The organism is Cystobacter fuscus (genome assembly GCF_002305875.1).
Taxonomy (GTDB): Bacteria; Myxococcota; Myxococcia; order Myxococcales; family Myxococcaceae; genus Cystobacter; species Cystobacter fuscus_A.
The window spans coordinates 5969461-6084803 of the sequence record NZ_CP022098.1 but is presented as its reverse complement, the minus strand read 5'-3'; the positions used below and the strand labels follow the sequence as shown (position 1 = coordinate 6084803).

Here is a 115343-nt window from a genome sequence, read left to right as displayed (position 1 = left end):
GCCCACCCTTCCGAATCTTACTTCCCTTCTGTGATCCACTGCTCATACTCGACAGCCTATCCCCGTCTGGTTGACCGCGCCCCTGAATAAATACGCCGACACCGAGCCTGTTCCCGGCTCGGCCCAGACAGGCTGGCACGTGTCATGCGCTGGCGCAACGCATCATGTCTTCCCTCCAGAAGCCCTTGCTTGACGTCCCCCCATGTGAACGTTCACAATTCTTGGCCATGGGATGTCCTTGCGAGAAAGCCTGGTCACGTTCCCACCCCTCGAAATCCACTTGGAGGTCCCCATGAAGCGCGGGGCGTTTGTCATCGGGATTGATTTTGGAACGGACTCGGTCCGGGCGGTGATCGCGGACGCGGCGGATGGGGAAGTGGTGAGTGTCTCGGTTCAGCATTATCCGCGATGGGCCCGGGGGCTCTATTGCGAGCCGAACGAGAACCGCTTCCGCCACCACCCGCTGGATTATCTGGAGGCGATGCAGGCGGCGATCACGGAAGTGACCGCACGGGCGGGACGAGAGGTCGCCTCCCGGGTGCGTGGCATCGCGGCCGACACCACCGGCTCGACGCCCGTCCTCACGGACAAACGCGGCGTGCCCCTCGCGCTCACGCCCGGGTTTCGCGAGGACCCGGACGCCATGTTCCTCTTGTGGAAGGATCACACGGCGGTGGCGCAAGCGGAGCGCATCAACCAGACAGCGCGCACCTGGGGCGGGGCCGACTTCACGAAGTACGAGGGCGGTATCTACTCCAGCGAGTGGTTCTGGGCGAAGGTGCTGCACGTCGTGGAGACCAATCCCGCGGTGTCCCAGGCGGCGGTCAGCATCCTGGAGTTGTGTGATTGGATTCCTGCCGTCCTCACCGGGTGCGACGACCTCGGCAAGCTCAAGCGCAGCCGCTGCGCCGCGGGGCACAAGGCGATGTGGCACGCCGAGTTCGGCGGCTACCCAGCGGATGAGTTCCTCGCCCGGCTCCATCCGCGCCTGGTCGAGTTCAAGGCCTCGCTCGGGCAGGAGACCTTCACCTCGGACATCCCCTTTGGCACGCTCTCCGCGGAGTGGGCGGTGAAGCTGGGCCTGCCGCACGACACCCTCGTCGCCGTGGGCGCCTTCGATGCGCACATGGGCGCGGTGGGCGGCAACATCAAGCCCCATCAACTCCTGAAGATCATGGGGACGAGCAGCCTGGACATGGCCGTGGCGCCCCGGACGCGGGGGCCGGAGCGGCTGGTGCCGGGCATCTGCGGCCAGGTCGACGGCTCCATCATCCCGGGGATGATGGGCTACGAGGCGGGACAGTCAGCCTTCGGCGATGTCTATGCCTGGTTCAAACGGCTGCTCTGTTGGCCCCTCGATGCCCTGCTTCCCTCCCAGACCGGAACCGACCCGGAGACCCGCCGCGTCCTCGGCGACGCGCTCATGGAGCGCATCCTTCCGGAGCTCGAGCGCGCCGCGAAGGAGCTTCCGCTCGAGGACGGCTCGCTCCTGGCGCTCGACTGGATGAACGGACGCCGGACGCCCGACGCGAATCAACGCCTCAAGGGGGCCGTCACGGGCATCACCCTGGGCACGGACGCCCCGCGGCTCTACCGGGCCCTGGTGGAGGCGACGGCCTTCGGCTCGCGCGCCATCGTCGAGCGCTTCCGGGCGGAGGGGGTCCGGCTCGACAGTGCCATCGCCATTGGCGGCGTGGCGCGCAAGAGCCCCTTCATCATGCAGACCGTGGCGGATGTGATGGACATGGAGATCTCCGTCTGCGCGGGCGACCAGGCCGTGGCGGTGGGGGCGGCGATGTTCGCGGCGACCGCCGCGGGCCTCTACCCCCGGGTCGAGGCGGCGCAGGAGGCCATGTCCCCCGGCACCGAGCGGACGTACCGGCCCGACCCGGCGCGCGCCCACCACTATGCGTCGCTCTATTCGAAGTACCTCGAGCTGGGCGGCTTCGTGCAGAGGCAGCTGACCCGGCAGGACGACGCCCACCCTTGAACATGACCGGTCCGGAGCCGGACCGGGACGAGAACCAGGAGCATGAGCATGATTGACTTGAAGACGCAGGAAGTGTGGTTCCTCACGGGCAGTCAGCACCTGTATGGGAACGAGGCCCTCGCGAAGGTCGCCGCCAACTCACGGCAGATCGCCGAGTACCTCGACTCCTGCGGCAAGCTGCCGGTCCGCGTGGTCTGCAAGCCCACGCTCACCGACGCCGAGGCGATCCAGAACGTCTGCCTGGAGGCCAACAACTCGCCGAACTGCGTGGGCGTCATCACCTGGATGCACACCTTCTCGCCGTCGAAGATGTGGGTCGCCGGGCTATCGCGCCTCCAGAAGCCCCTGGCCCACCTGCATACCCAGACCGAGCGGGAGCTGCCCTGGGACAAGATCGACATGGAGTTCATGAACCTGAACCAGTCCGCCCATGGCGACCGTGAGTTCGGGTTCATCGGGGCCCGGCTGCGGCTGGAGCGGAAGATCATCGTCGGCTACTGGAAGGACGAGGATGTCCTGGCGAAGCTCGACGGCTGGGCGCGGTCGGCCTGCGGCCTCGCCGAGTCGCGGCGCATGAAGATCGTCCGCTTCGGCGGCATGAACATGAGGGAGGTGGCCGTCACCGGCGGCGACCGCCTCGAGGCGCAGATCCAGCTCGGCTGGTCCGTCAATGGCCACGCGGTGGGAGATCTGGTCGGACGCATCGCCGACGTGAGCGACGCCGAGGTCGATGCCCAGCTCTCGGTGTACGAGGACTCGTACACCCTCGTCCCCGCCCTGCGGAAGGGCGGCGAGCGCCGTTCGGGCCTGCGCGATGCGGCGCGACAGGAGATCGGCATGCGCGGCTTCCTGCGCGAGGGCGGCTTCAGCGCCTTCACCACCACGTTCGAGGATCTCCACGGGCTCAAGCAACTGCCCGGCCTCGCCTGCCAGCGGCTCATGACGGAGGGCTACGGCTTCGGCGCGGAGGGTGACTGGAAGACGGCCGCGCTGCTGCGCGTCATGAAGGTGATGAGCGCGGGACGCCCCGGGGGCGCCTCCTTCATGGAGGACTACACGTACCACCTGGCCAAGGGGCGCGAGCTCGTGCTCGGCGCGCACATGCTCGAGGTCTGCCCGTCGATCTCCGACAGCAAGCCGTCGCTCGAGGTGCACCCGCTCGACATCGGCGGCAAGGCGCCGCCCTGCCGTCTGGTCTTCGCGGCCGGGACCGGTCCCGCGCTCAACGCGACCCTCGTCGACATGGGGGGACGCATGCGGATGATCGTGAACGAGCTGGAGGTGGTGAAGGCCGAGAGCCCGATGCCGAACCTGCCCGTGGCGCACGCCGTCTGGAAGCCCCTGCCCGACTTCAAGAGCAGCTGCGAGGCGTGGATCCTCGCGGGCGGCGCGCACCACGCGGGCTTCAGCCGCGCCGTCTCCGTCTCCCAGCTCCAGGACTTCGCGGCGATGGCGGGCCTCGAGTTCATCCACATCGGTCCAGGGACGAGCCTCACCGCCCTCAAGAACGAGCTGCGCTGGAACGACCTCGCCTACCGGCTGGCCCGCTAGTCGCGCGCCGGCTTCGCACCGTGTCACGGCGGGCCCGACACCCGGCGTGACACGGCTTCCCCTTCCTCAAACCCCAGAGCCGTACCTCCCTCCAGAGAGCCACCCCATGAAGAGTGTCACGTTCAAGGTCGCTTCCGCGGTCGTCGTCTTCCTCGCGCTGATTCCCGGTGCCGTGCTGGCCAAGGACTCCATCGTGCTCGGCTTCTCCCAGGTGGGCGCCGAGAGCGAGTGGCGCACGGCCAACACCCAGTCGATCAAGGAGGCCGCCACCCAGGAGGGCATCACCCTGAAGTTCTCCGATGCCCAGCAGAAGCAGGAGAACCAGATCAAGGCCATCCGCTCCTTCATCGCCCAGCGGGTGAACGTGATCGCCTTCTCGCCCGTGGTCGAGACCGGCTGGGAGCCCGTCCTGCGCGAGGCCAAGGCGGCCCGCATCCCCGTCATCCTCACCGACCGCGCCGTCTCCGTGAAGGACGAGTCGCTCTGGCTGTCCTTCCTGGGCTCGGACTTCGTGGAGGAGGGCCGCCGCGCCGCGAAGTGGCTCGTCAGCTACCCGCCCATCCAGGAGCTCGCGGCCAAGGGCGAGGTGAACATCGTCGAGCTCCAGGGCACGGTGGGCTCCGCTCCCGCCATCGATCGCAAGAAGGGCTTCGAGGAAGTGCTCAAGGAGCAGCCGAAGTTCAAGATCATCCGCTCGCAGACCGGTGACTTCACCCGCGCCAAGGGCAAGGAAGTCATGGAGGCGTTCCTCAAGGCCGAGGGCAAGAAGATCAACGTGCTCTACGCGCACAACGACGACATGGCCATTGGCGCCATCCAGGCCATCGAGGAGGCCGGCCTGAAGCCCGGCAAGGACGTGGTCATCGTGTCCATCGACGCGGTGAAGGGCGCCTTCGAGGCGATGATCGCCGGCAAGCTCAACTGCACGGTGGAGTGCAACCCGCAGTTGGGGCCGCAGCTGATGCGCCTGGTGAAGGACGTGGTGGCCGGCAAGCAGGTGCCCCGGCGCATCGTCACGCAGGAGTCCGTGTTCCCCCAGGAGAGCGCCGCCCGCGAGTTCCCGAACCGCAAGTACTGAGCCCCAGAGCCTCGCGCGCGGAGGAGAGGAACATGACGCAAACCGTTCCAGTGCTCGAAATGAGGGGAATCTCCAAGCGGTTCTCCGGCGTCCAGGCGCTCCAGGGCGTGGACTTCCGCCTGCTGCCCGGCGAGGTCCATACGGTCATGGGCCAGAATGGCGCGGGCAAGTCCACGCTGATCAAGATCCTCACGGGGGTTCATCGTCCGGACTCGGGCCGCATCCTGCTGCAAGGTCAGGACATCAAGCCCCGGAGCCCGCTCGAGGCACGCAAGCTGGGCATCAGCACGGTGTACCAGGAGGTCAACCTCTGCCCGAACCTCTCGGTCGCGGAGAACATCTGCCTCGGCCAGGACGCCTCCGAGACCTTCGCCATCCGCTGGAAGCAGATGCACCAGAAGGCGGAGGCGCTGCTGGCGGACCTCAATCTCCAGCTCGACGTCACCGCTCCCCTCTCCTCCTACTCCATCGCGGTGCAGCAGGTGTGCGCCATCGCCCGCGCCCTGAGCGCGCGGGCGAAGATCCTCATCCTCGACGAGCCCACCTCGAGTCTCGCCGAGGACGAGGTGAAGATGCTCCTGTCGGTCATGAGGAAGCTCCGGGCGCAGGGGATGGCCATCCTCTTCGTCACCCACTTCCTCGAGCAGGTCTTCGAGATCTCCGACCGCATCACCGTCCTCAGGAACGGAGAGCTCGTCGGCGAGTACCCCGTCCAGGAGGTGTCGCGCATCGAGCTGGTCACCCGGATGGTCGGCCGTGAAGTGGCCGGGACGGGCCCGGGCCGGGGCAAGAGCGCGCGCGTCCCCGCGGGCACGCAGGCCGTCGCGCACGAGGCGCCGACCTCGGCCGAGGGGCCCTTCCTCAGCGCGGAGGGACTCGGCCGGCGGGGCTCGGTCCAGGACGTGGGCCTGGAGGTGCGACGGGGCAAGGCCCTGGGCATGGGAGGGCTGCTGGGCTCGGGACGGACCGAGATCGCCCGGCTGCTCTTCGGCATCGATCGGGCCGAGAAGGGCTCCATCAAGATCGAGGGCCGGGCCGCGCGGATCTCCTCCCCCCTGGAGGCCATCCAGCACGGCATCGGCTTCTGCCCGGAGGATCGCAAGCACGAGGGAATCGTGGGCGAGCTGTCGATCCGCGAGAACATCCTGCTCGCGCTCCAGGCCAAGCGGGGCATCTTCCGCACGCTCTCGCGCAAGCGTCAGGACGAGCTCGCGGCGGGCTACATCGAGGCCCTGGGCATCAAGACCCCGAGCGCGGAGAAGCCCATCTCGCAGCTGTCGGGGGGAAACCAGCAGAAGGTCCTCCTCGCCCGCTGGCTGGCGACCGAGCCGCGCATGCTCATCCTCGACGAGCCGACCCGCGGCATCGACGTGGCGGCGAAGCACGAGATCATGGGGAAGGTGATGGAGCTGTGTGACAAGGGAATGGCCATCCTCTTCATCTCGTCGGAGATCGAGGAGGTGCTCTGCTACTCGGACCGCATCGCGGTCATGCGCGACCGGCGCAAGGTCAGTGAAATCAAGTCGGGCGAGGCGGACGAGAGCATGGTGTTCAAGATCATCGCGGGGGGACAGGTATGAGCGCGGCCACGAAGTCCCCCGGGGCGTCCCGGGCGTCCGAGTCCCTGCGAGCGCTGATCAGGGGACGGCTCTTCTGGCCGCTGATCACCCTGGCCCTGTTGCTCTCGTTCAACCTGGCCTTCAACGCGCACTTCTTCTCCGTCACCGTCCGGGACGGCCATCTGTATGGCAGCCTGATCGACATCCTCAACCGCGCCGCGCCCCTGATGATCGTCGCCATGGGGCTGACGCTGGTGATCGCCACCCATGGCATCGACATCTCGGTGGGCGCGGTGGTGGCCATCTCGGGAGCGGTGGCGGCGACGCTGATCGGCGGTCAGCTCTCTCCGGGCGGTGGAGCACCGGAGGCGGCCGGCCATCCGATGCCGCTCGTCATCCTCGCGGCCCTGGGCGTGGCGATGGCACTCGGAATGTGGAACGGCGCGCTCATCTCCTTCTTCGGCATGCAGCCCATCATCGCCACGCTGATCCTCCTGGTGGCGGGGCGCGGCGTGGCCCAGCTCATCACGGGCGGGCAGATCATCACCATCTACCACACCCCCTACTTCTTCATCGGCAATGGGTTCCTCGCGGGGCTGCCGTTCTCGCTCTTCATCGTGAGCGCCGTGCTGCTGTTCCTGCTGGTACTCACGCGCCGGACCGCGCTGGGACTCTTCATCGAGGCGGTCGGGCTCAATCCCGTCGCCGCCCGCTTCGCGGGAGTCCGGGCACGCGCCATCACCTTCTGGGCCTACGCCTTCTGTGGCCTGTGCGCCGGAATCGCGGGGCTCATCATCAGCTCGAACGTCAAGAGCGCGGACGGCAACAACGCGGGCCTGCTCTTCGAGCTGGATGCCATCCTCGCGGTGGTCCTGGGCGGAACATCGCTCAATGGCGGCCGGTTCACGCTGGTGGGCAGCGTGCTGGGGGCCCTCATCATCCAGACCCTCACCACGACCATCTACTCCGTCGGCGTGCCGCCCGAGGTGACGCTGGTGGTGAAGGCCGCCGTCGTCTTTCTCGTCAGCATCCTGCAGTCCGATCGGGTGCGCGACCGCATCACCTCGATGGGCAAGCTGGGGGAAGCACTGTGAGGAACGAGACCGACTCCAGGTTCTTCGCCGCGCCCCGCGTCCTCCCGGCTCGCGCGCCCGCGCGGCCCCGGCTGGATCCGCGGCACCTGCCGTTCATGGTCACCCTGGGACTGTTCGGGGTGATGTTCGGCGCGGGCTCGATCGCGTTCGACGGCTTCTTCTCCCTCCAGGTCTTCCTCAACCTGTTCATCGACAACGCCTTCCTGCTGATCTCCGCGGTCGGGATGACCTTCGTCATCATCTCCGGCGGCATCGATCTGTCGGTGGGCTCGGTGACCGCGCTCACCACCATGGTGCTGGCGCACCTCGTCGAGAACCGGGGCTGGAGCCCCGCGCTGGTCATCCCGCTGGTCCTGCTGATGGGAGCCACCATCGGACTGATCCATGGGGTCGTCATCCAGTACTTCTCGCTCCAGCCCTTCATCGTCACCCTGGCGGGCATGTTCCTCGCCCGGGGGCTCTGCTACCTCATCAGCGTCGACTCGATCGCCATCTCCCATCCCTTCTTCACCGACGTCTCCGCGATCCGCTATCCCCTGCCCTTCGAGACCTCCGTCTCCGTCAATGTCGTCATGGCGTTGGGGGTCCTGCTCGGAGCGGTGTACCTGGCGCACTTCACGCGCCTGGGGCGGACGCTGTATGCCATTGGCGGCAGTGAGCAGTCCGCCCTGCTGATGGGCCTGCCGGTCGCGCGGACGAAGATCTTCGTCTACACGTTCAGTGGTTTCTGTTCCGCCCTGGCGGGCATCGCCTTCACCTTCTACATGCTCTCTGGCTACGGGTTGCACGCGCAGGGAATGGAGATGGATGCCATCGCGGCGGTGGTGGTGGGGGGCACCCTGCTCACGGGCGGCGCGGGCCATGTCCTGGGCACCCTGGTCGGCGTGTTGATCTACGGCACCATCCAGACCCTCATCATGTTCGAGGGCAGCCTCAGCTCCTGGTGGACGAAGATCGTCATTGGCCTGCTGCTGCTCGTCTTCTGCCTGCTGCAGAAGGTGCTGGCGAGAGCGCCCGCGCGCCAGGGGTCCACCCGCGCGGCCCGGCAGGACTCCGCGCAACCCCACCCCGTTTCCTCCCCCATCGAGCGGACCGCCCAGGCGGGCGGGTAACCCCCACGCAGCACCCTTCCCCAACGGCATCGAGGCGCCATGGAATCGAAATACCACGCACTGAAAGAACGAGCCTGGGCGGCGAACATGGAGATCCCGCGGCGTGGGCTCGCCATCTATACCTTTGGCAATGTCTCCGCCCTGGACGCCCGGGCGGGCGTCTTCGCCATCAAGCCGAGCGGCGTGCCCTATGACCAGCTCCAGGTGGAGCACATGGTGGTGGTGGACCTCGAGGGGAGGATCGTCGAGGGCACCCTGCGGCCCTCCTCCGACACGCGGACCCACCTCGTCCTGTACCGCAACCTCAAAGGCTTGGGAGGCATCGTCCACACGCACTCGACCTATGCCACCGGCTGGGCCCAGGCCCACCTGCCCATCCCCATCTATGGCACCACCCACGCCGACCACCTCGCCGAGGACGTGCCCTGCACGGAGGTCATGAGCGCCGAGGCGGTGGAACGCGACTACGAGATGGAGACCGGCCAGCAGATCCTGGAATGCTTCCGCCACCGCGACCCCCTGCACACGCCCATGGTGCTGGTGGCCGGACATGCGCCCTTCGCCTGGGGAGAGACCCCCGAGAAGGCGGTCTACAACGCCGCCGTGCTGGAGGAGCTCGCGAAGATGGCCTTCATCACCCGTGGGATTCATCCCGAAGCCGCGCGTCTCCCCGACCGGCTCATTCGCAAACACTTCGAGCGCAAGCACGGACCGAGCGCGTACTACGGCCAGAAGTAGCGCGGACCGCCGGGCACACGCGGTGGCGCGTGCCCGGCGGTCCATCCCGCCCGGCCCTCAATCCGCGATGAACGTCGCGTCCGCCTTGTCCGTGGCGGTGGAGAGCGACTGGACGTAGAGCAGGTAGTTGAAGTGGCGCAGGTAGCGCCCGGCGTAGTTGTAGGACTCGAACGACGAGCCCTCGCTGCTCGCCAGGCCGGAGCGCTGGTAGAACGACGCATCGTTCTTGAACGAGGTGGAGCCATCACTCTTCTCCACCCAGGCCTCCAAGTTCTTGTGCCGCAGGTAGTAGCCCGGGAAGTTCGCCGACTCGAACGAGACCGTTCCCGAGCCGGACAGGCCCGGCACGAGCCGGAATTGCGAATCCGCCAGGGGATTCACATTGGTCTCGAGCCGGCCCCGGAACTCCCAGTGACGGATCACGTAGTTGGGCAGGTTGTATGACTTGAACCGGAAGGGCGTGGCCCCATCCGCCAGCGGAATTCCGAAGTTCGGTGTCCCGTCCGCGTTCCAGTAGATCTTCTGCACGCGGGTGTGGCGGTTCGGATCGTACAGCGGGTCCCCGTTGATCTGCTGGTAGGGGCGCGCGTGGTAGACGAGAAGGTCGCTCTGGCCGTCCTCGGACACGGTGAAGAAGTTGTGGCCGGGGCCGTACTGGCTCGTGTTCACGTTGCTGACGAACACGGGCGTCGGCGACTTCCGCCAGGAAGCGGGATTGAGGAGATCACTGCTGTCGGAGGCCGTCAGCATCCCCATGCAGTAACGGTCATCGGTCTTGCTGGCGGAATAGGTGACGAAGATCTTCCCGTTCTTCTTGAGGACCGCGGGGCCTTCGTTGACCCGGAAGCCCTGGGTCTCCCAGGCATACTCGGGCTTGGTCAGCAGCACCGGGGAGCCCGCGAGGGTGGTGGGGCTGCTCATCTTCGCGATGTACACATTGCTGTCTGGATTGTACTGCGCCCAGAGCATGTATCGCTGGCCGTTGTGCTCGAAGGTGGTGGCATCGAGCGAGAACGAATCCACTCCCGTGGAGATGGCGCCCTTCTCGGTCCAGGACCCGGTCAACGGGTTGGTACTGCTGTTCTCGAGGGCATACATACGGATCCTCCAGATATCGTTGGAGGCACCCGCCGCGAAGTAGATGTACCACTTGCCCGAGATGAAGTGGAGCTCCGGCGCCCAGATGTGCGCCGCCATCTCGCCGGAAGAATGCTTGCGCCAGACCACCGTCTCCGCCGCGGAGGCCAGGCCCTGGATCGACGTCGCGCGCCGCAGGATGATCCGGTCGTACTCCGGAACGGAAGCCGTGAAGTAGTAGTAGCCGTCGGTGTGCTTGAAGATCTGGGCGTCTGCCCGCTGGGCAATCAGGGGGTTCGTATACTTCGGGGGAGCAGCCAGGGCAGTTCCCGCCGCGAGGCCCAGGGACAGGGCCGCCACGACCAGGGAGAGCACGCGCTGCGGGAGGGATGAGCGTTTCGTCATTGAAGGTTCTTCCTTTCCTCGGGTCATCACGAGACAGGGTTCAGCTCCGGGTCACGGACTGACTTCCTTGAACGTCGCGTCCGACTGCCCGGTCGAGCTGTTGATGGGATCGATGCGAAGCGTGTAGTCGTAGTGACGGATGTAGGAACCCGGAACGTTGTACGACTGGTAGGACGTCCAGGCCGGGTTCGCCAGGCCCGCGACATCCCGGAAGGTGGCGTCCTGCTTGAACTGGTCCGTGCCATCATCGCGCGCCAGGACCAGCACGTAGTTGCTGTGTTTGAGGAAGTAGCCGGGAAGGTTGACCGACTCGAACGAGACGGCGCTGCTGCCATCGGCCAGTCCAGGAACGATGCGGAAGCGTGAGTCCTCGACCGGAGACACGTTCGGATCGATGCGGGCTTGATAGTTGTAATGGCGGGCGTAACGGTCCGGGAAGTTGAAGGACTGGAGGCGCCGGATGTCACCGGCCTGTCCCGGCTCCTTCAGCACGGTCAGGTGCCGGACGAAGCCCGTGAGCGAGGGGAGCTCCTTCTTGGCCGACCAGGAGGCGAAGGTGTTGGCCGATTCGCTGTAGTAGTACTTCCCGGACGAGTATCCGTCGAAGAGGATCCGCCAGGAGCCATTGTCCAACTGGATCAGGGCCGGACCTTCCACCCAGTTGCCCCAGCCCGCCCAATCCCCGGTGCCCTTGAAGGTGTAGGGTCCGGTCAAGCTGGAAGCCGTCGCGTACTCGATGTACTTGCTCGTCTCGTTCTTGGTGAACGCATGGTAGGTGCTGCCCAGCTTGACGATGAACGTGTCGATGTAGTTGGGCCCCAGGCCCGACAGGGGCACGGGGCTGGACCAGGCGGTCAGTGAGGTGTTGAGCGCCTTGATGACATGAGGGGTGAAGTTGCTGGTGCCCGTGGTGCGCAGCGAGACGATGATGTTGATACTGCCGTCGCTGTCCTTGAACCACTCGGGCGCCCAGGTGTTCTGCAGGTTCGCCGTCGGAAGCGTGACATTCTGCATGAAGGTCCAGTTCACGCGATCGGTGCTCTTGGCGAAACCAATCGTGTTGCCGTCCCAGTTCGTGGTGTACGTCACGTAGTACACCCCGTCCGTATGTCGGAGGAGGCTGGGGTCGCGGATCAATCCCGACGGAGGTGTATAGGCGGGCCCCTTCATCAATCCGTAATGGGTGCCGTCATAGGACTGGTACACGTACATGTTCGATTCACTCGAGTTCGTGAACGCGGTCATGGTGTACACCGGGGTGGCGGCGGAGGCCGGGGCCGGCAGGAGCGTGAGCACCGCCAGGGCCAGCGCGCTGGGCCCCAGGAAGGTGGAGCTGAGCCCCTCTCTCTGGACCCGGGCCGGCTCGGAAGCGGCCTCGTATGTGAGCGTTAACATTTCGGGACGCATCGAATCGATCGTTGCTCTCGTCTGGGGCATGAATAAGACTCCTGCGGTGTCGGGGAAGGGACCGCTCGCTGGACATCAACAGCCACGGTCATACCTATGTGAACTCTTTCTTGGGTGTACGGTCAAGACATTGAATTCACATTTTATGGCCGCCGCGTCACGGGGTCTGTACAACGCATTGCATCAATGTTCGAGAGAGTACGCTCTCTATCTCAAGGAGACATCGTCAACTGATTCTCCCACGCGAAGCGCGACGGCGTGGGGCCGCAGATCCAGATTGCCCTGTACGCGTACGGCAACGTCGACCCGCGTGCCAAATCCAGCGAGATCCGCCAAGTGCTGCTCTTCACCACGGACCTGGACCTGCTCTCCGCGCACCTCTTCTCCCTGAGAACGTCCGGCGGCGACGAGTACTGTGGAGAGGTCATGCGCGACGCCTCCATGCAGCTCGCCTGGAGCAACACCAAGTGGACGTGGCGTCCGTCCCGGCCAAGAACCTGCCGGAGCCGATGTGTGGGCTAGACGCCGCCGACCACAAGGCGTGGCTGGAGGTGCACGAGCAGGAGCGGACGCGACTGAAGGTCGTCCACTACGCCGTCTCATAACGGATTTCAGTTGAATGTTCCGGTCAAAATTGACCTATTGGGGCTGGAGGAGGAGTCATGCCCCGGCCCTATTCGGTGGACTTGCGTGAGCGCGCAGTGGCGGCCTATAGACGTGGTGGCAGAACCCTGGAGGAGGTGGCCGCTGAATTCAGTGTATGCACCAAGACACTTTCTCATTGGCTGACGCTCGAGGACGAAACGGGGAGCCTGGAGCCACGGCCAAGGGGCGGAGGCAACTTCTCGGCCATCCGGGGGGAGGTGCTGGAAGCGCTTGATGGCCAGGTACGTACACAACCCGATGCCACGGTGCGGGAGCACTTCGACGCGTTGGTGGCCCGAACAGAAGTGCATACCAGTTCCTCGGCGGTCTGGCGGGCACTGCGACGCCAGGGACTGGGGCTCAAAAAAAGTCGCTCGTAGCTTCGGAGCAGCGCTCCCCTCGGATTCAGGCACTGCGGCGTGTCTTCCTCCTGCTGATGCTCCTGCTCGACCCGCGACGGTTCGTCTTCCTCGACGAAACCGGCTGTCACACGAGCATGACGCGCACTCGCGGACGTGCTCCCCGAGGCGAGCGCGTGGTGGGGTACGTCCCCAGGAATCGCGGCGTCGTCACCACCGTACTGGGCGCACTCTGAGCCATCCCCTCATTTTAACAGGCGAGCAAGGGAGCGCCGCGTAGGCCGAGTAGTGCGAGAAGTAGGACCCGCATGCTTACTTCCGCAGTCATGCGTAAGCCTCGCCTTGATGACCAGCAGGTGCATACCTTTCTGGAAGCCCTCTTCGAAGAAGACCTGCACGCCAAGCGCGTGTTGTCCCTGGCCTACGCGGTCCTGGGTGTCATTCACGCCGCCAGCCTGGGTGTTCATCTCATTGGCAAGGCCCTGGCGTGGGCCCGAGGCACCAAGAGCAAGCATGGGGTGAAGCAGGTGGACCGGCTCTTGTCCAACCAAGGGATTGATGTCTGGGAGCTGTTCGCACAGTGGGTGCCCTTTGCCTTGGGACAGAGAAGCGAGGCGCTGGTGGCGCTGGACTGGACGGACTTCGATGCGGATGGGCAGACAACGCTGGTGGCGTCGTTGGTGGCGAGCCATGGACGCACGACGCCCCTGGTCTGGCTCACGGTGGAGAAGTCCGCCTTGGAGGGGATGCGCAATGAAGTCGAGGACTTCGTGCTCAATCGACTGCGGCAGGTGGTGCCCGAGCGGGTGCGGCTCACACTACTGGCCGACCGGGGCTTTGGAGACCAGAAGTTCTATGCGCTGCTCGAGCAACTGAAGTTTGACTACGTGGTGCGCTTCCGTCAGTGCATTCAAGTGATGGATGAGACGGGAGAGAAGAAGAGCGCGGGGGAGTGGGTGCCCGAATCGGGCCGGGCGGTGCGCCTGGTGGGAGCGCGAGTCACCCAGGACGAAGCACCCGTGGGGGCAGTGGTGTGCGTGAAGCAGAAGGGAATGAAGGAGGCGTGGTGCCTGGCGACGAGCTTGAAAGAAGCGACGGCGGCCTTCGTGGTGGGGCTGTATGGCAAGAGGTTTCGAACGGAGGAAACATTCCGGGATCTTCTGTAGCCGAAATGGGCGTTCCCGCCGTGGACGGGAGGGTCTCCAATGAGAGATGGGGAGCGAGAAGCCGATAGAGGCTGTCGCTCTGGGAAGAGACCAGGTCGCGGAGTTGCAATACGTGCCGCCCCCGGGGTGCGTTCCACAACCCCGGAATCGGTGTTCCACATGGCCGGAATGGGCGTTCCACTTGCTCCGGAATCAGTGTTCCACTTCCCCCGGAATCGGTGTTCCACATGCTCCGGTGCACGCACAGCGCAAGCCTCGCTGCGGAGTGTGCGGCCGGCCCGCCCCCGGCTACGACGCGAGCCCTGGGCGGTTGTGGCGGCACCTGGCGCTGGGACAAACCATCTTCTGGCTGCATTACGCCCCGCGCCGTGTGCACTGCCGCGAGCATGGGGTGAGAGTGGAGCGGGTGGCCTGGGCGGCGCACGACTCGAGCTTCACGCGGGCCTTCGAGGAGCTGGTGGCCTGGCAGGCGCAACGCCTGGACAAGTCCTCCATCTGCCGGCTGCTGGGCATCAACTGGCGCACGGTGGGCACCATCATCGAGCGCATTGTCGAGGAGCGCCTGTCGCCAGGCCGCCTGGAGGGGTTGCAAATCATTGGAGTGGACGAGCTGGGCTGGAAAGCCGGGCACAAGTACGTGAGCCTGGTGGTGGACCACCTGCGCTCGCGAGTCGTCTGGGTGGGAGAGGGGAAGAACGAAGAGACCCTGGACGCCTTCTTCGACGAGCTGGGAGAGGAGAGGACGAAGGAGTTGACGCACGCGACGATGGACCTGTCGGCGGCCTTCAGCAAGGCGGTGGGCAACCGTGCCCCACATGTGCGCAAGGTGTTCGACCGGTTCCACGTGCAGAAGCTGGCGAACGAAGCGCTGGATACGGTGCGCCGGCAAGAGGTGCGCGAGCAGGCGGGGAGCCAGGAGGGAAAGGCGCTCAAACAGAGCCGCTGGGCGTTGCTGAAGAATCCGTGGAACCTGACGGTGCGCCAGGGAGAGAAGCTCAGCGAGTTGAAGAAGACGAACCAGACGCTCTACCGGGCCTATCTGCTCAAGGAAAGCCTGGCACGGGGCATGGACTACGTGCAGCCCAAGCGAGCCTCGGAGCACCTGGACAAGTGGTGTCAATGGGCCAGCCACTCCAGGCTCGCCCCCTTCGCGAAGCTGGCGAAGACAGTCCAGCGGCACAAGGACGGCATTCTCGCCTACGTGGAGACGGGACTGAGCAACGGAGTGGTGGAGGGAATCAACAACAAGATTCGAGCCCTCAGCCGCCGCGCCTATGGCTTCCGCAATCCCAAGGCATTCAGGGCGATGATACTGCTGTGCTGCGGGGGCATGGAGTTCACTCCGCCGTTGCCAGTAGCGGCGTAGCCCCTCGCCGTAGAAGCAGGCGGCTGGGGACCGAGCCCCGCAGCGCCGACAGATTCGACTGCAACCCGGCCAGTAGGGCAGCGGAGCCAGGCGCTCTGTCATGCACAGCTGCGGCTTTCGGCACCCCAGGTCGTGCCCCTGTCTCATTCATGCCTCGAACTCTCGCGGGGACTTGAATCCCATGGCCATCGCTCGGCTCCGCACGCCCTTGAGCCCCATGTCCTCCCCATGCGCACGGCCTCTTGTCGACAGTCCTGCCCACTCGACGTACCGAAGACCCACATTCCGCGACATGAAGGACTTGCGTTTTGGAATGGGCCTGTCGTCGGTGAGGGTCCGCTCGACGGAGAGGCGGGACCGGCTGCTGTTGGTGAGCGCGCTAGCCTGCGCATTGCTGACGCTGCTGGGGGCGGCGGGGGAGAGCTTGGGGATGGAGCGTTACCTCAAAGCCAACACAGTGAAGACGCGCACCTCCTCGCTCTTCCGGCAGGGCTGTGAGTATTACCAAGCCATCCCGATGATGCCGGAGGAGCAGCTCGTCCCGCTGATGGAGCGATTCGCTTCGCTGTTACGTGAACAACCAGTTTTTCAGGAATTTCTCGGCCCAATATGAGGGGATAGCTCAGGGCGCACTGGCTCTGGACGGCATTCGGGCGCTGATGACTATCGAAGGAGCCACGACGGCCGGTGTCTTCGAGGCCTTTGTCGAGCACATGCTCGTCCCCAAACTCAATCCGGGCGACATTGTGGTCATGGACAATGTGGGGGCGCACAAGCCCGCGCACATCCTGGAGCGTATTCGCGCCGCCGGTGCCCATGTTCTCTTCCTTCCACCCTACTCGCCGGACCTCAATCCCATTGAACTGCTCTGGAACAAGCTCAAGGAACTGCTCAAGAGCATGGGCGCGCGTACCCTACAGGCTCTCGATGACGCCATTGCCAGGGCCATGGACCTCATCACTCATGACGACATCGTCGGCTGGTTTCGGTATTGCGGATATAATATATAGGAACATTCAACTGAAATCCGTTATCAGTCAGCGAGTGGAAGAGCGCCGCCAGCTCAGTGCCGTGCGCCGCTGTCCTTTAGCTCCCAGGCGTCATTCGCCAGGGGGGCCACGTTCAACGACTGCCGGACCAGCCTCCATTTGGGCAGGTGACGGTCCATCAAGGCGTTGAAACGATCGTCGTGATGACGCACAAGAAGATGCACCAACTCGTGAATGATGAGGTACTCAATGCATTCCGGTGGCTTCTTCGCTAGCTCCAGGTTCAACCAGAGGCGGCGTGCCTCCGCGTTGCATGAGCCCCATTTGGTCTTCATCTTCTTGATGCCCCACCCGGCGACCTTCACGCCAATCGCGGCCTCCCACTTCTCAAGGAGAGGCGGGACGAGCTCGCGAAGGCGCTCGCGGTACCAGCGATACAGAAGCTGCTTGCGATACTCGGCGTCGGCTCCGCGCTGTACGTGAAGCTCGAGGGTCCTACGATTGCGGAGCACGACTCTGTTGGCCCCCATGGCGTCCACGACATCCAAGCGATAGCGTCGACCGAGGAAGTAGTGGCTCTCCCCGCTGACCATTTCGCGTTCGGACTCGCGGGGCTGATGCTCGAACGCCGCTTGCTGTCGCTTGATCCACGGCAGCTTGCTGATGACCGCGACCCTCACGGCTGCGTCGGATACCGCTAACGGCGCCGCCACCCGAACTCGCCCATCAGGTGGGTAGACGCCGAGATGAAGGTTCTTGATCGCCTTCCGGACAACGGCCACACGCACGCCGCTGACGGTCAGGGTATGGGTCTCAATAGTCATTCTGGCTCTTCACCAGTTCCAAGATTCGATCGACGAGATCTTCATCACCGTCGAAGGCTGCTCTGATGGCCTGCCGGACCCTGCGCGTTTTCATCGTGTTGCTGCGCCATCCATCCTGCATGCTCGACCGAACCGCGCCGTCCACCTTAAGAGCAAGAGCCTCGTCGTTCCCGAGGTTGTCATACAGCGCTCTCTTAGCGGCCGAGTCCAGCGACTTCGGATAGCCCCCTACTGTCGGACCGTTCTTCGCTTGCCGGGTCAGATCGACAATCTTCTCCAAATATTCTTGGTAACTGAGAGCGTTCTTCTTGCGTTGCTCGATCAGTGAGTCGAGCAACTCAGACATCTTCTCGTAGTACTTCGGATTGATCGGCGACTCGTCGGTGATGAGCCTCCGTACGTTGTTCTCGATCGTTTCCGCAGCAGCCTTCTCCTTCTTGCGAATGGCCTCGGGCAGCGCATTCACTGCTTCCGCGCCGCGCTCGACGATGAGTTGTACCAGCGACAAATCGTCAAACTCGGAGACCGTCTCGCTCTCCTCCGCATGGATGTATGTATCGATGAGGTGGCGCATCGCAGGTTCGTACTGCTTCAGGTCGATTGCGTCACCACTGTGCAGCTTTATCTGCGTACGGAGGTTTTCATAGAACGTCACATCCTTCTTGATCGACGCGGCCTCGGCTTCGGTATAGCCCGCCGCGGTCATCTCACCCGCCAGGTTCGCATACGCGCGAACGAGCGCCGCCGTGAGTTTATACAGCGCGAGGCGCTGCGGCTCATTCTCCTTGAGCTGGGCCGTATTGCCATGCTCCTTTGAGGAAAAGTAGCGATAGAACGCCTGATCGTCGCGAGGCGCCTCGACGGGCTCGCACAGCGCGCGCACGGCCTCAAGAGCCTCCTCCAGCCGTTCCTTTGCCTTGCTGAGGCGGTCCTCGAGTAGCCCGGCGACGTCCTCCTTGTCGTAGCCATCGAGAGCTCCGGAGGTGTAGTCCGTGACCGCCCCCTCAAGGCTCTTGAACAGGTCTTTATAGTCGACGATGTAGCCGAACTCCTTGTCGTCGCCGTCAAGCCGATTCACACGACAGATGGCCTGAAACAGGCCGTGGTCGCGCATGTGCTTATCGATGTAGAGATACGTAGCCGGAGGCGCGTCGAAGCCGGTCAGGAGCTTGTCAACGACGATCAGGAGCTTCACCTGCCCCGGCTCGTCGATGAACTTCTTCTTCACCGCCTTCTCGAAAGCGTCGATCTTGCCGACGGCCTGCTCAGGCAGCTCACCGAACCAATCAGCAAGCATCTGACGGTAGATAGCGTACTTCTCGAGCGCGTCCGTCGCTCCCTCGCCGCTCTCCTGGCCCTTGATGTCGGCCGTCCGTGGCACGTACGAAGTGACGATGGCGCACTTGCCCACCAGCGGTGTCTTGGCGAAAAGCTCGTAGAACTTGCACGCCTCGTAGATGCTGCCCGCGACCAGCATCGCGTTGCCGCGCCCGCTCTTCAGGCGGTCCCGGGTCTCCATGTCGAACATGATGTCAGCCACGATCCTCTGGAGGCGTGACTGGCTCGACAGGACCTTCTGCATAGTCCCCCAGCGCGCCTTGAGCTGGGCCTTGGCCAGTGGTGTGAGCCCCTTGGTCTTAGCCTCGAACCACTGATCGATCTTCTTCGATGACGTGATGCTCTGGTCGATGTCGCGGGCCTCGTAGCGGAGGTCGAGTACAACGCCATCCTTCACCGCCTCATCGAACTTGTAGGTGTGAATGTAGCGGCCGAAGATCTCGATGCTCTTCTTCTTGTCGGCCTTGAGGAGCGGCGTCCCGGTGAAGCCAATGAACACAGCGCCAGGCAAGATTCTCGTCATCGCCTCGTGGAGGTCGCCCGACTGGGTCCGGTGGCACTCGTCCACGAAAACGAACAGCTCGCCCTTGGCCCGGAAGTCCTTGGGCAGGGCCTTCTTCAACTCCTCGACGTAGCCCTTGATGTCCCCGACCTCCTCACCGTCTTCCTTGCCACCGAACTTGTGGATGAGGGAGCACAGGAGCCAAGGCGCGGTGGCGTTGAGCTGCGCGATGAGGTCGCCGCCTGATTTGGTGCGGTGGATATCCTCGGCAACGCCCTTGAAGACCTTCTCGATCTGCTCGTCGAGTTCGGTTCGGTCGGTGATGATGAGGACGCGGGAGTCCTGGACGTTCTCGCGGATCCACTTGGCGAGCCACACCATGGTGAGGCTCTTGCCGCTGCCCTGCGTGTGCCACAGGATGCCACCCTCGCGGCGCCGGACGTGTTCCTGAGCGGCCCGCACACCGAAGTACTGATTGTGGCGGCAAAGCTTCTTGATGCCCGCGTCAAAGACCACGAAGTCGTGGATGAGTTCGAGGAACCGCCTCTTGCCGCAGAGCTGCCGCAGCGCTCGGTCGAGCAGGTTGTCCGCATCGTGCCCGGGTGGAGGGTTTTCCTTCCAGGTCAGGTAGTATTTCTCGGGCGTTTGAATGGTGCCGTAGCGCAGCCCCTCGGCATCGTTACCGGCCATGACGTATTGCATGGTCGAGAAGAAGGGCTGGATGAAGTCCTTCTTCTGGTTGTCGAGGTTCTGGCGGATGCCCTCGGCCACTGAGACCGTAGAGCGCTTGAGTTCGAGGACGCCAAGCACGATACCGTTGACGTAGAGGACGATGTCTGGCCTCTTGCCGTGCGCCTTGGGATCGGCCGGCTTGACCGTGACCTCCTCAGCGATGGCGAAGCGATTCTTCTCGGGGTTCTTCCAGTCAAGGAGCCACACCGTCTCGAACTGCGCCCCGACGTCAGCCTTGATCTTCACGCCGTAGCGCAGGAGAGCGTAGACGTCGCGGTTGCGGTCGTAGAGGCTCACGCCTGTGTTTCCGGCGGCCTTGACGACCTCAGCGATGGCGCGGCGCATGACGTCGTCGCCGTCCTCACGCTCGCCATAGCCCTGATAGACTCGGAGAAAGTGCTCGAGTTGCCCCTCGATAATGTTGCGGTTATCGCCCTCACTCAGGTCGCCGAGGTACTCGTACTTCAATTCATCAACAAAGAGCTTGACGACGCGGCGCTGGGTCTTCTTTTCGGCCTGACCGATGGTGCTCATACGAGTCGCGTCCTTCCTGTCAGGAGTTCCTGCATCATTCCTTGCTTAAGGGCATGGGTCTTGTCACGACGTCTCTCAAGTGCGCGGAGTTCGGCGTCCATATCCGAGACCACGTTGATGATGGCTATCTGCTCATCGATTGGAGGGATTTGCAGCGGGATCTGCGCCAGCACCGAGCCGCTCAGGGATGGGAGCGCGGTCGTGCTCACCAAATCACCGAGTTTGGTGTGCAGAAATGCAAGGTGAGCGAAGCGCGGCTCAAGACGGTCGCGTTGAACAATGAACGCGGCCATGTTGTTGTCAAGACAGCTCGACTTCGCGAGGAGCTTCTTTCTTTCCAGGAAGACTGCCGCCCCTACCTTTGCAAATACAACGCTGCCTGTCGGAAACACAGTGGCACCGAGCTGCTTTCTGACACCTTCGGAGATCCAGTTGTTCGACTGGATCATGAACACACCGTTCCCCGCATGGTTCATGTCAGAGACTTTGAAAAACGGGTAGTCGCCTGCTGCCGCCCCTTGGGCTCTCGTAGGAAAGCCGCTGCCTCCCTTAAAGCGCCCGATATCTCCAGCGCGCACCATTTCCCATTTGCCACCGAACCCAGGCAGGCGAGTCTGGCCGGTGAGGAGTTTCTGCATGGACGCATGCTTGAGGTTACGCTTCTTCGCGATGAGCCGGTCCAACGCGCCGATCAGTGCATCCACATCGCTCAGTGCCGCCGCGATGGCCCGCTGCTCCGGCAGCGGCGGAATCTGAACTAGGAGCGCAGAGAGTGTGCCCTGATTCAGGTTGATCATTGTCGAACCTACGGACGCGCTCTCGATTGCAGCAATAGCTCTTGAACTCGATAGCACCCGCTGCAGGAACGACGGAGCAATCCCCTCCCCACATCGCACAATCATCGAGCCGGTGCCGCACAGCCAGCCGGCTTGACCTGCTTTCACAACGGCACATCTCCCCATGTCGCCACGTCGGCCGATAAGGATGTCGTTCTCGCGAACACGAAAATCTGCGAGTGCGCGGGCGGCAGATTCGGTGACCGTCATACTCTCGGTGGGCGATAGGTTGCCGTCCACTATATGCATTGGGTTGATCACTGGAACGCCGTCATGCGTGTAGTCCGACTTGTGCAGTGCGCTACCGAACGGTCCGGTCCTGAAGCGCACGTAGTCGCCAAGCGGTCGAGCCTCCCAGTCAGCCGGAAGGACGCCCATCTCTGTCTGCTTGTAGCCAAGCTTCAGTTCCATGTTGCGCCCATCTTCTTGACGTGCTGATCCACCCGAGCGGCAAGCATCGAGAGTTCGGCCGTGAGCGTCGGTAGCGGAGTGTCATAACGTTCGGCAAGCTCACGAATGCGGCCAGTGAGCGTCTGTGACACTCTGTCGAGTCGACCTGCACAGATGCCTCAAGCGAGGTCAGCCACTTGTCCTCGACAACGAGCATCTTGATGTCGTCCTCGGTCAGCCTGCCGTACTTGGCTGCAACCTTCGCGGTAAGTTCCTCCTGCGCCACCTTGGCCGTCGCGTTGATGACCGCCTCCTTCTCGATGAGCGCCAAGTAGTCGCCGAGCACCTTGCGCTCATCAACCGTGTCGGGCTCGCTTTTTACTTCCTTAAGCCGAGCGGACACTGAGGCCTTAGTAAGCTTGTCCTTGTCGTTCTTTGCCTCTGCCAAGAGACCGTCTTCGCCGCCGTGCTCCTCGGCCAGTTCCTCCATCGCCTGCGCGACGGCGGCAGCTTCCAACACCAGCTTTTCGATCGCCGCCTGTTCGGCGGCAAAGTGGCGAGCGATGAGTAGGGTGGTCGGAATCAGCTCCGCTTTGAACTTCTGCTTGCCGATGATGAAGTCCGGCTTATCTTTGGACTTCTTTTCCTTGTCGTCGCCAATCGGCCGGGGCTTGGCAGCCTCGCTCCAACCGTCGCTGACGATGAGGTAGACGTCATCCTGCATGACCTCAGCCCAGTAGTCCATGAGGTGCTGGTAGACATCGTAGGGGTCGAGCAGTTTGGCCTTTTGGAAGGTGCCCAAGAGTTCCTCAGAAAGCGTGTCGATGAGGACCTTGGGCTTGTCGCCCTTGGCGATGGCACTCAAGCGTGGCGCACTCTCCGCCCGCCACTTGGCGAAGAGCTTCTTGCTCTGGGTGCTCCAGGCCGTGAACTCAGTGTGCCCGAAGATGGTGGTCTTGATGTCTGCCGCTGTGACCTTGAGTTCGGCATAGCCTGGACGGCTGGCCTTCTTGAACAGCGCCTCGCGCACACCCGGGAAGGCCTTCCAGTACCGGTCGAGGGCATCGAGGTCGCGGACGGGGATTCCGCCGCGCAGGTGGCCGTCGATGTCCTGGATGTCCTCCGGCTCGCTTGAGTCGATGTAACGCGGGATATTGAGGTTGAAGTCGTTCTTCGAGTCACTGATCTCGGCGAGCGAGACCATCCGCGAGTAGCGGGGGAGCTCGAGTTGCCGGGTGAACGCATCGACGATCTTGTGGATATCCTGCGCTCGCAGGCGGTTCTTGTTGCCGTCCTTTATGAAGCCCTTGGAGGCATCAACCATGAAGATGCCCTTGCGGTCGGCGGCGCCCTCTTTGTCGAGCACAAGGATGCAGGCGGGAATGCCAGTGCCGTAGAAGAGGTTTGCCGGCAGACCGATGATGCCCTTGATGTAGCCGCGCTGGACGACCTTGCGACGGATCGTGGATTCAGCGCCACCACGGAAGAGCACGCCGTGCGGGAGAATCACCGCGCCTTTCCCGGTGCTCTTGAGACAGGCGAAGATGTGGAGGAGGAAGGCGTAGTCGCCGTTCTTTTGCGGCGGGACGCCGAAGTCGAATCGGCCGTAGAGGTCGTTGGCCGGGTCAAAGCCGTTGGTCCAGGCTTTGGTCGAAAAGGGGGGGTTGGCGACGACGAAGTCGAAGGTTTTGAGGGCGTTGCTCTTGGCATCCTTGAAGTATGGCGCGGACAGCGTGTTGTCCTGCCAGATCTCGCCGGTGGGGCAGTCATGCAGGATGAGGTTCATGCGAGCCAGCGCCTTAGTGGCGTTGTCCATCTCTTGGCCGTAGAGCGCGAGGTCGAGGCCGGTGGCACTCTTGGCCTCGTCGTGGGCCTTGATAAGGAGGGAGCCTGAGCCGCAGGTGGGGTCATGGATGGTTTGGCCGGGGCTCTTGGCGCTGCCGACGCCGATGACCTTGGCCATGATGCGAGAGACCTCGGCCGGCGTGTAGAACTGACCCTTGCTCTTGCCACTCTCGGTGGCGAAGTGCCGCATGAGGTACTCGTAGGCATCTCCGAGCAGGTCGTCGCCCTCGGCGCGGTTGCCCCTGAAGTCAAGATCGGGGTTGTCGAAGAGGGCAACCAGCTTCGATAGCCGATCCACCATGTCCTTCCCCTTGCCCAACTTGTCGGCGTCGTTCCAGTCAGCGACGTCGATCACGCCCTTCAGGTCGTTTGCCTCGGCGAGCTTGGCGATGATCTTGTTCATCTTGTCGCCGATTTCTTTGTCCCCCTTGAGCGCGACCATGTCGGCGAAGCTGCCGCCCTTGGGGACGTCGAGATCGTAGTTCTTCTGGCTGGCCGCCTTGTCCGAGACGTACTTCACGAACAAGAGCACCAGGACGTAGTCCTTGTACTGCGATGCATCCATGCCACCGCGCAGTTCGTCGCAGGACTTCCAGAGTGTGGAGTAGAGTTCGGATTTCTTGATGGCCACTAGAGTAGGCTCCCCGGAGAGACAGCTCGAAGGTGCTGGGTAGATGGGGCGGTCAAGTCAATTGTCCTCGCTGGTCGATCTACCATGCTCTCCGCTGCTCCTCACCAGTTCCCCGAATGCGCGACACCTCGCAGCGCCTACTCGCTCATGGACTCGGCGCCGACCGCCTTGAGGAGTCGCCGACACCTCCGGTTACAAGCCGGTTACACCCGACGAGGCCCCTCATTCGTACTCTTCTCCGCGTGCTCAATCGGGCACCGACGTACGAAAGGACGCACGATGAAATCGGCACTCAAGCTTCCCGTCATCCTTGGCTCGGCCGCGGTGCTCGCGGTCTCCGCTCTCCTGCTGGACCAGCCCTCTCCGGGTACACCGCCCGCGCCGCCACCCGTGAGGCCGACCGTGGCCCCCGTCCCCAGGACGGATGCGAATCAGCCCATCATCCAGATTGCCCTGCTGCTGGACACCAGCGGCAGCATGGACGGCCTGCTCGACCAGGCCCGCTCGCAGCTGTGGAACATCGTCAACCGCTTCTCCCACGCGAAGCGCGACGGCGTGGCGCCGCAGCTCCAGATTGCCCTGTACGCGTACGGCAACGCCGACCCGGGCGCCAACTCCCATGAGATCCGCCAGGTGCTGCCCTTCACCACGGACCTGGACCTGCTCTCCGAGCACCTCTTCTCCTTGAGAACGTCCGGCGGCGAGGAGTACTGCGGAGAGGTCATCCGCGACGCCTCCACGCAGCTCGCCTGGAGCAAGGATCCGGACGCCATGCGGCTCATCTTCATCGCTGGCAACGAGCCCTTCACCCAGGGCCCCGTCGAATTCGATAACGCGGTGAAGAGCGCCCGCGAGCGCGGCATCACCGTCAACACCATCCACTGCGGCGACTACGAGGAGGGCGTCGCCGGGAAGTGGAAGGACGCGGCGGTGCTCGCCGACGGCAGCTACATGAACATCGATCAGAACCAGCGCGTGGTGGAGATCGCCGCGCCGCAGGACGCGGAGATCGCCCAACTGGGCGCGGAGCTGAACAAGACGTACGTCGCCTACGGCGCCGCCGGCAAGAAGAGCCAGTTGCGCCAGGAGCAACAGGACAGCAACTCGCGCGGCGTCTCCATCGCCAGCATGGTGTCCCGCTCCGTGGCCAAGTCGTCCGGCAACTACTCGAACGAGAGCTGGGACCTGGTGGACGCGGTGAAGAAGAACCAGGTGGACGTGAAGTCCGTCCGGGCCGAGGACCTGCCGGAGCCGATGCGCGGGCTGGACGCCGCCGGCCGCAAGGCCTGGCTGGAGGCGCGCGAGCAGGAGCGGACACAGCTCCAGCAGCGCATCCAGACGCTCAACGCCGAGCGCCAGCGGTTCCTCGCCCAGGCGCGCGAGCAGCAGGCCGCTCCGGGGGCGGACACGCTGGATGGGGCCATCGGCCAGGTCGTGGAGCGCGAGGCGAAGAAGCGTCACCTCACGCTGGAGTAGGATGCCGTCATGGCCGCGCGCCGAGTGCTTGTCGTGGAGGATGACCCCGCCATCCGGCGGGGAATCGTGGATGCCCTGCGCTTCGAGGGCTATGAGGTGCTCGAGGCCGGAGCCCGCGTGGAGGGACAGCGGCTGGCCGAGCGCACCCCGTGCGATCTGGTGTTGCTGGACCTGGTCCTTCCCGACGGAGACGGGCTGGAGCTGCTCCGGGCGGTGCGCAAGAGCCGCCCCACCCTCCCCGTCATCATCCTCACCGCCCGGGGTCAGGAAGAGGACCGGGTCAACGGCCTGAAGCTCGGCGCCGACGACTACGTGGTGAAGCCCTTCTCGGTGCGGGAGTTGCTGGCCCGGGCGGGCGCGGTGCTCCGCCGCTCGGCCGAGCGGCCCATGGGGACGGGCCGCATCGACTTCCCGGGAGGGCACTTCGAGGTGGAGCGGCGCGAGCTGAGCTTCGACGACGGCTCGCGGGTGGATCTGTCCGAGCGTGAGGCGGACGCGCTGCGCTACCTGGGTGACAACGCGGGGCGCGCCATCTCCCGCGAGGAGTTGCTGGAGCGGGTCTGGCACCTGCCCCCCCGGGGCGTGCAGACGCGCACGGTGGACATGACCATGGCGCGCCTGAGGGAGAAGCTCCGGGACGACTCCGAGGAGCCCCGCGTCATCCTCACCGTCCGTGGCAAGGGCTATATGTTCGCCACGCGAGGCGCCGCCTCGTGATTCGCTCCTGGCGCATCTGGATCGCCGTGAGCGCGTGCCTGTGTCTGGCGCTGGCGGGCGTGGTGGCGCTGTCGGCCTTCGCCCTCCGGCTGGACCGCGCGGACCGCCAGGCCCGGGAGAGCGCGGCGCGGGAGGAGAACGCACGGCTGGCGCTGTGGCGGCTGGACTCGGATCTGCTGCCGCTGGTGGCCCGTGAGAGCGCGGTGGCCCCGGAGGCGTACCGCCCCGTGTCCGCGGCGCGCGGGGTGCTCGACCCGAAGCTGCGTCCCATGCCGGAAGGCGGGGCGCTGCTGGCCTCACCGCTGCTGTCCCCGCTCCCGGAGCATGTGCTGCTCCACTTCCAGGTGGCCCCGGATGGGACGGTGTCCTCGCCCCAGGTGGTGGAGCCCGGGCTGCGCGAGTCGGTGGGCGCCACGCTGCCCGCGTCCGAGCTGGCCACGCTGGAGGACCGGCTCGGAAAACTGCGGAGCCTCCTGGGCGGTACGGACCTCCGGCGTTCCCTGATCGACCCGCCCCCGCAGGTCCGGCGTCCCGAGCCCAAGGTGCGCTACGAGAGCACGCTCGCCGAGGTCTCCCAGGTGGCGAAGAACGTGAGCGAGTTCAGCGCCCGCTCCCGGAGCGCGAGCCAGGCCCTCCGGGGCGTGAGTGGATCCAACTCGAACGCCTACGAGGACAACCTTCAGCGCGCCCCCGTGCGGCCTCAGCGGGGGGAGGGAGACGAGATGCGGGCCCTCTGGGTGGGCGACACGCTGCTCCTGGCTCGGCGCGTCTGGCTGGACGGGCGGGAGTACATCCAGGGCTGCTGGCTGGACTGGCCCGCGCTGCGCACGTGGCTGGTGGGGCAGATGGGAGATCTGCTGCCCTCCGCGACGCTGGAGCCCGTCGCGGGCAGGCCGACGCACGGAGATGGCCGGATGCTGGCGGCGCTACCGGTGCGGCTGGTGCCGGGACAGGTGCCGGAGGGCGGGTATGACACGGCGTCCATCTCCTCGCTGCCGGTGGTGCTGACGGTGGCGTGGAGCGGCGTGCTGCTGGCGGGCGCGGCGGTGGTGGCGCTCCTGGTGGGCGTGGTGGCGCTGAGCGAGCGGCGGGGCGCGTTCGTCTCCGCGGTGACGCACGAGCTGCGCACGCCGCTGACGACGTTCCGGATGTACACGGAGATGCTGGCGGCGGGCATGGTACCGGACGAGGCCCGGCGCCAGGAGTACTTCGACATCCTCCACCGCGAGGCGGAGCGACTGAGCCACCTGGTGGAGAACGTGCTGGCCTACGCCCGCATCGAGCGCGGGCGGGCACCGGCCCGGCTGGAGTCGGTGGACGTGCGCTCCATGGTGGGGCGGATGGAGGAGCGGCTGGCGGAGCGGGCGGCGCGGGCGGACATGGAGCTGTGCGTGGACGTGCCGGCGGGCGTCTCGGTGCTGACGGACCCTTCCGCCGTGGAGCAGGTGCTCTTCAACCTGGTGGACAACGCGTCCAAGTACGCGGCCCCGGCGGTGGACCGGCGCATCCACGTGGAGGTGGAGCGGCGCCGGGGCCGGGTGGGCCTGGTGGTGAGGGATCACGGGCCCGGCGTGGACGCGGTGACGGCGCGGCGCCTCTTCGAGCCCTTCTCCAAATCCGTGCAGACGGCGGCGAAGACGGCGCCGGGCGTGGGGCTGGGACTCGCCCTCTGCCGGAGGATGGCGCGGAGCATGAAGGCGGACCTGCGCCACGAGCGCGTGGCGGAGGGTGGAGCGCGGTTCGTGCTGTGGCTCCCCCACTCCACCGTGAAGACGTAGTTCTGCCCGTGGCGCGAGTCGTCCGTCTGGCCATACGGTATGATCTCATCAACCATTTTCTCCTGGTGACGAGGCCGGTCGTCGCCCGACGGCGACCGGAAACCCGGCCTCGTGGCAGCTCACCCTCACCCCCCCCCAAGAGCCATGAAGATCAAGAACATCGGCGTCGCTGTCGGCGCCTCCCTGCTCACGTTCGTCCTGGTCACCGAGCCCCAACTGCTCGGCGTACCCGCCGCCGACGCGCGCGGCACGTACTTCCATACCGAGATCCATCCGCCTCACTGGATGCCGTGGACCACCGATGGCGCGTCCGCGATCGAGAGCGGCCCCGCCTTCCTGACGCACGGCCTGCGCTGCAGCGGCCGCTACTGCGACGACGTGAGCCTGCTCAACGTGGAGTCTGGATATACGCAGACGAACAGCTGGTGGACGGACTCCTTCTCCGAAGAGGGCACGCACGAGCAGGTGTGCGGCAACAACGGCTTCGTGACGGGCCTGGGCTGCTCCGGCGACTACTGCGACAGCATCGCCCTGCGGTGCTCACAGATCAACAACGGCGGTGTGCGCTCGAACTGCTACTGGACGGAGTCCATCTCCGAAGAGAGCGGCGGGTCGTTCGTGGCCCCGGAGTCCATGTACCTCGCGGGCGTGCGATGCTGGGATCGCTACTGTGACAACAAGCAGCTCTATCTCTGCCAGGCGGACAACGGCGGGCCGTCTTTCGACTTGAGCGCGATGGCGACCCGGTACGCGCCCCGCCTCCGCTTCGACCAGGAGACCACCACGGGCTCTGGCGAGCAGAGCAAGTGCTTCCCGAGCGACGCGGCCACGTACTTCGAGCAACGCGCGCAGGGCGCATCCCCCGTTTCACTCTGCAACAAGGACTATTCGACGATTCGGAACAACCGGGTCCCGGCCTACTACACCGCCACCCAGGTGGGGACGAACACGGTGCTCATCCGCTATTGGTACTTCTATGCGTGGCAGAGCACGTGCTTCGTCAGCTCGGGCTCGCACGCCGCGGATTGGGAGTCGGTGGCGGTCCTCGTCGTCGATGGGCGGCTGAGCCGGGTCGCGTTCTACCAGCACGGCGGGTGGTACAGCCGGGAAGCCGGTTCGTTCGAGACCGTGGAGGGCACGCATCCCATCGGCTACGTCGGGAAGAACGCCCACGGCACCTACCACGACTCCGGGGGCTCGGGCGGCTGCCTCTACTTCGAGGACTACCGCAATCCCGGTGGCAACGACTACCACATGGACACCTGGAACAACCTCGTGCCCCTCACCCGAGGCGGCAACTCGCCCGCGTGGATGAACTGCACGGGCTCGGGTTGCTTCGATGGTATCGGCCATCCGATCGAACAAACGGGAGACCTGCGCTCGATGCGCGGCTGCGCGAAGGACGGCTGCGGCCGGTCTTCCCTCGGTGAGAACATGCCCTTCCAGAACGATCCGATGGGCACGGACCATACGGCCATCTACATCCAGCACAGTGGCAAGGTGATCGATGTCCCCGGGGCGAGCACCAGCGATGGGGTGAAGCTCACCCAGTACTCCAACTGGGGCGTGGACAACGAGCGCTGGCTGCTCGAGTCGACGGGAGACGGGTACTTCACGTTGCGCGCACGTCACAGCGGAAAGTGCATGGACGTGGCCGGAGCATCCACGACGGCCGGCACGAACGTCATCCAACACACCTGCAACGGCAGCGACAACCAGCGGTTCCGCCTGCTCCCCTACGGCAACGAGTACTTCGCGATCCAGGCGAAGCACAGCAACCAGTGCCTGGACATCGCGGGCGGCTCCATGGACGACGGCGGGTTCCTGATCCAGTGGCCGTGCAGCTGGACGGCGAACGAGAGCTTCCGCTTCGCGCCGTGACACGGCCCGGCCGGGGGGGGAAGACCGGAGTCCACTTCCCCGGCGGGTGGGAGAGGAAGCTCTCCGAGGAGACTGGATGCCCAGGAGGGTGATCGCTCGCTCCCTCTTCCGGGTGAGTATTTTCATGGGCTTCCGAGTGTTCTCTTCCGAGGAGTGACTCCCTACTCTCGGCAGAGATATCGGCTGCCTTCTCCGAACGAGAAAACGAGACAAGACCATGCCCAAAGGCAGCAGCAAGACCTCGAGGTCCGCCGCTCCCAGCCGAGGCCAGCACACGGATGAAGCACCCCGAGGCGGAGCGATGTCCGTTCGCGAGTCCATCGCCGACCTGGTGGCGAGGTACGCGTGGGCCTACGACACCCGTAACTGGGACGCGCTCGTCGAGTGCTTCACCCCGGACGCGTCGCTGTCCCTGCGAGTCGCCGGCGGCGACCTGGCCGGACCGTTCCGGGGACACGCGGAGATCATGCGCCTGATGCGGGACTCCGCCGCGGCGCAGGACGACCGCAGGCGGCACGTGTGCACGAATCTGGTCGTTGACCTCTCCGGTCCCGACACGGCCACCGCGCGCTCCTACCTGACACTGATCTCGGTGCGGGGCGAGCACCTCGAGGTGGTGACCACCGGGACCTACACCGACGAGGTGGTCCAGACCGGGGGAGTCTGGCGGTTGCGCGCCCGGCACATCGAGCTCGACCTCCCCGCGGACGGCCGGCGCCCGCGATGAACCTCGGACTCATCCCCGCCAAGTGGGCGGCCCTCACGCCCCGGCGAACCGCGCTGGTCGACATCACCCACCAGCGGCGCATCGACTGGGCCACCTTGGACTCCCGGGTGTGCAGGCTGGCCAACGGCCTGCGGGCCCTCGGTCTGCGCTCCGGTGACCGGGTGGCCGTGCTCAGCCGCAACAGCATCGAGTACCAGGAACTCTACTTCGCGGCGGGCCGCGCGGGCCTGGTGCTGCTGCCGCTGAACTGGCGGCTGTCCACCGAGGCGCTGCGCACACTCGTCGTCGAGGCCCAACCCACCGTCCTGGTCACCTCGGCCGAGTTCCGGCTCGTGGCCGAGGACCTGGGCCGGGCGGTCGACCTGGTGCGCCTGCTCCACTCTGGACTCAACGGGGATGGCAGCTACGAGGAACTCATCGCCTCGGCGCCGGATACCGAGCCGCCCTGGAGCGAGCAGGTCCAGGACACCGACCCCTGCTTCATCCTCTACACCGGCGGCACGACCGGAATGGCCAAGGGCGTGGTGCACTCCCATCGCAGTGTGGCCGCCGGGATGCTCAACCAGACGGTCGCGGAGCGGGTCGTCCCCTCGGACGTCTACCTGCTCACCGGGCAGATGTTCCACATCCCCGTGGTGCTCGCGATGAACTACCTGGCCCACGGCTGCCCCGTGGTGCTGATGAACTTCGACGCCCGGCGGGCGCTGGAAGTCATCGAGCAGGAGCGGGTCTCGGCGTTCCTCGGCATCACCACGATGCTCAACTGGATGCTGGCGGTGCCGGGGTTCGACCACTACGACCTGTCGAGTCTGCGCAACATCCAGTACGGCGGCGGCCCGATGCCCAGCACGATCGTGCGCGCGATGGCGGAGTCCTTCCCGTGCGGGTTGATCCAGGGCTACGGGCAGACCGAAGGGGTGACCATGTCATTCCTGTCCCAGGAGGACCACCGCGACGCGCTGCGAGGTGTCCATCCGCACCGGCTGCGCTCCTGTGGCCGCGAGGGTTTCGGCACTCGCATCCGGGTCGTCGACGCGGACGGCCACGACGTGCCGCGCGACCGCAAGACGCCCGGCGAGATCGTGGTCCGCGGCGCGGCCAACATGCTCGGCTACTTCCGGCGGCCGGACCTGACCGCGGCCACCTTCCGGGACGGGTGGATGCGAACCGGCGATGTGGCCACCTGGGACGAGGAGCGCTACCTGTACATCGTCGACCGGCTCAAGGACATGATCATCTCGGGGGGAGAGAAGATCTACAGCGTCGAGGTGGAGGAGGCGATTGGCAAGCACCCGGCCGTGCTGGAATGCGCCGTGATCGGGGTGCCCGACGAGCAGTGGGGAGAGTCGGTGAAGGCCTTCGTGGTGCTCAAGCCGGACCAGACGGCGACCGCGGAGGACATCATCGACGTCGCCCGCAAGCACCTGGCCTCCTATCAAAAACCACGTTCGGTGGAGTTCGTCGCCGAGTTGCCGAAAGCACCCACTGGCAAGGTGCTCAAGCGCGAGCTGCGTGCACCGTACTGGGCGGACAGGAACATCTCGTGAAGACACCAGGCGTGTTCATCAGTGCGACCGGGGCCTATCTCCCCGAGCGAGTGCCAGTCGAGTGGGCCGTGGCCCAGGGACTTCTGGGCGAGACCACGGCCAGGCGGTACGGCATCAAGAGCGTCACGATCGCGGGCGACCTCCCCGCGCCGGAGATGGCGCTCCGGGCGAGCCGGCAGGCGCTGCAGCGCGCTGGCCAGGACCCGGCGGCGCTGAGCCTCCTGCTGTACGTCAGCACCTGGTACCAGGGGCCCCACGGCTGGTGTCCCCAGTACTACGTCCAGCGACACACCGGCTCCGGACAGGCGACCGCGGCGGAAGTGCGGCAGGCCTGCATGGGCATGTTCTGCGCCTGCGAGCTGGCCGCGGCCCACCTGATGGCGGCACCGGAGCACGCGGCCTCCCTGATCACCTCCGCGGACAACTACAACACCTCGAAGATCGACCGCTGGCGGTCCAGCCCGCACTCCCCGCTCGGCGACGGTGCGTGCGCGCTGCTGCTCACCAGGAAGAGCGGTTTCGCACGCCTGGAGGCGATCAACTCGGTGACACTGCCCCAGTACGAGGAGAGGCACCGGGGCTCGATCCCCCTGTTCCCGCCGGAGGCAACCCTGGACACCAGTCTCGACCTCGGGAAGGCCAAGGAGCAGTGGCTCTCGACCACGCACGCGGATCCGCGGGAAATGGCGACGCTGATTACCAGCACCATGCTGGAGGTCGTCGACAAGACCCTCCGGGAGGCAAGCATGGACATGTCCGAGATCACCCGGATCGCCTTCGTCAACTGGTCCGAGGAGCGCGTGAGGGAACGCGCCGCGGTCCCGCTTGGACTGCCCATGTCCAGGTTGACCTGGGAGTACGGCCGCACCATCGGACACATCGGCGCCTGCGACCAGGTGCTCTCGCTGGACCACCTGCTCGTCTCCGGCGAGCTGAACGAGGGGGACAACCTCCTGCTGCTCGGTACCGGAGTGGGGGCGAACATCGCGTGCATGGCCGTGCGGATCCTGCACCGGCCGCATTGGCTGGCCCCGTGAGTCACTCCAGGTTCTTCAGGGCGACATCCCGCCACCGGGGCTGGTTCTCGAGCTCGGCGGTGTCTCCCACGAAGGCCTCTCGCGCGGTGGGATCGTTCGCCAGTTGGTAGCGCATCCAGGCGGTGAGGTAGCCCCGATGGTGGCTGCCGTCCCCCTCGATCGCGGTATGGCCCGCGCCCTCGGCCATGGCCATCGCGGCGGCCAGCCCGGGAGGCGTCTGGCCATACGCCTTCACGTTGGTGGAGGTCGGGGAGACGATTCCATCCCCCGTGCCGCCCATGATGAAGAAGGAGGCCGTCAGCAGCGAGGTGTCGTACTTGTCCTCCGGATCGCACCACCGCAGGTCCGGCAGGGCGATGGAGACGACCGTCTTGATCATCGGCCCGCGCTCGAACCGGGTCTGGGCGTTGATGACCCCGGTCGAGCCCTGCGAGTGCCCCGCGGCGCCGATCCTGTCGGGGTCGAGCTTGCCGTGGAAGGGACTGTCCGGATCACCGTTCCGCGCGGCCATGTATTCCGCCGCGCCCAGGATCTCCGCCCCCGTTCCGGTAGTGGTGGAGTACGTGTCGATGACCACGAATCCCCACGTCGCCAGATGCGTGAGCAGCTCGTCGTAGTTCGAGGGCAGCGCGTGGGTCCCGTTTCCCCAGACGATGATCGGATGGCCCGAGGTCAGTTCCACGGGGTGGTAGATCTTGTAGAGATCCTTGTTCGCGCCATCCTTGACGACGAAGGAGACCGCTTCGAACGCCCCGGGTCGGGCATACAGGGCCTCGATGGGGCCACGAGTCAGTTCAGGAGCGGCACAGGACAGCAGGGCTGGCGCCAGGAAACACAGGAGGGCCGCGGGCAGGAGCTTGTCGCGCTTGAGCATGTCAGTAGACCTTGAGCAGACGCGCCCGGTACTCGAAGCTGGGTTGGAGTGACTTCTTGTCCTTCAAGAGGAGCAGCGGCGACACCGTGAGTTGACCCGAGAGCAGGCTCGCGCCAACCGACTCCATCAGCTCCTTGGACGCGTGATGCCAGCCTTCGACCAGCCATTGGGTGCGGAGGTCCTTCTTGTCCCGGAGCACCACCGCGGGAGGTGGTTCCTGGTCGCCGAGCGCGCCGGGCACGACCTTCAGGACGAAGGCATCGAAGAGCTCGTTGCCCGAGCGCTCCTCGAGCCGGGCCTCGAGGAGCTTTCCGCTCCGTGCATGACGCACCTCGAGCTTGACCGTGAACAAGGCCCCCCTGCTCGCCAGCGCATCGAGCGACTCGCGGGCTTGCGCCATCGCCCTGATCCGATGAGCCCCCTGCGGATCATTCCCGAAGAGGGCCGTGAGCCGCTCGCTCTGGAGTGGAGCGGAAGGGGGAGGCGCACCCCCGGGAGTTCCCGTCCGGCCAAATTCCCTGGCGGCCTCCGCGTAGTTCTTCATGAGGCCCGCGACGGGGTTGGTGACTCCGAGCTGCTCGGGCGTCCCCCCGTCCGTATGCGCCAGACCCCCCTCGAGGGAGCCCCGCATCTGCCCGAAATAGGGATGGCCGCCGATCCCTCCGGCACGTACCCCCGCCGTATCGTCATCGATCCAGTCCTGCACGCGCGCGGTGAGCTTCTCCGACTCCTCGTCCTTGGACTCGGGCCGCAGCTCCGGATCGCCCGGGCGCAGCGTCCGGCCATGGGACTCCGGCGCCACGGCCAGCGAGCCCGGGCCCGGGGTGAGGACCGACCACGAGGGCAGGAGGTGGGGCCGGCGCGGCGCCTCCTCGGGCGCCGCCGTCTCCGCGAGGGGTGAGTCCTCCGGGCCCGTCACGGGCGCGGGAGGCGGTGGAGGGCTCTCGGCGGCGGCCACCGGTTTGGGCGGAGCGCGCTCGGCCCGCGGCCGGGTGATCTTCTTCTCCTGCGCGGGGGGCGGAGGGACCGCAGGCGAGGGCCGGGTCGGCGCGTCACGGAATTCCAGCTCCACGGGAACCGATGAGGAGCGGGCCCACTCAGAGGGCGTCACGAGCGAATCCTCCCGCACTCCCCGTCCTACCCAGATGGCCAGGAGCGCCAGGTGCAGGAGCACCGACACCAGCAGGGGGAGGAGGAGCCGGGTTCTGGACGAGCACTCGCGCATACCGGGAGTCACTATCAACCTGGAGCGTGACCGGGACAAGGTGCTCGGGAGCTGAACGCTCACCGCAAGCCCAATTTTCCAGATTTCTGTAGAATACCAGTATTACATAATAATATTGATTTAAATTCCGCTTTCCCTAGTTTCTCTGGTTTGAAGTCACACCCTTTCATCCCGGAGAAAGAGGATGCACCTCCCCGACAGACAAGCACACGCGCGGAAGACGGCACGGGGGCTCAGGTCGGCGGCGTGCCTGCTACCACTGCTGAGCTTCCTCGGTGGTTGGAGCGCGCAAGCGGCCTCGACCTTGTTGTCGTTGAAGCGTCCCGCCTATGCCTCCTCGCAGGAGGGCAACAACTCGGCGGAGCTGGCGGTGGACGGCACCACGGGCGCGCGCTGGGCCAGCCAGTGGGGGGTGGATCCCCAGTGGATCTACGTGGACCTGGGCGCCACGGCGCAGCTCGATCGGGTCAAGATCCAGTGGGAGGGTGCGTACGCCAAGGACTACAAGGTCCAGGTCTCCAACGACGAGCTCGCCTGGACGGATCTCTATGCCCGGACGAACTGGGCTGGCGGCGTCGACGAGCAGCCGGTCACCGGCAACGGCCGGTTCGTGCGCGTGCTCGGCACGAAGCGGGCCCTGAGCGCCTATGGCTATTCCATCCTGGAGTTCGAGGTCTACGGAACCGGAGGCGTGAACACGCCGCCGCTCCAGTATGGCCCCAACGTGGCCCTGAACCGGACCGCCACCGCCTCCTCCACCGCGCAATCCCTACCGCCGGGCAACGCGGTGGATGGCAACGCGTCGACACGCTGGAACTCGGCCTCGACGGACGAGGAGTGGATCTCCATCGACCTGGGCAGCACGCGCACGCTTGGCCGGGTCGTCCTGAACTGGGAAGCGGCCGCCGGGCGCGTGTTCGATCTACAGGTCTCCCCGGATGGCTCGCAGTGGACGACCGTCTACCGGACGCTGCACGGCGCGGGCGGAAAGCAGGACATTCCCCTGTACGCCTCCGGCCGTCACGTCCGGATGAAAGGGTACGCCCGGGCCACGGGGTATGGGTATTCCCTGTTCGACTTCGAGGTCTACGACTACGTCGACGGCCACCCGAAGCCCACCTACACGATTCCGGCCCTCCCCACCCCCAGCTCCATCCAGGTCGGCCAGGGCAGCTACCTGACGAACGACTACAAGATGCCGCAGCCCCGGTATCCGCAATACCGCGCCGACACCTTGAAGGCTCCCCTCCCCTCCAATGACTGGTGGCAGTCGCTGCTCATCAAGCCGCTCGGGGACATGATCGTCACCCAGCCCCTCAAGTCGAAGTTCTCCAGCCAGGGGCTCGGCATCCTGACCCCCGGCGCGGGCTACATCAACGGCGACAAGTCCGCGGTGAACGCGGACGGCAACCCGGACCTGTACCTGATGGCCAACACCATCGACACGTCCAAGCTGGCCAACCGGGTGACCGGCTACGGCGACTGGTCGGTGGACTCCGTGCTCAGCGACGACGCCACGGACAAGCTCAAGGTGACGTTCGTCAAGGGCTCCCCCTACCTCTACACCCAGTTCAGCGATCCCAACTCGGTGGAGATCTACTCCGCGCGCATCACGCAGATCCTCGATGACCAGGGCAGCGCGATCCTCACCACCGATGGCGCGACGGTGACGACCGACCGGATCGCCGTGAAGGTGTCCAACCCCGATGGCGGCGGCACGCTCCAGACGCGCTACTACGGACTCTTCGCGCCGGCGGGCACCGTGTTCCGCAAGGTCGGCCCGAAGATCAAGATCCAGCTCGGGGGCGGCCAGGGCTATCTGTCGCTGGCGGCCCTGCCCTCGGCGGCCGACCTGAGCTACTTCCACCAGCACGCCTACGCGTTCGTGACGGGCACCCGCGTCAGCTATCTCTTCGACGAGGCGAGCGCACAGCTCACCACGACCTTCACCCTCACCACGCAGCTCAAGCGCACGGGGTTCTCCGATCAGACGCTGACGGCCCTCTTCCCCCACCAGTGGAAGAACTCGGGCTCGCCCCTCACCGCGCTCTCCTACCCCTCCGTGCGCGGGACCCTGAAGGTGCGCGAGGGCAACACGTTCTTCACCACGAACCGCTTCCAGGGAATCGTCCCCCAGTTCACCGAGCCCAACAACCCCGAGTACTCGCGCGCCCTGTTGAGCCAGTACCTGCTGACGCTCGAGCGGGAGACGGCGAATGTCACGCCCGCGGTGGATGCCTACTGGCAGGGCAAGGCGTTGCACCCGCTGGCGATGGGCGTGCTGGCCGCGGACGAGATCGGCGACACCGTCTACCGCGATCTGTTCCTGTCACGGCTCAAGCCCCTGTTGACGGAGTGGTACACGTACACGCCGGGCGAGAAGGACTTCTTCTTCTATTACAACCCGGACTGGGGAACGACGTACTACCGGGTCAGCGAGTTCGGGGCCAACACGGGCATCACGGACCACCACTTCACCTATGGCTACTACGTCTTCGCCTCGGCGGTGCTGGCCTCGTACGACGCGAACTTCCGCACCCAGTACGGCTCCATGGTGGAGCACCTGATCCGCGACTACGCGAACCCGACCCGGACGGATCCGCTCTACCCGTTCTTCCGCAACTTCGATCCCTACGAGGGCCACTCGTGGGCCGGGGGCTACGCGGACAACAACAACGGCAACAACCAGGAGGCCGCGGGCGAGTCGCTCTTCGGCTGGGTGGGTCAGTACCTGTGGGGCGTCACCACCGGCAACACGTCGTTCCGCGACGCGGCCATCTACGGCTTCACCACGGAACTCAAGGCGGTGGAGCAGTACTGGTTCAACTATGACGGGGACAACTGGTTGCCCGAGTGGCCGCACAAGACGGTGGGCCAGGTGTATGGCTCGTCGAACTTCTACGGCACCTTCTTCAGTGGCGCCCCGGTGCACATCTACGGCATCCACTGGCTGCCCACCGCCGAATACCTCACCAGCTACGGCTTCAACCCCGCCAAGGCGGCCAGCCTCTACAACGGCTTCGTGAAGGACAACGGCGGACCGGAGACCACGTGGCAGCACGTCGTGTGGCCCATCCAGTCGTTGAGCGATCCCCAGGCGGTGCTGGCCAAGTGGAACGCCACGCCGGTGCAGAAGAACGAGCTCTTCAACACGTACTGGTTCGTCCACAACATGGCCAGCCTCGGCCAGCGCAGCGCGGACATCTGGGCCACGGGCGGGGCGAGCGCGACGGTGTACAAGAAGGGCACCACCTACTCGGCCCTGGTGTGGAACCCCACCGCCACCGCGCTGCCAGTGACGTTCAAGAACGCGTCCGGAACCACTGGAACGGCCACCGTGCCCGCCCGCTCCCTGGTGCGCGTGAATCCCCTGCAGAACAACTGACGCGGCGGGAGTGAGAAAGAAGGGCCCGTGCTCCGATCCGTGGAGCACGGGCCCTTTCTTTTCGCGTCAACGTCCTTCCATCAGGACTGTCACTTACCAGGAAAACGGATTCTACTTGTTTTACCTGCCTAGGCAGGGTATCGAGGCACGTCTCCGGCCGCCACATGACGTGTGCATGGCCGGGAATCCACCCGGAGAACCCAACCATGAGCACTCAGCGTACGCGTCCCCTCGGGCGCCGACTCGCCGCCGCCAGTGTCGCCACCACCGCGGTCGCGGTCCTCGCCGCCGCTCCGTCCGCCTCGGCCGCGCCCAATCCCACCGGACAGGTCACGGGACTCGCCGGCAAGTGCATCGACGTGGCGTCCTCCAACACGGCCAACGGCACGCCCATCCAGCTCTACGACTGCAACGGCACCGCCGCCCAGCAGATCAACTTCAACGCGGATGGCACCCTGCGCGCCCTGGGCAAGTGCATCGACGTCACCCAGTCCGGCACGACCAACGGCACGCCCATCCAACTGTGGGATTGCAACGGCACCGCTGCCCAGCAGTGGATCCACACGCCCAACCAGGATCTCGTCAACCCCCAGGCCAACAAGTGCCTGGACGTCACCGGCGGCAACAGCGCGAGCGGCACCCGGCTGCAGCTCTATGATTGCAACGGCACCGCCGCCCAGAAGTGGACGCCCCCCGCCCACCCCCGGACGTACCGGCGCACGGTGGTCTACTACCAGACCCAATACAACGGCGGCACGTATGTCTCTCCGCTGGGCCTGACCAACAACAACACGCGCGTCACCGACGTCATCGTGGCCGCCATCCACCTCAACTCCCCCACGCAGGTGCACCTCAACGACCATCCGCCGAGCGACGCCCGGTTCCAGCAGATGTGGCGCGACCTGGCCACGATGCAGGCCAAGGGCGTGCGCGTGCTCGGGATGGTGGGCGGCGCCGCGCAGGGCAGCTTCCAGCGCCTGGACACCGACTTCAACACCTACTACCCGATCCTCAAGAACATCATCACCACGTACAAGCTGGACGGCGTGGACCTGGACGTCGAGGAGTACATGTCGCTCGCGGGCATCGAGCGTGTCATCCGCGCCCTGCGCACGGACTTCGGCCCCAACTTCGTCATCACGCTCGCCCCGGTGGCCACCGCCCTGTACGGCGGCGGCAACCTGTCTGGCTTCAACTACGAGCAGCTCTACCGGGACGTGGGCTCGCAGATCTCCTGGTTCAACGCCCAGTTCTACAATGGCTGGGGCTACATGGGCACCCCGGCCAACTACCAGTCCATCATCAACCGCGGGCTCATCCCCGCGCAGAAGGTGGTGGCCGGCATGCTGAGCAACCCGGGCAATGGCGGCTCCGGCTACATCGACATCCCCACCGCCAAGAGCACGGTGAGCGGCCTCGTCGGCACCCACCAGGCGTTCGGCGGCGCGGCGAGCTGGGAGTACTTCAACTCGCTGCCGGGCAACACCGGCGCCCCGTGGCAGTGGGCGGCCGAGCTGTCCTCGGCCATGGGCCGGTGAAGCTCATCCCGGGGGGCGGGGCGCGACCTCCACCGTCCCGTCCGCCTCCACGCTCACCCGCACCGGCAGGAAGCGCTCGATGAGCCGCGCATGGGTGGTGAGGTGCTCCGTCACCCGCTCGGGGAGGTAGCGCGTCGTCCCCGGCGCGGCCGGACCCAGCTTCCCCGCCGCCAGCAGCGCCGCCGGCAGGAGGATCTGATCGCCGAGGTGCTCGTCCAACGCCCCCGCGCTCTCCATGAAGCGCGCCAGGGACTCCGCCGCCTCGCGGCCCACCGCCTCCGCCGGATGGCCCCGCCGTCCCAGGGCGGTGAACCCCGCGATCGTGTGCTCGAACTGCGCCAGCAGGAAGGTGACCGTGCCCACCGAGCGCGTCGTGGGCAGGGGACGGTTCGCCGCGTGGCTGTAGAAGCCCCGCTCGCGCAGTGCCGCCACCGCCGCGTTGGACTGCCGCTCGGCGATGCCAAAGGGCAGCCCGCCCACGAACGAGCCCACCGCGATGTCCTGGAGCGTCCCACGCGCCGTGAGCACCACCCGCCGCGGGGGCTCGCGCACCGGCTCCACCTGCGCGACGAACTCCCCCGCCCCTTCCGGGTAGAAGCCCGCGTGCACCAGGCGCAACGTCATGTGCAGCCCGAACGCCCGAGCCATCGGCTGCCACACGCCCGCCAGGTAGTGGTAGCTCGGACTGTGCGGCAGGTGCGTCCCCCCGCGCAGGGTGAGCGAGCCGCCTCCCGCCACCGCCAGCGGGTAGAAGAGACACTGGAAGAGCAGCGGCGTGCTGCCCGCCGTCCCCACCTCCAACACATAGTCCCCGGGACGCACCGGCCCCGGCTCGAAACGCAGCTCCGAGGCTCCGACCTCCGCCCCCTCGCTCCGGCCTCCACTGATCGCCTCCGCCCCCCGCACGCAGGCGAGGTGCTGGGGCCTCAGCCCCGAGGGCTGGCGGTTCGCCCGCGCCCGGGACAGATGGAAGGAGCGTCCGGTAATGAGCGACAGCGAGAGCGCCGAGCGGAGGATCTGCCCACCGCCCTCCCCTTCGCTTCCGTCCAGCTCCACCGGTGCGTCATCGCGGCCCGCGTCCTTCATGTCCCTCCAGGGGATGTGCTCCACTCGCTCGCCCCAAGCCTAGGTGCCTCCCAGCGGCTCGGCCAGGGGGCTCGTGGCCATGCGCCTCGTCGCGGGTGGAAGAGGGTTCAGCCCCAGTCACTCACGGGAGGCGCTTCACGCCGCTCGCCGATGCTCAAGTCGTCGGCACCGCGGCCTCCCAGGCCCTTGTCCTTGAGGCGCTCCTCTCCCACGTCCCGATCCGACACGTCCCGGCGCAGCACTCCGTCCTGGTGCCGGGCCTCGCGCTCCACTTCCCCCACGGCGCCATCCGCCTGGGGGTTGTCCGTCCGCTTGTCCGCCGGGCCCTTGTTGTCCGCCATGGCCGTCTCCTTCTCGGATGGGCCTCGCGCTCCATGACACGAAGCCGGGTGATGAGAGGAAGGTCCGAAGCCTCCCGGCACCCGACAAGGGGCCAGGGCGCCCTCGCCTCCTCACGCTCCGGCTGGCGGTTCCACCGGGAGGCAGGGAGGCATCCCCGCCCGGCCTCCCTCCGGGTGGGACGGGTTCAGGTGGCCCCGAAACGGTGCGCGAGCAGGCCCCAACACAGGCCCCGGTCGCTCACGAGGCAGCGGTCGAGCCCGAGTGCCCGAAGGCCCTCGAGCAGGATGAGGCAGCCGGCGGGAATCACGTCCTCGCGCTTGGGCGGGAGTACGGGTCGATGGCGTGCTGCACGGCGAAGAGCGTCGTCACCCGCCGCTCTGGAGCGGAAGACGGTGTGCCGCCGTTGGTTCGGAAGAGAATCGGGCCTGCCGGGGCTCCAGCTCGTCACCCCTGTGCTCGGCCAGCAGGCCGTACAGTTCGGGACGGCGACCGCGGATCCAGCGGCGTCCGGTGCTCAGCGGGAGCAGGCCGAGGTCGAGGTCCGCTACCACCATGTCGTCACCCGCCCGCCAGGTCTCCGCCAGGATGCGGCCGTAGGGGTCGAGGATCATCGCGTTGCCGGTGCGAACCTCATCGTCGTCCTGGCCGACACCATTGCTGAACAGGAGGAACATGCCGTTGTCGTGGGCACGCGCTGGCAGCCAGCGCATCAGCCACTCCCGGCCCTTCGGCCCGCGGAACTCCGCCTCGATGGCGTGGGGGTCTTCCGCTCTTCGCCGCCAGAGCTCGGGCTCGATCCGCCCCATGGCGTGCGGGCTGCGCGAGTTCGTCCCGCCGGTCTGATGCGGTGCCATGAGCACATCCGCACCGAGGAGCGCTGTCGCGCGGGCGTTCTCGACGAGGTTGTTGTCCCAGCAGATCAGCACCCCGACCCGGATTCCCAGCGGCGTGTCGAAGACGGTATAGCGATCGCCACTCGCCATGTGCTCGCTCTCGAAGGCGTGGAGCTTGCGATGGGTATGAACCGTCCCATCCGGCAGACAGACCGCATAGGCATTGTAGAAGCGGCCGTCGGCGCCCTCTTCGATGAGGCCGGCGCCCAACACCAGGTCCTGCTCGCGAGCCAGCGCGCGGAGGACGTCGACCGAGGGGCCTGAAGGAACAGGCTCGGCCAGCGCCGAGATGCCCGTCCGGTCGAGATGGCGGACATGCCAGTAGCCCGTCACGCACATCTCCGGGAAGGCGATCAGCTTGACCCCGTTGGAGGAGGCCAGGCCGGCGAAGTACCGGATGCGCTCGAGGTTGTAGGCCTTGTCGCCCGGCAGATGCTGGAACTGCACCGAAGCGACCCGTATGCTCGTCATGGCTCGAACTCCCGTCTGTCGGTAGGCGTGCGTGGGCAGTGCCGCCGGTGCGGTGGCCGACCTCGGACGCGGGAGGGAGCATCCGAGACGAGAGCAGTCCCGGTAAACTGTCGACCTTTGCCCCATGCCTGCCGAAAAACGCACACCCCAGTTGGATTGGGACGATCTCCGTCACTTCGCGGTCCTGGCCCGGCACGGCAGTCTGGCCGCCGCGAGCCGGGCCCTGGGCGCCGCCCGCTCGACGATCGCGCGGCGTGTCGAGGGACTGGAGCGCCGGCTCGGCAGGCCACTGCTCGTTCGGACGCCAGACGGTTTCAGGCTCACCGACGATGGCTCGACCGTGTTGGCGCAAGCGACCGCGATGGAAGAGGCCGCGCTGGTGGTGCAGCGTCGTCTCGCTGGCGATGACGGTCCGAAGGGACCGGTGCGGCTCACCACGTCCAGATCCCTGGCCCATGGCTTCCTGGTGGACCGGCTGGGACCGCTCCATGACCGCCACCCCGGGCTCGACGTCGAGCTCATCGCCGAGACACGGGTGCTCAGCCTATCCCGCTCGGAGGCGGACATCGCGATCCGTCTCGGTCGGCCCGCCGACAGCGATCTGCTGGCCCGGAGGGCCGCCACGGTGGGTTATGCCTTCTTCGCGCCCGCTCGAAAGCGCGATGCGCTTCTTTCCCGCGAGCAGCCACCCCTCGTCGGGTATGGAGCGGACAATCAGACAGCCGAGGCGGCCTGGATGGCGTCCCGCTTCCCCAGCCATCGGATCATCTTCCGAAGCAACAGCCTCCAAGCCCAGGCGGCGGCCGCGCGGGCCGGGTATGGCATCGTGCTGCTGCCCTGTTTCCTGGCCGCGAGCTACCCAGGCCTCGTGCGGATCCCGTTCGGCCCGCTTCCGCCCGAGCGCGAGGTCTGGATATTGATGCGCCGCGACTCGGCCCGGGTGCCCCGGGTGAAGGCGGTGGGAGACCATCTGTTCGAGCTCTTCCGTGACGAGCGCGCGCTGCTGTCCGGATCCCAGGCCCAGGGGGAATAGCCTCGGCCCAGGCTCCAAGCCGTGGGCCCTTCACCGTTCGCGCGCGCGCGGCACTCCGGCATTGTGGGCCGCCATGCGAAGGGCGACCGCGTGGAGGCGAGAGCGGAGCGAGAGGGGTGCGAGGACCTCCACGCCATCACCAAGCCCGGCGAGCTGGTCCACCGCCACGTCTTCGCTCTCCAGCCGGAGCTCCGCCGTCCGCCAGCCCTCCGCGTCCTCCGGCCCCGCCGCCGCGAGCATCTCCCGCACGGCCTCATGGGGGAGAAGGTGCGGCAGCAGGCGGCAGGCCCGCCGTGACAGGCGCACCGTGCAGGGATGGCGCAGCAGCGAGCGGTCGAACTCCGCCGAGGTCTGCTCCCACCAGGCGGCCAGCTCGAAGCCCTCGGGGCGTGTGAAGCGCGCTCCGGTGAGCGTGGCGCGCGCCACGCGGCTCACCCGGTAGGTGCGCACCTCGCCGCGGTGGCGTGCGACGAGGTACCAGGTGCCCCCCTTGAGGACGAGCCCGAGCGGGTCCACGCGTCGTCTGACACCCTCCTTCCCGTAGCGCAGGTCCAGCCGTCGGCACTCCCAGACGGCCTCGGCCACGGCGGGCAGCGCCCCGAGCGGCTCGGGCCGCGAGAACCACCCGGGTGCATCCAGGTGGAAGCGCTCGCGCAGGGCCCCTGCCCTCGCGCGCAGGGCCTCGGGGAGCGTGGCGTCCACCTTCGCGCGTGCGCTGGCCGCCACCGCGGCGAGCCCCAGGTCCGACACGGCCCGGGGCGCGCCGGAGAGCAGGAGGGCCGTCGCCTCGGGCGCTGTCAGTCCATCCAGCCGCGTCCGCCACCCCTCCACCAGGCGGATGCCGCCCTGCGGTCCAGGCTCCGTCCACAGCGGCACGCCCGCGGCCATCAGCGCGGCGACGTCCCGGTAGAGCGTCCGGACGGACACCTCCAGCTCGGCGGCCAGCTGCGGCGCGGTGGCCTTCCCACGACGCTGGAGTTGCAGGAGCAACGCCAGCAGGCGGCTCGATTTCATGGCCGGCAGTCTGCCCGAGAATCCCTGACAAGAGGTGTCAGGGAGGGGCGTGCAGGCTCCCGCCCATGACCAGAACCCAGTACTACGTGGCGGCGAGTCTCGACGGCTACATCGCGGATGCGGAGGGGCGGCTCGAGTGGCTCTTCCAGTTCAATGATGCCGAAGGAGTGATGGAGCACTACAACGTCTTCCTCGCGGGCATCGGCGCCCTCGCCATGGGGGCTCGGACGTACGAGTTCCTCCTCGGCGAGGGCAAGGAGTGGCCCTATCCGGGGCTCCCGACATGGGTGTTCACCCACCGGCAACTGCCCGCCTTCCCAGGCGCGGACGTACGCTTCACCTCGGAGGACGTCCGGGCGGTGCATGCCCGGATGGTCGAGGCCGCCGGGGGCAAGAACATCTGGATGATGGGGGGAGGGGACCTGGCCGCGCGGTTCGCGGCGCACGGCCTCATCGACGAGCTGCACCTGTGCGTCGTCCCCGTCTTCCTCCGCGCGGGGGCGCCCCTCCTGGCGGCGGCCCTGCACACGCCGCTCGAGCTCGCGGGGGTGACGCGCTTCGGACAGGGGCTGGTGGAGCTGCGCTATGTCCTCCCCGCGGGCACCCGTGGGTCGATGTCATGACCGAGCGGCAACAGTACAGCCAGCAACGCTCCGCGAGCGACGCTGAACGTCAAAGGCTGGAGCGCCCGCCGACCTCCGGGAAGCGCTCGTAGGCCCGCTTCAGCGCTTCCAGATGCGCGGGGGTGTCCAGATCAAGCGACGCCTCCGTGAGCTTCACAACCCACCCACCCGTCGCGGTACGCCGTGAGCGCGAGAGCAGGTCCGCGTCGCGGGCCGCGTCCGGGAACCCGACGACTCGTGCGGCAGCAGCCGACCAGTAGTTGAGCCACCCCAGGCGGTGCGGAATCTCAGGCAAGCGGATTTTCTCTGGGAGCTTGAGCTCTGGTAGCCCTCGCGGTGCAACCCCCGGCTTGTGCACTGGGTCCCTTGTTTGCCGCGAGATTTCCACGGTCGCTTCGAACGGCGTCGCGTGCCCCCAGAAAGCGCGAGCACCTTCTGCAATGCCCTCCAGTATGTCCTCCACGGTCGCGAGGACAGAATTTTCCAAGGGCAGTTCCGCGTGGACTTCGAGCAGCGCCTGGCCGCCGGGTCCAAATCTTGCCGGTTCCGCCACACCGAAGATCGTCACGGGATGGCTCCCATCATTATTGCAGACAAGTGGAAAACCCCCTCTTCTCCTGGCTTGGGTGAGCCATACATCCCGCTGCGGCAGAAGGCGTAGTTGATGATCTTCAGAAACAGTCCACTCCAAGCGCAACCCAGGCAGCGCACGTTCCATCCCATGGACCACGGCCACGGCACGGTTGTCATCGTCCATCAGCGCGGGCGCGTAAACATGAATGCTCAGGGTGTTTTGTATGAATGACATTTCAGCACCATGTCATGAGGACGATATTAAAACCGGGCAACAGTGCCTCCAACAGTTTCTTGTGAGCATCGGAACGAACGCCGATTGTGAATCGATAGCCGCAGGCCGCTGCGAGCGCACGCTCACTCTTCGCCTCCTCCACTTGTTTCTCCAATTCGGCTCGCCGCACGAAGGAGTTGTACGTCTCGATGTCGTTGGTCTTGACTTCCCAAAGTGTGCGCGTGGCCAGTTGCAGCGCGTCGAAGTTCTTCCCGTTCACGAACACATCCCCGCCGGGGAAGCTGTTGTCCGGCATCTTGTCGGCGCATTCGTTGTGCAGGCCATGCCCGCCAAGGTGGCGCGGCAATGGGATGGGCTTGCATCTCGGGTCGTCTTCCCTCGTGGGGGCGGACGCGGGCTGCTTCTGCGGCGAGGGCGCCCGGGCCGCTGCTTTCGCCGGGCGAGGCTGGGCCTCGAGTTCCACCATGAGCTGCCGCGAAGCCTCGGAGACGTCTCGCAGCCGCGCCTCGTACTCCCATTGAGCGTCAACCCACTCCGGGCGGCGGTCGATCTCCGCTGAGGCGGTGCTGATGGGGTAGAGCAAGGCGAGGACCGCGAGCAACGGGCCCACCCGGGGAAGCGCCTCAGCGAACGTCCTGGCGCGTCCAGCCTGCACGAATCCCTCCGCCCCCCTCGACACCTCGGCGGCTTGCCCGCTCGCCCTCGCGGCACGGGAGAAGCGCTCAAAGGCCCGTTCCGCTGCGGTCAGCTTGCCACCCAACCTCTCCCATTGACGCGGCTCCAAGTCACTGCGCGCCCGAGACCACAGCGCCCGGGCCTGCTCCAGGTCCGCCTTTCCAATCCGCGACGATGGCTGCACCGGTTCCACCGGCGCGGACACGAACCGGATGCTTGGGCCCATGGGGGGAGTCGGGATGAAGGCGTGGGGCCGTGGCATCGACGGCGGGGCGGGCGCGCTCGCGCAGGCGGAGACAAGGAGCAGGAGGGCGCTACAAACGCTCAAACGCATGGCCACGTCCTTTCAATTTGGAGTGGGTAAAGTACGGGAGTGCCACCAAAACGGAGCAAGCCCACCCGGGCGAGGCGGCGTCAGCCCGGGGACGCGTCGCCGCGAGCGAGCTCGACGAGCAGCGCCAGGGACTCCTCAGCCCGAGTGGCGGGGACGAAGAGGTGATCGTGGAAGTAGGCCGAGACGGGGTTCACGCTGATGCCCCGGGCCGCCATCCGATTCGTGATGGCGGCGAGGAAGCCCACGGCCTCGAGACTGGAGTGGACGGAAAGGGTCAGCATCCGGAAGACGGCGGTGTACGGGAGCCCGGCTGCCTCGGCCTTCTCTCGCGGGAGGATGAGGGTGAGCCCCTCCTCCTCGTGGAAGAGCCCGAGGGGCTCGAGGGGCGCGACCTCGAGCAGGGAGCGCCGGGTGGTGACGAAGACGAACTCACCCTCCCGCAGTACCGGCTTCATCGACTTCAGCAATACGCCCAGGTTCGTCTCGCCGGACATGGCGTTGCCTCCTCCTCATCCACGACAGTTGGAGTCCTTCACTATGCACGGCCAGAACGAACGGGTGTGTCGGCTTTCGCCCTACAGGACGGAGCACGACCAGGCAGGAGGGCCCCGCGAAGCACGCTCCACTGGCGCACCAGGAGTCAACCTGGGGTACTCCATGGGTTCATATGGAGACCACCAAGTTGCTCGTACCGTGCGTGCCGATGTTGGTGGTGCACCGCGCGGCGCGCCATCCCGCGGCGCCGGAGCAAGCCGAGTCCAGGTGTTTCCCCGCCGCCGTTCTGTTCGCGGACGTGTCCGGCTTCACCCCGCTCACCGAGCGCCTGGCCCAGCGAGGCTCGGCGGGCGCGGAGGAGTTGTCACGGCTGCTCGAGCAGCTCTTCGGCCCGCTGGTGGAGGTCGTCACCGCGCACGGCGGGGAGATCCTCCACTTTCCCGGGGATGCGCTGCTCGCGTCATGGCCCGGACGGGAGGGAGAGGGAGCGCTCGCGGAGGCCGTGCTCCGAGCCGCGGAGTGCGGGCTCGCGTTGCAGCGGGCGATGCGCGAGCCCCTCATGCGGGAGTTGTCGCTCGCCCTGCGGGTGGCGGTGGGGGCGGGCCTGGTCCAGGCGGTGGTGGTGGGAGGCGTCTCTGGACGATGGCAGGTGCTGGTGCGAGGCGAGCCCTTCGTGCAGCTCCGGGAGGCCGGGAGCGCCGCCGTGCCGGGCGAGGTGGTGGTCTCCGCGGCGGCCTGGCGGTGCGCGGGGGCGGACCTGGTGGGCGAGGCGACGTCCCTGGGCGGAGCGCGCGTGAAGTCGGTGCGGGCCCCCGCGCCTCGAGCGCTGTGCCCGCCGGAGCTGCCCGAGGGCGCGGACGCGGCGCTATGGCCCTTCGTCTCGCGGGTGCTGCGCGCGACGCTGGAGGTGGGCGCCGGGTGGCTCGCCGAGCTGCGCCGGGCGACGGTGCTCTTCCTGCGGCTGGACGGGCTCGCGGAAGAGGCCTCGAACGCGCTGCTGCCATGGCTGTCGGATGCCGTGCGCGCGATGCAGGAGGCCGTCTACGGCCTGGGCGGCAGCGTCAACCAGCTCCTGGTGGACGACAAGGGCCTGGTGCTGGTGGCGGCGTTCGGACTGCCCACGTGCGCGCACGAGGATGACGCGGCACGGGCGGTGAAGGCGGCGCTCCAGGCGCACACGGCGCTGCGGAGGCAGGGAGCAACGGCGGCCATCGGCATCGCCACCGGGCGGGTGTGCTGCGGGCTGCGGGGTGGCGCCACCCGATACGAATACGCGTTGATGGGCCGGACGGTGAACCTCGCCGCGCGGCTGATGCAGGAAGCCCGGGATGGCATCCTGTTCGACGAGGCCACGGCCCAGGCGGTGGGCGAGCGCCTCCTCGTCGAACGTCTGCCCCCGGTGCGAGTCAAGGGCGTGGCGGAGCCGGTGCCCCTCTTCCGTCCCGGCGGCCTCGCGCAACCGCGCGCTCCCCGCGCGGATCCCCACGCCCTGGTGGGCCGCGCCGCGGAACGCGCGCTCCTCGACGAGGCGCTGGAGGGCTTCGCCCGGGGCCAGGGGGGCGTGCACGTCCTGGAGGGAGAGGCGGGCGTGGGGAAGTCCAGCCTGCTCACGCACGTGGCGCGCGGTGCCCGGGCACGTGGGCTGCGGGTGCTGTCCGGCGTGGCGGACGAGGCGGAGAACGCCACCGTCTACTACGCCTGGCGCGCCGTCTTCACCGCGTGGCTCGGCCTCCCTCCCGCCACGTCCGCCGAGGACCGGCGCGCGGCGCTGTGGGCCCGGCTGGCCGGGGATCCCGAGGCGGAGGCGTTGGCGCCGCTGCTCAACCCCGTCTTGCGGTTGGATCTGCCGGACACGGAGCGCACCACCCACCTGCGCGATCAGACGCGCGCGGACGCCAAGTTGTCGTTGATGGTGCGGCTGCTGCGCGAGACGGGTCCCGCGGTGCTGCTGCTCGAGGACGGCCAGTGGTTGGACTCGTCCTCGTGGGAGCTGCTCCGGCGGGTGGCGCGCGATCTGCCCGGCTGGTTGTTGGTGTTGTCCACGCGGCCGCTCGCGGACAACCCGCCGCCCGCCCTGGAGTTCCTCCTTCGGCTGCCCTCCACCCGCCGCGTGGTGCTGTCGGCGATGGCGGACGAGGACATCCTCGCGCTGGTGTGCGCGCGACTCGGCGTGACGCGGCTCCAGGAGGAGGTAGCGGCCTTCATCCTGGCGAAGGCCGAGGGCCACCCCTTCTACAGCGAGGAGCTGGCCTACACCCTGCGCGACAACGGGCTGCTGCTCATGGAGCACGGCGAGTGCCGGCTGGCCCCGGCGGCGCAGGAGCTGGACACGCTGGGTCTGCCCTCGACGCTGGAGGGCCTCATCACCAGCCGCATCGATCGGCTGACGACGGTGCAGCAGCTCACCCTGAAGGCGGCGAGCGTCATCGGCCGCACCTTCGGCAGCCGGCTGCTCGGGGACGTGCACCCCCTGCCCGATGAGCGCGAGCGGCTGACGGCGCACCTGTCGCGCCTGCGGGCGCAGGATCTGGCACTGCCGGTGGGCAACACCTCCGAGTCGCTCTACCTCTTCAAGCACGCCATCACCCAGGAGGTCGCCTACAACCTGATGCTCTTCTCGCAGCGGCGGCGGATCCACGAGGCGGTGGCGCGCTGGTACGAGCGCATGCACACGGAGGAGCTGCCGCTGCTCTACCCGCGGCTGGCCCACCACTGGCTGCGCGCGAACGTGCGCTCCAAGGCGCTGGAGGCGTTGGAGAAGGCGGGAGAGCACGCGCTGGCGACGTACGCGCCGAGCGAGGCGGTGGGCTTCTTCTCGAAGGCGCTGGAGCTGGAGGCGGAAGGGCCGGAGCGGGAGGCGCCCTCGCGGCGCGCGCGTTGGGAGCGAAGGCTGGGACGCGCGTTGCGGTGGTTGGGCCGGCCCGAGGCGGGGCGGCACCTGTGCCGCGCGCTGGAACTGTTGGGCCACCCGGTGCCCGAGGAGCGCGGGGTGCTGGCCATGGGGACACTGCTCGGGGCGGCGCGGCAACTCCTGGGGAGGGCGGGCCTCGTGCGCTCGCCGCGAGATGACGCGGACCGGGAGAAGTGGGTGGAGGCGGCGGAGGCGTGCTCGGACCTGGGGCTGCTGACGTACTACGAGCTGGACATGCCGCGGCTGGGCTACTTCGTGTTCCAACTGGCCAACTTCGCCGATCGCTCCGGCGTGGCGAGCCTCCGGGCGAGGGCCTACGCGTCGTTGACGGTGTTGATGGGCGCGGTGCCGGCACACGGCGCGGCCAGGGCCTACAGCCGGGCCAGCCTGGAGCTCGCGAGCGAGGCGAAGGATCCCCACGGACAGGGGCTCTCCAGGCTGTCGCTGTCGCTCTACCTGATGGAGGCGGGCCGCTTCGCCGAGGCGGAGGAGACGGTGAAGGAGAGCATCGCGGGCTTCACCCGCCTGGGCAACCTGCGCCAGGCCGATGAGGCGGGCCTGGTCCTGCTCAACCTGCACATCGTCCAGGGACGGCTGAGCGAGGCGGCGGCGCTGGCGGCGGCGCTGGTGGCCTCGGCCCGCCGGCGCGAGGACGCGCAACTGGCGGCGTGGGCGGGGGAGGATCAGGGGCGCGTGCTGTGGCGCGAGGGGCGAGTCGCCGAGGCCGCGAAGCAATGGGAGACGGTGGAGCGGGAGCTGGATGCGCGCGCCGTGACGTCCCTTCCGGGCTCACTGGCGTTGGCGTGGCTGCGACAGGGCCACCCCGAGCGGGCACGTGCCCTCGCCGAGACCTGGGCGGAGCGGATGTTCCGCATCCCGCTCACCATCCCGGTGTTGGATGGGCACAGCGCCATGGCGGAGACGTTCCTCGATTTGTGGCTCGCGGCGCGGGAGCGAAACGAACGGGAGGCCCCGGCGCTGGAGCGACTCGCCCGGCGCTTCTGCGAGGCGCTGGAGCGGGGAGTCCGGGCGTGCACGGCCGCGCGGCCGGCGGCGTGCCTGGTCCGGGGCCGGCTGCTGTTGGCGGAGGGGCGGCGCCGGGCCGCGCGGCGGAGGTTCGAGGAAGCCGCGCGCTCGGCCAGGGAGCTGGGCATGCCGTGGGAGGCGGCGACCGCGCACCGGCTGCTCGCCGGACTGGACGAGGCGGATCGTGAATGGCACCTCGCCGAGTCCCAGCGGCTCACGCCCGGGTAGAAGTCCCCAGGGGGCAGCGAAAGGTGTCAAAATTGTCTACGCCAATCACTCAACACTCGATGAACCATGCGGGCCGCTGCCCGGTGGCCTTTCCGCCGGCCTCCCGGAACTCGGCGCGCATGCCATGTCGACGGACCTCCTTCATGAACGGAGTGAGATCCATTCCGCCCACCACCCAGAGTGCTCCACCCATCGGCACCTTGTTGATGACCTCGAGCCCCGCCGGTGACAGCACGCCGACGAGCGCGTCCGCGATCGAATCCGAGTCACCACCGTCCTCTGCCTGGGCTACACCACTCAACGCCTTGTTCAGAGCGCTGGCGAGCTCCGGCACTGCGGCCTTGCGAAGGTTCTCCCGTATCTCGGGCAGAGCCACCTTCTTGCTGGCACGCGTCGCCGGAGTGGCAGGTACCTCCAGCTCGGCGGGAAGCGGAATGTCCATGGCCTTAATGGCCTTCCAGCACTCCTCCTTCTTGCACCACTCGGTGACGTTGCGTCCGTCGGCGGTGCTCTTGATGGCCGCCTCGATGGGGCCGAGGAGCCCGGCCAGGGCGTCCTCGACCCGAGTGGGCAGCTTCTGCGCTCGCCAGATGGCAGCGAGGTCCAACCGGTCACCAACACGGGCGGCGAGGTACGCAACGGAATAGGTGACGATGTTCGCCCTGTAAGCTCCGACCCTGGCCTCCTTCGCGAGCGCCTGGGTCTTGCGGAAGATGAGCGCCTTCGCCACGAGCTCGTGGAAGTGGCCTTCGTCGGGGAGGAAGTCGGGCTGCTGCTCCTTGAACCGGAGCGTGAACTGCACGAAGTTCTTCTGCGCGCCCTTGCTGACCAGATGCGGCAGCTGGCCCCAGCTGTGCTCGTAGACAGCGAGGTCCGTCTTGGTGAACATCTGTGACATGGGGTGGATGCTGTCGAACTGGCGCTGCTGCGCGGGGCTGGCGGCCTTCGCGCGGGCCACCAGGTACTGACCCCGTGCCCGCTCGTAGAACCAGCGACTCTGTTCTCCCGGAGCCCAGATGGTGCGCGAGAGGCTCTCCATCTTCTGATGGTACGGATCGTTCGCGGAGAAGTCCGCCTCGTTCACCTTGTTCTGACTGTTCGCGTACAGGGAGATGCGCGGGACGAGCGTCTCGAGAAGCTCCGCGCGGACCTGCGAGAGCTTCATCTGCACATAGACCCGCGACATGTCCGCCTGGTCCTTCTTGCCCGCGCGGTGGATGGACGCGGTCGTCTGACCCCCGTTGACGATCTGCAGCCCCTTCACCCGGGACAGGCCCGTGGTCCCATCTGGAAGGAGCTCCGTCTCCACCTCCTCCGCCACGACAGTCAGGCCGTTGTTGTAGGCGAAGAAGAGCTGCGGCTCCTTGAGCAACGTGTCTCGGATTCCCCGGTTGATCTTCCCGCGAGCCTGGAGGAACGAACGCACGTTGAGCTCGAGGAGCCGCTCACCGTAGTCGTCGTAGAGCCTGTGGAGCACATCCCCGGGCACCACCGCCAGATAGGCCCCGTATTCGCCCTCGGAGATCGGCACCGGCAAACAGGGAATGGAGCGTCCGAACTCCTCCACGAAATCGATTTCGATGGCCTCGCGGGCGCGCCCCGAGCTCAAGCTCCGGTGCAGGCGCTCGATGTCCCAGATGTCCGCACGCACCTCGATGTGTGCGTGCTTTCCGAGCTTGAGCGGCTTCTGCTGCTTGTGCTCACGCACGATGCAGTCGGTGAGCACGATGACATTCACCCGCTCCAGGCTCCCGCTGGTGAACAGCCCCCGGACGCGATCCGCCATGTCATGCGCGGGATGGGCCTGTTCCATCTTGTCCGACAGGCTCGTCGAGGCCAGCTGCACGAAGTTCAGGGCACGCTGGATGACCTGTTGCACCTCCGTCATGCGCAGCACCACGGGTTCAACATCATCCCTGTAGATGCTCGTGACGATGTCGAGCTGCTCCTCGTCCTCGCTCACGCTGTAGCCGTTGACCTTGAGCTGGCGATTGCCAACCTCCTTCCGGAAGTAGCAGGTGTGCCCATCCTCGATGGCACCCGCCTCCGAGATGATCTCCATCACCCGATCGGTGAAGGCATTCTCCTTGAACTCCGCGAACTGGGCACCGCCAGCGCCACTCGCCTGCTCTCCCCTGGCGAGCGAGACGATTTCCGCGTGGAACCGGCGAGCGAACTCGAGCAGCTCCGGACTCGGGTTCCCGCTCACAGCTCACCCCCGTATTCCTGGGTCTGGTAGACACTGTTGACCCGATAGGTCACCTTCGCCGCTGTCTCCGAGTTCGGGAAGCTGACCGCCCATCCAATGGGTGTCACCTCCGCTTCGAGCAGACGATTCGCGTAGTGCGGGCGGGGATCGAGAGGGTAGAGAAGGAGGACGCCCCGCTTCTTCGGTCGGACGTGCCGGATGAAGGGACCGCTGGGCTCCTCGGGCTCCTGCTTTCGGCGTGTTCGCCCCGGATCACGCTGGAAGCCCTCCTTCGTGAGTTCGAGCGCCCGGGCGTACGTGTTCGCATCGAGGTCGATGGTCTCGTCCCTGGGATTGACCAATCGGCGGATGCCGTACAACTCCCTCCGCTCCTTGTTCTTGACGTCACGGAACGTGAGCGTGATGGGCAGTCCGGCCAACGTGTCCGGCATCCCATCCTCCCCGTCCTTTCGACCGATGAGGGCGACCGTCCAGTGCGTCAGCTCCTTCTGCTGGAGCTGCTTGTTGATGAACTCGGAGAGTAGCTCTCCCCTCGCTTTGTGCGGACCCTCGGGAACCTGGAGCGCGGCGAGAAACATCGAGACCTCCGTCCCCGGCACGTCCTGCCAGACATACGAATGCTTCCACTGCTCCGGCCGATCCGGTCGGGACTGCGTCCACCCCTGGGGCCTGGGCCCCAGCTTCTCGAGGAACCGGATCGTGGTGGTACGGTTGTGCTCCAGCGTTCGCCTGCGTGGGTCGAAGAGCGTCGTCTCGATGATGTCCCCGGCGAAGGAGAGCTGGAGCTCCACCCCGTTCCTCATCTTGACGGGAGAGGTCACCAGCAGCGTCGGATGCGAGCGGACCCGCAAGCCGTAATCCGCGGGTGTGCCGCCCACGGCGGCCATCCTGTCGAACTCCTGCCGCAGCTCCTCGCTGGCCTTCGTCACGTACTGGAACCAGTCGTCGAGTTCCTCGGTCATGTACAGCCGGCAGAGGTCCAGGTAACCAGGCCTGTAGCCGAACCAACGTCCCATCTGCATGAGGGTGTCGTACATCCGCGAGGCCCGGAGGAAGTAGCTCACGGACAACCCCTCGAGTGTCAGACCTCGCGCGAGCTTGTCACCGCCCACGGCAATGACACTCAACCCCGTGGCTTTGTGATCCTCGTAGTCGAGCACGTCGCCAGCGGTGCCGTTGATCTGCTTGACCTTGATGGCGCCGACCGCAGCCTTGAGGTGCCCGGAGACATCGTCCCAGGACAGCTCTGGCAGCGCCGGGTCCTTGATGGTCCCGGAGGTGGAAACGAAGTCCTTCTCCCAGAGGCGGCGGAGCTCCTCGTGTGCGCCCGTGATGCCGGCGGCCTCTCCCAGCTCCAGCTGGTCCCGCAGCTTCTTGAGCGTGCTCTTGACCTGCTCGTGGACCTCGTTCTGCACGTTGGTGAAGCGCGTCACGTGGATGAGCATCGAGTTGTGCTCTTTGGTCTGTCCACGGGCCCGACGCGCGGCGCAGGCCAGGATGAAAGCGTGCACGGCTTGCTGGAGTGATGGAGGAAGCGCGCGCTTCTCCTTGTAGCGGGGCTTGTGGTCCTTCTTGTGGATTGGAGGCATCCACCCACCCCGTTCGTCGGGCTCGAGTGAATCCGCATGGTCCTCGATATGGCGGATGAGCCCGAGCGGCTTGCGCTCCTCCAAGCCCAACGAGGAATCCGGCTCGAGTCCGAAGACACGCACGGGGCCCACGTAGTCAGACGAGGCAGGCAGGTTGGTGATGAAGCTCTTGGGGAACAGATCCTCCCCGTGCTCGTCCGTCCTGCCCGCGTCGTGGATGAAGATGTTCGCGAAGGGCGTGGCCGTGTAACCGACGTAGGAATTCTTCTCGAAGAGGTGCAGCAGCTTCCGGATCTGCCGGTTGATGGAGGTGGGGTCGTGATCCGGGTCCGGCCTGCCCTCCTCATCGAACTCCTGGGATCGGGTATCGATGGAGGCGTGGTCAGCCTCGTCGTCGATGACGAGAAGCGGGACGTCCGCCACCACGCTCCGCTCCACTCCATCCACCTTGATCTTCTTCTGCGCGAAGCGCTCGACCCACGAGTTGAGGTTCTCCAGGACGCGCGCGTTCTTCTTGACCACGAAGAGCAGCGGCAGGCGCAGGGCCTCGGGGCTGATGTGGAAATTGCGCCGGACACTCACCTTGAAGTCGCCGTCATCGGCTCGCGTCGTGATGGTATTCGCGCTGATGCTCGGGTCGATCTGCCCGACCCCGATGTGCTTCCGCTTGGAGCCCTCGACCGCCTCGTCCTTGCTCTCGTACCCGAGGAATCCTTCGTCGAGGCGGATCTGCGTCTGGCTGCGCAGGCTCTTGTGGATGCCCGCGAGCACGATGATAATCTTGTACCCCGCATCGGCGGCCTTGCAGATGAGGCCCGTGTAGTTGGCGGTCTTGCCCGACTGTACGTGTCCCACGACCAGTCCCCGGCGGCTCCAGATGCCCTTGCGGTTCGGGTCCTCGAGCCGGCCCAGTGTTTCGTCGGTGAGCTCGTTGAGTGTATCGATGCTCGTGGAAGACCAGCGTTTCTGCTGGAGCAGACGCTGATACCGCTTCCAGAACTTCCACTCGATGCCCGACTTGCGGCCGTTCAGCCAGGCGACATGGTCCTCGTTGTTCTCGAGGGTCGCCGAGCTGCCCATCCACACCGAGAACGAAGACTCGAGATCCGCGATGAGTCGCTCGCGGTCGACCTGGTTCTTGAGCGTCGGATCCATCAGGAGGGCCGTGTCGACCTTCCCCGCGATCACCTCCCGGGTGAGCGCGATTCCCTGCAACACCTGCCCCTTGATGAGGACCTGCGCGATGGTCCATGCGCTGTCGTACTCGGCATTCATCTCTTCGCTCCTCTCGTCGATCTTCGCGGATGGGCGGCTCAGCGTCGCTTCGTTCCCAGGGCCTGGATGGTTTTCGGGTACTGCTCGAACGGGCGCATCGTGAGGAGCCGCTCCCGGGCGGATTCCACGGTCTCACCATCGGCGAGCAGGGACTTGAAGAGCTCCTCGAGCACCTCGGCGACCTTCGCTGGCGGCTCGTTCTCGAAGGCAGCCGCATGGGCCTCGGGCTTCTCGGCCGCATCGAGCCAGATGCGCTGGACGGGCACCGTCTCCTCAAGGAGGCGGAGCAGCGCCTGGAAGGGCTTCGGGTCGCTCCCCTGCCGCTCCATGACGAAGCTCACGAGGGGATGGTCCCTGCGGATGCGATAGCCGAGCCGCCCCCGGATGGTGACCGGTTCCCAGGCATCGTCGATTTCACGCGTGCCCGGTGCCTTTCCCCTCGCGCCCCTGTGGACGAACACCTCACGAGCCATCTTGCGGACCGTCTCCGCGAGTTCCCGCAGCCGCTCCTCCAGCTCGGGGGGAGGCCGGGCGCGGGACTTCTTCACGTCGATGTCCCAGTCAGCATCCGTGGAGTTGGGGATGTCCACCTTCAACCGGGCCAGCTTGTAGTGCTCCTCGTTGGAATACCCGAGGTTGAGCCAGCCTCCAGCCACGAGCAGCCGGCGCTCACGGTAGATGTAGAACCCCTGCTGGCCGTTCCATCCGCCCGGCCCGGCGGCGGCCTCGTGCTCGTCCTCCGTCATGCGATCCTTGTGCGGCAGGACGTAGCCGGTCACCTGAACGCGTGCGCCATGAAGCTCGAGCGTCTCCTTCGGAAACTCGTACGTGGCCACGTGCGAGCCACAGAAGGGATCCCACGGCCGCACCAGCGAATCGGCCTTGCTTCCGTTGAGGTAGATGCGCAGGGCCGGCTTGTCATCATCTCCCTCGAGGTAGCGATGGAAGACCATGCCCAGGTGCCGTCCCACGGCTCGCGCGAGGGCGAGGAACCGGCTCTGGGCCTGTGCATCGCCCTTCTTGCGCACCCGGCCGATGATGCGGTCCATCTGCTCCCAGAGGACGAGCGTCCCCTGCTTCGGTCCGTCCAGTACGGCCAGGCGTGGCGTGGAGCTGCGCTCCTCCGTTTTCAGCAGGCGCCACTCCCCGGTCTGCCCCACATAGTCGAGATCCCAGCGGCGGACCGCGCGCGTCTCTCCCGCCTTGATGCTGGCCACCGTGAGGCGGCGGGCCTGCGAGAAGGAGGCGGTCTTGAGGCCGAGGCCGAAACGGCCGAGATCATGTGGCGCTCGCTCGTCCAGGGGGCTGCGGTTGCCGGGGCGCATGGCGTCCGCGAGCTCCGCCTCGGACATGCCCCGGCCGTCATCCCTCAACGTGATGTACGAGTCCGCCCCGTTCCAGTGGAAGGTGAGCCAGACGTTTCGTGCTCCCGCCGTGATGCTGTTGTCGATGAGATCGGCCAGGGCCGTCTGCACGCTGTAGCCCACGGCCCGGAGTGCCTCCAGCATCGAAGAGGCTCTCGGCGCCGCGATCTCGTACTCATCCCCCAAAGACACCTGGCCCGCCTTGCGCAAACGTCCTCGTCTCCCTGGCGCGCATCGGGGAACGCTCATCGTCTCCCGACCCGGAACGAGCAGGTCCGCTCGGATGCCGCCCGCCGTACCTTACCGGGGAGACCCCTCACGCTGGAAGGCGCGGAGGGTGAGCCCGGAATCTACCAGGACGGGGTCAGCCATGAATACCTCCGGAGTGGTATGGCGCTCGGGCATCCTTGCTCGGTGGGCCGTCATGCGAGCGCGTTCCCCACCCCTCCCCGACACACCCATCCCTGGCTCCGAGGTTGGTTCGTTCGCATTTACCTTTGAAGTAGCTGGCCGCGAGGTAGGCTCCTCCCGTCGCCGTGCCGTGAGGGCACCTGGCACTTCACGGGAAGAAGGGCATGGCACTCAGCCGCTCCGAGCAGATGTCGCGAATCCGAGGGAAGGACACCTCTCCCGAGCGCATCCTCCGCTCCGCGCTCTGGAGGGCCGGGTTGCGTTTCAGGCTGCAGGCCCGAACGCCTCATGGAAGGCCCGACGTGGTCTTCCCGAAGGCGCGGGTGGCCGTCTTCATCGACGGGTGCTTCTGGCACGGCTGCCCCGAGCACTACGTCCGCCCCCGGACCCGCAACGAGTTCTGGTCCTCGAAGCTGCTCGAGAACGTGGAACGGGACCGCCGCCAGACGCTCCAGCTCGAAGCCGAGGGATGGCGCGTGTGCCGCTTCTGGGAGCACCAGATCTTCGAGACCCTGCCCGAGGCAGTGGACACCGTGCGTGAGGCGCTCCAGCAAGAGCGGTGGATTCCCCCCAACTCCTGGAGGGTCGTGCAGGTCGACGCGCTCCCCGGAGAGGGAGACATGGAGCAGCGGTGGCTGGAGGAGCTGAGGGTCTCGCTGCCCCGGCACGCGCTGGTCGCCCGGCGCAGCACGAAGAAGTGGAAGCGGACGCGCGAGCATCCCCGTAGCAGCGTGTAGAACAACGTGCGCGGCCACGCTCGAAGTGGCAGCCCCGACCGGCTGGGTTATAAGCCCCATCGACATGGGCCAGAGCACCAAAGCGAAGCTGGCGAGGATCCTCAGGGGAGAACCGCCACGGCTGCTGGACCTGTTCTCCGGCTGTGGCGGGCTGGCGCTCGGCTTCGTGACCGCGGGCTGCTACAGCGTCGGAGGAGTCGAGCTCGACGAGGAGGCCGCGCGCTCCTATGCCTGGAACTTCCATCGCCAACCGGATGGGAGCCCCGACGAGCTGCAGGCCCACCCCAAGGACATCCTGAAGACCGAACCCCAGGCGCTGCTCAAGGAGCTGCGCTGGCGGGTGGAGAAGGGCGTCGACATCATCGTGGGTGGACCGCCCTGTCCGGCGTTCACCCGGGTCGGCCGCGCCAAGTTGAGGGAGATCTCCAACGATCCCGAGGCCTTCAAGAACGATCCCCGTGCCCGGCTCTACGTCCGCTATCTGCGGTACGTGCAGAAGCTGCGTCCCCTCGCGCTCGTCATGGAGAACGTCCCCGACGTGCTCAATTGGGGTGGGCGCAACATGGGCGAGGAGATCTGCGAGTTGCTGGAGCGCAACTACCAGTGCGCCTACACCCTGCTGAATGCCGCCAACTATGGCGTTCCCCAGATGCGTGAGCGCTTCTTCCTGGTGGCCATCCGAAAGGACGTGGGGCTCAAGCCTGGCTTCCCCCTTCCAACCCACCGGGGCACCTTCCCGCCCGGCTATGCCGGTTCACGCAAGGTGGCCCTGAAACACATCGGCACCGATGACTCCGCGGACAGCCGCTGGTACCAGCCCGCCCCGGGACCCGCGTCGGATGCGCAGCCCTGGGTGACCGCGAAGGAGGCCCTGAGGGATCTACCCCGGTTGACCGACCACCTCGATGGACGGGATCGCCGCGGTGCCCGGTACCTCGACGGCAGGCTTCCCTACGGCGAGCAGTCTCCCAGCGACTATGCGCGGCTCATGAGGAAGTGGCCGGAGTTCGAGACCCCTGGATACCTACGGGACCATGTCACGCGCTGCCTCAAATGGCGTGACTACCGGCTATTCGAGGGGATGAACGCGGGCGACGACTACCCGAAGGCCCACGATCTCGCCGAGCGGCTGTACAAAGAGGAAGTCGAGAAGTGCCAGAGCAGGGGCGAGCCCGTCCCGCGTCGCGCCGACTACGTCCCTCCCTACGACCGCAGCAAGTTCCCCAACAAGTGGCGCAAGATGGCCGAGGACGAGCCCGCCCGGACGTTGATGGCGCACCTGGGCAAGGACACGTACAGCCACATCCACTACGACTCCACCCAGAAACGGGTCATCTCCGTGAGGGAAGCGGCCCGCCTCCAATCCTTCCCGGACGGCTTCCGCTTCTCCGGCACGATGAACCCGGCGTTCCGGCAGATCGGCAACAGCGTTCCCCCTCTGCTCGCGTGGGCCATCGCCCACGAGCTGCTCTTCCTGATGGGTGCGCGCATCACGCATCCCTTCCCGGAGTATGGGCAGGCAACGCGCACTGATTCGTCTACCAAGGCGCGGGTCGCATAGAAGAACCAGGTCGGGGACACACGAGTCCCAGCGGCTCACGCCCGGGTAGAAACCTCCGGGCGTCGGTTCCCCTCGGTGCTCAGGACGGCACGGGCAGGGCGCGCAGCAGGGTGACATCCGAGCCGGGCGGCTGGATGCGCAGGAGCAACATGCTGCCGGGCCTGGCCGAGCGCAGCGCCTCGGCGGCCTCCTGGGCATTGGCCACCTTCTGCTCGCCCACCTGCCGCAGCAGCGAGCCCGGTGGCAGCTCCGCCCGCTCCGCCGGGCTGCCGGGATCCACCCTCACCACACGCACGCCCTGGCCCTGGGGATCATCCGCCAGCCGCATGCCCAGCCGACCCCTGGCGGGGGCACTCTCCTCCTCGCGCGAGGGCACCTCGGGCTCGCCCCGCTGGGCGGGCCGCGTGCCGAGCGTCACCTGCAACGCCAGCGGCTTGCCGTCGCGCAGCACGTGGACGGAGACGCGGCTGTCCGGACGCAGCAGGCCCACCGTGCGGGTGAGGCTGCCCGCCGAGGCGATGGGCGTGTCGTCCACCCGGGTGATGATGTCGTTGTCCTGGAGCCCCGCCCGCGCCCCGGGGCCGCCGTCGTTGACATCGGCGATGATGGCGCCCTTGTCCACCTCGAGTCCCAGCGCCTTGGCCAGGTCCGGCGTGAGATCCTGCGCGGCCAGGCCCAACCAACCCCGGCGCACCACGCCGTCCTTCTCCAGCCGGGGTAGCAGCGAGTGGATGAGGTTGCTGGGCACGGCGAAACCAATGCCCGTGGCCTCGCGAACGATGGCGGTGTTCATGCCGATGACCTCGCCCTTGAGGTTGAAGAGCGGGCCGCCCGAGTTGCCCGGGTTGATGGCGGCGTCCGTCTGGAGGAAGTCGTCATAGGGCCCGGCGTGGATGTCGCGGGCGCGGGCCGAGAGGATGCCCGAGCTCACGCTGGAGGCGAGGCCGAAGGGGTTGCCGATGGCGAGCACGAAGTCGCCCACGCGCACCGCGTCCGAGTCGCCCAGCGCCACGTGGGGCAGATCCCCGGGCGCGTTCTGGAGCTGGAGCACCGCCACGTCGGTGAGCGGATCCCTCCCGAGCACCTGGGCATCGAACGCGCGCCCGTCGTCGAGCTTCACGCGCACCCGCTCGGCGTTCTCCACCACGTGGTTGTTGGTGAGCACCAGACCCTTGGCGTCGACGATGAAGCCCGAACCCTGGCCCTGCTGCATGGGGCCTGGCGCCCCACCCTGGGGCGAGTCCGGCAGGCCGAACTGCTCGGCCCAGCCCGGAGGCAGGCGGAGCATCCCCCGGGTGGCGGCGACGGGCGCGCGCGCCAGCACCTCGACGTTGACGACGGCGCCCTTCACGGCCTCGACGAGCGGGGCGAGCGAGCCGGGCGACGGCACGGTGACGGAGGGGATGACGGGGGCCGCCGCGGTGGCGGCGGGAGGCGCGGCGGCCGGAGGCGGCGCGCCGAGGGCCTGGCAGGCGGACGCCATCATCATCAGGGGAAACAGGACGCCGCGCACGGCATGGCGGGAAGAAGAGGGAGAGGACACGGTGGGGACTCCTTTCGGGCCGGGTTCCATACCCAGAGCATCCGTTCTGGAGATGTCCGTGTGCATCCTCCGCGCCAACGCCCCATGCCGACGCGGAGAGCCCCGCTTCCCTCGGGCGCGGCCCACGGGACCGCTCATTCCCGGGGGCATGTCCGAGGGGATGTCGGGGCAAAATGCCCTAAGCGCCGGGGGCATGGGGCATTCCTCCCGGGGCGTCGTCACGAGGAGGCGAAGAGTTCCTCGTAGGCCTCGGGCTTGAAGCCCACGAGCACCCGCGAGCCCCGCACGAGCACCGGCCGCTTGACGAGCTTGCCGTCCGCCGCGAGCCACTCGACGAGCTGCGAGTCACTCGCGGCGTCCACCTTCTCCTTGCCGAGGGCGCGGTAGCTCTGCCCACTGGTGTTGAGCCACTTGCGCACGGACACCCCACTCTGGGAAATCCACTTCGCCAGCTCGGCGGGGGTGGGCGGCTGCTCGACGATGGGGCGCACGCGCGCGTCCACGCCGTGCTGCTCGAGCCACTGCAGGGCCTTCTTGCAGGTTCCACAACCGGAGTACGACAGCATCAGGACGTCGGTCTTCATGCCGCCGCTTGTACCAGAGGCGGGCGGCGGGGCTCGCGTCCGGAGATGTGGACTCCGACGCCGAACTCACTGGGGCGGTTCTTCCTCCTGACGGAGGACCTCGGCGGGCACGTTGCGGCGGAGCGGCTCCAGGATGACGACCACCCAGGCCGTCAAGGGCGCGGGCAGGGCCACCAGGGCGAGGATGAACAGAAATCGGATGACACGAAAGGCGAAGCGCAGGCTGGCGCGCACGAACGCGCGCACGGCCTTGGGAAGCAAGGTCATGGGGAACTCCTCCAGGTGAGAGACTTTCCAGCGACGGGTGCCGGGAAAGGCTCAGTGGAGGAGCGCGCGATGAAGGAGGAAGAGGCGGCGCGGTGGGGCCGCGGTGCGCGACTCCCGGAGGGAACCCGGGCTCGCCACACGGGCGGGAGCACGGGGAGAACCCTCGGCCGGGTGCTCGAGATGGACGGAAGCCTCCACCGCTGGGCGCCGGCGCGCCGACTCGTGGCGCTCGACCCAGACAACCACCGCGGCCTCGGAGGCCGGATGCGCGTGCGCCGGCAGGCTCGCCCCGAGGACCGAGAGGCACGCCAGCGCGAGCCTCAACCACCGGGCGATGTGATGCGGGAAGCCGCGCATGAGCCTCAACCTGACCATGAACGCGCCAATGTCAAACGCTGGAAGGGCGCGGCCATCGCGGTCATGCTGCGCACATGTCGAGTCCCTCACCCTTTCGCAGTGAAGCCGCTCGAAGCAGGTACCTGAAGGCCTACGAGGAGTGGAGCGCAGGCTGGCCAGTCCCCTCCGAGCAGCGCTTCGTGCCGACGTCGTACGGCTCGACGTTCGTCCGCGGCTCGGGCCCGGTGGACGCGCCCCCCCTGGTGCTGTTGCCGGGCGCCGGAGCCACCTCGCTCATGTGGTCGGCCAACGTCGCCGCGCTCTCCGCCCACCACCGCGTCTGGGCCGTGGACAGCATCGCGGACTACGGCCGCAGCGAGCCCTCGCGTCCGGTGCACACGGCCCAGGACTTCGTGACGTGGCTGGACGAGCTCACCACCGCGTTGGCACCCGGGGGACGCTTCGGACTCGCGGGCGTCTCCTATGGCGCCTGGATCTCCGCGCAGTACGCGCTGGCACGACCCGAGCGGCTCTCGGCCCTGGCCCTCATCGCCCCCGCTGGCACGGTGATGCCGCTGGGCCTGGGCTTCATGCTGCGGGCGGTGTCGTGCGCCCTGCCCTCGCGCTTCTTCACGCGCCGCTTCATGACGTGGCTCGCCCATGATCTGTCCGTGGGGGACGCCCAGAGCCAGTCCCAGCTCGAGCGGCGCATCGAGGAGGGCTACCTGGCGATCCGCAGCTTCAAGGCGCGCCGGCTGGTGGAGCCCTCGGTCCTGAGCGACGAGCAGCTACGGGCCCTGCCCTCGCCCACGCTCTTCATCGTGGGAGAGAACGAGCGCATCTTCCCGGCATCCGCCGCCGTCGAGCGCCTGCGCCGCGTGGCCCCTGGTATCGACATCGATCTGGTTCCCGGAGCGGGGCACGACGTCACCCTGGTACGGGCCGAGTACGTCACCACCCGGCTCCTGGGCCTGTTCGGCGCGGGCACACCCGCCGAGGCCCGGGTGTCTTCCGTGCATCCGGCTCCTACGGGTTGACCCTTCCCGCGGACACGCCCACTGGGACAGAGTGCGTGGACAGGGGGAGAGACATGGGAACGCTTTCCACGCTCGCGACGCTGATCCGCGCGAGTCTGGGTACGGCGGTGCGGCGCATGAAGCGGGGGCCGCTGAGGCCCGGGTGGAGCTTCGCGTACGAAGCCACCGTGGCCTTCATGAAGGCAAACAACGAGCGCCTCTACCTCCGTCCCGCCCCGGAGCAGCGCGAGGAGGTGGAGCGGCTGGCCCGCACCACCTCTGCCCTGCGGCGGGTGCACCGGGAAGAGGTATCGGCGGGAGGCGTGCCCTCGGTGTGGTTCTCGCCTCCCGAGCGCTCCGGCGACGCGGTGGTGCTCTACCTGCATGGGGGCGCGTACGTCATGGGCTCCCCGCGCACGCATGGGGATCTGCTCGCACGGCTGGCCCTGGGCACGGGCCTGCGAGTCCTCGCACCGGACTACCGGCTCGCGCCCGAGCACCCCTTCCCCGCGCAACTGGAGGACACCCTGGCCGTGTACCGGTGGCTGTTGTCCTCGGGCGTGTCGCCACGGCGAGTGGTGTTCGCCGGGGACTCGGCGGGAGGGGGACTGGCCCTGTCGACGCTCGTGGCCGCGCGAGACCAGGGCACGCCGTTGCCAGCGGGTGCCGTGGTGATCGCGCCCTGGGTGGACCTGGAGTGTGGCGGGGCCAGCGTGGAGCGCAATGCCGCCTATGACTGGGGCGACAAGGCCATGCTGTTGCACTGGGCGGGCTGGTTTCTCGGCGGCGCCCCCGCGCGCGAGCCGCTCGCCTCTCCCCTTCACGCGGACCTGAGGGGCCTGCCCCCGCTGTTCGTCCACGTGGGCAGCGCGGAGCTCCAGTACGACGATGGCGTTCGCATCACCGAGAAGGCCCGCGCCGGGGGCGTCCAGGCGCACCTGGAGGTATGGCCGGAGATGGTCCACGACTTCCAGACCTTCGGCGAGGGCTTCCCCGAATCCGTTCGCGGCACGACGAAGTTGTGCGAGCACCTCCAGCGGGTGCTGCTCGACGCGGAACGTCAGGAGGGGCCGGGCATCGGAGGGCCACCGTGACCACTCACAGGGAGACCACACGATGAAGGCCTATGAACTGCAGAGCACCACCGGCGCCGAAGGTTGGGTCCAGGTCGAGAAGCCCCAGCCCCAACCGGGCCCCGGACAGGCGCTCGTCCGCATCCGCGCCGTGTCGCTCAACTATCGGGATCTCATCATCGCCAGTGGCACCTATCCGGGTACGAAGACGCCCATCATTCCCGTCTCGGATGGCGCGGGGGAGGTGGTCGCCGTGGGCGAGGGAGTCACCCGCGTGAAGCCCGGGGACCGGGTCGCGCCCACCTTCTTCCAGGTGTGGACGGATGGCCCGGGCACCCCCGAGAAGGTGGGGAAGGCGCTCGGAGGGAGCGTGCCCGGCGTGCTCGCCGAGTACGTGGCCCTGGATGCCGAGGGGCTCGTCGTCCTGCCGGACTGGCTGTCCTTCGAGGAAGGCGCCACCCTGCCCTGCGCGGCCGTCACCGCCTGGAACGCGCTCGTGCCCCAGGGAGGACTGAAGGCGGGCCAGACGGTGCTCGCCCAGGGGACGGGCGGCGTGTCCATCTTCGCCCTCCAGCTCGCCCGCGTTCTTGGAGCACGCGTCCTCCTCACCTCCAGCCATGACGACAAGCTGGAGCGCGGCAAGCGGCTGGGAGCGGAGGGACTCATCAACTACAAGAAGTCGCCGAACTGGGAGGAGCAGGTGCTCGCGCTCACGGGTGGGGAGGGCGTGGACCACGTGCTCGAGGTGGGCGGAGCCGGCACCCTGCCCCACTCGGTGCGGGCGACGAAGAAGGGGGGCCACATCGCCCTCATCGGCCTGCTCTCCGGCGCTCCGGGCAAGGCCGACAGCGTGGACACCGGCGGCAAGCCGCTGCGCATCGAGCGCACCTACGTGGGCAGCCGCGCCATGTTCGAGGACATGCTGCGAGCGATGAGCCGGGAGAAGACGAAGCCGGTCATCGACCGCGTCTTCCCCTTCGCCGAGGCGCGCGAGGCCCTGCGCTACATGGAGTCCGGCGGCCACTTCGGGAAGATCGTCATCTCCGTGTGAGACACCCCTCGGAGTTCAGCCGCTCGAGGGCCTGACGCCGCACGTCGCGATTGTACCTCTGGGCGCCGCTCTCCGCGCCGAAGATGGTGCCCGGGTACCAGAGGTAACCAGGGCAGCTCCGAGGGCCATGTCTCACGGCCAGCGCAAGACGACGCTCACCGGCACATTCCGGCCAAGGATGAAGGCTCCCGGCTTGGAGCCATCCTCCATGGCGATACGCCCGTCCACGTCGCCCAGCACGATGCACACGGGGTACTTCCGGCCATCCGGGAGGATGGCCTGGGTGTAACGGCCCATGACGGCCGGCAGCCTTTCGTTCCCCCACTCCTCGTCGATGCCGGGGCCTGTCCAGAGCTGGCCGTGGAGCAGCGTCCCCGCCGGCAAGTTACCATCCCCCCGAGTGATGCGGCTGATGACAGGGCCGTCCCGGTAGACACCTTCCTCGCCGGGTCTGCCGGGCTGGTTGATGTCGATGATCGCCTCGAGCGGACTGCCCTGCCTGACCTTCAATTCCTGGGACATGGCCTCGGTGGCCTCCTGGGGGCAGTCGGTGGGCTCCGGAGGCTTCACCTGCGCGGCGGGACACCCCAGCCCGGCGGTGGCGCACAACCAGACGGCGAGGAGACTCGAGGGAGAGGAACGAGGAGCGGTGGGCACGGGCGGACTTCCTTTCGCGGAACGGCGAGGCCCGGGCAGCAGCGCCTCGGGCGGAGGCGCGAGTGTGGAGAGCACCAGCCACAAGGCAAGGCCGAACACGCCAAGGCCCACGGCACCGAGCAGGAGTTGGGTCCCCCAGGCGCGACGCGGAGGGATGGCAGCAGCAGGGGGCGCGGGGCTCGCCTGCTCCTCGGCTGAAGGCGGGGACACCTCCGGAGCCGCGCTCGCGCCTTCCGGCTGTGAGCCCCGTTCCTCGCTGATGGGCGGGCCCTCTTCTTCAGGCCCCTTGAACTCTGGCGCCAGCAATCCCTGCGAAGGCGCCACTTCTTCCTCCTGCTCCGCCAAACCCTCCTCGGCGGGAAAGAGCGGCACCTTCCAGGCGGGAGAGGTACTCCCCTTCTCCGCGGCCGCCTCCAGCGCCTGGAGCAACGCCTCGGTGCTGGGGTAGCGATCCTCGGGACGCTTCTCCAGCAGCTTCATGGCGATGTCGCTCAAGGCGCGCGGTGCCAGGGGGTTGAGGAGGTGGGGGGGCATAGGAGGGACGGTGGCGATGGCCGCCACCAGCTCCTTGTCCGGCAGCTCCGGGTCGAAGGGGTGCAGGTCCGTGAGGGCCTGGTAGAGCAACACCCCCAGCGCGTACAGGTCCGCACTCGCACCGCCCTGGAAGGGCTTGCCCCGCTTCCACGCCTCGGTGCGCGCGTAGGCCAGCAGTTCCGGCGGCAGCAGGTGCAGCACGCCTTCGGGCAGACCCATGGTTTGAGTGAGGGCGCCGGGCAGGCGCGCGGTGCCGAAGTCGATGAGGAAGGGGCGGCCGTCCGCGCGGCGGATGAGGATGTTCTCCGCCTTCAAGTCCCGGTGGTAGACGCCGCGCGCGTGCAGCGCCCCCACGGTGCGCACCACATCACTGAAGGTGCTCACCAGCTTGGTGGCGTGAGGGGGCGTGCGCCAGCGCCACCAGTGCCAGGTGTCCCCGTCCACGTAGTCGGTGACGAGGAAGGGGTAGCCCGTGCTGGGGCTGGGCCAGAAGTCCACCCCGTACACGCGCAAGAGGTTGGGGTGGGAGGCGTAGGTGAAGAGGGCCGCGGCCTCGCGCGCCAGCCGACGGTAGGTGTTCTTCTCCTCCACGTACTCCGCTTCCGGGTACTTGTCCTCGAAGAGGTGTGCCCGGGAGTCGGAGAGGGGGCGGAGCGCCACCTTCATGGAGTAGGACTGGCCGTCGCGCTCCACCTTGAAGACGCGAGAGGAGCCGCCGCGGCCCAGCACATGGGTGATGAGCCAGGGCCCCACCATGTCACCGGGCTTGAGTTGGTCCGGGTGCAGGGCATGCGTCGTCATGCGTCGTCGCTCCTACAGCTTCACGTTGGGGATGGAAAGGTGCCGGGTGCCGCTCTTGTCCACGATCTCCAGGCGGAGGCCGTCCTTCGCGTTCCAGAAAGGCGCTTCCGTCTCCACCGCCACGAGGCCCTCCTCACCGGGAGCCAGTTGCGCCTTGTCCATGCCCACGGAGAGCACCTTCACCGGGGTACCGTCCAGCCGGGTAATGAGCGCGGAGCCGGGCAGCCAGGGTGGCTGCCCTGGCAGGTTGCGCACGCGGACGACGGCGAGCGCCCAGAGGCTGGCGCGGTAGCCCTCGCCCGCCACGTACTCCAACCCACTCTGGGTACTCATGCGGATACGCTCGAGGCGCCTGGCCTGCACGCCTTGGAGGTCGAGGCGCCCCGAGAAGACGAGCCCGGCGGGCCCACTCGTCCTGACCTGGGCCTTGAGCGCTGCGAGTTCCGCCTCCAGTGCCTCGAGCGTGCGCGGGCGACGCACCACCTCTACCTCCTTGTCCACCACCCCAGGGCGCGTCACCAGCGCGAGCGTGGCTTTCGCCGGGGAAGCCCCGTCCCGGTAGCGCACCCGCACCACCAGCTTCTCCTCGGCCCCCAAGTCCACCGAGGGCTCCAGGGCCACGAGGGTGTCTCCCACGTCCACCCAGGTGAAGCGGAAGGTACGGCTCTCCACCTCCACCGCGGCCTTGTCCAGGGCGGCGTCGAAGCGCAGGTAGGTGGTGACGCCAGCGGCCACGCGCACCTCCAGGCCCGGCTCGTCCGGGTTGCTGGGCAGGGTGACGCGGCGCTCCTGACGCTCGCGGGCGGGAGACGGGGGCTGCGCTCCCGCGGTGGCTCCCATCAAGAGGAGCGCGAGCGAGAGCAACGGGAGAAGTCGGGCCAGGGTGGATACCTCCTGAGTCCACCGTAGCAGAGGTCGCATGCAGGACCACCATTTGCGGTACCGTGCCGCGCCCCCTGCACGAGCGCAGTGCCACGCTCGCCCCCGTGGAGCCCTGCTTCCACCTGGATGTGGTCCCGCTCCTGTCTCGTATGGTGGACAGTGTCGCCATCCATGAGCGTCAGCGCAGGAGCATTGAATTCAACGCCTGGAGGATTCCCGAGCCAACAGTTCTACTGGGTGGCCAAGCGGCATCGGCCCTGAAGGAAATATGTGTCAAACCCCGAGTGTCCGCAGGAACTTATCGAGACTCTTCGAGCCGGCCGCGCCCTTGGAATGAGCGCGTGCGGTTGGGAAATCCAGCTTCGTGAAGATGTCGGGCCCGTCTTTGGTCTTCGAGTAGGGACGGCCAAGGAGGTTGGTCAACTCAACGACGCCCTTGAGCTGCCGCTCCCCCATCTGCCCCTCGAAGCGGTTGTACGCCCGCTCGTCGCGTTTTGGCGCGATGCCGTGTCAAGACTCGCCCCCTGGCACGCCCCCAAGGCTCCCATCGAGCCAGACATCACCCAGTTTCTGACCGCTCTCCTCCAGGATGGCCTTCAGGGCGGATTCCCGCTCGATGGCTGGAGTGACAGTGGTTCCTTTTTTGTTGTCGTTTTCCACCAGGAAAAGGTTTTCTGGATCGACAACGGCGTTCACGACCGTCTCCGAGTGGGTCGTGAGGATGATTTGCCGTGAGGAAGCTTGTGCCCGGACGATGAGCTTGCGAAGTGGCCATGGATGGATGGCGTTTTCTGGCTCCTCGATCACGAGAAGGCCAGCTTCTCCTGATGCTTCTTGGTGAAGCGCAACAAGCAGGGCTAGCGCATGAAGCACTCCGTCTGAAACGCTCCCCTGCCCGAGTTCATCGGAAATCCCATGTTCTTTGAAGAGAAGGATCAAATGTCCAGATGGGATCCTGCGCGCGAAGACATCTTCGATTCGAGGGTAGACCTCCTGGAGCTCTTCGAGAACCTTTCGGAACCGAGCACTTGGTTCTGGCTTGGAGCCTCTGAGTTTGGCGACGGCGGAAGCCAGCCCTTCTCCCGTCGGGCCAATCGTCGAATCCTTGGAATCTTCAAAGGACAAGTCCCTTCTCAACGCAGAAGCGTCCAGCCTCAGTCTCTTGACCTGGCTGACATCCCGAATATGCATCATTGGTCTACTTGGCATTCTTTGCCAGTTGATGAGCCGTAGGAGCTGTGGCTCGACCTGATCTTGCGTATTCGGGGTGAATGCTTCGCTTATTACCTTCTTCAGGTTTTCTGGATTCGAGAAATCTGACCCCTTCAGGTTGCGTGCGTAGGGGAGGATCTGGCTGTACATCAGAGCCCAGAGTACTGGATCGGCACCGGCGTTTGTGTCGATCCTGCTCCCGTCAAAAGCTACATCAAGAGCACCTTTTGGGCTGCTGAAACGAAGTTCTTCGCGATTGATTCTCACTTCATCTGTCTGATCAGACCCTGTCACTCCAACGCCAACCTCGATATGAATCGGTCCAGAAGTAGAGGACTCCTTCTCCTTTCCCATGATGATGGGTAGAATCGACAGGGCATTTTGGACTGCGAGTGCTGGCAACTCGGCTCGAATCGAAAAGTAAAGCCCAGAGCGCGCGGGCCGCTTCTCGCGGCGAATGAGCTGGTCATATCCGTGCTCTTGGATGGGTTCGACGGTTCCGCGGTGTAGAACCTCCCCAAATACCTCCAAGGCGCGAACCAGGTTCGTTTTACCTGCCCCGTTGGGCCCAACGAAGACCATGAACTTCCTCAGGTCGAGACCGAGGTGTTTTATGGATTTGAAGTTCGAGACTTCGAAATGCGTGATCATGGGTCTTCTCGCGTGAGGCGCTCTCGTCGAGATGAGAACCTACTCGGTGCGATTCGTCCACACCCGGGTGGCTGGAAGTAGGTTTCTCGCCAGTCCAGCGTCGGCTACTGTCCCGCGCGCCTTGGCCCTCGCGATCTTCCTGTTCACCTACGTCTTCATCGCCGGCGTCCGCCTCCCCTTCCCCCGGTTGGACCGCCCTGGCGGCGCCCTCGTGGGCGCCGTCCTCATGGTGGTGGCGGGCGTCGTCGCTCCCTCCCAGCTCTTCGGCTCCAACGAGGGCTCCCCTCACGCCGTCGACATGGACACGCTCATCCTCCTGCTCGGGATGATGCTGCTCGCCGACTACCTCTCACGCGCTTCCTTCTTCCGCGCCGCCGGCGCCTGGGCGCTCCAGAAGGCCCATACCCCCCGGCTCCTGCTCGTGGCCGTCGCCGCCACCAGCGCCTTCCTCTCCGCCTTCCTCGTCAACGACACCGTCTGTCTCATGCTCACCCCGCTCGTCCTCGTCGTCGTCGAGGACGCGCGCCTGCCCCCCATCCCCTACTTGCTCGCCGTGTGCATGGCCTCCAACTCGGGCTCGGTCGCCACCTTCACCGGCAACCCCCAGAACATGCTCATCCAGGGCGCCTCGAAGCTGCCCTACGCCCAGTTCGCCGCCTACATGGCCCTGCCCGCCATCGTCTCCACCGCCGTCGTCATCGCCGGGCTCCTCTACATCTTCCGCCACGATCTCTCCCACGAGCGCTTCTCCACCCATCCCCCTCCCGTCCCCGTGGATCGGCCCCTCCTCGGGCTCACGCTCGTCACGTTGCTCGGCGTGGTCGCCGCCTTCTTCGCCGGCCTGCCCATGAGCTGGAGCGCCCTCGCCGGCGCCGCCGTGGTGATGACGCTCGCCCGGCGCGTCTCCCCCCGCGAGGCGCTCGAGCGCGTGGACTACGTGCTGCTGCTCTTCTTCGCCAGCCTCTTCGTCGTCGTCTTCGGCGTGAACCAGGCCGGCTGGGCCGAGGACATCCACCGCCTCTTCTCCCCCTTCATGTCCGGCCCTCCCTTGCGCGAGACGCTCGGCTTCGCGGGGCTCACCCTCGTGGCCAGCAACCTCTTCAGCAACGTGCCCTTCGTCATGCTCGCGCGCCCCTGGATTCCCTCCCTCCAGGAGCCGGTGCTCGGCTGGCACGTGCTCGCGCTCGGCTCCACGCTGGCCGGCAACCTCACCCTCGTGGGCAGCGTCGCCAACCTCATCGTCTTCGAGGCCGCCCGGGACAAGGTCTCCCTGAGCTTCCTCGGCTACCTGCGCGTGGGCCTGCCCATCACCCTCGTCAGCTTCGTGCTCGCGCTCGCGGTGCTGCTCGCCGAGCACGCGCTGTTCTGAGGCCTCAATCCGGATCCGGCAGCTCTCCGGGTGGCAGCTCGGGGGGACGGGGCTTCACCTGCACCGGCCGCTCCCGGCTCGGCGCCTCCGTCTCCGGTCCCGCGTCCGGCAGCGGCACCCCGCTCTTGCGCTCCTTCGGCGTCAGATCCTCGGCGAAGCGCGAGGACAGCACGTCCACCAGGTCCGTCATCCGCTCGCGGAACAGCGCGGGCGTCTTGCCCACCTTGAAGGGATCCAGGTGCTCCAGGCCCCCGTCCACCTCGTCCAGATCGAACGGGTGCCGCCACAGCTCCGAGCGCCCCTCGAGCCAGAACATCCGCGCGTAGCCCCGCAGGTACGCGCCCGCCTTGCCCCGCTTGCTGCGCATGCCGTAGTCCTGGATGACGAACTCCACCACCGTGTCCGCGCGCAGCGTCTTGAGCAGATCGTAGTCCGGCGACAGCGCGGGCACCTCCTCCACCAGGAAGCTCTCCAGCACCGTGGCCACGTGCGCCGGATCCACCGTGTTCAGCCACGGCGCCTCCCGCGGCAGTTGCCGGAAGGTCATCACCCGCAGGCGCTCGGACAGCTCGAAGCGCGTCATCGACGAGGCGAGCTTCGCCTCGAGCCGGCGATCCGCGTCCTGGGGCGACAGCTTCTTCAACTTGTCCCGGTAGGAGCCGTCGTCCTGGAACACGTGGCTGTGCGGACCCGCGCGCAGCTCGATGCGTGAGATGAACGCGGGCCGCCGTACCTCATCCAGCGCGGAGCCCGACAGCCTCCGCGCTGAACAGCCCACGAGGAGAAATGCCAGGAGTCCGAGGAATGCGCATCGCGTCATGCATCACACATACACTGGATCCCCGCGCCTACCCAGTGGTGGGCGCGACGGGTGGCGAGCACCCGACGAAGCCGCTCAGACGAGGACGAGATCCTCGAAGGACTGGGTGTGCCGGGCGTCCGTGGCGCTGCCGCCGAGGCGGACCTCGTTGCTGCGCTGACGGGCTTCCGTCAGCTCGGACACCAGGACGAGCACCTGCGGGTGGGTGAGGATGAGGGTGTCGAAGTCCTCGCGGGGCAGCCGCAACAGCGAGGCGTTGCGCACCGCCGTCACCGTGGCGGTGGCGGGCGTCTTGTTCAGCAGGGACATCTCGCCGAACAGCTCGCCCTCGCGCAGGTGGGCCAGGGGCTGGCCCCCCTTGCTCACGGCCACCTCGCCGGAGAGCACCACATAGAGGCCATCCACCATCTGGCCCTCGTGGATGAGCACCTCGCCGCGGCGCACCTCCCGGGCCCGGAAGCGCTCCACCAGCTCGCGCCGGTCCTTGCGCCCGAAGGGCTGGAAGAGCGCCGAGGTGTTCACCACCTGCGACAGGAGCCGCTGCCGGCAGAAGCGCCGCAGCGCCCGCGCCACCTGGGGATTGAGGCGCGCGAGTTCCCCGAGCACCGGGGCGGAGATCTCCAACACCTGCGTCTCCTCGGCGGCGCCCACCACCGACGCCGAGCGCGGCGCCCCGGACAGGAGCGCCATCTCGCCGAAGAAGGCCCCCTCGCCCAGCACGGCCAGCTCGCGGGTCGTCCCGTCGGATTCGCGCACGATGCGCACGCGGCCCGCGCAGATGACATAGAAGGCATTGCCCCGGCTGCCCTGCTCGATGATGCGCGCGCCCTCGGGGAAGCGGCGCAGCGGGCAGCGCTCGAAGAGCGCGATGAAGGCCTCGCGCGGCAGGTCCGAGAACAGGGGGATCTCCGGCAGTGCCCGCTCGCCCGCGGGGGGCGCCGACACGGGCTCCTCGCCTCCCCCGCGCCCGGGCGCGTGCGCCGCCGCCAGCTCCACGGCGTGCAGCAGCGAGTCCGCCTCGATGACGAGCTCCGGAAAGGACGCACTCGGGGGCGACGCGGGAGGAACGGGTGCCTCGGGGGGCACAGGTGCCTCGGGAGGGACCGGCGCTTCGGAGGGTATGCGGATCGCCGGCACTTCCATCGTGCGCCGGCGCAAACCCGGCGGAGACGGAGAGGGAGGCGGGGGCGGCTGAGCGGGCGGTGGGGGGGGCCGCTCGGGGAGGGAGGCCTCCAAGGCCTCGTCGATCTCGGGAGGCAGCTCGATGAACAGCGCGGTCCGGGGCGGGGGCTCGGGCGGCGCTGGGGGAACGGGCGCGGGTGTCCGCGCGGGGGCTGGCCCGTCCCGCCCCGGCGCGCGTAGAGGCTCGCGAGCGTGTGCTGGACGCTCTGATGGGAGGGATCCAGCTCCAGGATGCGCTTGCTGGTGGCGATGGCGCGCGGCAGGAAGCCCTCGCGGGCGAACCCCTCGGCGGCGGCCTGGTAGGCGAGGATGGCTCGGCGCGAATCTCCGCCCTTCACCCAGGTGTCGCCCAGGCGCAACCGTGACTGGTGGTCCTGCGGCTCCAGCGCGCAGTACGCCTCGAGCAGCTCGGCGGCCTTGCCGAAGCGGCCCCTGGCGATCGCCTCGTTGGCCTGTTCCCTGAGCTGCCGGGCCTCCATATCAGCGGGATCCCTCGGCGGCGGTCGCCGTCTTCGACAGGGCGAACGTGGCGGCCTCGCGGACCCGGCGGTAGTAGTCGCCCTTGAGCGCGTCCAGGGCGCCCGCCTGCTCCCCCGTGCCCGTGCGCGCCAGCGCGGCGGCGGCCGCGGCGCGGATCTCCGGCAGATCATGGTACAGGTCGCGCGCCACCACCTCGGCCACCGAGCCATCGCCCACTTCTCCGAGCGTGGTGAGCAGCTCCCGGCGGCCGACGCTCGTGGGATCCTCCAGCGCCTTGACCAGCACGGGCACGGACTGCTTCGCCTTGAGCCGGCCGAGGATCGTGGCGGCCAGCACCGACTCGGGACCGCCCTCGGACACCACGGTGTTCAACGCCTCCACCGCGGAGGGCGGCGCCCCGGTGTGGGTGAGCGCGTCGAGCAACACCAGCTTCTCGTTGCTGATCTTGGGCAGCAACTCCACCAGGGCGGCCTGACCGGCCTCGCCCTGCTCGGCGAGCGCTCGGGCCAGTTCCTTGATGAGTTCCCGATCGGGATCGAACATGCCGTCCCGGGCGGCGGCCACGCCCTCGGGCCCCAGGCGCGTGAGGCCCACCAGGGCGGCGGTGCGCAGCGTCACGCTGGAGTCCTGGGTGAAGCCCTTGAGCAACTCCATCGCCCCGGGAGCACGCACGGCGCCGAGCGCGCGCAGCAGTCCGGCCAGGGGCTGCAGGCGCGAGGCATCCACGTCGTCGAAGAGCTCCGAGGGCGGACGCGGCTGCACCAGCGGCCGGCCCAGCTCGCGCGCCTTGGCGGCGTTGAGCGCCTTCACGCGCGACATGAGGCCGGACTGCTTCTCCTTCGTCAGCGCGTCGCGATCCGCCTCGGTGGCGGCCGGCAGGCTGGGGTCGAAGCCCTGGCCATACTTCTCGGGCAGGGGCTGGGAGATCCAATCCTGACGCGCGGCCTGGACGGCGGCGAGTTCCTGCTCGAAGGCCTTCTGCAGCACGGAGGAGGAGGAGGGGTCCGCGATGGCCGCGACCGCGTCCACGGCGAGCGCGCGCAGCGAGGCATCCGCCTGGGAGACGAAGGGCAGCACCTTGGGGAGGAGCTCCTTGGCGGAGGGGCCAAGGCCCACCACCGCCTGGAGTCCACTGGCGGCGGTGGGGAGACGGGACAGCCGCTCGGCGATGGGCTCGAGCGGACAGCCTCCGCGATCGCGCATGGCGCGGGCGACGCGGATGGCGTCGGCGGTGACGGCGTCCAGCGCGACGGCGCACAGCGCGGCATCCGTTTCGGGCTGGCGGGGCAGCTCGAGCAGGCCGTCGATGGCCAGGGGACTCACCGCGCTCTTCTCCCCGGCCACGGCCTGCAACCGCACGATGGCCTGGGGCTCCTGGAGCCGCACGAGCGCGGTGATGGCGGACTCGCGCAGCTCGGGGAAGCTCTCGTCCAACAGGGGGAGGATGGCGGGCGCGGCGCGCTTGTCGCCCAGGTCCCCCAGGCCCCGCACCGCCGCGGCGGCGAGGACGACCTGGCTGTCGCGCACCAGCGGCAGGAGTCGGTTGAAGGCCTCGGGGCGACCACTCTTGCCCAGCTCCTCGGCGGCCCCCACGCGCTCGGGCAGCGAGCCCTCGGAGAGGGTGAGCAGGTTGCGCTCCCAGATGCCCTTGGATTCGGCGGCGACGACCTCGGCCATGGGGCCCGGCACGTTCGCCTGCATAAGCGCCTGGACGATGACCTGCCGGGTCTGCCGGCCGCGGCGGCCGTACTGCAGGGTGAGGTAGGCCTTGGCCTTGTCGTTCTTCACCTGCGCGAGCGCCATGGCCGCCTTGCCCTGGACATCCACGTCGGAGTCCTCGAGCAGCTCGCCGAGCAGATCCACCACGCGGGGATCCTGGCTCTTGCCGAGCGCGGCGGCGGCCTCGCCCCGGACGATGGCGGCCATGTCCTTGGCGGCGCGCGTGAAGAGGGCCAGGTCCTCGGAGCGCGACTCCTCGGCCAGCTTCTTCACGGCGAGCGCTCGCACCTCGGGACGAGGGCTCTGAAGGTCCGCCAGGAGTTGATCCCTGTTGCCACTGCATCCGGAGGACACGAGGAGGGCCAGGACGACGAGGAGGGGGCGCGCGCCGGTTCGCATCGTGCGGCGGGTTATATCAGCGGCGCGCGCGAGCGCCCAACTCAGCGACCCTTACGGGGCCCTCGCCCCCTGGGCGCCCCAGCACCCTCGCGCGGCGGGCGAGCCTTGCCGAACGAGCCGCCCGCTCCTCCGAAGGTCTTCCGAGCGGGCCTCTCTCCGATATCGCCGCGCGGTCCGGACCGCGGAGCCCGGGCGGGAACCCGGCGCTCGGCGCTCGGATCCGCACTGAAGGAGCTACGCTCGGGCCGCTCGCCGCGCCCGGCGCCCGCGCCGAAAGGCTTGCGGGCAGGACGTTCACCCCGCTCGGCATCGGCTCCGAAGGACCTGCGCTCGGGTCGCTCACCGCGCCCGGCACCCGCCCCGAAGGGCTTGCGGGCCGGCCGCTCACCGCGCCCGGCACCCGCCCCGAAGGGCTTGCGGGCCGGCCGCTCGCCACGCTCGGCATCCGCCCCGAAGGATCTGCGCTCGGGCCGCTCGCCCCGGCCGGCACCCGCCCCAAAGGGCTTACGGGCAGGACGCTCCCCGCGCTCGGCATCGGCACCAAAGGACCTGCGCTCGGGCCGCTCACCCCGCCCGGCTCCCGCGCCAAAAGGCTTACGGGCCGGACGCTCGCCGCGCTCGGCATCGGCACCAAAGGACCTGCGCTCGGGCCGCTCGCCCCGCCCGGCTCCCGCGCCAAAAGGCTTACGGGCCGGACGCTCGCCGCGCTCGGCATCGGCGCCAAAGGACCTGCGCTCGGGCCGCTCACCCCGACCAGCGCCCGCCCCGAAAGGCTTGCGCGCGGGACGCTCACCCCGCTCGGCATCGGCGCCGAAGGACCTGCGCTCGGGCCGCTCGCCCCGACCGGCTCCCGCCCCGAAAGGCTTGCGGGCAGGACGCTCACCCCGCTCGGCATCGGCGCCAAAGGACCTGCGCTCGGGACGCTCGCCCCGACCGGCTCCCGCCCCGAAAGGCTTGCGGGCCGGCCGCTCCCCGCGCTCGGCATCGGCGCCGAAGGACCTGCGCTCGGGCCGCTCACCCCGACCGGCTCCCGCCCCGAAGGACTTGCGCGCGGGACGCTCGCTCCGCTCCTCGCCCCTCTCTTCCTGCTCATCCTCCCGAGGCGTCCACGTGTTGCGCTCGGCACGGCCACCCGCCGCGCTCCGGAACGCCGGCCGGGAGCCCCCTCCCCCACGAGGACCGGCCTCCCGGCGCTCGGGACGACCCGCGGGGGCCCGCGCCGGCTTGCGCTCCTCGCGCCGCGGCGGCGCCGCCTCCTCGCTCACCTCGTCGTCATCGTCCACGTCCCCCTCGAAGCCCGGCGCCGAGCGCCCGTGCCGCCGGGGAGGCAGCTTCGGCTCCTTGTCCGCGGGCGTGGCCTTGCCATCCGCCACCTCCTGGAGCTGGCGCACCTGCGCCTCGGAGAGTGGCCGCAGTTCGCCGGGGCGCAGCGTGTCGACGGAGACACCCGCATAGGAGGGGCGGTACAGGCGCACCACCGGACAGCCCACCGCGGCGCACAGGCGCTTGATGAGGTGCGGGCGGCCCTCGGCCACCACGAGCTTGAGCCACGTGTTGCGCTCGGCCCGCTCGAACACGTCCACGGACAGCGGCGTGGCCATGCCGTCCTCCAGCCGCACGCCACCGCGCAGCTTGTCCAGCGTGGCCGCGTCCGGCGAGCCCTTCACCTTGGCCAGGTAGGTGCGCGGCACCTGGAAGCTCGGGTGCGTGAGCTTGTGCGCGAGCGCCCCATCGTCCGTGACGAGCAGCGCCCCTTCCGCGTCGTAGTCCAACCGGCCCACGGGGAAGAGCCGCTTGCCCGTCTGCTCGATATAGCTGGCCACCGTGGGGCGGCCCTGGGGATCCGACAGCGTCGTCACGACGCCCACCGGCTTGTAGAGCAGGAAGTACGAGCTCTCCTCGGGCGGCGTGACGAGCGAGCCGTCCACCATCACCAGGTCTCCCGGGGACACCTTGGAGCCCAGCTCGGTGACCTTCTCGTTGTTCACCGTCACGCGCCCGCTGGTGATGAGCTCCTCGGCGTGCCGACGCGAGGCCACTCCCGCGCGCGCGAGGTACTTCTGCAAACGTTCTGCCGCCATTTGTCCTACACCTTCCGCCCGTCAACCGGGCTCGGACCCCGAGCCGCCCTCGGTGGGCGGCGGTGGGGTCGGGTTCAAGAGGCTGGTGGCGGCCTGCTGCGTCTTGTCCGCGGCATTCATGGCCTCCTCCAACTCCTCGAGCGCGGCCTCGGAAGCCGCCACGCTCTTCTCCATCCGTTTCTGGAACTCTGGATCCGCCAGCGCCTCCACCGTACCACTGGCCGGGGGGGCCGCCGGGCGCTCCTTTTCCACAATCTCCTGGTGCTCCTGCGTCAGCTCGTGGAATTCACGCAGCGTGGGCAGGGCGGACAGGTCCTTGAGGGCGAAGAATTCGAGGAACTCGCGCGTCGTCCCATAGAGCATGGGCCGGCCCACCTCCTCCTTCTTGCCGAGGATCTTGATCAGCTTGCGATCGAGCAGGGCCTTGATGACCGCGCCGCAGTCCACGCCGCGGATGTCCTCCACCTCCGGGCGGGTGACGGGCTGGCGGTAGGCGATGATGGCGAGCGTCTCCACGGCGGCGCGCGTGAGGCGCTGGGGTTTGACGCGCAGGTAGCGCCGCACGTACTCGGCCGAGTGGGGATCCGTGCGGAACTGCCAGCCGCCGGCCACCTCGTAGAGCACGATGCCGCTGATGCCGTCGCGGTGGATGCCGGAGAGCTGGTTGAGCGCCTCCTGGATCTTCTCCCGGTCGATGCCCGTGGCCTCGTAGAGCTGGTTGAGATCCAGGGGCTTGTCCGCCACGAAGAGCACGCTCTCCACCACGGTGCGGATGCGCTCGGAGGACAGGCCGCGGCTCTTGACCAGCAGCTTCTCGAAGGAGGACTGGAGGTCGGGCGCCTCGTCGGCCTCGATGGTGGCGACGTCGGCGTCCTCCAGGTCGTCCACGTCGCCGGGGCCGGTGACGGCGGCGATCTCCTCCTCGGTGAAGGGGCTCGGCCCTCCCGAGCCACGTGCTGGCTTGCCCCCGGCGTCCCCGGGGCCCTCGTTACCGGTAGTCACTCTCGTCCATCTCCGTGGGGAGCAGGTTCTTCAGTGCGTCCCCGTTGGGCCGCAGGAGGATGGCCGCGAGCGGCTCCTCCTGGCTCACCTTGAGCAACCGCCGCTTCACCATCTCCAGGATGGCCAGGAAGGTGATGACCACGGCCTGGCGCGTGCGCTGCTCCTCGAACAGGCTGTCGAACGTGCAGGATTCCTGCCCCGCGAGCTTCTCCGCGATGCGACGCATGGCGTCCGACAGGCTCACCTTCTCGCGCACCACCTCGTGCTGGAGCTTGGGCGCCAGCCGCTCCATCACCCGGTCCAACGCCTCGATGAGCTTGAGGACGCTGAACTCCTGCAGGCCCACCTCCTCTTCGGGGATGGGCACGGCCTCCACGGGCACGCGGCGCGGGAAGATGTCCCGATCGAGGATGTCCTGGCGGGCGAGCTGCTCGGCGGCATCCTTGTACTTCTGGTACTCCAGCAGCCGGCGCACCAGCTCCTCGCGCGGGTCGCCCGCCTCCTCCTGCTGCAGCTCGGCCACCGCGTCCACCGCCTGCTCGGCCACGTCCTGGCGCGGCAGCAGCATGCGGCTCTTGAGGTGGGCGAGCGTGGCGGCCATCACCAGGAACTCCCCGGCGATGTCCAGGTTGATCTCCCGCATGCGCTCCAGGTACTCGAGGTACTTCTCGGTGATGAGCGCGAGCGGGATGTCGAAGATGTCGAGCCGGTGCTCCTTGATGAGGTGGAGCAACAGGTCGAGCGGACCCTCGAAATTGGGCAAGGCGATGCGGAAGGCGTCACCCGGCGTACGGGGGACGTCCGCGTCGAGCAGCTCCTCGGAGGGAGGATCGCTGGGACCGCCGCCTGTGCTCACCCGAGGTCCTTCACGGGATCAGGGAATACCCACGGCGCGACGCACCCGCTGCAACAACCGGGTGGCTTCGGCGCGGGCCCGTTCGGCGCCATCCTGGAGGATGCGCTCGAGTTCGGCCGGATCGTTCTGCAGCTCCGTGTAGCGCTGGCGGGCCGGCCCGAACGTGTCGAGGAAGGCCGCGAGGAGCAGCTTCTTGTAGTCGCCATACCCCTTGCCGCCCGCGCGCCAGGAGGCATCCGCCTCGGCGAAGCGGTCCGCGGGCAGCATCAGCTTGAGCAGATCGTAGAGGGGGGCGTCCTCGGTGGGCTTGGGGGCCTCCACGGGGGTGGAGTCCGTCTTGATGCCCATGATGCGCTTCTTGAGCTCCTTCTCGTCGCCGAAGAGATCAATGGTGTTGCCGTAGGACTTGGACATCTTCTGTCCGTCCACGCCCGGCACCGTGGCGGTGTCCTCCTGCACACGCGCCGCGGGCAGCTTGAGCAGGCCGGGGGCGTGCCCCTTCTCCTTGCCGTCCGGGTCCTGCGGATCGTAGCCCGGCACGTAGGTGAGGTTGAACTTCACCGCCCAGTCGCGCGCGAACTCGATGTGCTGGATCTGATCCTTGCCCACCGGCACGAAGTCCGGGCTGTAGAGCAGGATGTCGGCGGCCATGAGCACCGGGTAGGCGAACAGGCCGAAGTCGGCGCTGATGCCCTTGGCCAGCTTGTCCTTGTAACTGGTGGCACGTTCCAGGTTGGCCACGGGCACCACGGTGCCCAGCAGCCAGTACAGCTCCAACACCTCGCGCACGTCGCTCTGGCGGAAGAGCACCGCCTTCTTCGGATCCAACCCGAGCGACAGGTAGGCCATGGCGGCCTCGCGCGTGTAGGTCTCCGCCTGGCGGGGATCCCGGAGCGTGGTGAGCGAGTGGTAGTTGGCGATGAAGAAGTAGGCCTCGCCCTGCTCCTGCAATTGCACGAACTGCCGGATGGCGCCGTAGTAGTTGCCGATGTGCAACCGACCCGAGGACTGCACGCCCGAAAGAATCCGCATGACTCCCACGCCTATAATCGAAAGGGGTGACAGCCCTGGTTCGCACACCCTTGGCCCCCCTGCAACTTTCCTGCGGGTACGGGCAACCCACCCCCCCAGCCTGCTCCCTACCCAGGCGGGGGGGAGGAGGGTCCGTCCTCGTGTTGACATCAAAAGGTGTGTGAAATCAACGGGTTGAGGAGAACGCCGGGTTCCGCTACCCTGACACTCTCGTCTCTCGCGAAGAAGGAAGTCCACGGCATGGAGCGCTTCAAGGGCAACCTGGCCAGCTATGGGCTGTCGCTGTTGATGCCCGCGTTCGTCGACGCCTCGGGGCTCGAGGGGACGCTGAAGGTGGAGCGGGGGGCGGTGCGGCGACAGTTCTTCATCCGGGACGGGCACCTGGTGGGCGAGAGCTCGACGGAGCCTCGGGAGCACCTGGGACAGGTGCTGGCGCGCATGCGCATCCTGGACGCGTCGCGGGCGGCCCAGGCCTTCGAGGCGGCGGAGACGGCGCGCGTGCCCTTTGGCACCTTCGTGGTGGAGCGGGGGCTGGTGGAGCGCGCGCGGTTGCTCGAGGCGATGGAGCACAAGGCGCGCGAGGCGCTGTTCGACTCCTACGGGTGGCAGTCCGGGGAGGTGGAGTTCGTGCCGGGGCTGCCGGCGCCGGGCCGGGTGGTGGAGCTGCCGCGGATGGCGCTGAGGGAGCTGCACCGGGACGCGATGACGCGGCAGCGCGAGTGGAAGGTGTTCTGGACGCTCTTCGCGGGACCGGGGACGACGTTCGGGGTGTGCCGGGAGTTCGCGCTGGAGGCGGCGTCGACGGCGGAGGAGCACCTGCTGCGCATGGCCGAGCAGGGCGTGACGCTGGGGGCGCTGCTGGCGGCGAGCCCCGAGGGGCCGGTGCACGGAGCGCGCTGGGTGCTGCGGCTGTACCGGCGGGGCGCGCTGTTGCCGCGCCAGACGCAGGAGCCGAGACAGGACGAGGCCGCGGCGCTGGCGGCGCTGCTGGAGCAGGCGCGCCGGCGGGTGGAGGCGGGCCAGTACGAGGAGGCGGTGGCGGTAGCGGCCCAGGCACTGGAGCGGGCGCCGATTCCCGAGGCGCACGCGCTGTACCGGGAAGCGGAGGTGCGGCTGATGGTGGCGCTGGCGGACGAGGTGCTGGCGCTGGATGGGCGGCTGCTCTTCGAGCCCCTGCCCCGCCCTACTCCGCCCTCGCTGACGGCGGACGATTTGTATCTGTATTCGAAGCTGCGGGGCAGCCGGAGCGTGCGCGAGGTGCTGCGCAACACGGCCATGGGCGAGCTGGCGGCGTACCGGGCGCTGCGGCGGCTCATGGCCGCGGACGTCGTGCGGCTGCGGCCCGAGCAGGAGGACACAGCGGCCCGCGGACGCACGAAGACGGATCCGTATGGGGTTCCGATCGTCGTGGTGGGCTGAGCGTCTCAGTCAAGGAAACGGCGCCACCAGCGCCGAGCCTCCTCCTCGGTGAGGACGAGCTTCGTGTACCGGGGATCCCTCTCGGAATCCCAGCACTGATCGAGGAACAGCGGCTCGAGCCAGGGCTCCAGCACCCGAGCGAGTTCGCGGTAGGCGGGAAGGCTCGTCCCGGTGGCCAGGTCCCCCGCCTCCGGCCTCTCTCCGAGGGAGACCAAGACGCGCTGCTCGTCTAGCTCCACCAGCGTTGTCTCGGCGGAGTCCAGCCGGGATTTCAAGGCGATTGCGCCTCCGAGTTGAGTGAGCGTGGGAGGTCCGAGGAAGTTGAGCCAGTGAACTCCATCCACGTGATGGCCCATCCACCGCTCGTGGCGCCATGCCGCTCGCAGATCGATGCCTGGATAGCGCAGGACCTGAGCGCGAAAGGCATTGTCCGCGGGTCGAAGGCACCAGTCGAGCTCAAGGGCCAATCCTACGTGGCCAGAAGCGAATGACAGCATGGAGGCCATATCGAGGGCCAGCTGGCGCACGCGACCAGGGCCATGCTCTTCGAGGAACTCGATGGGAAGTGTAGCCGTGAGCACGCTCGCCATCGTTCGCTCTGGAGCGGGCCGCCAGGGGATGCGTGCCCGGTACTCGAGCTGGTAGCCATTCTGGCTGTCCTCTCCCCCGGTGAAGCGAAGCCTTCGCTCATAGCCCCGCTTCTGGATTTCTCTCCGCTCCCAGGGTTCGTAATCAGCAGGGAATGAGCGGCGCTTCGTCGTCTCCAGGAGACGTCGAACCCAACTCCACTGCTCCTCTTCTAGGCGCATGCCCTCGTCATGCGAGAAGTAGACGTAATTGATGCTTTGGGGACCCTGACCAACCCCGTGAATGTAGCTGTCGATGGCGTGGCTCACCCCGAGAGAGAGTTCAGGATGATCGTGTGGCATGTAGAAGACGATGCGCACGACTTCACGTGCTAGCAGTTGCCGCCGCTGGCGCGGAGGCGCTTCCTCATGGAGCATCCATGGGCCCGGGGGAATGCCACGAAGGCGAAGTCGGGGGTACTGGCCTGTCATAAATCAATGCCCCATTGCCAGAGTCCGCCGGGCGTAATGAGCGCCACAGGACATCTTTTTGTCAGGCGCTGGTATCCCTTCAACTGCTCTTTCACACCAGAAGAGGTGTTGGGACTGAGCCTGCGGCTTTCGTGACAGGGAAACTTGAATTCGTAGACGCATTGTATGTCGGTACGGCTCGCCTCTATGGAAGCGTGAGCCAGGTTGAAGAGAGAACAGCAGGCACCTCCTCATGCGATGTTCAGGATACTTCGGGGTTATACCGCTGAGCGTCTTCGGGCGCGAGACAGGTGCTCCTCGTCGCTCTCAGCGAAGCGCCGCGCCAGTTCGGCCTGACCCTCCGCGCCATGCTCCAACACGTACGCCAGTTCCGCGGGCAGCAGCGCCTTGACGGTGACGAGACTCACCTCTCCGTACGGCGTGGAGAATCGCTTCGGCAGCGTGCGCGACTCCACGCCCAGCAACACGGCCACCCTCCCCTGCTTGTTGATGAATGACTTGGGCATTCCCTTTCCAGATACCTCCATGGAGAAGAGGCCCTCCTTCACCCCCTCGCGCACATGCTCGTGATGGGCGACTTCATTCGCCACACGATCCAGTAACAGCAGAGGCCAGCCCTTCGAGATGTCCTTCACGGCCGCATCCACCTCCAGGGCGAGTTCCAGGCCAAAGCCCACGGAGGGCTCCAGGCGCTCGATGAACGGATCCGAGAGGCCATGAGTCACGAGCAAGGTGCGTCCTGCCTCGCGACGGATGACGCACCAGAGCTGCCGCTGCCCCGGCCACGAGTCACTCATGGCGATAGGCATGATGACTTCCTCATCCAGCGAGCCCAGGGTGCGCCAGGTGGCCTCTCGGGAGGTTTCCGCCGACTCGAGAAGCTCGCGGGATTTCTGGTTCCTCGCGCGCTCATCCGCACCAAGACTGCTTGGACCGGTGACCTCTGCGAACTTAGGCCCCGTGGCCCCCATGTCTATGAGGGCATTCTTGATGGCCTCGGACACGATGATGGCTATCCAACCCCAGGTGAGAAGCACTTGAGCCTCGCCCACCTTGGTAGGATCGATGCGCAGTCCGATGACAGAGCGGTACTCTCCCTCGTTTTCAGGTTGCCCATGCTCCGGCTTCCAGTAGCGCACCTCATCGGAGGCCTCGTCGTCAATACACTTCACGACTCGCGTGATGTTGAGGAGGAAATAGGGATCGGCTTGGCCGTCCACCTGCACCGGAATGAGTTGCACGTCACCAGGAGCCAATCTGGCAAAGACATCTGCCACTCGGGCATGAACCACTGGAATGGACGCCCCCGCCAGCATGGAGAAGTCCAGCGCCATGCCAGGGACATAAAGAGGAACCCGAATCCGTCCTTCGAGATGGACGGGCATGCCCCGCCTGAACATCCAGGTTCCGATCGTCTGGCCCTGTTGATTCACGGGGTCATCCAGTTCCCACCGACCAGGGATATGAACATCGTCCAGAAGCCTGAAATATTGTCCTGCCATGTTGGTATTCCCAAACGAGGTTTTCATTCGGTCAGCAGCCTGTTGAGTCGACTTCCAGTCTTGGCGATCTCCGCGGCCAGCTCCCTCAGCGCTTTCCTCAATGCACTCGCGCATTCCTGTTGAGTGACGCAGGTTTTTGACGCCTGCTCCAACTTGTCGAAGACGGCTTGATGGTACGCTTCGGGATGTGGCCCCCTATGACTGGGGAGTTGGACCTTGTTGGCCGGGTCCTCCATCGACATGCCCGCCTTGTCGAAGAAACTCTTGAACCGTTGTGTCCAAGGCCCTCCGCGCAAGGTGGACACCTCGTTCTCGACCGTGGCGATGTGGTGCACTTGCGGCTTCTTCTTCGGTGGGTCGGAGGATGCGGGAGGGAGCCGTGCGGCCATGCTCAAGACATTCGCGGGCAGGACGACACTGAACGTGCCCTCCGACACGGCGACCTTCACTCTGTCCGCTTCCTGAACCGCCGTGAGCACGTCACGGATGCCGGCCTGGGACTTGAGCGAACCCTCGGCCTTCGCGAAACCCGGCAGCTTCGGCGCCTTGGACACGAGCGCCGCCGTCTCCCCTACCGCCGCCGTGCCCAACAAGAGGAGGATGCGCATGCTGTTGGGTCCAATGACCTTGCCGAAGCGCTTCCCCGCCTCGTGCAGCTCCGCGAAGGTGCTGGCCTCGGCCGCCTCTTCCCATAACTGGAAGTAGGCCCGTAGCAGGTCGAACAACTCCCAGCCCAGGTACCCCCACAGCAAAACGGTCAGTGCGGCGGCCACGCCCTTGGAAACGGGCTCGGGTGCCGCGACCAGCGCCATGTAGCCAGTGAGGGTGAGGCTCAGCGTCGTCCACAGCTGCGTCGTGGAGAACATGGAGCGCAGTTCCGCGTCCCGCGCCTCCAGCGCTGTATTCACGGAGAGCGCCAGGGCGATGTCGCGCTTGTCCTCACCGTCCAGCCCTGGCCCGTCCTTGAACAACTCCAGGCAGTCTCCCGGAGTGCATTGCCGCTCGCAGAAGCGCCCGTAGGACTTTGCCAGAGGTGTGCGCCATGCCTCTCCCGTGACCGAGGCCAGCGCCAGCTTCCGGTGGAGGTAGAGCGGAAAATGGGAGCCCGCCACCCGCAGCGGCATGTTCAGCACCAGGGTGGACATGGCTTCGTTGAGTTCGAAGTCGCTCACCTGCACGGCCCCGAACCGGGTGGGCAACGTGAGGTGCACCCACTCGTCCGCGGCCTCACTCCTCGCCACTGCCTCGGCCCTCACTCCAGCCATCGGCGCGGCACAGGCGGCATGGAGGAAAAGGACGAGGAGGACCCAAACCCCCAACCAGGGACGCCGCTGCGCGTCCGCCGGACACGAACCCTCAAGACGTGTGAACACAGCGCACCTCCTCAGTCAATGAACCACTGCCTGGCACCGCACGAGACCGGACTCAGAACCCCGGAGGCCGCTCGCCCGCGACGCCCGAGGCCCGCTCCAGCGCGATCCCCACCCGCCCCAACGTCCCCTCGTCGAAGAGCCGTCCAATCAACGTGACCCCATGCGGCACGCGGCGCTTGGGCGAGAACGTGGGCAGTGGCCGTAAGGGATTGGGCGCCCAGTCGCTCCGCGCCCGCTCCACCTCGACGAAGCCCGTGCGCAACGTCAGCGAGGGATGGCCCGTGAAGTTCGACACGGTGAGCATCTCCTCGCGCAACGAGGGCACGAGCAGCAGATCCACCTCCCCCATGATGCGCGCCATCTCCCGCGCCACCTTGTGCCGCAGCCGGTCCGCCTGCACGAAGTCCACCGCCGACAGGAAGCGCGACTGCCGGAAGAGGTTCGGCCACGCGTCGGGCACCTGCATGGCCAGCGCGTCCACGCCGTGCTCCAACGTGAGTTCCTCGAACGCCGCCGCCGCCTCGGCGAAGAGGATGACGTTGAGCGAGGAATACGGCCAGTCGGGCAGCTTCACCTCCACGGGCGTCAGCCCCAGCGTCTTGAGCGTCTCGAGCGCCGCCCGATCCACGTCCGTCGCCGGGCTCTGCTCCATCCACGCGGGGAGATACCCCACGCGCAAGCCCTTCACCCCCGCGGTGGCATCGAAGTCCAGCCGCGAGGGCACGCTCGCCCCATCCCCCGCGTCGGGGCCGGAGAGCGCCGAGAGCACCAGCAGCGTGTCCTCCACCCCCCGCGCCATTGGCCCCAGCTTGTCGAGTGTCCAGCTCAACGTCATCGCCCCGGTGCGCGGCACGCGCCCATACGTGGGCCGCAGCCCCGCCACCCCGCAGCGCATCGACGGCGCGACGATGCTGCCTCCCGTCTCGCTCCCCAGCGAGAAGCCCACGCACGCCGCCGCCGTCGCCGACCCGGGGCCCGCGCTGCTGCCCGACGAGCCCTCCTCCAACACCCAGGGGTTCTTCGTCTCGCCCCCGAACCAGATGTCATTGAGCGCCAACGCCCCCAGGCTCAGTTTCGCCACGAGCACCGCCCCCGCCCGGTGCAGCCTGTCCACCACGGTCGCGTCGGTGGTGGGAATCCGATCGCGGAAGGGCTCGGCGCCGTAGGTCGTCGCGATGCCCGCCGTGTCGACGAGATCCTTCGCCCCCCAGGGAATGCCGTGCAGGGGACCGCGATACCGGCCCGCGGCGATCTCCTTGTCCGCGCGCCGCGCCTGCTCGAGCGCCAGCTCCGGCGTGAGCGTGATGACGCACTGGAGCTTCGGATCGAAGCGCCGCAAGCGCTCCAGGTAGATGTTGGTGAGCCGCTCGGACGTCAGCGCGCGCGACTCCACCCACCGCGAGAGCTGGGACACGGGCGCGAAGGCGATGTCCTCGTCCTTCTGGGGCAGCGGCGCCCCCGGGGCCTTGCTCCGGACGAAGCGGTTGCGCGAGGGCACGGTCTTCACCCCCGGCAGCGACGGATCCCACCGCGTCGCGGGGGCCAGCGACGGCTCCAGTTCCACCCGGCGAGGCCCCGTGCGCCGCTCGAGCAACGGCGCCATCATCTCGCGCCAGTTGCCCGCCGCCTGCGCGCGCTCGGCCGGCGTCAGGGTGACGCGCATCAACTTGCTGGCCTCCTCGAAGGTGGCCGCGTTCACCTCCGGTCCCACGGACGGGGCGGTGCCGAACGCGGGCGGAGAGCCCGCCGGAGCCGGGGCGCCCGTTCCCGCGTCGGGAGGCGCCGCCTCCGCCCGGCCCGCCACCACCGCTCCCGCCACGCCCAGCACACTCCGGGTCAAGAACCACCTGCGTGATGAATCCGACATGGGAAACCCTTCCTGGGCGGGTGACGCCACCCCCGGCCCTGGAATAAAGCGCATTCCTCCCCTCCTCAGGAGTCCGAAGCATGTCCCTCGCCGCCGTCTCGCGCCTGTCCCCTGTCCTCGTGCTCGCCCTGGGCCTGAGCCTCTCCGCTTGTGGTGGCATCCCCGAGAGCGCCTGCCTCGTGGGCTCGGAGCAGTACCGCACGGAGCTGTTCTTCGGCATGGATCGGGCAAACGACGTGCCCGTCACCGACGCCGAGTTCAACGCCTTCGTCGACACCGTGGTCACCCCCCGCTTCAAGGACGGGCTGACCGTGTACGACGCCGATGGCCAGTACCTCATGGACAACGGCAACCTCGTCCACGAGAACAGCAAGATCCTCGTGCTGCTCCACGATGGCAGCGCCGCGCGCTCGGCGGACATCAACGCCATCCGCGAGGAGTACAAGCAGCGCTTCCACCAGGAGTCCGTGCTGCGCATCGACTCGCCCTCGTGCGTCGCCTTCGACTGAGCGGCGGGCCCCCGCGCTGACCTCCCAATGGAGGAACACGGGTTCGAATCCCGTCGGGGACACTTCAATCGGGGCCAGAATCAATGCCAGGCCATGCTGCCATGTCCGGCGAATCACCCGTCCCCACCCCCGGCGGCCTGCCCACCCTGCACTTCCCCCCCGAGCTCCCCATCTCGAGCCGGGTGGAGGACATCACCGCGGCCATCACCGCCCATCAGGTCGTCATCGTCGCGGGGGCCACCGGCTCGGGGAAGACGACGCAGCTGCCGAAAGTCCTGCTCGCCATGGGGCGCGGCCGCCCGCGCCAGATTGGCGTCAACCCAGCCCCGGCGTATCGCCGCGACGAGCGTGGCGGCGCGCGTGGCACGCGAGCTCGGCACGGAGCTGGGCACGCTGGTGTCGTGCATCGGCCTCGGAGGCGCGCACATTTTTTCCGGGGGCTTGGCGCGCCTCACTGCTCAAGCGACGAGGGCGGTGGCGTGGTGTTGAGCCCCATGCCGTCGCGCTGCCCCACAAGCCCACTCCCCTGCTACCTCCCTTCCAGCAGCAGGGGCCGCTTGGGCCGGCGTGTGCCTCCAGGAGGCTGTTCGCTCTGCGCACCGCCCTGGCTCACAGCCCGGGGGCTCCCGTCCGCGGCCCTCCTCGGCCCCTCGCCTCCTTCCCTCTCCCTCTACACGGCCCCCATCCCTCCTAGCGCTTGCGGTAGCGCTCGTTCTCTTCGGTGAGGGCGTCGTTCTTCTGTGTTCGGACCGCATGATGGGGCGCACCAACGGCTCGGCGTACTTGTCCCCGGCCTGCGCGCCCGACGAGGCCACCAGGACAAGAAGCAGGAAAGACCGGATGGGTAGGCCAGGTCACATAGTCCGGCCAACTTCCCAGGAGGGGTAGAGGGCATCCACTCCCTGGGGAGGTCGCCTAGAGGACGAGGCGCACAGTCCTGCGACGACGGCCGTCGTCCAGCAGCGCCTCGCGGCTCTCCTATAGAAGGAAGACCGAGAAGGCAGGTGCAGTGCAGTAGACTAGAAACTCAAGGCCCCCTTGAAGCTGTCAGACTCCGGGGTCACGATGTTAAATCCATTTTTACTTGGATTTCGCATCTGGGGGGACTCTATGAGACTAGTCGGATTAGTGGGTCTACTGCTGGCGGCGGGGTGTGCGACCACCCGCGTCGTCCATATCGACGTTGAGAACGGTCAGCGAGTCACCTACGAGTCGGTCGATGTCGAGCCTGTCGAGGTGACTGAGGACGAGTTCAAGGCGGCCCTCGCGCAGCTCGTCCTCGACATGCGGCTGGACGTGGCGTTCCGCGAGTTGGACGAGGCGGACCAGCGCGGGTGGGTGCGGTCCAGGACTCTCCTCGCGTCCTCGAAGGGCCTCGCTGATTCGGGCTCGGGGACTTCGCCTGAGTCGTTGTACGCGCGCATCTGCCCCGACGCGGACGACTGCCTGACCCTGGTAGGTGGAACGGGGTTGCCGTTCGGGCGGAAGGACCGGACGCTCATGGCCTTGTCCTTCGCGCTTGATACCGTCTGGGAGAGCGTCGAGGTGGAGGTCGGCAAGATGCTGAACCCGGTAGCGCTCAAAGCGATGTTGACCTCGGCCGCGCTGACCGTGCTGCTCACGATGACCCTGCCCGAACCCGTCACCAAGGTTATCGCGGTCGCGTTGACGGCGGCCATGGTGGCCTACCTCGGTGTGATTCCGGTCTGGGAGATGGGCCGAGGGTTCGTTCGGCTGTGGGAAGACTCAGAGAAGGCGACGAGCATCGTCGAGTTGCAGGACATCGGGCACCGGTTCGGGCGCGTGTTGGGAACGAACGGCACGCGCGTCCTGGTGCTGCTCGTCACTGCGGCCCTTGGCGGAAAGAGCGCGATGGCGGCCCAAGGCCCCAAGCTCCCCGGCTTCTCCCAGGCCGCCATCCGCGCGCAGGCCGAGGGCGGCTTTCAGCTCACGGCGGCGTTGAATGGTGGGGTGGGCTCAATCTCGTTGCCTGCCGCTGGCGTGCTCAACGTGGCGCTGGCTCCGGGGGCGGCTGCGGCTCTTGCGATGTACGGAGAGGGGCGGTATCCGGGCGACGCCGTGGGCCCTGTTCACCACATCTGCACGAACAAGAACCCCATTTCCGATGTGACCGGTGGTCCTTGGACACCGAGATGCGAGGACGTATTCAAGAAGGCAGGGATGAGCCTCGAAGATGTTGCAAACAAAGTGCGGCTCGATGGGCACGAAGGACCACATCCAGAGCAATACCACGAGAGGGTGGTGCTTCGTCTGGAGCGAGCGGTGTCTCGCTGTCGGTCCACGGAGACGTGTCGGTCCAGTTTGACGACTGAACTAGCCAAGATTGCCAATGAGCTTCTGACGCAGGGATCCGAGTTGCGCAGTCTAATTGTGAAGTAGGAGAGGCAGCATGGGGCGTCACTTCTATTGGGTAGGAATAGCTAACGTGCCTCAATGGGTGGTTAAAACGCCAGGACCAGCGACCGGGGGCACCTTCGACGAGCCTTGGATGTTCGCAGACGGTCGCATTCTTCCAGACCTCGGGCCTATGAAGGCCGAGGTTGCGCACCAAGGCGAGAGGCGCGCGTTCGTACTTTCTGGGATAGAGCAAGCCCCCATCGTCAATGAGGCGGTCGCAAACGTCTTCAGGGCCTTTGCATCTAGTGATGTGCAGTTGATCCCGATGATTATCGCCGGGGAGCCCGAACAGTACATCGTTGTCAATGCGACCAAGGTGATTGATGCCATAGACGAGGCACGGTGCCGGGAGGTTCACCACTATGACGAGGACGACCCCTCCCCTGACTATGAAGGGGAGTACCGCTGGATCTACGGCCTGCGAATCGACCCCTCGAAGACCGAGGGCGCGCATGTCTTTCGGCTGAAGAAGTTCAAGATCGCGTTCGTCGTTTCAGAGGACATCAAGAACGCACTCGAAGGGGTAGGGAACCTTGGAGTGTCGTTCGAGCGTGTGACGGACCCCAGTGGAGGAAAGAATGACCAGCGCGCGTGAATGGCCCCAGAGAAGGTGTCAGACGATTTGTACGAGCTCGTGGGCTCCCGTCTGCGGCCTTCCTCTGCCTCTCTGCGCCCACCCTCTGCCCTCGACAGTGCTCCCATTCCTCTCATGCGCCACGTCGTCCGCGTCCGCTGACTGGCCCTCGCGGCGACTCCATGGCCTGATGGCTTCCGGAAGGGAGCTCCAGGGACATGTCGGCGAAGCAGGACGCAGTGCGGGTCTGGGGACGTGAAACTTCCGCGCGCGAGGTGTGGCCGCGCGTGGAGGCGGTGGCGACGCCCGAGTGGCGGGAGAAGCTGGCCTCGTGGTGGAAGGGCATCACCGAGCAGGGCGTCCTCTTCCACGAGGGAGGTGTAGAGGCCGACTCGCTCGTCGTCGGTCCCCGGCCGCTCGTCGTCTCCGGCAGCGTCCGGGTGAAGGGGTTGCTCTCGGACGGCCATGCGGCCGACCACACCCTCCTGGTGGTGCTGGGAGACCTGGAGGTGGAGAACGTCGCCACGTTCTCCGCCATCTTCATCGCGGGCAACGCCCGGATTCGGGGACTCCTCTTCGGCGACTCGCTTGGGGACGACGTCTTCTGTGTCGGCGGCGGGCTGACGGCACGCACCCTCGTCGAGGAGCACCACCACGTCCACGTCTATGGTGCGCTCGACGTGGACGTGCTCGTGGGCAGCAAGCTCACCGCGACGGGACGGCCTCGAAAGACGCTGGAGCCGCACGAGGCGCTCCTACCGGGCGCCTTCACCGTGGAGGACGAAGACGAGGACGGCGTCATCGACTCGACGCTGGACCGGAAGGGGTTGCTCGCGAAGCTGCGCGCGGGGAAGCCCGTGCTGGCGGACGCCCGGCTCGACCCCGTGGAGAAGGCCATCGCCGCCGTGAAGGAGAAGGCGGCGCGGGGCGAGAAGGCCACGCGGCTCGGGCTCGCGCAGAAGAAGCTGAAGGCCATCCCCGAGGAGGTCTTCTCCCTCACCGGGCTGGAGAGCCTCACGCTGGACACGAACGACATCGCGGAAATCTCCCCGCGCATCGGCGAGCTTCAAGCGCTGAAGAGCCTCAGCCTGGAGAGCCTGCCGCTGAAGACGCTGCCCGTGGAGCTCTGCCGGCTCCCCACGCTCAAGAAGCTGAGCCTGCGGTACTGCAACAACCTCTCCCGGCTCCCGGACGCGTTCGGAGAGCTGGAGTCCCTGGAGGAGCTGTACCTCGACGCCATGGCGCTGGAGGGTTTCCCCGAGGTGCTGACCCGACTGCCTCGGCTGAAGAAGCTCTGGTGGTGGCGCTTCTACAAGATGACGCCGGGGCGGGTTCAGGTGCTGGTGGACGGGCTCGGGCGGCTGCCGAAGCTGACGCATGCCGGGTTCTTCCAGGGAGAACTGTCCGCGCTGCCGGGGGGCCTCGCGCCGCTCGCCCGGCTGAAGCAGTTCAAACTGGGGCTGGACCGCATCCCCGAGGCGGAGGTGAAGCGATTGGAGGCGGCGCTACCTCCCGGCCGCCTGCACGTGGGGTACTGAGCGTCTAAGAAGGATGGGAGGCCTGTGGAGGGAGTGGGCTGGTGCAGAGAGGTCGAGGAGGGCCGCGGACGGGGGCCGGCCGAGTGGTGCGCCAAGCCGGTGGCGAGGCCGCGCAGTCCCCTTGGGGTACAAAGTCGAACGTCCTCCTGAACGCCGGGCGCGCAGGTGCCCACACGATTCGTCAGGGGCGGAGCGTGCGCTTCAGTGATAGGCCATGCAGCCATGTCCGGCGACTCACCCGTCCCCACCCTTGGCGGCTTGCCCACCCTGCACTTCCCCCCCGAGCTCCCCATCTCGAGCCGGGTGGAGGACATCACCGCGGCCATCACCGCCCATCAGGTCGTCATCGTCGCGGGGGCCACCGGCTCGGGGAAGACGACGCAGCTGCCGAAAGTCCTGCTCGCCATGGGGCGCGGCCGCCCGCGCCAGATTGGCGTCACCCAGCCCCGGCGTATCGCCGCGACGAGCGTGGCGGCGCGCGTGGCACGCGAGCTCGGCACGGAGCTGGGCACGGACGTCGGCTACCAGATTCGCTTCGAGGACCGCTCGTCCCGGCAGACGGCCGTGAAGTTCATGACCGACGGGGTCCTGCTCGCGCAGATTCACAGCGACCCGCTCCTGAGCCGCTACGACACCATCGTGCTCGACGAGGCCCACGAGCGCAGCCTCACCATCGACTTCCTGCTGGGGTGGCTCAAGCGCATCCTCCCCAGGCGCCCCGATCTCAAGGTGGTGGTGAGCTCGGCCACCATCGAGACCGAGCGCTTCTCGCAGTTCTTCGGGGGGGCTCCGGTCATCCAGGTGGAGGGCCGTACCTTTCCGGTGGACGTGCTCTACGAGCCGCCCCCCGAGGACGCCGAGCTCGCCGACTCCGTCGCCGATGCGGTGGCGGACGTGCTCTCGCTCGACCCGGACGGGGACGTCCTCGTGTTCCTCCCCGGGGAGCGGGAAATCCGCGAGGCCGAGAATGCCCTGAACGCGCGCGAGCTCCGCGGCACGGTGGTGCAGCCCCTGTATGCGCGCCTGTCGGCCGCCGAGCAGTCGCGCGTCTTCGCCACCCTCCCCGAGCGCCGGGTCATCCTCGCCACCAACGTCGCGGAGACGTCGGTCACCATCCCGGGCATCGTGTACGTCGTGGACACGGGGGTGGCGCGCCTGTCGCGCTACGACCCACGCTCGGGCACCACGCGCCTGCACATCGAGCCGGTCTCCCAGGCCAGCGCCGACCAGCGCAAAGGGCGCTGCGGACGCGTGCGCGAGGGGATCTGCGTGCGCCTCTACGACGAGGTGAGCTTCACCACGCGGCCCGCCTTCACCGACCCGGAAATCAAGCGCACCGGGCTCGCGGGGGTCATCCTGCGGATGAAGTCCCTCGGCCTCGGTGACGTCGAGGACTTCCCCTTCCTCGACCCGCCCCAGCCGAGGGCCATCGCCGAGGGCTGGCGGGTGCTCGAGGAACTCGGGGCCATCGAGGGCAAGGAGCGCACCTTGACGCCGCTCGGGTACCAGCTCGCGCGCTTCCCAGTGGACCCGCGCATCGCGCGGATGATTCTCGCCGGCGCCGAGTACGGGTGCCTGGACGAGGTGCTCATCGTCGCCGCGGCGCTCAACCTGCAGGACCCGCGCGAGCGGCCACGGGAGCTCGCGCAGAAGGCGGACGAGTTGCACCGGCGCTTCCGTGACGAGCACTCGGACTTCACGGGGCTCCTCAAGCTGTGGGCGTTCGTGCGCGAGGCCGAGGGCCGGGGGACGTCCCATCTGCGGCGCGTGTGCCGGGACAACTTCCTGTCCTTCCTGCGGGTGCGCGAGTGGCGGGACGTCCAGCGCCAGCTCGAGGAGACCGTCCGCGAGCTGCGCCTGCCGCGCAAGGGCCGGGGCGCCCCGGCGCGCGGGGACGTCCTGCACCAGGCGCTCCTCACCGGGCTCCTGTCCCGCATCGGCCAGTGGAATCCGGAGCAGCGCCACTATACGGGCGCGAAGCAGACGCGCTTCATGGTTCACCCCTCGTCGGCGCTCGCGAAAAAGCCCCCCGCCTGGGTGATGGCGTTCGAGCTCGTGGAGACGTCCCAGCTGTTCGCGCGCACCGTGGCGAAGCTCGACCCGGAGTGGCTCGCGGCGGCGGCCCCCCACCTGCTCAAGCGCAGCTACTCCGAACCGCACTGGTCGGAGAAGTCCGCGCGCGCCGTCGTGAAGGAGAACGCGACCCTCTTCGGGCTTCAAGTCTTCAAGGAGCGCCCCGTGTCCCTGGCCAGCATGGACCCCGCCCGGGCACGGCTGATGTTCCTCGAGCATGCCCTGGTGCGCGGCGAGTACCGCACCCGGGGGGCGTTCCAGGAGAAGAACCGCCAGGTGCTCGAGCGCGTGGCGCGCCTGCGGGACAAGGCCCGGCGCAGCGAGCTGCTCGACGAAGAGGCGCTGCTGACGTTCTTCGACCAGTGCGTCCCGGAGGACGTGACGGACGGGGCGAGCTTCGAGGCCTGGCGCCGCAAGGCCGAGGCGGCCGACCCCGACGTGCTCGTCCTCTCGATGGAGGATGCCCTCTCGCACGACCCGGGCCTGTCCCCGGCGTACTACCCGGACGCCATCACCCTGCACGGCACGTCCGTACCGGTGACGTACACCTTCGACCCCGCGGCCGAGGACGACGGCATCACCCTGAGTGTGCCGCTGCTGCTGCTCGCCCAGTGGGTCCCGGGTGAGCTCGACTGGACCATCCCCGGGTGGCAGCGGGAGAAGCTCACCGCCCTGCTCGAGCAGCTCCCCCGCGCCCAGCGCAAGCAGCTGGGGCCGGTGCCAGACCTGATCGACCGTCTCGAGAAGGAACTGGTGCCCTTCCGCGGGCCGATGATTCCAGCGCTCGCGCGTGCGGTGTCCCGGCTGTGTGGGGTGGACGTGCCCGAGGAGTCCCTCCGGGCGGATGCCGTGGCGCCGTACCTGCGCATCACGCTCCGGGTGCTCGACGAACGGGGAAGAGAGCTCGCGCGCAGCCGCGACGCCGACGCGCTGCTCGAGCAGTATGGGGGACATGCACGGGCGGCGCTGCGCAGCGCGGCACCGACTTCGGACTGGGAGCGCAAGGGGCTGACGGCCTGGACCTTTGGCGAGCTGCCCCCCATGGTCACCCGGCGGGTCGGCGGACTTGAGATCCGCAGCTACCCCGCGCTCGTCGACCGGGGCGCCGCCGTGGACCTGGTGCTGCTGGAGACCTCCTCCGCCGCCGACGCGGCCACGCGCACGGGGGTCCGCCGGCTCCTGATGCTCGCCGCGCGCGGACACGTGGCCGTCAGCGCCGCGCGCATGCCGCCGCCCTTCCCGTCCCTGGACGGCGCGCCGCCCGCGCGGGGCCAGGCCGACGCCTTCCGGGCGCTCGTCCTCGCACGCAGCGTCGACGATGCGTTCAAGCTCGCACCGGGTGCGCCGCTGCCCCGCACGAAGGCGGCCTTCGAGGCGCTGGTCCGTGAGGGCTCACCGCGCATCGAAGGTGCGGCCCGGGACTGGGCGGAGGCCGTCAAGGCCACCGCCTCGGAGCTCGCCGCGACGCTCGCCGCACTCAAGGCCGCATCAAAGGGGCCGAGCGGCGCGGCGGCCGTGCGGGACATCCGCTCGCAACTCGGGCACCTGTTCCCCGCGAACCTCATCGAGTGGATTCCCTTCGTGCGCCTGCTGGACTACCCGCGCTACCTCCGCGCGGCCCAGGCACGGCTGTCGCGTGCGGTGGCGAACCCCGGCAAGGACGCGGGCAAGGCCGCGCCCTTCACCCCCCTGTGGGAGACCTTCCTCGCCAGGCGCGCCACCGTGCGTGACCAGGAGGCGGCGCGGGAACTGCGTTGGGTCTTCGAGGAGCTCCGCGTGGCCATCTTCGCTCCGGAGGTGACGACGCCCGTGTCGGTGACGGTGGCGAAGGTCGACGCGGCCCTCGCGGCGCTGCGCTAGGAGCGAACGCATAAGAGAAATAGGGGAACGGTTGAGGGCAGGGGGTTGGGGCAGAGAGGCGTGGGAAGGCAGCTGACGGGAGCCCAAGGGAAGTGAGCCATGCCAGTGCACGCAGAGAGCGGCAACATCCAGCCCCTGTTTCTGTCCGTTGCTACCGCCCTGCTCCTGGCACTCACCGCCGGTTCAGCGCAGAGTGGCAACAAGCCCGGCGCGGCGGCCAACACCTCTTCCAAAGACAGCAAGCAAGCCGGAAACGCCCCAAGCAGCCAAGGCTCGAACAGCACCGCGGGTACACAGACAGGAGCGGCCTGTGGCAGCCAGAACAGCACCGCCACCTCCAGCGCTACAGCCGCCAACAGCACTTCACTCGCCAGCCGCCAGACCCTGCCCCACGCCACGCCGGCGCCAGCTCCCGCCCCGGCACCAGCCCCCCGGCGGCTACCCGCTGCACACTGGCATCCGCACCACCGTCTTCTGGGCCGGCGAGCTAGCCAGCCCCGACAACGGCTACACCCCGAACGTCGCCAGTGCCTGGCAGAATGACTGGCAGAGCCACTTCGGCGGTTTCGACGACCCCGACAACCGCTGCGGCTACAACCCCTGCGCCTTCACGCCGCTCGAGAACGCTTTCTACTTCGCCCTGCCCTTTAGCGACTACGGCAACAACGGCCCCAAGAAAGACCTGGGCATGGTCTACTGGTCGAACGGCAAGCTGGCCGACGGCCAATCGATCCTCAAGAACCGCTGGATCCAAATTACCGCCAATGGCCGCACTGTTTACGCGCAGTGGGAAGACGTCGGCCCGTTCAACGAGAATGACTCAGCCTATGTCTTCGGCTCGGCCGCACCGAAGTACAGCCAAGCCGGCCTGGACGTCTCACCAGCCGTCTCGACCTACCTCGGCATGGGCGGCTCAGCCGTCTCATCATGGAAATTCGTCGACGCCAGCGACGTGCCGAGCGGTCCCTGGAAAACGACGATTACGACCAGCGGACCGGGTTGGAACTAAAGTTATCTCTTATTGTTTCGAGCCAATCACTGGAGCGCCAGGCTCGCCGATGGGGAAATAGCCGGGTGGCGGGTTGCCATTGTTGGCCAGCGCAAAGGCCCTCGCCGCTGCCGCCTGGTTGTTGACCGAGATGATGTTCGCCATGCTCATGCTCTTGGGCACGACCACGGTCTGGACACTGAATCCCACCCTGCCTCCCGAGTCAGTGGCCTTGAGGACAATCAGATAGACCCGCCCGTTGCCACTGTCCACGCGCTCGGCGCGCAAGCGCAGCGTGCCCGGAGCAATATCCTTGGCGTCCGGCGAAAAGATGACGCCGGGGCTGGTGGGTGCCTGGTCATCCTCGTCGCCGAACACAAACGCCTGGAGAGTGACCCCAGGACAATTGTCGATCACGTTGCCCATGAATCCGACATTGACCAGATTGTTGTTCGGGGGCCAGAGAAGGGGAGCGATGACCCAGGAGCTCACCACGGGAGCTGGATTGGAGGCGCTCCTCTGCACCGTCGCCGAGTTGTTGGTGGGATTGGCATCTGGCGTGTCGGAAGTGACGCTGGCCGAGTTGATGATGGGCGTGCCGTCGGCCACGTTGCAGTTGACGGCCGCCACGAGGGTGATGGTGGCCGTGGTGGAAGGAGCCAGCGAGGCGAAGTGGATGCTGCGGTTGTTGCCGGCTCCACCACAGACTCCACCCTGGTTCGCGGCGCACGAGACGAAGTGGGTCGAGGCGGGCAGGAAGTCGGTGACGACGACGTTGGTGGCGGTGGCCGGCCCCTGGTTGGTGAGTGTCAGCGTATAGGTGATGTTTTGTCCGGTGACCACCACCGAAGCAGGGCTGGCCTGCTTGCTGAGTTTCAGATCGGCGTCCAGCGGCAGCACATAGACGTAGGCCGAGCCGGCGTCGCCAAGAGCGCCGACGACCACGGTGCCGCCGCTGATCGCCACCGAGACGCCGAAGCTGTCAAAGGCCGCCGCGTCGCTGGCGGTGAGCTTCGCCTGCTGGCTCCAGGCCGTGCCGCTGCGCACGAAGACGTAGGCCGAGCCGGCCTGCTGGCCCGCCGCCGTGTCGTCAGCATATGCGCCGACGACGGCGATGTCGCCGCTGATCGCCACCGACCAGCCGAAGAAGTCACCGGCCGCCGCGTCGCTGGCGGTGAGGTGCGCCTGCTGGCTCCAGGCCGTGCCGCTGCGCACGAAGACGTAGGCCGAGCCGGTCTCCGAGCCCGCCGCCGTGTCGTCGTTAGGAGCGCCGACGACGGCGGTGTCGCCGCTGAGCGCCACCGAGGTGCCGAAGCTGTCAAGGGCCGCCGCGTCGCTGGCGGTGAGCTTCGCCTGCTCGCTCCAGGCGGTGCCGCTGCGCACGAAGACGTAGGCCGAGCCGGCCCCCGTGTCGTCGTCAGGAGCGCCGACGACGGCGGTGTCGCCGCTGAGCGCCACCGACCAGCCGAAGAGGTCACCGGCCGCCGCGTCGCTGGCGGTGAGCTTCGCCTGCTGGCTCCAGGCCGTACCGCTGCGCACGAAGACGTAGGCCGAGCCGGTCTCCGAGCCCGCCGCCGTGTCGTCGCCACGAGCGCCGACGACGGCGGTGTCGCCGCTGAGCGCCACCGAGGAGCCGAATCTGTCAAAGGCCACCGCGTCGCTGGCGGTGAGCTTCGCCTGCTGGCTCCAGGTCGTGCCGCTGCGCACGAAGACGTAGGCCGAGCCGGCATCCTCGCCCGCCGCCGTGTCGTCACCATATGCGCCGACGACGGCGGTGTCGCCGCTGAGCGCCACCGAGGTGCCGAAGCTGTCAAGGGCCGCCGCGTCGCTGGCGGTGAGCTTCGCCTGCTGGCTCCAGGCGGTGCCGCTGCGCACGAAGACGTAGGCCGAGCCGGCCCCCGTGTCGTCGTCAGGAGCGCCGACGACGGCGGTGTCGCCGCTGAGCGCCACCGACCAGCCGAAGTTGTCAAAGGCCGCCGCGTCGCTGGCGGTGAGCTTCGCCTGCTCGGTGACGATGAGCGGGTCAATGGTCACCGGGTAGGACGCGCCGCGGTCATCCACCTCCAGCCGCACTTCGTCCCGCGCCAGGCGCATCCGGGCGGGCAACCGGCGGCCCCTGGCGTCGAAGGCGGCGAGCTTGCTGTAGCTCAACACCCGCTCGCCGTCCGCGCCCAAGAAGGCCACCTGCTCGCCGTCGTCCTCGAGTACGGCCCGCAAGGCCCCACTCACGCCCAGGCGCAGCACCAGCGCTTCGCCCGACTCACGCCCCGCCGGCGGCGCCGCCAGGGTGAAGCCCTGCTCGAGGCCCTGGCGCTCGTTGACGTACCACTCCGTCAGCGGCCCGCGCTGGTACTCGATGCGGTTGTCACGGACGAGCCGCTCGGCCGCCGCCACCGGCTGCATCTGCTCTCCGTAGCCGTAGCCGCGCAGGCTCATGCGCCACTGCCAGGAGCCGGCCGAGGGCCCGCGCGCCGCCAGGTGCAAGCCATCTTCGCTGAAGCTGGCGCCAAAGCCCTGGGCCGGGTTGGAGGACTGATAATCCCGAATCCGATAAAGAGACTTCTCGACGGCCTCGCGCAGCGCCGGTGGGAGGTCGGGGTGCTCCTGGTGGCGTGCGGCGCTGGGGGAAGGGGCGGCCCGCGCCAGTCCTCCCGCATCCGCCACTCCGGCCACGGAGAGCGCCAGGAAGAAGCTGGCCGCTACCACCCTGAGCAGGAGCCTCGGCGGGGTGAAACGACGAGCTTCGAGGTGACTCCAACCGTTTGACATGTTTGATATGTTTGACATGGCCGGCACGGTGGATCAGGGCCGCCGGCGCCGGCAAGCCCCGGCTCCCGTCGTTGTCTGTTATTGGCAGGCCTGGCGTACCGGGGGGCTGGGGAGTTGCCCGAAACCCAGCTGGACTCAGTGTCGCCAAGACCCGTCCCCATCCCCGGCGACTTGCCCCTCCTGCACTTCCCCCCCGAGCTCCCCATCTCGAGCCGGGTGGAGGACATCACCTCGGCCCTCGCCGCCCATCAGGTCGTCATCGTCGCGGGGGCCACCGGCTCGGGGAAGACGACGCAGCTGCCGAAAGTCCTGCTCTCCATGGGGCGCGGCCGCCCGCGCCAGATTGGCGTCACCCAGCCCCGGCGTATCGCCGCGACGAGCGTGGCGGCGCGCGTGGCACGCGAGCTCGGCACGGAGCTGGGCACGGACGTCGGCTACCAGATTCGGCGCGCGGACACGTGGCCGTCAGCGCCGCGCGCATGCCGCCGCCCTTCCCGTCCCTGGACGGCGCGCCGCCCGCGCGGGGCCAGGCCGACGCCTTCCGGGCGCTCGTCCTCGCACGCAGCGTCGACGAGGCGTTCAAGCTCGCACCGGGTGCGCCGCTGCCCCGCACGAAGGCGGCCTTCGAGGCGCTGGTCGGTGAGGGCTCACCGCTCATCGAGCGTGCGACCCGGGACTGGGCGAACGCCGTCGCTGTCACCTCCTCGGAGCTCGCCGCGACGCTCGCCGCACTCAAGGCCGCATCCAAGGGGCCGAGCGGCGCGGCGGCCGTGCGGGACATCCGCTCGCAGCTCGGGCACCTGTTCCCCGCGAACCTCATCGAGTGGATTCCCTTCGCGCGCCTGCTGAACTACCCGCGCTACCTCCGCGCGGCCCAGGCACGGCTGTCGCGTGCGGTGGCCAACCCCGGCAAGGACGCAGGCAAGGCCGCGCCCTTCACCCCCTGTGGGAGACCTTCCTCGCCAGGTGCGCCACCGTGCGTAACCAGGAGGCGGCGCGGGAGCTGCGGTGGGTCTTCGAGGAGCTCCGTGTGGCCATCTTCGCTCCGGAGGTGACGACGCCCGTGTCGGTGACGGTGGCGAAGGTCGACGCGGCCCTCGCGGCGCTGCGCTAGAAGCGAGCGGCTGCGCGGCCGAGACGAGCGCATCGGCGTCCTCGAAGTGCTGCCGCCCGACTGCCCACCGCCGGCCGGTAGGCGGGTAGTACGGCCCGCGCTCCCGGTGACATCATCAAACTCGCTTCAAAGTTGTTGGTGGGCTTCTGCCATGGCACATCGACAAACGTCCACAGGGAATGAAAGAGCGCCGTGATTTCCCCGGCCTCCGCGAGAAAACCCGGGGCACGCTTCAGGTGCGCGGACACGCGTGCCTTCTTGGGCATGCCAGGAAGACCTTGAGGGCGTCGAGGTCACGGCTCATTGTCTCCATCTACCAGACAGTGTGTCGGGAATCCCGTGATTCACAGGGACCCGCGCGAATCGTTACCTTCCCGAAACGGAACCAAATGAAACACTTCACGGGAAACGCATGCGTGCTCGACACGAAATGGAGAGAAGGCAGCCATGGCTGACGATGAGAACACGACGGCTCCCCTGACAGTCACGCGGCGGACCGCGCTGGGCGCCGGCGCGACGCTGCTGACGCTGTCGCTGGCTTGCGAGCAACCTCTGTCGCCGCAGGCCCCCGTGCCTCCGCCTCCGGAGGTTGGCAACCCGCTCGACCTGCGAACGACGGTGAACGGCCATGCGGTGGAGGTCGCGATCGACACGCGCACATCGCTGCTCGACCTGGTGCGCGAGCGGATGGGGCTGACCGGCGCCAAGAAGGGCTGCGACCACGGCCAGTGCGGCGCCTGCACCGTCCACGTCGACGGTCGTCGCGTCGCGTCGTGCCTGACGCTCGCGGCCAAGGTCGAGGGTCGCGAGGTGACGACGATCGAGGGGCTGGCCAACGGCGAGCAGTTGCACCCGATGCAGCAGGCGTTCATCGACCACGACGCGTTGCAGTGCGGCTATTGCACCCCGGGCCAGATCATGGCCGCGGTCGCCTGCGTGCGCGAGGGCAACGCCACGTCGCGCGAGCGCATCCGCGAGTACATGAGCGGCAACATCTGCCGCTGCGGCGCCTACGTCGGCATCGTCGCGGCGATCGAGGACGCCGCGTCCAAGATGGGGAGGGGCTGATGCAACCGTTCACCTATACCCGGCCGACGTCGGCCGCCGAGGCGGTGGCCGCGCACAGCCGCGCTGGCGCGGACGCGCGCTACATCGCGGGTGGCACGTCGCTGTACGACATGATGAAGCTCGACATCGACCGGCCGCGCCACCTGATCGATGTGACCTCGATCCGCGGGCTCGACCGGATCGACACCAGCGGCGACCAGCTTCGGTTCGAGGCGCTGGCGCCGATGAGCGCGGTGGCGGCCGATCGCACGCTGCAGAGCGACTATCCCCTGCTCGCCGAATCGCTGTGGAAGGCCGCCTCGCAGCAACTGCGCAACATGGCGACGGTGGGGGGCAACCTCCTCCAACGCACGCGCTGCCTGTATTTCCGCAACGGCACCGGCAACCCGTCCGCGGTCGGCACCTTCCCCTGCAACAAGCGCGAGCCTGGCTCCGGCTGCGCGGCGATCGGTGGGATCGACCGCGGCCAGGCGGTGCTCGGCACCAGCGACGCGTGCACCGCGGTGAGCCCGGGCGACTGGCCCGTGGCGCTGGTGGCGATGGACGCCTCCCTCGAGTTGCTCGGTCCGACCGGCTCGCGCACGCTGCCAGTGGCCGACCTCTACCGCCTGCCCGGCACGACCCCTCATCTGGAGTTCACGCTCCAGCCGGGCGAGATGATCATCGCGATCGTCGTGCCCAAGACCCGCGCTGGACGCGCGTCGACCTATCACAAGATCCGCGACCGCGAGAGCTACGCCTTCGCGCTCGCCTCCGCCGCGGTCGCGCTCGAGATGGATGGCGACCGGGTGGGCCGCGCGCGGATCGCCCTGGGCGGGGTGGCGACCAGACCCTGGCGCGCCACCGCCGCCGAGCAGTCGCTCGTCGGCCAGCCACTCACCCCCGAGACCGCGCTCGCCGCGGGCCGCGCGGCGCTCTCCGGCGCGACGCCGGGCCACGACAACCGCTTCAAGATCGAACTCGGCGCGCGCACCGTCGCCGACGCGCTGCTGATCGCCGCTGGGAGGAATGCCTGATGACCACCGACCCCTTCCCTGACCGCGCCCGCGTCGACGCGCGCGAAAAGGTCATGGGCCGTACCGCCTATGCCGCCGATGTGCCCCTGCCGGGCCTGCTCTACGCGATGACCGTGCCAGCGCGGATCGCCAAGGGCCAGCTCACCTCGCTGTCGCTCGAGGCGGCGGCGCGCGTGCCCGGCGTGGTACGCATCCTGACCGCCGACGACTTCCCCCCCCCGCCCCCTTCGGGAGGGCTGCCCCTGCCGCCAACCCTCATCCGCGAGATCGCCTATCGGGGCCAGCCCGTGGCGCTGGTCGTCGCCAAGACGCTGGAGGCCGCGATCGAGGGCGCCGAGGCGGTGCGCGCGACCTATGCCGACCAGACCTTCAGCGCGCTGATCGACAGCACCGGCGCGGTGCACGAGCCGTTCGCGGGTGTGGAGGCCGGCAACGCCCGACTCGCCATGGAGACCGCCTCGACATCGCACGCCGACACCTACGTGAGCCCGGCGCAGCACCACAACCCGATCGAGATGCTCTCCACCACCGCGCACTGGTCGGATGGCAAGCTCACCGTGTGGGAAGGGACACAGATCTCGGGCCCGATGACGACAGGGCTCGCGCTCATGCTTCGGCTGGACCGCTCACTGATCGAGGTGAAGAGCCCCTCGGTCGGCGGCAGCTTCGGGCAGAAGGGCGCGTTTCAGCTCCAGACCACGCTCGTCGCGCACGCCGCGATGCTGCTCGGACGCCCGGTGAAGCTGGTCATGCCGCGCGCGCAGATCTTCCACAACGCGGGCTTCCGGCCGAGGAGCCGCCATCACGTCAAGCTTGGCGCGGACGCGGGCAAGATGGTCGCGGTCCAGTACGACGCCGACCACCAGCAGTCGCGCTCGGGCAACTTCCCTCCGCGGTACCACGAGGCGACGGTGCAGATGTACGGCATCGCCGACTATCTCGGCACCGCCAGCAACATCCGCATCGACACGCAGACTCCGGGCTACATGCGCACGCCGTTCCCTCAGCCCTCCCAATTCGCGTTCGAGAGCGCGGTCGACGAACTCGCCTACAAGCTCGGCGAGGATCCGGTCGCGTTCCGTCTGCGGCATGACACGACGATCGACCCGCTCCATGGCAAGCCGCTGTCGTCGCGGTTCCTGAACGACTGCATCCGCGAGGGGGCGCAACGCTTCGGCTGGGAGCGGCGGACCGCGGCGCCGGGGTCGATGGCGTTGCCCGACGGAACACAGGTCGGCTGGGGAATCGGCTGCGGCGCCTATCCGTCCATGACGACGCCTTCGCTGGTGACCTTGCGCGTCTACGCCGACGGCAGGACGCGCTACGCCGCCTCCGGCCACGAGATGGGTCAGGGGATGCGCACCGCGATCGCCTCGGTGCTGCTGCGCGAGCTCGATCTGGATCCCAACCGGCTGGAGATCTTGATTGGCGACACCAGTGCCGCGCCGCAGCACCCCACCTCCGGCTCGTCGGGCACGACGAGCGTCGTCTCCGCCGCCGCCACCGCCGCGGCGAAGATGCGCGAGGCGGCGGACGCACTGTTCGCGGGTCGCGAGCTCTCCGGCAACCTGCACCAGCGGCTCCTCAAGGTGCGTCGCCCGTACCTGGAGATCGAGGCGTCGCAAGTCGGGCCCGGACAGGATCCCAGCGTGCTGGACGCGCTCAGGCATGGCGGCTTCGGGGTGTGGGGACCCCACTATCCGTCGTTCACGTCGTTCAGCTACATCGCCCACTTCGTCGAGGTCCACGTCGAGCCGCGCACGCGGCGGGTGCGTGTGCCGCGGGTCGTCAGCGTCGTCGACTGCGGGCGGGTCGTGAGCCCGAGGACCGCGACGAGCCAGGTGCTGGGCGGCGTCGTCTGGGCGATTGGCGCGACGCTGCGCGAGGAGACCGAGGTCGACCCGCGCTTTGGCGGCTGGCTGAACTGTGACCTCGCCGACTACGTCGTGCCGGTGAACGCCGACGTGGGCGACATCGACGTCACCTTCATCGACAAGCCCGACCCGCTGACCAATACGATTGGCGCCAAGGGGCTGGGCGAGGTGGCGATGGCCGGTGCGTCCGGTGCGATCGCCAACGCCATCTACCACGCGACCGGCAAGCGCGTGCGCAAGATGCCGATCCGGATCGAGGACCTGCTGTAGGCCCCCCAGGCGCGCCTCCCGCTGGCGGGCGGCTTTGCGCGAGCGCGCGGCGTCCCTCGAAAGAGGGACGCCGGGAGCTACTCCCCCCTCTGCTCCCGCCCTCTACCCCCAATAGGGCTCCTGTCCTTCCTATGCTCTGAGAGGTGATGTATCACCCCGCCCAGGATGATACATCACCTCTCAGCGACGCGCGACCGCTCGGACAGCATGCGGGCGGAGTCCAGGGAAGAGGGTGAGCGCGCCACCTCGACGGGGCGCGTCGACGTCATTGCTCGAGGTCGGACTCCCGCCCGTCCTTCTCGTCGATGTTGTCGAGAACCGCCTCCGCCACATCGGCCAAGACGTCCAGTTGCCGTGGGGTGAGCACGTCGAAGAACACCTCCCGGATGTCCTGAAGGTGGCGTGGGGCCGCGGCCTGGATGATCTCGCGCCCCGCCTCGGTGAGAGCGACCACGCTCCCGCGGCTATCGTCTTGGCAGGCCTGCCGCTCGATGAGGCCGCGGGTGGCCATTCGCGACACCTGATGTATGAGCCGCGTTTTCTCCCAGCGCAGCAGATCGCGCAGTTCGAACACCCGGAGCCGGCCGTCGGGTTGTTGGAAGAGCCCGAACAAGACCGCGAAATCGGCCCAGGAGAGCCCGCTGTCCTCCATGAGCTGTCGGCTGATGTGACGGCGCAGGTCGTCCTGCATCCTGAGCAGCCCCGACCATGCGCGTCGCTCACGTTCGTCAAGCTCCTTCATTCAGGTTGCCCTCCACTGTTGTTGTTGTCGCGCCCACGCGCATGAGCGCCTCGAGATTCACGATACGCGGGCCCCATCGATGGCGACGGGCCGCCGATGCCTCGCGAGCTGCGCGAACCACGCCGTGCGCTTTTGACAAGCGAATCTGGGTGATTGAGCATATAAACAGGAAGGTGATGTATCACCTATCAGAAAGGAAACACCATGGGAAAGGTAGAAGGGCGCACGGCCATCGTCACGGGCGGAGGCAAGGGGATGGGCGCGGCCACGGTGCGCCTCCTCGCCGCGGAGGGCGCCAACGTGATCGCGGCCGATGTCGACATCGCGAGCGCCGAGGAGCTCGCCGGCGAACTCGGCCCGAAGGTGACCGCCGCCACTCTCGACGTCAGGTCGCCGGAGTCCTGGTCAGCTGTGGTCGACGGCGCCGAACGGCGCTTCGGTACGGTCGACATCCTCGTCAACAACGCCGGGATCGCCGACCCTGGCGAACTGAAGGACTGGGATCTCGCACGGATGCAGCGGATGCTGGACGTCAACCTCATCGGTGTGTTCAACGGTGTTCAGGCCGTCGCACCGGGAATGCGGAAGCTCAAGCGGGGTTCGATCGTCAACATCGGCTCGGTGGGCGGCTTCCAGGGCATCCCGCGGATGTCCGGCTACGTCGTCGCCAAATGGGGCGTCCGCGGACTCACGAAGACCGCGGCGCTGGAACTCGGCCCATACGGGATCCGCGTCAACGCGGTGCACCCCGGGCAGACCAGGACGCCCATGACCGCCGACGTCGTGTTCGACACCAGCGGCATCGCCCTCGGCCGGGTCGGTGAGCCCGAGGACATCGCGCGCGCCGTGCTCTTCTTCGCTTCCGACGACTCCAGTTTCGTCACCGGTGCGGAGCTCGCCGTCGACGGCGGTCAGCTCGCGGGCCCGGCTGACTACTCAGGGCTGCCCAGGTAGTGGGCGCTCTGCCCATGAGGTGCACACCCCTCGTTCCCTGCCTGGGGCCGGCGTCTACTCGAGGCCGGCGATGAAGCGATTGATCTCCACCTCGTCGGCCTCATCGAGCAAGCGGTCGGCATCGCGCGGCTCCGACATGTCCGAGCAGAAGATCGATTTCAAGAAGACGCTCGATTCCTATCAGGCGAAGCGCGGTGTCTACCGGATCGTCGACGTTCCACCGACGCAGTACCTCATGGTGGACGGTCACGGAGACCCGAACACCGCACAGCAGTACACCGACGCGCTCTCCGCGCTATACCCGGTCGCGTACAAACTCAAATTCGCGAGCAAGCAGCAGCTCGGGCGCGACTACGTTGTGATGCCGCTCGAAGCGCTGTGGTGGTCAGACGACATGGCGTCGTTCACATCCTCGCGCGACAAGTCCAAGTGGGACTGGACCGCGATGATCATGGTGCCGGACTGGATCACGCCCGAGATGTTCGACGCCGCTGTCGCCAAGGTCGCCGCCGGAGATCGGCCGGCGAGCCTCGACAAGGTGCGTCTCGAAACACTCGACGAGGGGCGATGCGTACAGACGTTGCACGTCGGCGCGTTCGACGATGAGGCGCCGGTGCTCGAGAAGATGCATCACGAGTTCATCCCGGGTGAGGGGCTCGCGATGACCGGCAAGCACCACGAGATCTACCTCAGCGACTTCCGCAAGGTCGAGCCGGCGAAGCTGCGCACGATCCTGAGGCAGCCGGTCGCGTAGGGGTCGGCGGCAGGCCTGCATGGTGTGGATCGTGCCGCTGGCGCTGCTGCAGCGCGCCTTGTGGCGCCGCGAATGGCGCCTGAGGCGGCGCGCGGGAAGGAGCCGAAGAAGGAGCGGATGCCGAGAGTAGACTCTCGCGAAGCTGCTGCGCAGGACGCAAAGCGTTGGATGTCTTCACCTGTGCCTGGTGTAGAGGCAGGCGCCGGGTGTTGGCGTACTGACGGCACCCAACGCCGTGCGCGCCATTCTGGAGCACTTGTCACTGCCCACGCGGCTTGATGCCGCTGGCCGCAGCGCAGGGACCACCCCAGCACTCCTGGGGTTGAGCCTCGAGCCGTCACGCTGCCAAAGACGCCCACTCCCCTGTTGCCTCCCCTGGGCGGCCCTTTGGGCCGCCGTATGCCCCATGGGGCTGCACCGCGTCTCCACCGGCACAGCGCACAGCTCTCATCGCACCCTCGGCTCCAGCCCTCTCCCTCCATATCGCCCCCATTCCGCCTATACGCTTCCGGAGCCTGCCAGATATTGAGCTTGTCGTTAGCGATATAATCGCAGTGCTTGAGAGGCAATCCAGGAACTCAAAATGAAGTCTGCGGCGGGAAAGCACTGTAGGCGCCCGGGGGGCCTTGCCTGGACGATGGAAACGAGGGTAGAAGCACGGGGCATGACGTTTCGAGTAGGAGTCTGCGAAATGACCTCTCGTGTAATGGGGCTCGGCGTGCTGGTCGCCACGGTGGTTCATGCCCAGGCAGTGGCTCCACCTCCAGCTCCAGCTCCGTCCATGCCAGTGCCTGTTCCCCGGTACGTCCCCGAGGGAGCGGGGGCACCCATGGTGGGACAGCCGGGCGAGCAGAGCGCGCCCATCGACCGCTCGCCGAATACGCGAGTACTTCCTCCGACAAGGGAGCTTGGACTCTGGGCCGCGGATGAGCCGAAAGCGGTCAAGAAGCCTGTGCCGGCGTCCCCGCCAGACATTGACGAGCTACTGGCTGCTCGGCCGAGTCCTGGCGCTCCTGAACTGCTGAGCTGTCGTCAGCGAGTCTTGCGCGCCTCCAAGTCCTCGGGCCAAGAGGAGACTCGACACAACCTTCCTCGTACGCCCCGGGAGTGCGTCACTGCGCGCCTCCTTCTTCACTGTGCGAATTTGGAGTTGATTGAGTTTATTCGCCAAGCCATGCACACTCCCAGGCTTGGAGGTGTTGACCCAATTCCGGCGCGACGCGCTGAGGTTGACGCCGTGTTTTACTGGCAGTTTGGGCTGTGCGAGCCATTTCGGAGTTTGCCGCAAATTGAGCTGCTTTATAGCGACATAGCTTTCGCACTGGATAAGCAATTCAAAGGGGAGAAATGAAAACCACAGAAAGCGTGTTGTGGTTGTTTGATAAAGTTAATGATGTCCGCGTTGCAGCGGCCCGAGATGCCGAAAAATTGGATGCCCTTTCCAAAGATCCTGCGCTCGAACGCGAGGCCTTGGAGAAATTCCCTGACGAGCCGATGCTATACCAGCAACTACAAGCCTTACTGGAGACCGACCGGATTTTGGCGAGACAAGGGGTCTTTTTGACTCCGCGGTCCTTTTGGGAGGAGAGTTAATATTGCAGTTCCTTCTGGTGAGCGGTTACGCCGCCGGCACTGGGCGCTGGCGTGCGCTCATGCAAGTCGGCTGGCCCTCCGGGCTCCCAACGCCGTGCGCGCCCTTCTGGAGCACCTGTCACTGCCCACGCGGCCTGCTGCCGCTGGCCGCAGCGCGGGGGCCACCCCAGCACTCGTGGCGTTGAGCCTCGAGCCGTCACGCGGCCAAAGACGCCCACTCCCCTGCTGCCTCCCCCTGGGGGGCCCTCCGGGCCGCCGTGTGCCCATGCGGCCCGGATGGTTGACGTCGTACGGTAGGAAAAAACGCCCAGGGGGCTTGAACCTCACGCCTGGCACAGGCGTCGCTGGGCGCTTCGGCGTAGCCGGCAACGGCTCGCCGATGCGAGCGCGCGGCCGGGCTCAGCCCTGAACTTCCGCCCTGAATGCAATCTCAATCAGCTGCTCGGGGAAGGCCAAGGCAGACACGCCGATCAGATTGCTGGCAACCTGCGGCACCGCCTGCTTGTAGACCAGCGGCCGCACCTTCGAACTGGCTGCGAAGGCAGACGGAACGTCGAGCACGAACAACGTTTCTTCCACCACGTCCGCCATGGTCGCGCCCAGTTCGGCCAGCAGCATCTCGGCATTCTCGTAGGTGCGCTTCATCTGCGCTTCCATGGTCGAGAAGTCCGCGGGCTTGCCGTCCGCGCCCAGCGCTGCCGGAGCGACGAGCTCGCCCTGCGGGGTGTGCGAAAGCTGGCCGGAGACGTAGATGGTGTTGTTCAAGCGTACGGCCTGCACGTAGCCATACGCCTTTTCCCAAGGAACCCCGAAGCTGGCGGTCTTTCGATTCGAGCTGCTCATGATGTCGCCCTCTGAGTGGAAGCCGAATTCTAACGGTCCCACCGCCGGCAGCACCCCCCATCCGAGGGAGCCTCGCACTCCTCCGGCGAGGCATCGCGGCATGCGCCGGGCCAGGGCGGCGATGCGCGCCCGCCTCAACTCCCGAACGTCTTGCGCCACTCGCTCGGACTGACATGCAGCGCGCGCTTGAAGCTCTGGCGGAAACTCACCGGGCTCTGGAACCCGCTTTGTTCGGCCGCCGCGTTCCCCTGCTACGTCCTTCCAGGAGGAGGGGAACGCGGCGGCCGGCGTGTGCCTCCAGGAGTCTGCGTGACCAGGAGGCGGCGCAGGAGCCGCGGTGGGCCTTCGAGGAGCTCCGCGTGGCCCTCTTCGCTCCGGAGGTGACGACGCCCGTGTCGGTGACGGTGGCCAAGGTCGGCGCGGCCCTCGCCGCGCTGCGCTAGAAGCGAGTGGCGGTGCGTCCGCGACGAGAGCCAGTGATCTCAGCCAACTCTGGCGATCAGCTTGCCGCGGTTGCGGCCGTCAAATAGCCTTAAAAAAGCGTCCGGAATGTTTTCGAACCCGTCCACGAACTCCTCGCTATACTTTATCTTGCCCTGAGAGACCAAGGGACCCACCTCCGCAAGGAATTCCGGATGGCTTCCAAGGTGATCTGGCAGTGCAAAGCCGCGGATTTCAATGAACCTGTAGAGGAACGACTTCAACAACTCCGGAAGGCGGTTCGGTCCGTCAGGCGCATGAGGGAAGTCATATTGTGCGATAGTGCCACAGATGACGATCCGCGCGTGATGATTGAAGTAGGGCATCAACGCTTCAAACATGTACCCACCGACGTTGTCGAAAAGCCTATCGAGGCCATCGGGCAATGCGCGGGCAAGTTGCTCGGCGAAGTCAGGCGCCTTGTAGTCGACAGCGTCGTCGAGACCGAGGTCATCCTTCAGGTACCGCACCTTTTCAGGCCCACCGGCTATGCCGATAACGCGATGCCCTCGCAGCCTGGCAAGCTGCGCTGCTACCGAACCTACTGATCCTGCTGCGGCAGTGACGACGAACGTGCCGCCGGGCTTTGGATCAAGGAACTTGCTGACGCCGAGCCATGCCGTCAGGCCAGTATGACCCAGCACTCCGAGCGCGGTTGATAGCGGCGCCGCCTCAGGATCGATCTTCTGGAGGTCAGCGCCGTTGGAAAGCCCATATTCCCGCCAACCCGACCAGCTGACGACATGATCGCCAACGGCGAAATTCGCATTTCTGCTCTGTTCAACGACTGCGACGGTAGGACCTGACATTGGTTGGCCAATATCGATCGGAGGCAGCTCGCTGGAAGCATTACCCATCAGATTGCGCTGATAGGGATCCATCGAGATCAGCAGGTTGCGAAACAACACTTCGCCGTCACCGGGAGAAGGTATCGCCTGCTCGACGATGTTGAAATCACTCAATCTGGCTTTGCCATTCGGGCGTGCCGCTATGACGATCTGGCGGTTCGACGTCTTTGCCATGTCATTTCCTTCAAGAGCCTACAGCTATCCGAGGGGGAGCGCTTTGCCGACCAGCTCACCCGGCGTTCAATATTTTTGTGACGGTCGACACAGAAATAGTAGGGACGTTGCCAAGAGGAGTCAATGGGTTTATGTAGCGACCGATGCGGAAATCTGGACAGGCATCGCAAGCCGACGAGACGACAACGGCCCGCGCCCGCGGGCGACCACGTGCGTTCGACCGAGAGGCCGTGGAGGCCGTTGCCCAGGTCGCGATGCTGGGCTGGGACGCCCGCACCGGCGGCTAGTACTACTCGGTCACTTCGCGCCTTTTCCGAGGGGATTCTTCTCCTGGAAGATCGAGGCCGCCCTCGGCATGTGACCAAGTCGTACTAGATGCCGAGGTGGCCCCGCTTGCATTCTGGAGGTTGAATTTCCGTGCTCCCCATATCCCCCGGCGCACTCCTGTCGCTGGTCCTCTTCACCGGCGCCGCAGGAGCCGCCGAGCCACCCCGCGCCCCCGCTTGTATCGCCACGACCCGCCTTGACTTGCTGGCGGAGCCCACCCGGCAGGCTCGTGAGGTGTGCATCAGCGCGGACATGCCGACAACGTTTGATTTTGACTCCCTCTTGCCGGCGGGCGCCGTGGAATTGCCGCCAGACACTCGCTCTGTGGGTGTTGCACAAGGCGATGACTTCGT

Annotated in this window: 84 protein-coding genes and 4 pseudogenes (1 of these 88 running past the window's edge); 47 read left to right on the top strand and 41 right to left on the bottom strand. The window is 67.3% G+C overall.

Annotation, left to right across the window (positions count from 1 at the left end):
• The first annotated feature begins 292 nt into the window (after positions 1–292).
• From CYFUS_RS24710 to araD, 7 genes are all read left to right on the top strand, one after another.
• Entirely contained in the window at positions 293–1990 is a 1698-nt protein-coding gene (locus CYFUS_RS24710; protein WP_095987469.1) for a ribulokinase, read from the top strand.
• A gap of 48 nt (positions 1991–2038) precedes the next feature.
• Positions 2039–3541 (top strand): L-arabinose isomerase, encoded by a 1503-nt coding sequence (gene araA, locus CYFUS_RS24705; RefSeq protein ID WP_095992199.1) that lies wholly within the window; start codon positions 2039–2041, stop codon positions 3539–3541.
• Positions 3542–3647: 106 nt separating this feature from the next.
• Positions 3648–4619 (top strand): ABC transporter substrate-binding protein, encoded by a 972-nt coding sequence (locus tag CYFUS_RS24700; protein WP_095987468.1) that lies wholly within the window; start codon positions 3648–3650, stop codon positions 4617–4619.
• A 32-nt stretch (positions 4620–4651) separates the two neighbouring features.
• A complete protein-coding gene (locus CYFUS_RS24695) occupies positions 4652–6199 on the top strand; it encodes a sugar ABC transporter ATP-binding protein (protein WP_095987467.1) in 1548 nt (515 codons plus the stop codon).
• Complete coding sequence (locus tag CYFUS_RS24690) at positions 6196–7272, top strand: ABC transporter permease (protein ID WP_095987466.1); 1077 nt, start codon at positions 6196–6198, stop codon at positions 7270–7272. Before CYFUS_RS24695 ends, CYFUS_RS24690 begins: the two co-directional genes overlap by 4 nt.
• Positions 7269–8384: a galactofuranose ABC transporter, permease protein YjfF gene (gene yjfF, locus CYFUS_RS24685; RefSeq protein WP_095987465.1), complete on the top strand. Its 1116-nt coding sequence runs from the start codon at positions 7269–7271 to the stop codon at positions 8382–8384. The genes CYFUS_RS24690 and yjfF overlap by 4 nt, the downstream gene beginning before the upstream one ends.
• Positions 8385–8423: 39 nt before the next feature.
• Complete coding sequence (araD, locus tag CYFUS_RS24680; RefSeq protein WP_095987464.1) at positions 8424–9122, top strand: L-ribulose-5-phosphate 4-epimerase AraD; 699 nt, start codon at positions 8424–8426, stop codon at positions 9120–9122.
• A gap of 57 nt (positions 9123–9179) precedes the next feature.
• Here araD and CYFUS_RS24675 read toward each other — a convergent pair whose 3' ends face one another.
• Both CYFUS_RS24675 and CYFUS_RS24670 read right to left on the bottom strand, forming a co-directional pair.
• On the bottom strand, positions 9180–10604 hold the full coding sequence (locus CYFUS_RS24675) for a family 43 glycosylhydrolase (RefSeq protein ID WP_095987463.1): 1425 nt from the start codon (positions 10602–10604) through the stop codon (positions 9180–9182).
• A 51-nt stretch (positions 10605–10655) separates the two neighbouring features.
• On the bottom strand, positions 10656–11999 hold the full coding sequence (locus CYFUS_RS24670; RefSeq protein WP_232537749.1) for a glycoside hydrolase family 43 protein: 1344 nt from the start codon (positions 11997–11999) through the stop codon (positions 10656–10658).
• A 270-nt stretch (positions 12000–12269) separates the two neighbouring features.
• On the opposite strand from CYFUS_RS24670, the gene CYFUS_RS50870 reads away from it, so the two are divergent.
• From CYFUS_RS50870 to CYFUS_RS24645, 6 genes and pseudogenes are all read left to right on the top strand, one after another.
• Positions 12270–12533, top strand: coding sequence for a hypothetical protein (locus CYFUS_RS50870; protein WP_157758631.1), 264 nt, complete (start codon positions 12270–12272; stop codon positions 12531–12533).
• Positions 12534–12673: 140 nt separating this feature from the next.
• Complete coding sequence (locus tag CYFUS_RS50865) at positions 12674–13036, top strand: helix-turn-helix domain-containing protein (protein WP_157758630.1); 363 nt, start codon at positions 12674–12676, stop codon at positions 13034–13036.
• A gap of 335 nt (positions 13037–13371) precedes the next feature.
• A complete protein-coding gene (locus CYFUS_RS24660) occupies positions 13372–14181 on the top strand; it encodes a transposase (protein ID WP_095987460.1) in 810 nt (269 codons plus the stop codon).
• Positions 14182–14416: 235 nt separating this feature from the next.
• On the top strand, positions 14417–15547 hold the full coding sequence (locus CYFUS_RS24655; RefSeq protein ID WP_157758629.1) for an ISL3 family transposase: 1131 nt from the start codon (positions 14417–14419) through the stop codon (positions 15545–15547).
• A 280-nt stretch (positions 15548–15827) separates the two neighbouring features.
• A pseudogene (locus CYFUS_RS24650) lies at positions 15828–16160 on the top strand (IS4 family transposase); the annotation flags it as partial.
• Positions 16120–16557, top strand: a complete 438-nt coding sequence (locus tag CYFUS_RS24645; RefSeq protein WP_157758628.1) for a transposase — start codon at positions 16120–16122, stop codon at positions 16555–16557. The pseudogene CYFUS_RS24650 and the gene CYFUS_RS24645, both read left to right, overlap by 41 nt.
• Positions 16558–16610: 53 nt before the next feature.
• On the opposite strand, the gene CYFUS_RS24640 is transcribed toward CYFUS_RS24645, so the two are convergent.
• Genes CYFUS_RS24640 through CYFUS_RS24625 form a run of 4 tightly spaced genes read right to left on the bottom strand, consistent with a single transcriptional unit; the run spans position 16611 to position 24168 of the window.
• Positions 16611–17360 (bottom strand): M48 family metallopeptidase, encoded by a 750-nt coding sequence (locus tag CYFUS_RS24640; protein WP_095987457.1) that lies wholly within the window; start codon positions 17358–17360, stop codon positions 16611–16613.
• Positions 17350–20466, bottom strand: coding sequence for a type I restriction endonuclease subunit R (locus CYFUS_RS24635; RefSeq protein WP_095987456.1), 3117 nt, complete (start codon positions 20464–20466; stop codon positions 17350–17352). Before CYFUS_RS24635 ends, CYFUS_RS24640 begins: the two co-directional genes overlap by 11 nt.
• Positions 20463–21713 (bottom strand): restriction endonuclease subunit S, encoded by a 1251-nt coding sequence (locus tag CYFUS_RS24630; RefSeq protein ID WP_095987455.1) that lies wholly within the window; start codon positions 21711–21713, stop codon positions 20463–20465. The genes CYFUS_RS24635 and CYFUS_RS24630 overlap by 4 nt, the downstream gene beginning before the upstream one ends.
• The gene (locus CYFUS_RS24625) at positions 21661–24168 is read right to left on the bottom strand and encodes a type I restriction-modification system subunit M (RefSeq protein WP_198316751.1); all 2508 of its coding nucleotides are present in this window, start codon (positions 24166–24168) and stop codon (positions 21661–21663) included. The genes CYFUS_RS24630 and CYFUS_RS24625 overlap by 53 nt, the downstream gene beginning before the upstream one ends.
• A gap of 279 nt (positions 24169–24447) precedes the next feature.
• Between CYFUS_RS24625 and CYFUS_RS24620 the strand changes: the two genes are divergently transcribed.
• The 7 genes from CYFUS_RS24620 (at position 24448) to CYFUS_RS24590 (ending at position 33331) form a co-directional block, all read left to right on the top strand.
• Positions 24448–25644 carry a vWA domain-containing protein gene (locus CYFUS_RS24620; protein WP_095987454.1) on the top strand — a complete coding sequence of 399 codons (1197 nt, stop codon included), beginning with the start codon at positions 24448–24450 and terminating at the stop codon, positions 25642–25644.
• A 9-nt stretch (positions 25645–25653) separates the two neighbouring features.
• Positions 25654–26361 carry a response regulator transcription factor gene (locus CYFUS_RS24615; protein ID WP_095987453.1) on the top strand — a complete coding sequence of 236 codons (708 nt, stop codon included), beginning with the start codon at positions 25654–25656 and terminating at the stop codon, positions 26359–26361.
• Positions 26358–28139 carry a sensor histidine kinase gene (locus tag CYFUS_RS24610; RefSeq protein WP_095987452.1) on the top strand — a complete coding sequence of 594 codons (1782 nt, stop codon included), beginning with the start codon at positions 26358–26360 and terminating at the stop codon, positions 28137–28139. The genes CYFUS_RS24615 and CYFUS_RS24610 overlap by 4 nt, the downstream gene beginning before the upstream one ends.
• Before the next feature lie 144 nt (positions 28140–28283).
• Positions 28284–30020 (top strand): RICIN domain-containing protein, encoded by a 1737-nt coding sequence (locus tag CYFUS_RS24605; protein ID WP_095987451.1) that lies wholly within the window; start codon positions 28284–28286, stop codon positions 30018–30020.
• Between the two features lie 301 nt (positions 30021–30321).
• Entirely contained in the window at positions 30322–30747 is a 426-nt protein-coding gene (locus CYFUS_RS24600; protein ID WP_095987450.1) for a nuclear transport factor 2 family protein, read from the top strand.
• Positions 30744–32294, top strand: coding sequence for an AMP-binding protein (locus CYFUS_RS24595; RefSeq protein WP_095987449.1), 1551 nt, complete (start codon positions 30744–30746; stop codon positions 32292–32294). The genes CYFUS_RS24600 and CYFUS_RS24595 overlap by 4 nt, the downstream gene beginning before the upstream one ends.
• A complete protein-coding gene (locus tag CYFUS_RS24590) occupies positions 32291–33331 on the top strand; it encodes a ketoacyl-ACP synthase III family protein (RefSeq protein ID WP_095987448.1) in 1041 nt (346 codons plus the stop codon). The genes CYFUS_RS24595 and CYFUS_RS24590 overlap by 4 nt, the downstream gene beginning before the upstream one ends.
• 1 nt (position 33332) lies before the next feature.
• On the opposite strand, the gene CYFUS_RS24585 is transcribed toward CYFUS_RS24590, so the two are convergent.
• Positions 33333–34205 (bottom strand): alpha/beta hydrolase, encoded by an 873-nt coding sequence (locus CYFUS_RS24585; RefSeq protein ID WP_095987447.1) that lies wholly within the window; start codon positions 34203–34205, stop codon positions 33333–33335.
• Position 34206: 1 nt separating this feature from the next.
• Entirely contained in the window at positions 34207–35430 is a 1224-nt protein-coding gene (locus CYFUS_RS24580; protein WP_095987446.1) for a hypothetical protein, read from the bottom strand.
• A 184-nt stretch (positions 35431–35614) separates the two neighbouring features.
• Between CYFUS_RS24580 and CYFUS_RS24575 the strand changes: the two genes are divergently transcribed.
• A complete protein-coding gene (locus CYFUS_RS24575) occupies positions 35615–38815 on the top strand; it encodes a glycosyl hydrolase (RefSeq protein ID WP_095987445.1) in 3201 nt (1066 codons plus the stop codon).
• A gap of 206 nt (positions 38816–39021) precedes the next feature.
• Positions 39022–40353, top strand: coding sequence for a ricin-type beta-trefoil lectin domain protein (locus CYFUS_RS24570; protein WP_095987444.1), 1332 nt, complete (start codon positions 39022–39024; stop codon positions 40351–40353).
• Between the two features lie 3 nt (positions 40354–40356).
• Here the strand turns inward: CYFUS_RS24570 and rtcA are convergent, their stop codons facing one another.
• From rtcA to CYFUS_RS24550, 4 genes and pseudogenes are all read right to left on the bottom strand, one after another.
• A complete protein-coding gene (rtcA, locus tag CYFUS_RS24565) occupies positions 40357–41439 on the bottom strand; it encodes an RNA 3'-terminal phosphate cyclase (RefSeq protein ID WP_095987443.1) in 1083 nt (360 codons plus the stop codon).
• A gap of 107 nt (positions 41440–41546) precedes the next feature.
• Positions 41547–41780, bottom strand: coding sequence for a hypothetical protein (locus tag CYFUS_RS24560; RefSeq protein ID WP_095987442.1), 234 nt, complete (start codon positions 41778–41780; stop codon positions 41547–41549).
• 185 nt (positions 41781–41965) lie between these two features.
• Positions 41966–42115: pseudogene (locus tag CYFUS_RS52895) on the bottom strand (Ppx/GppA family phosphatase); the annotation flags it as partial.
• A 31-nt stretch (positions 42116–42146) separates the two neighbouring features.
• Complete coding sequence (locus CYFUS_RS24550; RefSeq protein ID WP_095987441.1) at positions 42147–43145, bottom strand: nitrilase family protein; 999 nt, start codon at positions 43143–43145, stop codon at positions 42147–42149.
• A 124-nt stretch (positions 43146–43269) separates the two neighbouring features.
• Here CYFUS_RS24550 and CYFUS_RS24545 point away from each other — a divergent pair, with 124 nt between their 5' ends.
• Positions 43270–44178: a LysR family transcriptional regulator gene (locus CYFUS_RS24545; RefSeq protein WP_095987440.1), complete on the top strand. Its 909-nt coding sequence runs from the start codon at positions 43270–43272 to the stop codon at positions 44176–44178.
• 30 nt (positions 44179–44208) lie between these two features.
• On the opposite strand, the gene CYFUS_RS24540 is transcribed toward CYFUS_RS24545, so the two are convergent.
• Positions 44209–45192, bottom strand: a complete 984-nt coding sequence (locus CYFUS_RS24540; RefSeq protein ID WP_095987439.1) for a helix-turn-helix transcriptional regulator — start codon at positions 45190–45192, stop codon at positions 44209–44211.
• 65 nt (positions 45193–45257) lie between these two features.
• On the opposite strand from CYFUS_RS24540, the gene CYFUS_RS24535 reads away from it, so the two are divergent.
• A complete protein-coding gene (locus tag CYFUS_RS24535) occupies positions 45258–45815 on the top strand; it encodes a dihydrofolate reductase family protein (protein ID WP_095987438.1) in 558 nt (185 codons plus the stop codon).
• Positions 45816–45864: 49 nt separating this feature from the next.
• Here CYFUS_RS24535 and CYFUS_RS24530 read toward each other — a convergent pair whose 3' ends face one another.
• From CYFUS_RS24530 to CYFUS_RS24520, 3 genes are all read right to left on the bottom strand, one after another.
• Complete coding sequence (locus CYFUS_RS24530) at positions 45865–46572, bottom strand: DUF5953 family protein (protein WP_332468435.1); 708 nt, start codon at positions 46570–46572, stop codon at positions 45865–45867.
• Between the two features lie 52 nt (positions 46573–46624).
• A complete protein-coding gene (locus CYFUS_RS24525; RefSeq protein ID WP_157758627.1) occupies positions 46625–47524 on the bottom strand; it encodes a DUF6310 domain-containing protein in 900 nt (299 codons plus the stop codon).
• A gap of 188 nt (positions 47525–47712) precedes the next feature.
• Positions 47713–48126 (bottom strand): ACT domain-containing protein, encoded by a 414-nt coding sequence (locus CYFUS_RS24520; protein ID WP_095987435.1) that lies wholly within the window; start codon positions 48124–48126, stop codon positions 47713–47715.
• Between the two features lie 188 nt (positions 48127–48314).
• Between CYFUS_RS24520 and CYFUS_RS24515 the strand changes: the two genes are divergently transcribed.
• Positions 48315–52292 (top strand): AAA family ATPase, encoded by a 3978-nt coding sequence (locus tag CYFUS_RS24515; protein WP_198316747.1) that lies wholly within the window; start codon positions 48315–48317, stop codon positions 52290–52292.
• A gap of 49 nt (positions 52293–52341) precedes the next feature.
• Here CYFUS_RS24515 and CYFUS_RS24510 read toward each other — a convergent pair whose 3' ends face one another.
• From CYFUS_RS24510 to CYFUS_RS24500, 3 genes are read right to left on the bottom strand one after another with little or no spacing between them, the layout of a single operon-like run.
• The gene (locus tag CYFUS_RS24510) at positions 52342–54501 is read right to left on the bottom strand and encodes an AIPR family protein (protein ID WP_095987433.1); all 2160 of its coding nucleotides are present in this window, start codon (positions 54499–54501) and stop codon (positions 52342–52344) included.
• Entirely contained in the window at positions 54498–57365 is a 2868-nt protein-coding gene (locus tag CYFUS_RS24505) for a Z1 domain-containing protein (protein WP_095987432.1), read from the bottom strand. The genes CYFUS_RS24510 and CYFUS_RS24505 overlap by 4 nt, the downstream gene beginning before the upstream one ends.
• A gap of 38 nt (positions 57366–57403) precedes the next feature.
• Entirely contained in the window at positions 57404–58873 is a 1470-nt protein-coding gene (locus CYFUS_RS24500; RefSeq protein WP_232537748.1) for an ATP-binding protein, read from the bottom strand.
• Between the two features lie 431 nt (positions 58874–59304).
• On the opposite strand from CYFUS_RS24500, the gene CYFUS_RS24495 reads away from it, so the two are divergent.
• Both CYFUS_RS24495 and CYFUS_RS24490 read left to right on the top strand, forming a co-directional pair.
• The gene (locus CYFUS_RS24495; RefSeq protein WP_095987430.1) at positions 59305–59877 is read left to right on the top strand and encodes a very short patch repair endonuclease; all 573 of its coding nucleotides are present in this window, start codon (positions 59305–59307) and stop codon (positions 59875–59877) included.
• A gap of 64 nt (positions 59878–59941) precedes the next feature.
• Positions 59942–61438 (top strand): DNA cytosine methyltransferase, encoded by a 1497-nt coding sequence (locus CYFUS_RS24490; protein ID WP_095987429.1) that lies wholly within the window; start codon positions 59942–59944, stop codon positions 61436–61438.
• 79 nt (positions 61439–61517) lie between these two features.
• On the opposite strand, the gene CYFUS_RS24485 is transcribed toward CYFUS_RS24490, so the two are convergent.
• The 4 genes from CYFUS_RS24485 to CYFUS_RS24470 all read right to left on the bottom strand — a co-directional run bounded on the left by CYFUS_RS24485 (position 61518) and on the right by CYFUS_RS24470 (position 64189).
• Positions 61518–62981, bottom strand: coding sequence for a trypsin-like peptidase domain-containing protein (locus CYFUS_RS24485; RefSeq protein ID WP_095987428.1), 1464 nt, complete (start codon positions 62979–62981; stop codon positions 61518–61520).
• 218 nt (positions 62982–63199) lie between these two features.
• Complete coding sequence (locus CYFUS_RS24480; protein ID WP_095987427.1) at positions 63200–63565, bottom strand: arsenate reductase family protein; 366 nt, start codon at positions 63563–63565, stop codon at positions 63200–63202.
• A 66-nt stretch (positions 63566–63631) separates the two neighbouring features.
• A complete protein-coding gene (locus tag CYFUS_RS24475; protein ID WP_095987426.1) occupies positions 63632–63832 on the bottom strand; it encodes a hypothetical protein in 201 nt (66 codons plus the stop codon).
• 51 nt (positions 63833–63883) lie between these two features.
• On the bottom strand, positions 63884–64189 hold the full coding sequence (locus tag CYFUS_RS24470) for a hypothetical protein (protein ID WP_157758626.1): 306 nt from the start codon (positions 64187–64189) through the stop codon (positions 63884–63886).
• Positions 64190–64368: 179 nt separating this feature from the next.
• Between CYFUS_RS24470 and CYFUS_RS24465 the strand changes: the two genes are divergently transcribed.
• Genes CYFUS_RS24465 through CYFUS_RS24455 form a run of 3 tightly spaced genes read left to right on the top strand, consistent with a single transcriptional unit; the run spans position 64369 to position 67308 of the window.
• A complete protein-coding gene (locus tag CYFUS_RS24465; protein ID WP_198316745.1) occupies positions 64369–65205 on the top strand; it encodes an alpha/beta fold hydrolase in 837 nt (278 codons plus the stop codon).
• Positions 65206–65258: 53 nt separating this feature from the next.
• Positions 65259–66278 (top strand): alpha/beta hydrolase, encoded by a 1020-nt coding sequence (locus CYFUS_RS24460; protein WP_095987423.1) that lies wholly within the window; start codon positions 65259–65261, stop codon positions 66276–66278.
• Positions 66279–66300: 22 nt separating this feature from the next.
• Entirely contained in the window at positions 66301–67308 is a 1008-nt protein-coding gene (locus tag CYFUS_RS24455) for a zinc-dependent alcohol dehydrogenase family protein (RefSeq protein ID WP_095987422.1), read from the top strand.
• 132 nt (positions 67309–67440) lie between these two features.
• Here CYFUS_RS24455 and CYFUS_RS24450 read toward each other — a convergent pair whose 3' ends face one another.
• From CYFUS_RS24450 to CYFUS_RS24435, 3 genes are all read right to left on the bottom strand, one after another.
• Positions 67441–69300, bottom strand: a complete 1860-nt coding sequence (locus CYFUS_RS24450) for a serine/threonine protein kinase (RefSeq protein ID WP_095987421.1) — start codon at positions 69298–69300, stop codon at positions 67441–67443.
• Positions 69301–69312: 12 nt separating this feature from the next.
• Positions 69313–70221, bottom strand: coding sequence for a DUF2381 family protein (locus tag CYFUS_RS24445; RefSeq protein ID WP_232537747.1), 909 nt, complete (start codon positions 70219–70221; stop codon positions 69313–69315).
• A gap of 471 nt (positions 70222–70692) precedes the next feature.
• Positions 70693–72045 carry an AAA family ATPase gene (locus tag CYFUS_RS24435; RefSeq protein ID WP_095987418.1) on the bottom strand — a complete coding sequence of 451 codons (1353 nt, stop codon included), beginning with the start codon at positions 72043–72045 and terminating at the stop codon, positions 70693–70695.
• Between the two features lie 121 nt (positions 72046–72166).
• Between CYFUS_RS24435 and CYFUS_RS24430 the strand changes: the two genes are divergently transcribed.
• Positions 72167–73414: an SLC13 family permease gene (locus CYFUS_RS24430; RefSeq protein ID WP_095987417.1), complete on the top strand. Its 1248-nt coding sequence runs from the start codon at positions 72167–72169 to the stop codon at positions 73412–73414.
• Positions 73415–73418: 4 nt separating this feature from the next.
• Here CYFUS_RS24430 and CYFUS_RS24425 read toward each other — a convergent pair whose 3' ends face one another.
• The 7 genes from CYFUS_RS24425 to trpS form a co-directional block, all read right to left on the bottom strand.
• A complete protein-coding gene (locus CYFUS_RS24425; protein ID WP_095987416.1) occupies positions 73419–74234 on the bottom strand; it encodes a hypothetical protein in 816 nt (271 codons plus the stop codon).
• Positions 74235–74309: 75 nt separating this feature from the next.
• Entirely contained in the window at positions 74310–75320 is a 1011-nt protein-coding gene (locus tag CYFUS_RS52890) for a cyclic nucleotide-binding domain-containing protein (RefSeq protein ID WP_232537746.1), read from the bottom strand.
• 576 nt (positions 75321–75896) lie between these two features.
• Positions 75897–78014 (bottom strand): HEAT repeat domain-containing protein, encoded by a 2118-nt coding sequence (locus tag CYFUS_RS24415; protein WP_095987415.1) that lies wholly within the window; start codon positions 78012–78014, stop codon positions 75897–75899.
• A 41-nt stretch (positions 78015–78055) separates the two neighbouring features.
• Positions 78056–80095 (bottom strand): pseudouridine synthase, encoded by a 2040-nt coding sequence (locus tag CYFUS_RS24410; protein WP_095987414.1) that lies wholly within the window; start codon positions 80093–80095, stop codon positions 78056–78058.
• A gap of 21 nt (positions 80096–80116) precedes the next feature.
• Positions 80117–81097 carry an SMC-Scp complex subunit ScpB gene (gene scpB, locus CYFUS_RS24405; protein ID WP_095987413.1) on the bottom strand — a complete coding sequence of 327 codons (981 nt, stop codon included), beginning with the start codon at positions 81095–81097 and terminating at the stop codon, positions 80117–80119.
• Positions 81084–81953: a segregation and condensation protein A gene (locus CYFUS_RS24400; RefSeq protein WP_095987412.1), complete on the bottom strand. Its 870-nt coding sequence runs from the start codon at positions 81951–81953 to the stop codon at positions 81084–81086. Before CYFUS_RS24400 ends, scpB begins: the two co-directional genes overlap by 14 nt.
• 18 nt (positions 81954–81971) lie before the next feature.
• Positions 81972–82985, bottom strand: coding sequence for a tryptophan--tRNA ligase (trpS, locus tag CYFUS_RS24395; protein ID WP_095987411.1), 1014 nt, complete (start codon positions 82983–82985; stop codon positions 81972–81974).
• A gap of 240 nt (positions 82986–83225) precedes the next feature.
• On the opposite strand from trpS, the gene CYFUS_RS24390 reads away from it, so the two are divergent.
• A complete protein-coding gene (locus CYFUS_RS24390) occupies positions 83226–84404 on the top strand; it encodes a DUF4388 domain-containing protein (RefSeq protein WP_095987410.1) in 1179 nt (392 codons plus the stop codon).
• Positions 84405–84409: 5 nt separating this feature from the next.
• Here the strand turns inward: CYFUS_RS24390 and CYFUS_RS24385 are convergent, their stop codons facing one another.
• From CYFUS_RS24385 to CYFUS_RS24370, 4 genes are all read right to left on the bottom strand, one after another.
• Positions 84410–85351 (bottom strand): type VI immunity family protein, encoded by a 942-nt coding sequence (locus CYFUS_RS24385; protein ID WP_232537745.1) that lies wholly within the window; start codon positions 85349–85351, stop codon positions 84410–84412.
• 368 nt (positions 85352–85719) lie between these two features.
• Positions 85720–86964 carry an imm11 family protein gene (locus tag CYFUS_RS24380; protein ID WP_095992197.1) on the bottom strand — a complete coding sequence of 415 codons (1245 nt, stop codon included), beginning with the start codon at positions 86962–86964 and terminating at the stop codon, positions 85720–85722.
• A 23-nt stretch (positions 86965–86987) separates the two neighbouring features.
• Positions 86988–88205, bottom strand: a complete 1218-nt coding sequence (locus tag CYFUS_RS24375; RefSeq protein ID WP_157758624.1) for an AHH domain-containing protein — start codon at positions 88203–88205, stop codon at positions 86988–86990.
• Between the two features lie 184 nt (positions 88206–88389).
• Positions 88390–90204 (bottom strand): amidase, encoded by a 1815-nt coding sequence (locus CYFUS_RS24370; protein WP_095987408.1) that lies wholly within the window; start codon positions 90202–90204, stop codon positions 88390–88392.
• A gap of 80 nt (positions 90205–90284) precedes the next feature.
• Between CYFUS_RS24370 and CYFUS_RS24365 the strand changes: the two genes are divergently transcribed.
• The 6 genes from CYFUS_RS24365 to CYFUS_RS50855 all read left to right on the top strand — a co-directional run bounded on the left by CYFUS_RS24365 (position 90285) and on the right by CYFUS_RS50855 (position 100185).
• The gene (locus tag CYFUS_RS24365; RefSeq protein ID WP_095987407.1) at positions 90285–90713 is read left to right on the top strand and encodes a DUF3574 domain-containing protein; all 429 of its coding nucleotides are present in this window, start codon (positions 90285–90287) and stop codon (positions 90711–90713) included.
• 1110 nt (positions 90714–91823) lie between these two features.
• The gene (locus CYFUS_RS24355) at positions 91824–93113 is read left to right on the top strand and encodes an AHH domain-containing protein (RefSeq protein WP_095987406.1); all 1290 of its coding nucleotides are present in this window, start codon (positions 91824–91826) and stop codon (positions 93111–93113) included.
• Between the two features lie 10 nt (positions 93114–93123).
• Positions 93124–93726, top strand: coding sequence for an imm11 family protein (locus CYFUS_RS24350; protein WP_198316743.1), 603 nt, complete (start codon positions 93124–93126; stop codon positions 93724–93726).
• A 197-nt stretch (positions 93727–93923) separates the two neighbouring features.
• Positions 93924–95243: a leucine-rich repeat domain-containing protein gene (locus CYFUS_RS24345; protein ID WP_095987405.1), complete on the top strand. Its 1320-nt coding sequence runs from the start codon at positions 93924–93926 to the stop codon at positions 95241–95243.
• A 222-nt stretch (positions 95244–95465) separates the two neighbouring features.
• Positions 95466–99176, top strand: a complete 3711-nt coding sequence (hrpA, locus tag CYFUS_RS24340) for an ATP-dependent RNA helicase HrpA (protein WP_095987404.1) — start codon at positions 95466–95468, stop codon at positions 99174–99176.
• A gap of 310 nt (positions 99177–99486) precedes the next feature.
• Positions 99487–100185 carry a hypothetical protein gene (locus tag CYFUS_RS50855; RefSeq protein WP_157758623.1) on the top strand — a complete coding sequence of 233 codons (699 nt, stop codon included), beginning with the start codon at positions 99487–99489 and terminating at the stop codon, positions 100183–100185.
• A gap of 9 nt (positions 100186–100194) precedes the next feature.
• Here CYFUS_RS50855 and CYFUS_RS24330 read toward each other — a convergent pair whose 3' ends face one another.
• Entirely contained in the window at positions 100195–102870 is a 2676-nt protein-coding gene (locus CYFUS_RS24330; RefSeq protein ID WP_095987402.1) for a DUF7507 domain-containing protein, read from the bottom strand.
• A 542-nt stretch (positions 102871–103412) separates the two neighbouring features.
• On the opposite strand from CYFUS_RS24330, the pseudogene CYFUS_RS54615 reads away from it, so the two are divergent.
• The 4 genes and pseudogenes from CYFUS_RS54615 (at position 103413) to CYFUS_RS24310 (ending at position 108275) form a co-directional block, all read left to right on the top strand.
• Positions 103413–104047, top strand: a pseudogene (locus tag CYFUS_RS54615) (DUF3418 domain-containing protein).
• Between the two features lie 447 nt (positions 104048–104494).
• Positions 104495–105115 carry a (2Fe-2S)-binding protein gene (locus CYFUS_RS24320; protein WP_095987401.1) on the top strand — a complete coding sequence of 207 codons (621 nt, stop codon included), beginning with the start codon at positions 104495–104497 and terminating at the stop codon, positions 105113–105115.
• On the top strand, positions 105115–106131 hold the full coding sequence (locus CYFUS_RS24315) for an FAD binding domain-containing protein (protein ID WP_095987400.1): 1017 nt from the start codon (positions 105115–105117) through the stop codon (positions 106129–106131). The genes CYFUS_RS24320 and CYFUS_RS24315 overlap by 1 nt, the downstream gene beginning before the upstream one ends.
• A complete protein-coding gene (locus CYFUS_RS24310) occupies positions 106131–108275 on the top strand; it encodes a xanthine dehydrogenase family protein molybdopterin-binding subunit (RefSeq protein ID WP_095987399.1) in 2145 nt (714 codons plus the stop codon). Before CYFUS_RS24315 ends, CYFUS_RS24310 begins: the two co-directional genes overlap by 1 nt.
• A 265-nt stretch (positions 108276–108540) precedes the next feature.
• On the opposite strand, the gene CYFUS_RS24305 is transcribed toward CYFUS_RS24310, so the two are convergent.
• On the bottom strand, positions 108541–109017 hold the full coding sequence (locus tag CYFUS_RS24305; protein WP_095987398.1) for a MarR family winged helix-turn-helix transcriptional regulator: 477 nt from the start codon (positions 109015–109017) through the stop codon (positions 108541–108543).
• A 204-nt stretch (positions 109018–109221) separates the two neighbouring features.
• Between CYFUS_RS24305 and CYFUS_RS24300 the strand changes: the two genes are divergently transcribed.
• The 3 genes from CYFUS_RS24300 (at position 109222) to CYFUS_RS24290 (ending at position 112318) form a co-directional block, all read left to right on the top strand.
• Positions 109222–109971: an SDR family NAD(P)-dependent oxidoreductase gene (locus tag CYFUS_RS24300; RefSeq protein WP_095987397.1), complete on the top strand. Its 750-nt coding sequence runs from the start codon at positions 109222–109224 to the stop codon at positions 109969–109971.
• Positions 109972–110041: 70 nt separating this feature from the next.
• Positions 110042–110725: a GyrI-like domain-containing protein gene (locus tag CYFUS_RS24295; RefSeq protein ID WP_232537743.1), complete on the top strand. Its 684-nt coding sequence runs from the start codon at positions 110042–110044 to the stop codon at positions 110723–110725.
• Between the two features lie 1347 nt (positions 110726–112072).
• Complete coding sequence (locus CYFUS_RS24290; RefSeq protein WP_157758621.1) at positions 112073–112318, top strand: hypothetical protein; 246 nt, start codon at positions 112073–112075, stop codon at positions 112316–112318.
• 399 nt (positions 112319–112717) lie between these two features.
• Here the strand turns inward: CYFUS_RS24290 and CYFUS_RS24285 are convergent, their stop codons facing one another.
• On the bottom strand, positions 112718–113161 hold the full coding sequence (locus CYFUS_RS24285; RefSeq protein ID WP_198316741.1) for a RidA family protein: 444 nt from the start codon (positions 113159–113161) through the stop codon (positions 112718–112720).
• A 227-nt stretch (positions 113162–113388) separates the two neighbouring features.
• On the opposite strand from CYFUS_RS24285, the gene CYFUS_RS50850 reads away from it, so the two are divergent.
• Complete coding sequence (locus tag CYFUS_RS50850; RefSeq protein WP_157758620.1) at positions 113389–113604, top strand: DUF3418 domain-containing protein; 216 nt, start codon at positions 113389–113391, stop codon at positions 113602–113604.
• Positions 113605–113643: 39 nt separating this feature from the next.
• On the opposite strand, the gene CYFUS_RS24275 is transcribed toward CYFUS_RS50850, so the two are convergent.
• Complete coding sequence (locus tag CYFUS_RS24275) at positions 113644–114663, bottom strand: NADP-dependent oxidoreductase (RefSeq protein WP_095987394.1); 1020 nt, start codon at positions 114661–114663, stop codon at positions 113644–113646.
• Positions 114664–115080: 417 nt separating this feature from the next.
• Here CYFUS_RS24275 and CYFUS_RS54610 point away from each other — a divergent pair.
• Positions 115081–115343, top strand: a pseudogene (locus CYFUS_RS54610) (DUF2381 family protein); its annotated part runs 82 nt beyond the window's last position; the annotation flags it as partial.

Coding starts and splice junctions, on each gene's coding strand:
- CYFUS_RS24710 (WP_095987469.1), top strand. CDS start 293: ATGAAGCGCGGGGCGTTTGTCATCGGGATTGATTTTGGAACGGACTCG.
- araA (WP_095992199.1), top strand. CDS start 2,039: ATGATTGACTTGAAGACGCAGGAAGTGTGGTTCCTCACGGGCAGTCAG.
- CYFUS_RS24700 (WP_095987468.1), top strand. CDS start 3,648: ATGAAGAGTGTCACGTTCAAGGTCGCTTCCGCGGTCGTCGTCTTCCTC.
- CYFUS_RS24695 (WP_095987467.1), top strand. CDS start 4,652: ATGACGCAAACCGTTCCAGTGCTCGAAATGAGGGGAATCTCCAAGCGG.
- CYFUS_RS24690 (WP_095987466.1), top strand. CDS start 6,196: ATGAGCGCGGCCACGAAGTCCCCCGGGGCGTCCCGGGCGTCCGAGTCC.
- araD (WP_095987464.1), top strand. CDS start 8,424: ATGGAATCGAAATACCACGCACTGAAAGAACGAGCCTGGGCGGCGAAC.
- CYFUS_RS24675 (WP_095987463.1), bottom strand. CDS start 10,604: ATGACGAAACGCTCATCCCTCCCGCAGCGCGTGCTCTCCCTGGTCGTG.
- CYFUS_RS24670 (WP_232537749.1), bottom strand. CDS start 11,999: ATGTTAACGCTCACATACGAGGCCGCTTCCGAGCCGGCCCGGGTCCAG.
- CYFUS_RS50865 (WP_157758630.1), top strand. CDS start 12,674: ATGCCCCGGCCCTATTCGGTGGACTTGCGTGAGCGCGCAGTGGCGGCC.
- CYFUS_RS24640 (WP_095987457.1), bottom strand. CDS start 17,360: ATGACTATTGAGACCCATACCCTGACCGTCAGCGGCGTGCGTGTGGCC.
- CYFUS_RS24635 (WP_095987456.1), bottom strand. CDS start 20,466: ATGAGCACCATCGGTCAGGCCGAAAAGAAGACCCAGCGCCGCGTCGTC.
- CYFUS_RS24630 (WP_095987455.1), bottom strand. CDS start 21,713: ATGGAACTGAAGCTTGGCTACAAGCAGACAGAGATGGGCGTCCTTCCG.
- CYFUS_RS24620 (WP_095987454.1), top strand. CDS start 24,448: ATGAAATCGGCACTCAAGCTTCCCGTCATCCTTGGCTCGGCCGCGGTG.
- CYFUS_RS24615 (WP_095987453.1), top strand. CDS start 25,654: ATGGCCGCGCGCCGAGTGCTTGTCGTGGAGGATGACCCCGCCATCCGG.
- CYFUS_RS24605 (WP_095987451.1), top strand. CDS start 28,284: ATGAAGATCAAGAACATCGGCGTCGCTGTCGGCGCCTCCCTGCTCACG.
- CYFUS_RS24600 (WP_095987450.1), top strand. CDS start 30,322: ATGTCCGTTCGCGAGTCCATCGCCGACCTGGTGGCGAGGTACGCGTGG.
- CYFUS_RS24595 (WP_095987449.1), top strand. CDS start 30,744: ATGAACCTCGGACTCATCCCCGCCAAGTGGGCGGCCCTCACGCCCCGG.
- CYFUS_RS24585 (WP_095987447.1), bottom strand. CDS start 34,205: ATGCTCAAGCGCGACAAGCTCCTGCCCGCGGCCCTCCTGTGTTTCCTG.
- CYFUS_RS24580 (WP_095987446.1), bottom strand. CDS start 35,430: ATGCGCGAGTGCTCGTCCAGAACCCGGCTCCTCCTCCCCCTGCTGGTG.
- CYFUS_RS24575 (WP_095987445.1), top strand. CDS start 35,615: ATGCACCTCCCCGACAGACAAGCACACGCGCGGAAGACGGCACGGGGG.
- CYFUS_RS24570 (WP_095987444.1), top strand. CDS start 39,022: ATGAGCACTCAGCGTACGCGTCCCCTCGGGCGCCGACTCGCCGCCGCC.
- rtcA (WP_095987443.1), bottom strand. CDS start 41,439: ATGAAGGACGCGGGCCGCGATGACGCACCGGTGGAGCTGGACGGAAGC.
- CYFUS_RS24560 (WP_095987442.1), bottom strand. CDS start 41,780: ATGGCGGACAACAAGGGCCCGGCGGACAAGCGGACGGACAACCCCCAG.
- CYFUS_RS24550 (WP_095987441.1), bottom strand. CDS start 43,145: ATGACGAGCATACGGGTCGCTTCGGTGCAGTTCCAGCATCTGCCGGGC.
- CYFUS_RS24545 (WP_095987440.1), top strand. CDS start 43,270: ATGCCTGCCGAAAAACGCACACCCCAGTTGGATTGGGACGATCTCCGT.
- CYFUS_RS24540 (WP_095987439.1), bottom strand. CDS start 45,192: ATGAAATCGAGCCGCCTGCTGGCGTTGCTCCTGCAACTCCAGCGTCGT.
- CYFUS_RS24535 (WP_095987438.1), top strand. CDS start 45,258: ATGACCAGAACCCAGTACTACGTGGCGGCGAGTCTCGACGGCTACATC.
- CYFUS_RS24530 (WP_332468435.1), bottom strand. CDS start 46,572: ATGGACGATGACAACCGTGCCGTGGCCGTGGTCCATGGGATGGAACGT.
- CYFUS_RS24525 (WP_157758627.1), bottom strand. CDS start 47,524: ATGGGCCCAAGCATCCGGTTCGTGTCCGCGCCGGTGGAACCGGTGCAG.
- CYFUS_RS24520 (WP_095987435.1), bottom strand. CDS start 48,126: ATGTCCGGCGAGACGAACCTGGGCGTATTGCTGAAGTCGATGAAGCCG.
- CYFUS_RS24505 (WP_095987432.1), bottom strand. CDS start 57,365: ATGAATGCCGAGTACGACAGCGCATGGACCATCGCGCAGGTCCTCATC.
- CYFUS_RS24500 (WP_232537748.1), bottom strand. CDS start 58,873: ATGCTGGAGGCACTCCGGGCCGTGGGCTACAGCGTGCAGACGGCCCTG.
- CYFUS_RS24495 (WP_095987430.1), top strand. CDS start 59,305: ATGGCACTCAGCCGCTCCGAGCAGATGTCGCGAATCCGAGGGAAGGAC.
- CYFUS_RS24490 (WP_095987429.1), top strand. CDS start 59,942: ATGGGCCAGAGCACCAAAGCGAAGCTGGCGAGGATCCTCAGGGGAGAA.
- CYFUS_RS24480 (WP_095987427.1), bottom strand. CDS start 63,565: ATGAAGACCGACGTCCTGATGCTGTCGTACTCCGGTTGTGGAACCTGC.
- CYFUS_RS24475 (WP_095987426.1), bottom strand. CDS start 63,832: ATGACCTTGCTTCCCAAGGCCGTGCGCGCGTTCGTGCGCGCCAGCCTG.
- CYFUS_RS24470 (WP_157758626.1), bottom strand. CDS start 64,189: ATGCGCGGCTTCCCGCATCACATCGCCCGGTGGTTGAGGCTCGCGCTG.
- CYFUS_RS24460 (WP_095987423.1), top strand. CDS start 65,259: ATGGGAACGCTTTCCACGCTCGCGACGCTGATCCGCGCGAGTCTGGGT.
- CYFUS_RS24455 (WP_095987422.1), top strand. CDS start 66,301: ATGAAGGCCTATGAACTGCAGAGCACCACCGGCGCCGAAGGTTGGGTC.
- CYFUS_RS24450 (WP_095987421.1), bottom strand. CDS start 69,300: ATGACGACGCATGCCCTGCACCCGGACCAACTCAAGCCCGGTGACATG.
- CYFUS_RS24445 (WP_232537747.1), bottom strand. CDS start 70,221: ATGCGACCTCTGCTACGGTGGACTCAGGAGGTATCCACCCTGGCCCGA.
- CYFUS_RS24435 (WP_095987418.1), bottom strand. CDS start 72,045: ATGATCACGCATTTCGAAGTCTCGAACTTCAAATCCATAAAACACCTC.
- CYFUS_RS24425 (WP_095987416.1), bottom strand. CDS start 74,234: ATGACGCGATGCGCATTCCTCGGACTCCTGGCATTTCTCCTCGTGGGC.
- CYFUS_RS24415 (WP_095987415.1), bottom strand. CDS start 78,014: ATGCGAACCGGCGCGCGCCCCCTCCTCGTCGTCCTGGCCCTCCTCGTG.
- CYFUS_RS24410 (WP_095987414.1), bottom strand. CDS start 80,095: ATGGCGGCAGAACGTTTGCAGAAGTACCTCGCGCGCGCGGGAGTGGCC.
- trpS (WP_095987411.1), bottom strand. CDS start 82,985: ATGCGGATTCTTTCGGGCGTGCAGTCCTCGGGTCGGTTGCACATCGGC.
- CYFUS_RS24390 (WP_095987410.1), top strand. CDS start 83,226: ATGGAGCGCTTCAAGGGCAACCTGGCCAGCTATGGGCTGTCGCTGTTG.
- CYFUS_RS24380 (WP_095992197.1), bottom strand. CDS start 86,964: ATGGCAGGACAATATTTCAGGCTTCTGGACGATGTTCATATCCCTGGT.
- CYFUS_RS24370 (WP_095987408.1), bottom strand. CDS start 90,204: ATGTCGGATTCATCACGCAGGTGGTTCTTGACCCGGAGTGTGCTGGGC.
- CYFUS_RS24365 (WP_095987407.1), top strand. CDS start 90,285: ATGTCCCTCGCCGCCGTCTCGCGCCTGTCCCCTGTCCTCGTGCTCGCC.
- CYFUS_RS24355 (WP_095987406.1), top strand. CDS start 91,824: ATGAGACTAGTCGGATTAGTGGGTCTACTGCTGGCGGCGGGGTGTGCG.
- CYFUS_RS24350 (WP_198316743.1), top strand. CDS start 93,124: ATGGGGCGTCACTTCTATTGGGTAGGAATAGCTAACGTGCCTCAATGG.
- CYFUS_RS24345 (WP_095987405.1), top strand. CDS start 93,924: ATGTCGGCGAAGCAGGACGCAGTGCGGGTCTGGGGACGTGAAACTTCC.
- hrpA (WP_095987404.1), top strand. CDS start 95,466: ATGTCCGGCGACTCACCCGTCCCCACCCTTGGCGGCTTGCCCACCCTG.
- CYFUS_RS24320 (WP_095987401.1), top strand. CDS start 104,495: ATGGCTGACGATGAGAACACGACGGCTCCCCTGACAGTCACGCGGCGG.
- CYFUS_RS24315 (WP_095987400.1), top strand. CDS start 105,115: ATGCAACCGTTCACCTATACCCGGCCGACGTCGGCCGCCGAGGCGGTG.
- CYFUS_RS24310 (WP_095987399.1), top strand. CDS start 106,131: ATGACCACCGACCCCTTCCCTGACCGCGCCCGCGTCGACGCGCGCGAA.
- CYFUS_RS24305 (WP_095987398.1), bottom strand. CDS start 109,017: ATGAAGGAGCTTGACGAACGTGAGCGACGCGCATGGTCGGGGCTGCTC.
- CYFUS_RS24300 (WP_095987397.1), top strand. CDS start 109,222: ATGGGAAAGGTAGAAGGGCGCACGGCCATCGTCACGGGCGGAGGCAAG.
- CYFUS_RS24295 (WP_232537743.1), top strand. CDS start 110,042: ATGAAGCGATTGATCTCCACCTCGTCGGCCTCATCGAGCAAGCGGTCG.
- CYFUS_RS24290 (WP_157758621.1), top strand. CDS start 112,073: ATGAAAACCACAGAAAGCGTGTTGTGGTTGTTTGATAAAGTTAATGAT.
- CYFUS_RS24285 (WP_198316741.1), bottom strand. CDS start 113,161: ATGAGCAGCTCGAATCGAAAGACCGCCAGCTTCGGGGTTCCTTGGGAA.
- CYFUS_RS24275 (WP_095987394.1), bottom strand. CDS start 114,663: ATGGCAAAGACGTCGAACCGCCAGATCGTCATAGCGGCACGCCCGAAT.